Annotated in this window: 81 protein-coding genes and 1 other annotated feature; of the genes, 20 read left to right on the top strand and 61 right to left on the bottom strand. The window is 63.3% G+C overall.

The features are described 5' to 3' along the window. Positions 1 to 345 precede the first annotated feature (345 nt). Together radA and H6B31_RS05360 are read right to left on the bottom strand one after the other, a co-directional pair. Positions 346 to 1,716 carry a DNA repair protein RadA gene (gene radA, locus H6B31_RS05365; protein WP_204897564.1) on the bottom strand — a complete coding sequence of 457 codons (1,371 nt, stop codon included), beginning with the start codon at positions 1,714 to 1,716 and terminating at the stop codon, positions 346 to 348. A 369-nt stretch (positions 1,717 to 2,085) separates the two neighbouring features. Beyond that, entirely contained in the window at positions 2,086 to 2,814 is a 729-nt protein-coding gene (locus tag H6B31_RS05360) for a YebC/PmpR family DNA-binding transcriptional regulator (RefSeq protein ID WP_204897563.1), read from the bottom strand. A gap of 214 nt (positions 2,815 to 3,028) precedes the next feature. Here H6B31_RS05360 and H6B31_RS05355 point away from each other — a divergent pair, with 214 nt between their 5' ends. The 6 genes from H6B31_RS05355 (at position 3,029) to H6B31_RS05330 (ending at position 7,815) form a co-directional block, all read left to right on the top strand. After that, positions 3,029 to 3,565 carry a sigma-70 family RNA polymerase sigma factor gene (locus H6B31_RS05355; protein WP_204897562.1) on the top strand — a complete coding sequence of 179 codons (537 nt, stop codon included), beginning with the start codon at positions 3,029 to 3,031 and terminating at the stop codon, positions 3,563 to 3,565. Next, positions 3,562 to 5,130 carry a hypothetical protein gene (locus H6B31_RS05350; RefSeq protein ID WP_204897561.1) on the top strand — a complete coding sequence of 523 codons (1,569 nt, stop codon included), beginning with the start codon at positions 3,562 to 3,564 and terminating at the stop codon, positions 5,128 to 5,130. The genes H6B31_RS05355 and H6B31_RS05350 overlap by 4 nt, the downstream gene beginning before the upstream one ends. A gap of 115 nt (positions 5,131 to 5,245) precedes the next feature. Then, complete coding sequence (locus H6B31_RS05345) at positions 5,246 to 6,085, top strand: fumarate hydratase (RefSeq protein ID WP_204897560.1); 840 nt, start codon at positions 5,246 to 5,248, stop codon at positions 6,083 to 6,085. Between the two features lie 18 nt (positions 6,086 to 6,103). Next, positions 6,104 to 6,667, top strand: a complete 564-nt coding sequence (locus tag H6B31_RS05340; RefSeq protein WP_204897559.1) for a Fe-S-containing hydro-lyase — start codon at positions 6,104 to 6,106, stop codon at positions 6,665 to 6,667. A gap of 40 nt (positions 6,668 to 6,707) precedes the next feature. Further along, the gene (locus H6B31_RS05335) at positions 6,708 to 7,358 is read left to right on the top strand and encodes a DUF1847 domain-containing protein (protein ID WP_204897558.1); all 651 of its coding nucleotides are present in this window, start codon (positions 6,708 to 6,710) and stop codon (positions 7,356 to 7,358) included. Between the two features lie 13 nt (positions 7,359 to 7,371). After that, complete coding sequence (locus H6B31_RS05330) at positions 7,372 to 7,815, top strand: DUF3830 family protein (protein ID WP_204897557.1); 444 nt, start codon at positions 7,372 to 7,374, stop codon at positions 7,813 to 7,815. Between the two features lie 57 nt (positions 7,816 to 7,872). Here the strand turns inward: H6B31_RS05330 and H6B31_RS05325 are convergent, their stop codons facing one another. The 17 genes from H6B31_RS05325 to ruvC all read right to left on the bottom strand — a co-directional run bounded on the left by H6B31_RS05325 (position 7,873) and on the right by ruvC (position 18,895). Continuing rightward, complete coding sequence (locus H6B31_RS05325) at positions 7,873 to 8,673, bottom strand: Nif3-like dinuclear metal center hexameric protein (protein WP_204897556.1); 801 nt, start codon at positions 8,671 to 8,673, stop codon at positions 7,873 to 7,875. Continuing rightward, positions 8,661 to 9,368 (bottom strand): tRNA (adenine(22)-N(1))-methyltransferase, encoded by a 708-nt coding sequence (locus H6B31_RS05320; protein ID WP_204897555.1) that lies wholly within the window; start codon positions 9,366 to 9,368, stop codon positions 8,661 to 8,663. Before H6B31_RS05320 ends, H6B31_RS05325 begins: the two co-directional genes overlap by 13 nt. A gap of 322 nt (positions 9,369 to 9,690) precedes the next feature. Continuing rightward, positions 9,691 to 9,894, bottom strand: a complete 204-nt coding sequence (locus H6B31_RS05315) for a DUF1858 domain-containing protein (protein ID WP_087288913.1) — start codon at positions 9,892 to 9,894, stop codon at positions 9,691 to 9,693. Positions 9,895 to 9,977: 83 nt separating this feature from the next. Further along, the gene (locus H6B31_RS05310) at positions 9,978 to 10,526 is read right to left on the bottom strand and encodes a helix-turn-helix domain-containing protein (protein ID WP_204897554.1); all 549 of its coding nucleotides are present in this window, start codon (positions 10,524 to 10,526) and stop codon (positions 9,978 to 9,980) included. 22 nt (positions 10,527 to 10,548) lie between these two features. Beyond that, complete coding sequence (locus tag H6B31_RS05305) at positions 10,549 to 11,034, bottom strand: helix-turn-helix domain-containing protein (RefSeq protein WP_204897553.1); 486 nt, start codon at positions 11,032 to 11,034, stop codon at positions 10,549 to 10,551. A 171-nt stretch (positions 11,035 to 11,205) separates the two neighbouring features. Further along, positions 11,206 to 11,487: a zinc-ribbon domain containing protein gene (locus tag H6B31_RS05300; protein WP_087288818.1), complete on the bottom strand. Its 282-nt coding sequence runs from the start codon at positions 11,485 to 11,487 to the stop codon at positions 11,206 to 11,208. Positions 11,488 to 11,550: 63 nt separating this feature from the next. Further along, positions 11,551 to 12,192 carry a sigma-70 family RNA polymerase sigma factor gene (locus H6B31_RS05295; RefSeq protein ID WP_243418859.1) on the bottom strand — a complete coding sequence of 214 codons (642 nt, stop codon included), beginning with the start codon at positions 12,190 to 12,192 and terminating at the stop codon, positions 11,551 to 11,553. A gap of 81 nt (positions 12,193 to 12,273) precedes the next feature. Continuing rightward, complete coding sequence (glmM, locus tag H6B31_RS05290) at positions 12,274 to 13,641, bottom strand: phosphoglucosamine mutase (RefSeq protein ID WP_204897552.1); 1,368 nt, start codon at positions 13,639 to 13,641, stop codon at positions 12,274 to 12,276. A 29-nt stretch (positions 13,642 to 13,670) separates the two neighbouring features. Then, positions 13,671 to 14,096: a GIY-YIG nuclease family protein gene (locus H6B31_RS05285; RefSeq protein ID WP_204897551.1), complete on the bottom strand. Its 426-nt coding sequence runs from the start codon at positions 14,094 to 14,096 to the stop codon at positions 13,671 to 13,673. Between the two features lie 398 nt (positions 14,097 to 14,494). Then, on the bottom strand, positions 14,495 to 14,875 hold the full coding sequence (locus H6B31_RS05280; protein ID WP_204897550.1) for an SdpI family protein: 381 nt from the start codon (positions 14,873 to 14,875) through the stop codon (positions 14,495 to 14,497). A 19-nt stretch (positions 14,876 to 14,894) separates the two neighbouring features. Next, positions 14,895 to 15,968: a Holliday junction branch migration DNA helicase RuvB gene (gene ruvB, locus H6B31_RS05275; RefSeq protein ID WP_204897549.1), complete on the bottom strand. Its 1,074-nt coding sequence runs from the start codon at positions 15,966 to 15,968 to the stop codon at positions 14,895 to 14,897. Between the two features lie 42 nt (positions 15,969 to 16,010). Beyond that, positions 16,011 to 16,343 (bottom strand): DUF6054 family protein, encoded by a 333-nt coding sequence (locus H6B31_RS05270; protein WP_204897548.1) that lies wholly within the window; start codon positions 16,341 to 16,343, stop codon positions 16,011 to 16,013. Between the two features lie 16 nt (positions 16,344 to 16,359). Next, positions 16,360 to 16,719 carry a DUF6054 family protein gene (locus tag H6B31_RS05265; RefSeq protein ID WP_204897547.1) on the bottom strand — a complete coding sequence of 120 codons (360 nt, stop codon included), beginning with the start codon at positions 16,717 to 16,719 and terminating at the stop codon, positions 16,360 to 16,362. A gap of 11 nt (positions 16,720 to 16,730) precedes the next feature. Further along, complete coding sequence (locus tag H6B31_RS05260; protein ID WP_204897546.1) at positions 16,731 to 17,240, bottom strand: ATP-binding protein; 510 nt, start codon at positions 17,238 to 17,240, stop codon at positions 16,731 to 16,733. Position 17,241: 1 nt separating this feature from the next. Further along, complete coding sequence (locus tag H6B31_RS05255) at positions 17,242 to 17,571, bottom strand: DUF3784 domain-containing protein (protein WP_204897545.1); 330 nt, start codon at positions 17,569 to 17,571, stop codon at positions 17,242 to 17,244. Positions 17,572 to 17,639: 68 nt separating this feature from the next. Then, positions 17,640 to 18,248: a Holliday junction branch migration protein RuvA gene (gene ruvA, locus H6B31_RS05250; RefSeq protein WP_204897544.1), complete on the bottom strand. Its 609-nt coding sequence runs from the start codon at positions 18,246 to 18,248 to the stop codon at positions 17,640 to 17,642. Positions 18,249 to 18,373: 125 nt separating this feature from the next. Beyond that, positions 18,374 to 18,895 (bottom strand): crossover junction endodeoxyribonuclease RuvC, encoded by a 522-nt coding sequence (ruvC, locus tag H6B31_RS05245; protein ID WP_204897543.1) that lies wholly within the window; start codon positions 18,893 to 18,895, stop codon positions 18,374 to 18,376. A 190-nt stretch (positions 18,896 to 19,085) separates the two neighbouring features. Between ruvC and H6B31_RS05240 the strand changes: the two genes are divergently transcribed. The 4 genes from H6B31_RS05240 (at position 19,086) to vanT (ending at position 24,357) form a co-directional block, all read left to right on the top strand. Beyond that, the gene (locus H6B31_RS05240) at positions 19,086 to 20,303 is read left to right on the top strand and encodes an LL-diaminopimelate aminotransferase (RefSeq protein WP_204897542.1); all 1,218 of its coding nucleotides are present in this window, start codon (positions 19,086 to 19,088) and stop codon (positions 20,301 to 20,303) included. 192 nt (positions 20,304 to 20,495) lie between these two features. Next, positions 20,496 to 21,542 (top strand): D-alanine--D-serine ligase VanG, encoded by a 1,047-nt coding sequence (gene vanG, locus H6B31_RS05235; RefSeq protein WP_204897541.1) that lies wholly within the window; start codon positions 20,496 to 20,498, stop codon positions 21,540 to 21,542. After that, entirely contained in the window at positions 21,539 to 22,267 is a 729-nt protein-coding gene (locus H6B31_RS05230) for a D-alanyl-D-alanine carboxypeptidase family protein (RefSeq protein ID WP_204897540.1), read from the top strand. Before vanG ends, H6B31_RS05230 begins: the two co-directional genes overlap by 4 nt. 11 nt (positions 22,268 to 22,278) lie before the next feature. Next, positions 22,279 to 24,357, top strand: coding sequence for a serine racemase VanT catalytic subunit (gene vanT / locus H6B31_RS05225; protein ID WP_204897539.1), 2,079 nt, complete (start codon positions 22,279 to 22,281; stop codon positions 24,355 to 24,357). 680 nt (positions 24,358 to 25,037) lie between these two features. Here the strand turns inward: vanT and tyrS are convergent. The 7 genes from tyrS to H6B31_RS05190 form a co-directional block, all read right to left on the bottom strand. Then, on the bottom strand, positions 25,038 to 26,261 hold the full coding sequence (gene tyrS, locus H6B31_RS05220; RefSeq protein ID WP_204897538.1) for a tyrosine--tRNA ligase: 1,224 nt from the start codon (positions 26,259 to 26,261) through the stop codon (positions 25,038 to 25,040). 201 nt (positions 26,262 to 26,462) lie between these two features. Beyond that, a complete protein-coding gene (locus tag H6B31_RS05215; protein ID WP_204897537.1) occupies positions 26,463 to 27,314 on the bottom strand; it encodes a DMT family transporter in 852 nt (283 codons plus the stop codon). A 798-nt stretch (positions 27,315 to 28,112) separates the two neighbouring features. Then, positions 28,113 to 28,475, bottom strand: coding sequence for a hypothetical protein (locus H6B31_RS05210; RefSeq protein WP_204897536.1), 363 nt, complete (start codon positions 28,473 to 28,475; stop codon positions 28,113 to 28,115). 66 nt (positions 28,476 to 28,541) lie between these two features. Then, complete coding sequence (locus H6B31_RS05205; protein WP_204897535.1) at positions 28,542 to 29,180, bottom strand: CatA-like O-acetyltransferase; 639 nt, start codon at positions 29,178 to 29,180, stop codon at positions 28,542 to 28,544. Positions 29,181 to 29,319: 139 nt separating this feature from the next. Continuing rightward, positions 29,320 to 29,697: a hypothetical protein gene (locus H6B31_RS05200; protein ID WP_204897534.1), complete on the bottom strand. Its 378-nt coding sequence runs from the start codon at positions 29,695 to 29,697 to the stop codon at positions 29,320 to 29,322. 115 nt (positions 29,698 to 29,812) lie between these two features. Then, a complete protein-coding gene (locus H6B31_RS05195; RefSeq protein ID WP_204897533.1) occupies positions 29,813 to 30,991 on the bottom strand; it encodes an NAD(P)-dependent malic enzyme in 1,179 nt (392 codons plus the stop codon). A gap of 118 nt (positions 30,992 to 31,109) precedes the next feature. Further along, positions 31,110 to 31,622, bottom strand: coding sequence for an ATP-binding protein (locus tag H6B31_RS05190; RefSeq protein ID WP_204897532.1), 513 nt, complete (start codon positions 31,620 to 31,622; stop codon positions 31,110 to 31,112). Between the two features lie 228 nt (positions 31,623 to 31,850). Between H6B31_RS05190 and H6B31_RS05185 the strand changes: the two genes are divergently transcribed. Then, positions 31,851 to 32,567 carry a hypothetical protein gene (locus H6B31_RS05185; RefSeq protein ID WP_204897531.1) on the top strand — a complete coding sequence of 239 codons (717 nt, stop codon included), beginning with the start codon at positions 31,851 to 31,853 and terminating at the stop codon, positions 32,565 to 32,567. Positions 32,568 to 32,680: 113 nt separating this feature from the next. On the opposite strand, the gene yihA is transcribed toward H6B31_RS05185, so the two are convergent. From yihA to H6B31_RS05115, 14 genes are all read right to left on the bottom strand, one after another. Next, positions 32,681 to 33,274 (bottom strand): ribosome biogenesis GTP-binding protein YihA/YsxC, encoded by a 594-nt coding sequence (gene yihA, locus H6B31_RS05180; protein WP_204897530.1) that lies wholly within the window; start codon positions 33,272 to 33,274, stop codon positions 32,681 to 32,683. A gap of 10 nt (positions 33,275 to 33,284) precedes the next feature. Further along, positions 33,285 to 35,708, bottom strand: a complete 2,424-nt coding sequence (gene lon, locus H6B31_RS05175; protein WP_243418858.1) for an endopeptidase La — start codon at positions 35,706 to 35,708, stop codon at positions 33,285 to 33,287. A gap of 142 nt (positions 35,709 to 35,850) precedes the next feature. Next, the gene (clpX, locus tag H6B31_RS05170; protein ID WP_087288853.1) at positions 35,851 to 37,167 is read right to left on the bottom strand and encodes an ATP-dependent Clp protease ATP-binding subunit ClpX; all 1,317 of its coding nucleotides are present in this window, start codon (positions 37,165 to 37,167) and stop codon (positions 35,851 to 35,853) included. A gap of 87 nt (positions 37,168 to 37,254) precedes the next feature. Next, positions 37,255 to 37,836, bottom strand: coding sequence for an ATP-dependent Clp endopeptidase proteolytic subunit ClpP (gene clpP, locus H6B31_RS05165; RefSeq protein WP_087288855.1), 582 nt, complete (start codon positions 37,834 to 37,836; stop codon positions 37,255 to 37,257). A gap of 154 nt (positions 37,837 to 37,990) precedes the next feature. Beyond that, a complete protein-coding gene (tig, locus tag H6B31_RS05160; RefSeq protein WP_204897529.1) occupies positions 37,991 to 39,430 on the bottom strand; it encodes a trigger factor in 1,440 nt (479 codons plus the stop codon). Positions 39,431 to 39,567: 137 nt separating this feature from the next. Beyond that, positions 39,568 to 40,257: a metallophosphoesterase gene (locus H6B31_RS05155; RefSeq protein WP_204897528.1), complete on the bottom strand. Its 690-nt coding sequence runs from the start codon at positions 40,255 to 40,257 to the stop codon at positions 39,568 to 39,570. Between the two features lie 13 nt (positions 40,258 to 40,270). Further along, positions 40,271 to 41,776: a threonine synthase gene (gene thrC / locus H6B31_RS05150; RefSeq protein ID WP_204897527.1), complete on the bottom strand. Its 1,506-nt coding sequence runs from the start codon at positions 41,774 to 41,776 to the stop codon at positions 40,271 to 40,273. 140 nt (positions 41,777 to 41,916) lie between these two features. After that, positions 41,917 to 42,285: a YraN family protein gene (locus H6B31_RS05145; protein WP_204897526.1), complete on the bottom strand. Its 369-nt coding sequence runs from the start codon at positions 42,283 to 42,285 to the stop codon at positions 41,917 to 41,919. Then, complete coding sequence (gene rnhB, locus H6B31_RS05140) at positions 42,282 to 42,890, bottom strand: ribonuclease HII (protein WP_204897525.1); 609 nt, start codon at positions 42,888 to 42,890, stop codon at positions 42,282 to 42,284. Before rnhB ends, H6B31_RS05145 begins: the two co-directional genes overlap by 4 nt. A 1,027-nt stretch (positions 42,891 to 43,917) precedes the next feature. Beyond that, positions 43,918 to 44,793 (bottom strand): ribosome biogenesis GTPase YlqF, encoded by an 876-nt coding sequence (gene ylqF / locus H6B31_RS05135; protein WP_204897524.1) that lies wholly within the window; start codon positions 44,791 to 44,793, stop codon positions 43,918 to 43,920. Between the two features lie 32 nt (positions 44,794 to 44,825). After that, a complete protein-coding gene (locus H6B31_RS05130; RefSeq protein WP_204897523.1) occupies positions 44,826 to 45,191 on the bottom strand; it encodes a DUF4180 domain-containing protein in 366 nt (121 codons plus the stop codon). A gap of 89 nt (positions 45,192 to 45,280) precedes the next feature. Next, complete coding sequence (rplS, locus tag H6B31_RS05125; protein WP_204897522.1) at positions 45,281 to 45,622, bottom strand: 50S ribosomal protein L19; 342 nt, start codon at positions 45,620 to 45,622, stop codon at positions 45,281 to 45,283. A gap of 152 nt (positions 45,623 to 45,774) precedes the next feature. After that, entirely contained in the window at positions 45,775 to 46,467 is a 693-nt protein-coding gene (locus H6B31_RS05120) for an HAD family hydrolase (protein ID WP_204897521.1), read from the bottom strand. Next, positions 46,454 to 47,071, bottom strand: a complete 618-nt coding sequence (locus tag H6B31_RS05115) for a DNA-3-methyladenine glycosylase (RefSeq protein ID WP_243418857.1) — start codon at positions 47,069 to 47,071, stop codon at positions 46,454 to 46,456. The genes H6B31_RS05120 and H6B31_RS05115 overlap by 14 nt, the downstream gene beginning before the upstream one ends. 89 nt (positions 47,072 to 47,160) lie before the next feature. On the opposite strand from H6B31_RS05115, the gene H6B31_RS05110 reads away from it, so the two are divergent. The 4 genes from H6B31_RS05110 (at position 47,161) to leuA (ending at position 52,426) form a co-directional block, all read left to right on the top strand. After that, positions 47,161 to 48,060, top strand: a complete 900-nt coding sequence (locus H6B31_RS05110) for a DMT family transporter (RefSeq protein ID WP_204897520.1) — start codon at positions 47,161 to 47,163, stop codon at positions 48,058 to 48,060. A 1,015-nt stretch (positions 48,061 to 49,075) separates the two neighbouring features. Next, positions 49,076 to 49,459, top strand: a complete 384-nt coding sequence (locus tag H6B31_RS05105; protein ID WP_204897519.1) for a metal-dependent transcriptional regulator — start codon at positions 49,076 to 49,078, stop codon at positions 49,457 to 49,459. 81 nt (positions 49,460 to 49,540) lie between these two features. Next, complete coding sequence (locus H6B31_RS05100) at positions 49,541 to 50,380, top strand: mechanosensitive ion channel family protein (RefSeq protein ID WP_204897518.1); 840 nt, start codon at positions 49,541 to 49,543, stop codon at positions 50,378 to 50,380. A gap of 33 nt (positions 50,381 to 50,413) precedes the next feature. Further along, positions 50,414 to 50,656, top strand: a binding site (T-box leader). Between the two features lie 84 nt (positions 50,657 to 50,740). Next, positions 50,741 to 52,426 carry a 2-isopropylmalate synthase gene (leuA, locus tag H6B31_RS05095; protein WP_204897517.1) on the top strand — a complete coding sequence of 562 codons (1,686 nt, stop codon included), beginning with the start codon at positions 50,741 to 50,743 and terminating at the stop codon, positions 52,424 to 52,426. An 809-nt stretch (positions 52,427 to 53,235) separates the two neighbouring features. On the opposite strand, the gene H6B31_RS05090 is transcribed toward leuA, so the two are convergent. The 4 genes from H6B31_RS05090 to H6B31_RS05075 form a co-directional block, all read right to left on the bottom strand. Further along, positions 53,236 to 54,762, bottom strand: a complete 1,527-nt coding sequence (locus H6B31_RS05090; protein WP_204897516.1) for a DUF3794 and LysM peptidoglycan-binding domain-containing protein — start codon at positions 54,760 to 54,762, stop codon at positions 53,236 to 53,238. A gap of 330 nt (positions 54,763 to 55,092) precedes the next feature. After that, positions 55,093 to 55,938, bottom strand: coding sequence for a metal ABC transporter permease (locus H6B31_RS05085; RefSeq protein ID WP_204897515.1), 846 nt, complete (start codon positions 55,936 to 55,938; stop codon positions 55,093 to 55,095). Between the two features lies 1 nt (position 55,939). After that, entirely contained in the window at positions 55,940 to 56,740 is an 801-nt protein-coding gene (locus tag H6B31_RS05080) for a metal ABC transporter ATP-binding protein (RefSeq protein WP_191342997.1), read from the bottom strand. Further along, positions 56,737 to 57,702: a metal ABC transporter substrate-binding protein gene (locus tag H6B31_RS05075; RefSeq protein ID WP_204897514.1), complete on the bottom strand. Its 966-nt coding sequence runs from the start codon at positions 57,700 to 57,702 to the stop codon at positions 56,737 to 56,739. Before H6B31_RS05075 ends, H6B31_RS05080 begins: the two co-directional genes overlap by 4 nt. A gap of 258 nt (positions 57,703 to 57,960) precedes the next feature. On the opposite strand from H6B31_RS05075, the gene H6B31_RS05070 reads away from it, so the two are divergent. The 3 genes from H6B31_RS05070 (at position 57,961) to H6B31_RS05060 (ending at position 60,760) form a co-directional block, all read left to right on the top strand. Next, positions 57,961 to 58,314 carry a BlaI/MecI/CopY family transcriptional regulator gene (locus H6B31_RS05070; protein ID WP_204897513.1) on the top strand — a complete coding sequence of 118 codons (354 nt, stop codon included), beginning with the start codon at positions 57,961 to 57,963 and terminating at the stop codon, positions 58,312 to 58,314. A 3-nt stretch (positions 58,315 to 58,317) separates the two neighbouring features. Beyond that, complete coding sequence (locus tag H6B31_RS05065) at positions 58,318 to 59,319, top strand: M56 family metallopeptidase (RefSeq protein WP_204897512.1); 1,002 nt, start codon at positions 58,318 to 58,320, stop codon at positions 59,317 to 59,319. Positions 59,320 to 59,386: 67 nt separating this feature from the next. Continuing rightward, complete coding sequence (locus H6B31_RS05060; RefSeq protein WP_204897511.1) at positions 59,387 to 60,760, top strand: M56 family metallopeptidase; 1,374 nt, start codon at positions 59,387 to 59,389, stop codon at positions 60,758 to 60,760. 93 nt (positions 60,761 to 60,853) lie between these two features. On the opposite strand, the gene rsmI is transcribed toward H6B31_RS05060, so the two are convergent. From rsmI to H6B31_RS04990, 14 genes are all read right to left on the bottom strand, one after another. Further along, on the bottom strand, positions 60,854 to 61,687 hold the full coding sequence (gene rsmI / locus H6B31_RS05055) for a 16S rRNA (cytidine(1402)-2'-O)-methyltransferase (protein WP_204897510.1): 834 nt from the start codon (positions 61,685 to 61,687) through the stop codon (positions 60,854 to 60,856). A 42-nt stretch (positions 61,688 to 61,729) separates the two neighbouring features. Beyond that, positions 61,730 to 62,374, bottom strand: a complete 645-nt coding sequence (locus H6B31_RS05050) for a methyltransferase (protein ID WP_204897509.1) — start codon at positions 62,372 to 62,374, stop codon at positions 61,730 to 61,732. Further along, positions 62,371 to 62,985 carry an NUDIX hydrolase gene (locus H6B31_RS05045; RefSeq protein WP_243418856.1) on the bottom strand — a complete coding sequence of 205 codons (615 nt, stop codon included), beginning with the start codon at positions 62,983 to 62,985 and terminating at the stop codon, positions 62,371 to 62,373. Before H6B31_RS05045 ends, H6B31_RS05050 begins: the two co-directional genes overlap by 4 nt. 17 nt (positions 62,986 to 63,002) lie before the next feature. Further along, positions 63,003 to 63,335 (bottom strand): hypothetical protein, encoded by a 333-nt coding sequence (locus tag H6B31_RS05040; protein ID WP_204897507.1) that lies wholly within the window; start codon positions 63,333 to 63,335, stop codon positions 63,003 to 63,005. Between the two features lie 90 nt (positions 63,336 to 63,425). Next, positions 63,426 to 65,174 carry an arginine--tRNA ligase gene (argS, locus tag H6B31_RS05035; protein WP_204897506.1) on the bottom strand — a complete coding sequence of 583 codons (1,749 nt, stop codon included), beginning with the start codon at positions 65,172 to 65,174 and terminating at the stop codon, positions 63,426 to 63,428. Between the two features lie 766 nt (positions 65,175 to 65,940). Beyond that, complete coding sequence (locus tag H6B31_RS05030) at positions 65,941 to 66,387, bottom strand: YwiB family protein (protein ID WP_204897505.1); 447 nt, start codon at positions 66,385 to 66,387, stop codon at positions 65,941 to 65,943. Positions 66,388 to 66,628: 241 nt separating this feature from the next. Then, on the bottom strand, positions 66,629 to 67,672 hold the full coding sequence (locus H6B31_RS05025) for a pyridoxal phosphate-dependent aminotransferase (RefSeq protein ID WP_204897504.1): 1,044 nt from the start codon (positions 67,670 to 67,672) through the stop codon (positions 66,629 to 66,631). A gap of 12 nt (positions 67,673 to 67,684) precedes the next feature. Beyond that, positions 67,685 to 68,665, bottom strand: coding sequence for an adenosylcobinamide-phosphate synthase CbiB (gene cbiB, locus H6B31_RS05020; protein ID WP_204897503.1), 981 nt, complete (start codon positions 68,663 to 68,665; stop codon positions 67,685 to 67,687). Next, the gene (locus H6B31_RS05015) at positions 68,662 to 69,240 is read right to left on the bottom strand and encodes a histidine phosphatase family protein (protein WP_204897502.1); all 579 of its coding nucleotides are present in this window, start codon (positions 69,238 to 69,240) and stop codon (positions 68,662 to 68,664) included. The genes cbiB and H6B31_RS05015 overlap by 4 nt, the downstream gene beginning before the upstream one ends. A 481-nt stretch (positions 69,241 to 69,721) precedes the next feature. Then, on the bottom strand, positions 69,722 to 70,048 hold the full coding sequence (locus tag H6B31_RS05010; RefSeq protein ID WP_204897501.1) for a bifunctional adenosylcobinamide kinase/adenosylcobinamide-phosphate guanylyltransferase: 327 nt from the start codon (positions 70,046 to 70,048) through the stop codon (positions 69,722 to 69,724). Then, on the bottom strand, positions 70,045 to 70,821 hold the full coding sequence (locus H6B31_RS05005; protein ID WP_243418855.1) for an adenosylcobinamide-GDP ribazoletransferase: 777 nt from the start codon (positions 70,819 to 70,821) through the stop codon (positions 70,045 to 70,047). The genes H6B31_RS05010 and H6B31_RS05005 overlap by 4 nt, the downstream gene beginning before the upstream one ends. After that, a complete protein-coding gene (locus H6B31_RS05000; RefSeq protein WP_204897500.1) occupies positions 70,818 to 71,348 on the bottom strand; it encodes a bifunctional adenosylcobinamide kinase/adenosylcobinamide-phosphate guanylyltransferase in 531 nt (176 codons plus the stop codon). The genes H6B31_RS05005 and H6B31_RS05000 overlap by 4 nt, the downstream gene beginning before the upstream one ends. Next, complete coding sequence (gene cobT, locus H6B31_RS04995) at positions 71,345 to 72,454, bottom strand: nicotinate-nucleotide--dimethylbenzimidazole phosphoribosyltransferase (protein ID WP_204897499.1); 1,110 nt, start codon at positions 72,452 to 72,454, stop codon at positions 71,345 to 71,347. Before cobT ends, H6B31_RS05000 begins: the two co-directional genes overlap by 4 nt. Then, on the bottom strand, positions 72,451 to 73,830 hold the full coding sequence (locus H6B31_RS04990) for a cobyrinic acid a,c-diamide synthase CobB (protein WP_243418854.1): 1,380 nt from the start codon (positions 73,828 to 73,830) through the stop codon (positions 72,451 to 72,453). The genes cobT and H6B31_RS04990 overlap by 4 nt, the downstream gene beginning before the upstream one ends. Before the next feature lie 322 nt (positions 73,831 to 74,152). On the opposite strand from H6B31_RS04990, the gene H6B31_RS04985 reads away from it, so the two are divergent. Beyond that, positions 74,153 to 75,064 (top strand): glycoside hydrolase family 25 protein, encoded by a 912-nt coding sequence (locus H6B31_RS04985; protein WP_204897498.1) that lies wholly within the window; start codon positions 74,153 to 74,155, stop codon positions 75,062 to 75,064. Positions 75,065 to 75,157: 93 nt separating this feature from the next. Here H6B31_RS04985 and H6B31_RS04980 read toward each other — a convergent pair whose 3' ends face one another. After that, a complete protein-coding gene (locus H6B31_RS04980; protein WP_204897497.1) occupies positions 75,158 to 75,694 on the bottom strand; it encodes a phosphatase PAP2 family protein in 537 nt (178 codons plus the stop codon). Between the two features lie 747 nt (positions 75,695 to 76,441). On the opposite strand from H6B31_RS04980, the gene H6B31_RS04975 reads away from it, so the two are divergent. Further along, entirely contained in the window at positions 76,442 to 77,527 is a 1,086-nt protein-coding gene (locus H6B31_RS04975) for a glycosyltransferase family 2 protein (protein WP_204897496.1), read from the top strand. A 110-nt stretch (positions 77,528 to 77,637) separates the two neighbouring features. On the opposite strand, the gene H6B31_RS04970 is transcribed toward H6B31_RS04975, so the two are convergent. Further along, positions 77,638 to 78,669 carry a tripartite tricarboxylate transporter substrate binding protein gene (locus H6B31_RS04970; RefSeq protein ID WP_346014038.1) on the bottom strand — a complete coding sequence of 344 codons (1,032 nt, stop codon included), beginning with the start codon at positions 78,667 to 78,669 and terminating at the stop codon, positions 77,638 to 77,640. 4 nt (positions 78,670 to 78,673) lie between these two features. Beyond that, the gene (locus H6B31_RS04965; RefSeq protein ID WP_204897495.1) at positions 78,674 to 80,905 is read right to left on the bottom strand and encodes a sensor histidine kinase; all 2,232 of its coding nucleotides are present in this window, start codon (positions 80,903 to 80,905) and stop codon (positions 78,674 to 78,676) included. Between the last annotated feature and the right edge of the window lie 174 nt (positions 80,906 to 81,079).

Below are 81,079 nucleotides of genomic sequence, written 5' to 3'. Positions count from 1 at the left end.
TATTCACTTCTACAACCATGAGCGCATCCAACTAAAAACTGGAGAGGCGCCGCTGGCGCGACGCCTCTCATACTAAAACTCCTTATTCTTACATCCGCAGGCGCTTTTTGTGATGTCCGTACAATTTGGGGCAGTTCAATCGGGCCGGGGCGGCTTATCTCTTCGCATAACCCCGCCCCGGTCCGCAGATGCTAGGGCAGAAGGAGGCGGTCCAGGTTGAGCTTGATTTTTTGCAGCGCCCCCTGCATCTACCAGCAGGAGGGCCAGTGCACCCTGGTGCGGGCGGCCTCTCCCGGCCCCCGCAACCCCCACGGGTGCCTCAACTTTGTTCCGGCGGTTTCCCGCTCACAGCAGGGCGGCCAAGGCCTCCCGGATGTTGCCCACCCGGATGAGCTCCAGCCCCTCGGGGACCGCCAGCTTGCCCTGGGTGCGCTTGGGAATCAGGCACTTGGTGAAGCCCAGCCGCCGCACCTCGGACAGCCGCTGGCCCAGGGCGCTCACCGACCGCAGCTCCCCGGTGAGGCCCACCTCCCCGATGGCGGTGAGGTCGGCGGGGACGGGGCGGTCCCGGAAGCTGGAGGCCATGGCCAGGATGGCGGCCAGGTCGGCGGCGGGCTCGTCCAGGGACAGGCCGCCGATGACGTTTAAATAGGCGTCGCAGCTGCCCAGCAGCAGCCCGCCCCGCTTCTCCAGCACCGCCAGCAGGAGGACCGCCCGGTTGTAGTCAAAGCCGTTGCTCATCCGCCTGGGGTTGCCGAAGGCGCTGGGCACCACCAGGGCCTGGACCTCCGCCAGCACCGGCCGCACCCCCTCCATGACGCAGGCCACGCAGGTGCCAGGGGCGTTCTCCGGCCGGCCGGCCAGCATGGCCTCGGAGGGGTTGGGCACCTCAGCCAGGCCGCCGTCCTCCATCTCGAACACGCCGATCTCGTTGGTGGCCCCGAAGCGGTTCTTGGCCGCCCGGAGGATGCGGTAGGCCATGTGCCGCTCCCCCTCGAAGTAGAGGACGCAGTCCACCATGTGCTCCAGCACCTTGGGCCCGGCGATGGAGCCCTCCTTGTTCACGTGGCCGATGACGAAGATGGTGAGCCCCTCCCCTTTCGCCAGCTGCATCAGGGCCATGGTGCACTCCTTCACCTGGCTGATGCTCCCGGGGGCGGCGGTCACATCCCCGTGGTACAGGGTCTGGATGGAGTCCACGATGAGCACGTCGGGAGAGACGGCGTGCACCGCGTCAATGACGTTCTCCAGATTGGTCTCGGACAGGAGGGACAGCCCCTCCCCCCTCACCTGGAGCCGCTCGGCCCGCAGCTTGATCTGCCGCTCCGACTCCTCGCCGGAGACATAGAGGACCTTGGCGGTGCGGCACAGGTGGTCGCAGATCTGGAGCATGAGGGTGGACTTGCCGATGCCCGGCGCGCCCCCCACCAGCACCAGGGAGCCCCGCACCGCTCCGCCCCCCAGCACCCGGTCCAGCTCCCCCATGCCGGTGGGGAAGCGCAGCTCGTCGGTGGTCTCCACCTCCGCCATGGCCTTGGGGCGGTTCAGGACCACTCCCAGGGCGCTCCCCCGGCTGGCGGACGGGGCCTTCTTGGGGGCCTTCTCCGCCGGGCGCTCCACCATGGTGTTCCATGCCCCGCAGGCGGGGCACCTCCCCTGCCACTTGGGGGTCTCGTTGCCGCACTCGGTACAGTAAAAAATGGTCTTGGCTTTCATGGGACGCTCCTTCTGTCGAAAAAGTGGCAAAGCCACTTTTTCGAATTAGGCTGCACGAAATTTCGGCCTCGATTTCTTACGAAATTGTCGGTCGAAATTTCGCGAGAAGTGTCATTTCCGAGGCACAGAAGGTGAATTGGCCGAAGGCCAAGAGAAGCCACCCTGGGGTGTGTCCTCGGAAATGACCGAATTAAATTTTATTCCGTCGTCTGCCTGCGCCCGCAGGCGCGTTTCGGAGCGCAACCGCCGCACAGCGGCGGCTCTTAGCGCGGAGATGACGACGGAACTCCTTGCAGGAGGGCTTTTTTGAGAAGCTGAGGAGGCCGCCGGTCCTCCGGCGGCCTCTTAATATCTCGCTATGGATGTAGATTAGTCCTGCTCCCAGTTGTGGTAGACATTTTGAACATCGTCGTTGTCCTCCAGGAACTCCAGGAGCTTCTCCATGTTCTTGATGTCCTCTTCGCTGGTGAGCTTCACGTAGTTCTGGGGGACCATCTGGACGGAGGCCTCCAGGAAGGTGTAGCCCTTCCCCTCCAGGCCGGCCACCACGTCGTTGAAGGCGTCGGGGTCAGTGTAGATCTCAAACACATCGTCGTCGGCCTGCATGTCGTCGGCGCCACACTCCAGAGCGTCCATCATCACGGTGTCCTCGTCCAGATCCTCGGCGTCCAGGACGATGACGCCCTTCTTGTCAAAGGACCAGGACACGCAGCCGGTGGCGCCCAGGCCCTTGCCGTACTTGTCCAGCAGGTGGCGGACCTCCGGCGCGGTGCGGTTGCGGTTGTCGGTGAGGGCTTCCACGATGATGGCCACGCCGTTGGGGCCGTAGCCCTCGTACACCACGCTCTCGAAGCTGTCGGTGTTGCCCGCGCCCAGAGCCTTGTCGATGGTGCGCTTGATGTTGTCGTTGGGCATGTTGGCCGCCTTGGCCTTGGCGATGACGGTGGCCAGGCGGGAGTTGTTGGCGGGATCGCCGCTGCCGCCGGTCTTGACGGCCACGATCATCTCACGGGCGATCTTGGTGAAAATCTGGGAGCGCTTGGCGTCGGCCGCGCCCTTGGTCTTTTGTATGTTGTGCCACTTGGAATGTCCGGACATGGTTATCTTCCCTTCTGTGAATTTCGGATCAAAAGCGCCAATATTATATCACTCGCGCCGGGGTTTGACAACCCCACGGCTGGAAAAATGGCGGGAGTTTCTCCATACGGCCCCCCGGGCGGAAAAAATTCCCCGAAAAAAGAAAGATCCCCGTGGGTTTTCTCCCCCGGCATCGTATATAATGGCAGAGACGAGAACAAGGGAGGTGACCGGCGTGGACCCAGCCCAATGGATGGCCCTGCTCCAGCAGGGGGACGAGGAGGCCCTGGAAAAGCTGCTGACCCACTACGACGGCATGCTCCGTTACATCGCCGGCGGCATTCTGGAAGCTCCCCAGGACCGGGAGGACTGCCTGGCCCAGGTGCGCCTGAAGCTGTGGGAGAGCCGGGGCCAATATGACCCGGAGCGCTCCAGCCCGGCCACCTGGCTCACCGCCCTGTGCCGCAGCGCCGCTGTGGACCGCCTGCGGAAGGCCAGGCGGCAGAATACCGGGGAGCTCCCCGAGACCCACCCGGACCCCGCCCCCGGCCCGGAGGAGCAGCTGCTCCAAAAGGAGCGGATTCAGGCCCTGGAGCGGGCGCTGAACACCTTATCCGCCCGGGACCGGAATCTGGTCTACCGGAAATACTACTACCTCCAGTCCACCGCCCGGATGGCCGCCGAGCTGGGCCTGACCGAGCGGGCGGTGGAGGGAAAGCTGTACCGCATCCGAAGAAAGCTCCAGAAGCAGTTGGGAGGTGAAGTCCTGTGAGTCCCAACGAATTTGACCGCTCTCTGATGGAGGACCTGTCCCAGCTCCCCCCCGCCCCCGGCGAGGTGTGGGACTACACCCCCTGGCGCTCCGCCATGACCAAAATTTTATGGGGCATGGGGCTGATTACGTTCCGATTCCATTTCTTCTACCTGGAGTATCTCCTCCCCCTGCTGGGAGCCGTCCTGCTGTACCTGGGCTACCGGACCCTGCGGCGGGAGAACCGCTGGTTCCGGCTGTGCTGGGGGCTGTCCGGCTTCTATCTCCTCTTCTGCGGGGGGACATACACCCTGAACGCCACCCCGCTCATGGCCCAAATCACCGCCGTCCCCGTCCTGAATGTGGGGCTTGGCGTGCTGTCCAGCCTGCTCCACCTGGCTCTGCTGGCCGCCCTGCGTCAGGGCATCCGTGCTTCCTTTACCGCGGCGGAGCGCAGGCCCAAGGACTGGATCGGCCGGGCGTTCCTGTCCTATTTGGCCGCTCTTGGCATCGCGGTGTGGTCCACCCTGGTTCCCCTCACCGCCCAGCCAGAGGGCCCTATCTCCTTCGGCCCGGAGATCACCAACGAACCCCTGTATTACGCCCGGATCATCGCCACGGCGGCGTTGTTCATTCTGGTCCTGGTGTGCATCGGGAAGCAGCGCTCCACCCTTACCGGCTTTGGCTATGCCGTCCGCACGGCCCCCGCCCGGCTGCCCGCTCCCGTCTTTCTGGGGCTGGTGATCCTGGTCCTGGCCGGGTCGGTCACCGCCGCTCTGTGGCTGTCCAGCCGGGCTCCCGCGCTGGAGGCCCAGCCCTTGTCCGCCGTTCATGCGGAGGAATATTCCTCGGTGCGGGCGCATCTGGTGGACCTGGGCATGGACGCCGACCTAGCCAATAGTTTGGACGAGACGGAGCTGGAGCGGTGCCGGGACGCCCTGGCCGTCTACGACCTGCCCCTCACCCACGCCTACGGAGAACACACTTACAACCGGGAGGACGAGACAGGCCGGGCCGATGTGGAGTATGTGACCCTCCGCTCCTGGGCGGTTCAGCTGCCCGATGACCAGGTCCGCTACTACCTCACCTTCCGGTGGCTGCAAAATCCGGAGTACAACATCCGGGACGGTCTCACCGGAGACCCGTCCTCCTACGACCCCAGCTACGACTTCTCCGCCCGCATTCTCTGGGATCAGGACGGCCAGACCTGGTCTGCCGCCCCCACCGTCCACCTCGGGGGCGGCGAGACGCCGGAGGAGCTGCCCGACTGGGCCCTGGAGTGGTACGACTATGAGCTGGAGAATCTGGGACATCTGGCCTATATCCCCTGGTGCCAGTTCTCCTTCCCGGCAGACAGCGAAAACCGCTGGGGCTGGATGGCCTGGAGCCAAGACCTCAACGACCGGCAGGACCGCAGCGACGATGCTGGAACCCTGTATTATCTATCTCTCCTTTTCTACCGCCACCAGGTCTCCTGGCTGCACTACCCCTACTACTCCTTCCCGCAGCTGCTCGCCAGCAGCTCCATTCCCCGCGACGGCGTGACCCAGACCTTCGGCGGCGTGTACGAACTGGTTCCGCCCTGAACACATCCCTTTACGCTCCCCGCCACGCGGCGGGGAGTTTTTTTGCGCTTTCCCTTTCCCTTCTCCGGGAAATTTGCTACAATAAAGAAAATCCAAGAAGAAAGAGGGATTGATGATGCGTACCATCCAAGCTGCCGCCCTCACCGACGCGGTGGCCAAGCTGTGCATCCAGGCCAACACCCACCTGCCCGCGGACATTGTGGCCGCCTTGGACGCCACCCGGCAGAACGAACCCTGGCCGCTGGCCAAGGAGACCCTGGGGCTCCTGTGGGAAAACATGGAGCTGGCGGAGGAGAAAAACCTGCCCGTCTGCCAGGACACGGGCATGGCCTGCGTGTTTGTGGAGCTGGGCCAGGACGTACATATTGAGGGGAATTTCGAGGAGGCCATCCACGAGGGTGTCCGGAAGGGCTACGGCGAGGGTTACCTGCGTAAATCCATTGTGGGCGACCCCCTGCGCCGGGTGAACACCGAGGACAACACCCCCGCCGCCATCACCGTCCGGCTGGTGCCCGGGGACGGGTGCAAGGTCACCGTGGCCCCCAAGGGCTTCGGTTCGGAGAACATGAGCCGCCTGGGCATGCTCAAGCCCGCCGACGGCGTGGAAGGCGTGAAGAAATTTGTGGTGGAGACGGTGAAGCTGGCCGGCTCCAACCCCTGCCCCCCCATCGTGCTGGGCATCGGCATCGGGGGCTCCTTCGACAAGGTGGCCTATCTGGCCAAGCACGCCCTGCTCCGGCCCATCGACCAGAGAAATCCCGACCCCTTCTACGCCGATCTGGAGCGGGAGCTTTTGGACGAAATCAACGCCCTGGGCATCGGCCCCCAGGGCTTCGGCGGACAGACCACCTGCCTGGGGCTGTCCATCGAGACCGCCCCCACCCATGTGGCCGGCCTGCCGGTGGCGGTGAATGTGAGCTGCCACGTGACCCGCCGGGCCACGGCGGAGCTTTGAAGAGAGGGAGGAATCACCATGCAATATAAGCTGAAAACCCCCGTCACCCGGGAGGACCTGGCCCCGCTGAAGGCCGGGGACACCGTTCTGCTCTCGGGCACGGTGTACACCGCCCGGGACGCCGCCCACAAGCGGATGATGGAGCGGCTGGACGCGGGAGAGCCCCTCCCCTTCCCGGTGGAGGGCTCCGCCGTGTACTACGTGGGCCCCACCCCGGAGCGGCCGGGCGAGGTCATCGGCTCCGCCGGTCCCACCACCAGCGGCCGGATGGACGCCTACTCCCCCAGACTGCTGGATTTGGGCCAGCTCATTATGATCGGCAAGGGCAAGCGGAACCAGGCGGTGAAGGACGCGGTGGTCCGCAATGGCGGGGTCTACCTGGCCGCCCTTGGCGGCGCGGGGGCCCTGATGGCCGCCAGCGTGAAGGAGCTGGAGGTCATCTGCTGGGAAGACCTGGGCTGTGAGGCGGTGCGGAAGCTGGAGGTGGAGGACTTCCCCCTCACCGTCATTCTGGACTCCCACGGGGGAGATTTGTACGAGAGCGGCCCCGCCGCCTATCTGGCCAGCCGGGACCAGGGGTAACGGCCCAGCTCCATTCCAGTTCTGATGAGGAGGGATTTCCATGTTCACCTGCGCCCAGTGCGCCATCGAGGCCTGCCGGTCCGGGAAGCTGGACCAGATGCCCAAAAACTGTCCCATGCACGACTCGGCCTTCTTTGAGCAGGTCCTGGAGGAGTATTTCAAGCCGGAGAACCACAACTTTTTCGTGGCCAGCGCCGCGGTGGAGGCCCTCGGCTACGGACAGTGGCCCCGCCTGCGGGAGGTGATGGAATTCGCCCGCCGCATGGGCTACACCAAGCTGGGGCTGGCCTTCTGCGCCGGGCTCCACAAGGAGGCCGCCGTGGTGGACCGGATTTTCCGGAAAAACGGCTTTGAGGTGGTGTCCGTCATCTGCAAGACGGGCTCCATCCCCAAGGACAAGGCGGAGGTGCCCCAGCAGTTCCGGGTGCGCCCCGGCACCTACGAGGCCATGTGCAACCCCATCGCCCAGGCGGAGCTTCTGAACCGGGAGGGAACCCAGTTCAACGTGTGCCTGGGGCTGTGCGTGGGCCACGACTCCCTGTTCTACAAATATTCCAAGGCCCTGGTCACCACCCTGGTGGCCAAGGACCGGGTCACCGGCAACAACCCGGTCGCCGCCATTTACTGCGCCGACGGGTACCTGAACAAACGGCTGGACCTGGAGGGGCCTCCGGAGCAAAGCAAACCATAGGAGGGACCGCAGTATGACAGAGGTAACCATCACCTGCGGCGGCGAAGTATTTTCCGCCGTTCTGGAGGAGGAACTCGCCCCCAAGACCTGCGCCATCTTCAAGTCCATGCTCCCCATTCAAAATCAGATGATCCACGTCCGCTGGAGCGGCGAGGGCATGTGGATTCCCATGGGGGACACCCGCTGGGAGGGTCTCACCTATGAAAACCACACCAGCTTCCCCAGCAAGGGAGAGATGCTCCTCTACCCCGGCGGCATCAGCGAGATGGAGATGATCCTGGCCTATGGCAGCGTCCGATTTGCCAGCAAGGTGGGACAGCTGGCGGGGAACCATTTTCTCACCATCACCGGCGGCCTGGACCGCCTGTACCGGCTGGGCCGCAAGTGCCTCTATGAGGGGGCCCAACCCATCACCATCGCCCTGGCAGAGCCCGGGGAGGCGGCGCAGCGCCCCTGAGCAGACTTTTGAGCAAAAACGAACCCCATCCGCTGACCGCGGATGGGGTTCGGCGCATTATACGCACCCGTAGGCCTCCTGGTGGGTCTGAGAAATTTTTACCGGGATGCCCGGGAACTTCAGGGACAGATACTGAACGATCTTGGGGCAGACCACGTTTTCCGTGGCGTAGTGCCCCGCGTCCATGAGGGTGATGCCCAGGGCCTTAGCCTCCAGGAACTGGTCATACTTCACGTCGGCGGTGACGAAGGTGTCGCACCCGGCGGCAACCGCGTCAGACAACATGGAGCCGCAGGAGCCTCCCCCCACGGCCACCCGCCGCACCGGCTTCCCGCCGTCGGCAAAGCGCACCCCGGCGGCGTGGAGCTTCTCCTTCACAAAGGCGGCATACTCCCCGGCGGACAGGCTGTTGTTGGCGGAGACGTTCCCCACCCGGCCGATGCCGTAGGGCTGGCCGCTGCGGTCCACGCCGTCCTGGTGAAGCTGCTCCAGGTCGGTGAGCTCCAGGGCCTGGGCCAGGCACACGTTCACGCCCCCCTGGGCGGCGTCCAGGTTGGTGTGGGCGCAGATGGCGGCGATGCCCCGCTCCGCCAGGGCCAGCAGGGTCCGGCCGGTGGGGGTCTCGTCGGTGAGGCGCTTCACCGGGTGGAAGATCACCGGGTGGTGGGCCACGATCAGGTCGGCTCCCCACTCCGCCGCCTCGTCCGCCACCTGCTCTGTGATGTCCAGGGAGACCAGGATCTTCCGGACCTCCCGCTCCCCCCGGCCCACCAGGAATCCGGCGTTGTCAAAGTCCATCTGGGTCTCAAAGGGGGCCCACTGGTCCATCTGTGCAAAAATGTCTCTTACCGTTGCCATCCGTCCCACTCCTTTTTCATGTCCTGCAGGCCGTCCCGCACCTGCTCCAGCTCCTGCTTCCGGGCCTCTCCCCTGCCCTCCCGGGCCAGGGACAGTCCGGCGATGGCCCGGTCCAGCTTGCGGATGAGGCCCTCCAGATAGGGGCCCCGCAGCGCGTCCCGGCTCTGCCGCCCCGCCCACAGCTCCGCCGGGGTGAGGGGGGCCATCTCCCCCGCCTGGACGGACATCACCACATAGATGGCGTCCTCCTCCCGGGCCAGGCGCTCCTCCCGGATAGCATAGCCGTTTTTCTGGAGCCACTCCCTCAGGTCGGGCAGGGAGCTCATGGGCTGGAGCACCAGGGGCACGTTCCGCTCCCGCACCCAGGGGGCGGCCGCTAAAATCTGGGCGATGGTCTCGCCCCCCATGCCGGCGATGACAATGGCTTCGGTCTCCTCCGGGCGGATGCCCTTCAGGCCGTCGCACAGGCGGAAGCCCATCTTGTCCCGGCAGCCGTACTCCGCCGCCGTCTCTTTGGCACGGAGCAGGGGCCCGTGGCGCAGGTCGGCGGCGATGGCGTATGGAATTTTTCCCTCCAGCAGCAGGGCGGCAGGCAGATAGGCGTGGTCGGTGCCGATGTCCGCCAGCCGGGCCCCGGCGGGCACCAGGTCCGCCGCCGTGCGCAGGCGCGGGGTCAGTTCAAGGGTATGTCTCATAGTCTGTTCACCGTCTTTCCAGGCGGAAGATAAAAAACCGGGGCGGATTTCTCCGCCCCGGCTCAGGCTGTCGAAAAAGTCCAGGGACTTTCCCGCCAGCCTGAAAAATGTCGTTACTTTCCCGCCGCCCAGCGGCGGAAAAGTCCTCGCTGCGCTCTCTGAACGCCTTGCCAAGCAAGGCATTCAGGGCATTCGATCCCACTCGAGGCGGGCTGCCGCCCCCTCGAGCTCCCCCGCCAAAACTCGGGCAGATTCGTCTTAACAGAGGGTTTTCTGCAAACTGGGCCGGGGCGGATTTCTCCGCCCCGGCCCGTTCTCGGTCTTACTCGCCGGCGGCGATCATCTCGTTGACCTTGGCCAGCAGGTCGTCCACTTCCACGCCGTGGACCATGCAGGCCTGCTCCACGGTCTCACCCCGGGAGGCGGGGCAGCCCAGGCAGTGCATGCCGATGTTCATGAACAGGGGCGCGGTCTGGGGGGCAATGGTCAGAATATCACCAATGATGGTGTCCTTTGTAATGGTCATGGGAATCTCCTCCATTCTTCTTGGGTTACGAGAGTAGTATAGCCGAACCTTCCTGCTTTTTCAATGGGAAATTGTAAAAAATATTATTTCCCACCGTATTTCCGCCGGCCCAGGAAGAAGATCAAAAGTCCGGCCGCGAGGGCGAGCAGAAAGATCAGACCGGCCTGTACCATGGGCGAGAACAGCTGCCAGAGGTCGATCTCCCCGTCCTCATTCAAATAGGGACCGTAGAGCTCCTCCACCAGTGGAGGGATGGAAAACCCCATTTGAAACAGTGGCGTCACCGTCTTGATGCTCTGATACAACCGCAGAACGGAGACGGTCCTGACAATCAGATAGCCCAAACCGCCCAGAATCGGCACTATCCCCAGCCAGTACCAACGGACGGACTGCCGGGCGGAGGGCTCCTGGGGCACAGCCCTGTCGTTCTCCAGTCTGCCGGCGTTTCCCAGCAGCTCCTCCGCCGACACCCCCAGGGCCCGGGCCAGAGGGGCCAATTTATCCGTGTCAGGCAGGGCATTATTCAGCTCCCACTTGCTCACCGCCTGGCGGGACACCCCCACCAGCTCGGCCAGCTGCTCCTGCGTCAGATTTTTCTGTCTCCGCAGAGCCTGAATGGTTTCTCCCAGCATGCCTGTCCCCTCCTACCCAAGGCTAAGGCTCACGCCCGTATTTTTTCCGCACGTGCCGCCGCCCCAGAAAGAAAATCAGCAGGCCCGCGATCACCGCAGCCATGGGTGCCAGTCCCAGCATCAACAAAAAGCCGAACATAACTCTCACGCCCCCAACAGCGGCGATGGAGGAAATTCCAGGGAGCAGCTGTATCAGCTGATAGAGCCCAACAGCCATGAGAACCAACCCCAGCCAATACCAGTGGGTGGCAAGCCAGTCGGGCTGTCTGGGGGGCCGCTCCGGAGAGGGAGTTGCGCTCACCCCGTTTTCTGAGACATTGCCCAACAGCTCATCAACGGACACCCCCAGGGCCCGGGCCAGGGGGACCAATTTGTCCGTGTCAGGCAGGGCGGCATTCAGCTCCCACTTGCTCACCGCCTGGCGGGACACCCCCACCAGCTCAGCCAGCTGCTCCTGGGAGAGGCGGCGCTTTGTCCGCAGGCGCTGAATGGTTTCTCCGATGGTCATGGTCCGCTTCCCTCCTTTCTGCTGTTTATGCTACCAGATGGGCGGTTGCGCAGCCACCAGCCCGGGCTGGAATCTGCGCAACCGGCGGTTGCGCCCCTCCTTTTTCCAATCGTGCCGCGAAGGCAGACAAAAAGGGCGCCCGCTTGGGGCGCCCTTTGGATCAACTGGCAATCAGCCCTGCTGCTCGCGCATCTTGGCGAAGCACTCGCTGCAGTAGACGGGACGGTCGGACTTGGGCTCGAAAGGCACCCGAGCCTCGCCGCCGCAGGCAGCGCACACAGCGGTGAAATACTCACGGGGGCCGCGGGCGGCATTCTTGCGGGCGTCACGGCAGGCCTTGCAGCGCTGGGGCTCGTTCTGGAAGCCGCGCTCGGCGTAGAACTCCTGCTCACCGGCGGTAAAGGTGAACTCGTTACCGCACTCTTTGCATACCAGGATCTTGTCTTCGTACATTTGGTTTCCCTCTCTTTGACTCGTTACCCAGAGGCGTTGTGCATGGGTGGTGTAATATTGCGATCAGCTCTCGCTGGATCCGCTGGAAGAAAAGTTCCGGGCCACCTTCCGGCGGATTCGCTGGACCGCGTTGTCCACCGCCTTGGGGGACCGGCCCACCCGCCGGGCGATCTCTCCGCAGGAGAGGCCGCTTAAATAGGGGGACAGGATGCTTGCTTCGAACTCAGATAACTGGCCCTTCAGAGCGTCCAGACGCTCTCTCAGTTCCTCCCTGCCAATGATGACATCTTCCGGGCTCTCTTCGCTGGAAAACAGGTACGCATTGGTTCCGTCAAAAAGAGGGGGTTCGAATGAGACGCTGTGATTTAAAGGGGAATGTTTGCTGCCCTGGGCGGCGCGCACCGCGCTGTACAGCCGGCTTCGGATGCAGATCTCTGCAAAGGTGCGGAAGGATGCGTCCCTCCCGCCCTCAAAGCCGCGGATGGCGGTGAGCAGTCCCAGCATGCCCTCCTGGAACAGGTCCTCGCTGTCCCCTCCCGCCAGAAACAGCGGGCGGGCGCAGGCGCGCACCAGGCGGCCGTAGCGGCGGACCAGCTCCTCCTCAGCGGCGGCGTTCCCCGCCCCTGCCAGAAGGCATATTTCCTCGTCCGGTAAGGACTGGAAATCCGGTATTGGCTCATTTTTATTCCGGTTGCTATCCATCATAAACAAAATGACTGGTTTTGTCAAGGGGTATCCGGAAATATTTTGTTCATATTTCCATATACTTTCCCGATTTTTCCAGTTTTATTCCTTTGCGAGACTGGGAATCATCTGTGCCAGCCGCTGGGCCGTCTGGCGGGCAACGTCCTCGGTCTTGGCCTCCACCATCACCCGCATGAGGGCCTCGGTGCCCGAGGGGCGCACCAGGATGCGGCCGCTTCCGGCGAGCTGCTCCTCCTCCGCCTTCACCGCGTCCCAAAGGGCCTGACTGGCCATAACGGCCTTTTTCACATCGTTGTCGGCCACCGGCACATTGATGAGCACCTGGGGGTACCGGGCGCAGGCCCCAAAGAGCTCGGAGGCCTTCTTGCCGCTCTCCTTCAGCAGAGAGAGCACCTGCAGAGCGGTGAGCTGGCCGTCGCCGGTGGTGGCGTAGTCGGTGAAGATCATGTGCCCCGACTGCTCGCCGCCCAGGACGTAGCCCTGCTCCAGCATCCGCTCCAGCACGTTCCGGTCGCCCACGTCGGTAATCTCCAGCTTCAGGCCGTGCTCCTTGGCAAAGACATGGAGCCCCAGGTTGGACATGACGGTGGCCACCACGGTGTCTCCGGGCAGCGCCCCTCTCCCCTTCCGGTCCAGGCCGCAGGCGGCCATGATCTGGTCGCCGTCAATGAGCACGCCGTTCTCGTCCACCGCCAGACAGCGATCCGCATCCCCGTCGAAGGCGATGCCGATGTCGTAGCCCCCCGCCTTCACCATGGCGGCCAGGCTGTCGATGTGGGTGGAGCCGCACTTGTCGTTGATGTTCACCCCGTCCGGGTCGGCGTTGATCACGTCGGTCTGGAGCTTGGGGAAGCGGTCGAACAGCCGGGCGGCGGTGGTGTAGGAGGCCCCGTTGGCGCAGTCCACCAGGATGCGCAGACCGGCCAGGTCGCTGGTGATGGTGGACTCCAGGTGGTCGATGTAGTCCAGGACGGCCTTCTCGGCCACATAGCTCACCTTGCCGATCTCTCCGCCGGTCTTCCGGCCCACGTCGTTGTGGCCGAAGAGGACCACGTCCTCGATCTTCTCCTCCAGCTCGTCGGAGAGCTTGTAGCCCTGGCCGTTGAAGATTTTAATGCCGTTGTGCTCAAAGGGGTTGTGGCTGGCGGAGATGACGATGCCGGCGTCCGCCTTCTCGTCCACCGTCACCCAGGCCACGCCGGGAGTGGGCAGAGTGCCCAGGTCCAGCACGTCCGCTCCCGCCGTGCACAATCCCGCAATCAGGGACCCCTTCAGCAGGTCGCCGGAGATGCGGGTGTCCTTGCCGATGGTCACCAGGGGTTTTTCTCCCGGCTTCTTGCCCTTGGCCAGGACCTGGGCCGCGGCCAGGCCCACCTTGTAGGCCAGGTCCGCGTCCAGTCCGGCGTTGACTACGCCGCGAATGCCGTCGGTTCCGAATAGTTTACCCATTTTACCCATCCCTCTTTCTGTTGAATGAATCAGTGTTCCAAATCCACATAGCGGCAGTCACATAAGAAACTGAGCAGTCCTTCCAAGTGACCGCGTTTTCGATAATCCTCTTCCAGCAGATATAAAAATGCACATTTTTTCCTGATATGATCTTTTGCAGAGCTCAGATCTTTAATGTCCGGATATTCAGCATCATCTATCAGGTATTTCTTGAGCCGGGCATTTGCAAGCGGCCCCATTAGGTGGTTACTATATAGCCTTTGCCTAAGATTCGTTGTTTTCCCCACATATAAAACTTCTTTTGTAAATTTGTCAAATATTATATAGACCCCTTTTTCTGCTGGTAATGCAGATGGCCCAGATAAGTTTGAAAACTCAAAAATCGTTGCACTTGAGAGCCTTGCAACAATTTGATTTATCTCTTCTTTTGCATTCGACTTAATATAGAAATTCATCTTCACGCCACACGATTCTATTTTTTATAGTGGTTTTTAAAGAGGGGTTTCGCCGCTACGGCGGCGAGGTACTTTCCCAGCGATGGGAAAGTACCCAAAGGATCGCCGGGGACGCGGCCGATGGACTACGGCTCCGCTCTGCTCCGCCTAAGTCCATAGGACCGCTTTCCCCGGACCCCTTTACGGGGGACGACCTCCTGATAGGTTGTGCAGGCCTTCCGGCGCGCAAAATCTGAGTGACTTTCACCAATTCAATCCGGGCCCACTGGGGCCCTGCGTATGCAAAAATTTCAGGTTTTTCCATTCAACCACCGCGCCTGAGTTTGCCGAGCCAACGGCCCCGGTTCGTTGCCGGCTGCGCTGCGGATGCCGGCGGTTTTAAACCGCTTCCCGCTCTGTCATGATCTCTTTCTTCCAGAATCATCAAAGTTCCGTTTCAGGGCCCGCTCCACCGGGAAGATGCTGCCGATCAGGACAAGCGTCTGAACGGTCACCACCACAATGCTGGCCACGCTGACGGTCTCAATGCCGCGCCCGAAGGTCAGCACGGCCGCCAGCAGGGCGGGGAGAAAAGACAGCTTTCCCAGGCGCACCCACAACCGTCCACAGGTCTCGTGGGCAAAGTTCCAGGTCTCCTGATTTTTCATGGACCGGGCGGTGCGGTAGCCGTAGAGCGCGTTGATCGTTTTGGGGGGATGCTTGAGAAACCGTCTCCCAAAGCCCACCATGATGGCCGGGATCAGCAGGTCCATGGCGGTGAGAAACAGCCAAAAAGCCATACTGCTCTCCCTCCCTGCTTTAGAAACTCAGCTGGTCCAGGCCTCCGGGGGTCTCCCCTCCGGGCACGGACAGGCCCAGGTGCTGATAGGCCTTGGGGGTGACGCACCGGCCCCGTGGGGTGCGGGTGAGGAAGCCCAGCTGCATGAGGTAGGGCTCGTACACGTCCTCCAGGGTGACCGCCTCCTCGTTGATGGTGGCGGCCAGGGTCTCCAGGCCCACCGGCCCGCCCCGGTAATTCTCAATAATGCTTCGGAGCATCCGGTGGTCAATGGCGTCCAGCCCCAGGTGGTCGATCTCCAGGGCGGTGAGGGCCTCGTCGGCCACCTTCTTGGTGATGACGCCCCCCGCCTTCACCTGGGCGAAGTCCCGCACCCGCCGGAGCATCCGGTTGGCGATGCGCGGCGTGCCCCGGGAGCGCTTGGCGATCTCCATGGCCCCGTCGGGCTCGATGGGCACCTCCAGAATGCCGGCGGACCGGGTGACGATGAGGGAGAGCTCCTCCGGGGTGTAAAGCTCCAGCCTTAACGTCACCCCGAACCGGTCCCGGAGGGGGGCGGACAGCTGGCCCGCCCGGGTGGTGGCCCCGATGAGGGTAAACTTGGGCAGGTCCAGCCGGATGGAGTTGGCGGACGGCCCCTTGCCGATGATGATATCGATGGCGTAGTCCTCCATGGCCGGGTACAGGACCTCCTCCACCGACCGGTTCAGGCGGTGGATCTCGTCCACAAAGAGAATGTCGTTCTCATTCAGATTGGTGAGCAGGGCGGCCAGGTCCCCCGCCTTCTCGATGGCCGGTCCGGAGGTGATGCGGATGTTCACCCCCATCTCGTTGGCGATGATGCCGCTGAGGGTGGTTTTGCCCAGCCCCGGGGGGCCGTGGAGGAGCACGTGGTCCAGGGGCTCATGGCGCATTTTGGCCGCCTGGATGAACACCTCCAGATTGCCCTTGGCCTTCTCCTGGCCGATGTACTCCCGCAGGGTCTTGGGCCGGAGGGAGTACTCCCCCTCGTCCTCCCGGGTGAGGGAGGTGGTCACCAGGGGCTCGTCCAGCGCCTCCGGCTCAAAGTCTGTGTTGGAAAAATCGATTGCCATGGGTTCACTTCCTGTCTGTAGGTCAATAAAAGGCGGAGAAGCTCACAGCCGCTCCAGCGTCTCCCGGATGGAATCCAGGAAGGCCTCCTCCCCCCAGGTGTTCACTTTAAAGAACATGGCCTGACTGCCCCCAGCGGTGATGGCGGACAGCATCAGCTCGTCCCCCACTCCGAACAGGGTCACGCTCAGGCTCACCCGGTTGCCGCCGCTCCAGCTGTACCGCTCGTACACCCGGACGGCGCAGCGGGCATCCCCGCAGTACATATCGCTGCTGTCCTCCAGAGAGGCGGAGGAGCTGCCCTCCATCACCGCCCGATCGATCTGGGACAGAACCTGGGTAAAATCACCACGGAAATGCTTTTCATACTTGGCCATTGGGTCTCAACTCCTTCTAACCCTTTTTCAGGACCTTCATTCCCTCAAACATGTTTGCGCCGTCGGAAAAAATCTCCAAAAATTTGTCCTCGCCCCAGTTGAAAACGACCCCCAGGCCGTTTCCCCGCCCGGCGGCGGAGATGGCGGAGGCGAAGGTATCCCCGCCGTCGTTGACCAGCGTCACTGTCAGGCTCAGATAGTTGTCCCCCATCACACTGTACCGTTCATACACCCGGACGGCGACCCGGACGCGGCCGGAGGCATAGTCGCTGCCCCCGGTGTATTCCCCGTGGTTTTTGGTGAGATGGGCATGGAAATACTGCAAAATATCGTCAAATGAATAGGCACTGGGAAATGTGCATTCAAATTGGGCCATTGGCGCACCTCCTAACACTGCCCCAAAAGCCGGCTGATCTGCGTGGCCGCCTCCTCCGGAGTCAGACGGGTGGTGTCCAGCTTCCAGGTGCTCAGCTTTTCATACAAAGGCAGATAGGCCAAGCTCCGCTCCACCACCCCGTCCCGGGGCCGGCGGCCGTCCGCCATGTCCCGCTCCAGCCGGGTGCGCAGGGCCTCCGGCGAGGCCAGGAGGGAGATATTTATTATCTCCACCCCCTCCAGAGGCAGGCGGGACAAAATCGTATCAATGGTCTCCTGCTGGTGCAGCACCCATCCAAATATCACGTGGTCCAGCTCCGGACACCTCAGATCCCGGGCCAGCACGGAGCAGATGTTGTCCAGCACCAGTGCTCGGGTCTCTTTGGTCACGGAAAATGGGCGCATGTTCCAGCACCAGTCCCCGTCCAGATAGAGGCAGCGGGAGAGGCGCTCCATCAGTGCCCGGCACACAGCGCTCTTGCCCACGCCCATGGGCCCGCCCACCAAAATCAGCCGCTTCATCTTATTCCTTCCGGTCCGTCTGGAACCGGTGTCCGGTGTTGGCGTAAATCAGTCCTCCCCCGATGACCAGGAGGTAGGCGGCGATGCCCGCCCCGTACAGCCAGCCCAGTCCCAGCGCGGTCCCCAGGGCCACGGGGACCCAGCAGGCCGCCAGAGCGAACATGAGCTTCCCCATGAACCGGCACAGGGCATTCTTATCGTACCGGGCCTTTTTCTCCTTGGACATGGTGTTGTATCCGGCGATGAGAAAGGCCCCCTTCCCCTTGGAGAACAGGACACCCAGCCCGACAAACAGAGCTGTCACCGCCAGTTCCGCAAGCAGCAGTCCCATGCTACCTCCCTCCCCATGCTCTTTCACACTCATTCTGCATTCTGCATTCCTGCATTCTGCATTGTCCCTTACCCTTTCATCATCTTCTTCAAGGCCTCTTTGATGACCTGCTCCAGAGTGAGGACGTCCAGGTCGACGCCCTTCAGGGCCAGGTTGATCTCCCCCTGGGAGTAGCCCAGCACCGCCAGGGCGGCGGAGGCCTCGGACAGCTTGTTTTCCGGGATGACGGTGATGCCGGAGCCGCCGTAGCTCTCTCCCTGGATGGAGGCGGTCTGGCCCTTGGCCAGCTTGTCCTTCAGCTCCAGGATGATGCGCTGGGCGATCTTCTTGCCGATGCCCTGGGCTACGGTGAGGGCCTTCTCGTCCCCGGTGATGATACTCAGGGCCAGATTGGCCGGGGTGCTGGCGGACAAAATGGACAGCGCTGCCTTGGGGCCCACCCCGGACACGGAGGTGAGCTGCTGGAACAGGTTCAGCTCCTCCTGAGTGGCAAAGCCGAACAGGTCCACTCCGTCCTGGCGGATGCTCAGATAGGTGAAGAGCTTTCCCTTCTCCCCCTTTTTCAGGGCGGACAGGGTATAGCTGGTGGTGCGGCAGGCGTAGCCCACCCCGCCGCAGTCGATGACGGCCAGATAGGGCTCCACATGGGCCACGGTGCCGCTGAGATAGTAGAACATAATATCAAAACCTCGTTTCAGATAGGAGATAGGAATTAGGAGATAGGAGTTATGGAGTCCGGCTCCGCCGGGCAAATTTGAAAACGCCGCCGCCAGGCGGCACCACAATTCCTATCTCATCACTCCTATCTCGTATCATATTTGCTGGGGTCAAAGGCCCGCTCGGTGTTCAGCAGGCTGGTGGCCGACCGGCCGTGGCAGATGGCGATGGCCAGAGCGTCGGCGGCGTCGTCGGGCCGGGGGATCTGCTTCATGCCCAGCAGCCGCTGGGTCATGAGCATCACCTGCCGCTTGTCCGCGCCCCCGTAGCCCACCACCGCCTGCTTCACCTGCATGGGGGTGTACTCAAAGATGGGGACCCCCAGCTTCTCCGCCGCCAGGAGAATGACCCCCCGGCCGTGGGCCACGGCGATGCCGGTGGTGATGTTTTTGGTGAAAAAGAGCTCCTCCACCGCCATCTCATCCGGGTGAAAGGTGCGGATCAGCTCCTCCATGTCGTTGGAGATCTGCAAAAGCCGGTTGGACAGGGGGATGCCCGGCGGGGTGGTGATCACCCCGTACTGGATCAAGGTATTCTTCTGCCGCTCCGCCCGGATGACCCCAAAGCCGATGGTGGCCACCCCGGGGTCGATGCCCAATACGATCATGCCGACCTCCCCGCAAGTCTCTGCACACAAGAAATCAGTTTATTGTATCACACTTTTACGGGAATGGGAAGCCGAGAAATTGGCCCTTTAGGCCCCAGAAACCGGGGAAATAACCGTTGACAAGGGCCCTTCCATCGGGGATAATAACAGACATGGCACACAAATCCTGCCTGAAAAAGGAGTGCAGCATATGACAAAGGTAAATCAGAACTTCCTGAAGCTCCCCGGCAGCTATCTGTTTTCCGAGGTGGCCCGGCGGATCTCCGTCTACTCCGCCGCCCATCCGGAGGCCAAGATCATCAAGCTGTCCATCGGCGACGTGACCCGCCCCCTGGCCCCCGCGGTCATCGAGGCCATGCACCAGGCCGTCACCGAGATGGGCACCTTTGAGGGCTTCCACGGCTACGGCCCCGAGCAGGGCTACGACTTCCTGCGGGAGGCCATCGCCCAGCACGACTACGCCGCCCGGGGCGTGGACATGAAGCCCGAGGAGATCTTCGTCTCCGACGGCGCCAAGAGCGACTGCGGCAACATCGGCGACATCTTCGGGGTGGACAACGTGGTGGCCGTGTGCGACCCGGTGTACCCCGTGTACGTGGACACCAACGCCATGGCCGGCCGGGCGGGCGAGTACCAGGCCGAGCTGGGCCGCTGGTCCAAGCTGGTCTACATGCCCTGTGTGGAGGAGAACGGCTTTACCCCCCAGCCTCCCAAGGAGAAGGTGGACATCATCTACCTGTGCTTCCCCAACAACCCCACCGGCGCGGTGGCCACCAAGGAGCAGCTGAAGGTCTGGGTGGACTACGCCAATGAGAACGGCGCGGTCATCCTGTACGACTCCGCCTACGAGGCCTTCATCACCGAGGACAACATCCCCCACACCATCTATGAGGTGGAGGGCGCCCGCACCTGCGCCATCGAGTTCCGGTCCTACTCCAAGACCGCCGGCTTCACCGGCAACCGCTGCGCCTACACCGTGGTACCCATGGAGCTGGAGCGGGACGGGGCCAAGCTCAACGCCCTGTGGAATCGCCGCCAGTGCACCAAGTTCAACGGTGTGCCCTATGTGGTCCAGCGGGGCGCGGCCGCCATCTACACCCCCGAGGGCAAGGAGCAGACCCGGGCGTCTATCGCCTACTACCAGAACAACGCCAAGGTCATCCGGGAGGGCCTCACCGCCGCCGGTCTCACCTGCTTCGGCGGTGTGAACGCCCCCTACATCTGGCTCAAGACCCCCAACGGCATGGGCTCCTGGGAGTTCTTCGACCTGCTGCTGGATCAGGCCAACGTGGCCACCACCCCCGGCGCGGGCTTCGGTCCCAGCGGCGAGGGGTACATCCGCCTCACCGCCTTCGGCGACGCGGAGGCCACCCGCCAGGCCGTGGAGCGCATCAAGACTTCCCTGTAACCGAACAGCATGCCTGTCCAGCCGCCGGCACAGCCGGCGGCTGGAATTTTTCTGTCTCCGTAAGAAATTCGCAATAATTTTTCGGGAAAATCACAAGCTCCCCATGGGAAAACCTTCAAACAAAAAACGACTTGCTCTGGTACGATTGGATCATCCAAGCAAGGCGTTTTGCCGTTTTAGGAGGTCTTTTCTATGAAACCCATGGATATTTTGGTCCTGTTCGGCGGGTGCTCCACCGAATATGGCGTGTCTCTGGAGTCCGCCCACGCCGTCCTCTCCCACATGGACCCGGAAAAATACCGCCCCATCCCGGTGGGCATCACCCGAGACGGGGCCTGGTACTGGTACCCCGGCCCCCTGGAGGCCATCCCCCAGGACCGATGGCAACAGAACTCGGCCTGCGTCCCCTGCACCTTGCGGCTGGACCGGGGAAACTGCGCTCTGCTGCTGTTAGACGGAACCGAACAGGAGATTTCCTTTACAGCTGTTTTCCCGGTGCTCCACGGGAAGAACGGGGAGGACGGCACCGTCCAGGGACTCTTTGAGCTGGCTGGGGTGCCGGTCATCGGCTGCGGTGCCCTGTCCAGCGCCCTATGCATGGACAAGGTCCGCTCCCACCAGCTGGCCGCCTTGGCTGGCGCAGCCGTCCCAAAGGGGTCGGTGGTCACCCACCCCTATGCCCCGGAAGCCCTGGCCGAGGCCGCCCGATCCATCGGCTACCCCCTGTTCGTCAAGCCGGTGCGGGCGGGTTCCTCCTTCGGAGTGACCCGGCTGGAGGGGCCGGAGGGCCTCATCCCCGCCGTGGAGGAGGCCTTCCGCCACGACCGGGAGGTTTTATTGGAGGAGGCCGTCCCTGGCTTTGAGGTGGGCTGCGCCGTGCTGGGCAATGAGGAGCTCACTGTGGGGCTGGTAGACGAGATCGAGCTGTCCGGCGGCTTCTTCAATTTTGAGGAGAAGTACACCCTGAAAACCTCCGCCATCCACTGCCCCGCCCGGATTTCCCAGGAAAAGGCGGCGGAGGTTCAGGCGGCGGCCAAGGTCATCTACCGGGCCCTGGACTGCCGGGTGTTCGCCCGGGTGGACCTGTTCCTCACCCCGGAGGGGAAGATCGTCTTTAACGAGGTGAACACCATCCCCGGCTTCACCTCCCACAGCCGCTACCCCACCATGATGAAGGGGATCGGCCTGGACTTCTCCGCCCTGGTGGACCGGATCATCACCCTGGGGGTGACAGGATGAAACGCCTTACCCTCTATCGGTCCCAGAGCTTTCGCGGGCCCCTGATCCTGGTAAACCGGGACCACCCCCTCCAGGAGGCCAAAATGCCCGAGCTCATCCCCCTGGACACCGCCTATCCGGATATCCGCATGGAGCGCCGGGCGGGAAAACTGCTGTCCGCCTGCATCCAGGCCGCCGGTGGCCGGGGGACCATCGTCCCCGTGTCCGGCTGGCGCAGCTTTGGGGAACAGCAGGCCATCTGGGACGACACCTGGGCAAAAGAGGGGGAGGCCTTCACCCGGCAGTACGTGGCCTTCCCCGGGTGCAGTGAGCACCAGACCGGCCTGGCCATGGACCTGGCCAAGGCCGCCCCCAGCATCGACTTCATCCGCCCCGACTTTCCCGACGAAGGGCCCTGCGGGACCTTCCGCCGTCTGGCCGCCCAATACGGCTTTATTCAACGCTACCGCCGTGAGAAGGAGGCGGTCACCCACATCGCCGAGGAGCCCTGGCACTTCCGGTATGTGGGGGTGCCCCACGCCCTGCTCATGGAGGAGAACCGCCTGTGCCTGGAGGAGTACGTCCCCTTCCTGCAAAGCGGTGTAAAGGTATGCCGCCTGTCCAATGGGCGCACCGCCCGGGTGTCCTGGCTCCCCTGTCCCGGGGAGGAGATTCAGACGGAGGTCCCCGAGGGCTGCTGGCAGGTCTCCGGGGATAACCAGGGCGGGTTTATCCTCACCCTGTAGGAGGGCGGGCTATGAGCGGAAAACGGCTCTCCCCCGCCCTGGATTGGTTCCGCCTGCTGGCCGCTTTTTTGGTGGTGTGCAACCACACCTCCCCCCTGGACTCCTTCGCGCCGGGGGCGGACTTCTGGCTCACCCGGGTGCTGGCCCGGGTGGCCGTCCCCTTCTTCTTCATGGTCAGCGGGTATTTTCTCTCCCAAAAAAATTGGGCGAACATGGGGAAATTTCTGAAAAAGACCGCCCTGGTGTACGCCCTGGCGGTGGTCCTCTACCTGCCCCTGAACTGGTACAACGGGGGCTTTGCCTCCCCCCTCCAGTGGCTCCAGAAGCTGCTGCTGGACGGCACGCTGTACCACCTGTGGTATTTCCCGGCGGTCCTCCTGGGGGTGGTGATCGCACGGAATCTGGCCCGGCTCCCAGCCCCCGCAGCCCTGGCCCTGGCCGGCCTCCTCTATCTAGTGGGCGTGGGTGGTGACAGCTATTATGGCTTTACAGCCGTTGTCCCGGCGCTGAAAACCCTGTACGACGGTGTTTTTTTGGTGTTCTCCTATACCCGGAACGGCCTGTTCTTCGCCCCCCTCTTTCTCCTGTTGGGGGCGGCGGGGCCTCGGTGGAGCCGCCGGACCTCCGCTGTGGGCTTTGCCCTGTCCCTCCTGGGCATGAGCCTGGAGGCACTCTGGCTCCGGGGCCTCGACTGTCCCCGCCACGACAGCATGTACCTGCTCCTCCCCCTGTGCATGGTCTTTTTGTTCTCCCTGCTTTTGGGAGAGAACCGGGGCGAGGACAAGCGGGCCCGGCGGGTGTCCCTGCTGGTCTACCTCCTCCACCCCTGGTCCATTGTGCTGGTGCGGGGAGGCGCCGAGGCAGCGGGCCTGGAGGGCATTTTCGTGCAAAACAGCCTGGGTCACTTCTGCGCCGTGCTGGCCCTCACCGCCGGAATGGCGCTGATGCTGGACGGACTGCGGCCCATTCGGCCCGATCCCAGAAGCCGGGCCTGGGCGGAGGTGGACCTGGAGGCCATGGCCCGCAACGCCCGTACCCTAAAGAGTACCCTCGCCCCGGAGTGCCGCCTCATGGCGGTGGTAAAGGCGGATGGCTACGGCCACGGGGCGGTTCCAACGGCCCGGCGGCTTTGGAGGGAGGGGGTGCGGGCCTTCGCCGTGGCCTCCCTATCCGAGGGCATTTTCCTGCGGAAGCACGGGGTCCGGGGGACCATCCTTATCCTGGGCTACACCCCGCCCCGGGAGGTGCCCCTGCTCCGGCGGTGGCGGCTCACTCAGACGGTGGCCGACGAAACCCACGGTCGGGCCCTGACCGCCCAGGGGAAGCCGGTCCAGGTCCACCTGGCCCTGGACACGGGGATGCACCGGCTGGGGGTTCCGGCGGAGGACTGGGCGGCCATCCAGCGGCTATACCGGCTGAAACATCTGCGCATCACCGGCACCTTCTCCCACCTGTGCGTGTCCGACTCCCTGAAGCCGGACCAGGTGGATTTCACCCAAAAACAGCTCGCCCGCTTTTACGGCACACTGGACTGGATGCAGGAGCAGGGCCTGAACCCGGGGGCGGTCCATATCCAGGCCAGCTACGGGATGCTCAACCTGCCGCCCCAGCCCTGCGGCTATGCCCGGGCGGGGATCGCCCTGTACGGGGTGTACAGCGACCTCTCCCCCACCCAGCGCCGCCTGCCCCTGAAGCCGGTCCTGTCCCTCCGGGCCCGGGTGGCCTCGGTGCGCACCATTCAGCCCGGACAGGGGGCGGGCTACGGCCTGGCCTTTCAGGCCCGGCGAGAGACCCGGCTGGCCGCGATCACCATCGGCTACGCCGACGGCCTGCCCCGGAACTTGTCCCAGAAGGGCGGCCGGGTGCTCATCCGGGGGACCTTCTGCCCCATGGTGGGGCGGATGTGCATGGACCAGCTGCTGGTGGATGTGACCGACCTGCCCGAGGCCGCGCCGGGGGACGTGGTCACCCTCATCGGCCGGGACGGCTCCAACGAGCTGCGGGCGGAGGAGCTGGCCGTCCGGTGCGGCACCATCACCAACGAGCTGCTCTCCCGCCTGGGAGCGCGGCTGGAACGGGTGTATCGATGAACGAAAGAGGCGGAAAACACCCCCACGGTGCACTCAAAAACGATCCCATCTCCCCGGTAGCACACCCAGCGACGGGCCGATGGGGACATCGGCCCCTACGCGCAATTGGTCTAATTTCATATCGAAATTGGGCGGCCCTCGGTGTGCCGCCCCTACGCCCAGCGACAGCAAACACCTGCTTGGCAAAGCCAGGCGCAGCAATGAAATCGCACCGGCTTTAATTTTCCTCTTAGCCAGCCCCCAGTGGGGCGGCAGGAATTTAGATGGCCACTCAGATTTTGCGCGCCGGAAATTTTTTGCCTAGCCAAAGGGATAACCCCTGTCAACGGGGACCGGGGCCGACTTCCCCTGTCAGGGGGAGATGTCGCGAAGCGGCAGAGGGGGTAGGGTAGGCGACTATGAGCACAAAGTGCTCATCTGGAGCCGTCCCCGGCGGCGTTTTGGTTACTTTGCCGCCGCGGGCAAAGTAACTCGCCGCCCGCAGGCGGCGAAATTCCCTCTGCATATAACGAACCCAATCCAAAATCTGCCCCCTCATCCGCCCCAGTGTGCGCACTGGGGCACCTTCCCCCCAGGGGGAAGGCTTATTGAGATACCCATTTGAGAATAAAAATGCCCCCGGTTCCGCAAAAACTGCCGGAACCGGGGGCACTTTCATAGATTGAAAGCCAAAAACAAAATTACATCTGCACCCGATGGAAGACCTTCTTGCCCTTTTTGAGCATCAGGCCGTCGCCCTGGAAGTCAGCGGGGGTGTAGCTCTGGGCCACATCGGTGACCTTCTCGCCGTTGGCCTCCACACCGCCCTGCTCCACCAGGCGGCGGGCCTCCTTCTTGGAGGGGGCCAGCTTGCACTTGAGCATCAGATCCAGGATGCCGATGGAGCCGTCGGTGAGGTCGGCCTCGGTGAGGGTGGTGGCGGGCACGTTGCTCATGTCGCCGCCGCCCACAAACAGCGCCTTGGCGGCGTCCTGGGCCTTCTGGGCCTCCTCCTCGCCGTGGACCAACTTGGTGAGCTCAAAGGCCAGGATCTCCTTGGCGGTGTTCAACTGGCTGCCCTCCCACTTGTCCATCTCATCGATCTGCTCCAGGGGCAGGAAGGTGAGCATGCGCAGGCACTTGAGCACGTCGTCGTCGCCCACGTTGCGCCAGTACTGATAGAACTCGTAGGGGGAGGTTTTCTCCGGGTCCAGCCACACGGCGCCCTTGGCGGTCTTGCCCATCTTCTTGCCCTCGGAGTTGAGGAGCAGGGTGATGGTCATGGCGTGGGCGTCCTTGCCCAGCTTTTTGCGGATGAGCTCGGTGCCGCCCAGCATGTTGGACCACTGGTCGTCGCCGCCGAACTGCATGTTGCAGCCGTAGTGCTGGAACAGGTAGTAGAAGTCGTAGGACTGCATGATCATATAGTTGAACTCCAGGAAGCTGAGACCCTTCTCCATGCGCTGCTCATAGCACTTGGCCCGGAGCATGTTGTTCACCGAGAAGCAGGCGCCCACGTCCCGCAGCAGGTCGATATAGTTGAGCTTCAGCAGCCAGTCGGCGTTGTTCACCATCTGGGCCTTGCCCTCGCCGAACTCGATGAAGCGCTCCATCTGCTTCTTGAAGCAGTCGCAGTTGTGCTGGATGGTCTCGGGGGTCATCATGCTGCGCATATCGGTGCGGCCGGAGGGGTCGCCGATATAGCCGGTGCCGCCGCCGATGAGGGCGATGGGCCGGTTGCCCGCCATCTGCAGCCGCTTCATCAGGCACAGGGCCATGAAGTGGCCCACGTGGAGGGAGTCGGCGGTGGGGTCAAAGCCGATATAGAAAACGGCCTTCCCCTCGTTGACCATCTTGGAGATCTCCTCCTCGTTGGTCACCTGGGCAATCAGTCCGCGGGCTTTCAGTTCTTCGTAACAGGTCATCGATCTTACTCCTTCATGTTGATTTTTGCTCCGGTCCAAATTTCCCGCCCCACCTGCGGGCGGCCCAGGTGTGCCGCCCCTACGAAAAAATTTCTTCACAGAGATTTTTCACCAGGGGCCGGACAACGGCCGTTCCGTTGGGGTCGATCCTTGGAATCCGAAAAAAGTTTTAGTATCGCCAGAGCCCTCCGGCTCAAAGGACTATGAATGGGATTTGGCTGTCTGCCGGGCCTGGATCACATTGTACCCCACCACGCCCACGATGACCACTGCCGCGCCCACGAGGGCGAAGGGGCCCATATACTCCTGATAGAATACCGCCACCAGAATGGGGTTGAGCACCGGCTCGATGCCGGAGACCAGGCTTGCCATCACCGGGGGCGTGGTTTTTAGGCCGATGGCCAGCAGAATGTAGGCCAGAGCCACCTGGAATACCCCCAGGACCACCAGGCTGAGGATGGCGGTGGGCGGGAACTCCGTCTCCTGGAGCAGGAAGGGCAGGCCGGTCACCGAGGAGAGGACCTCCCCCCAGAACACCGAGGAGAGAGCGTCGCTGTCGGGCATGTCGTTCATCAGAAAGACCCCGGCGTAGGACACCCCGGACAGGAGGGCCAGGAAGTTGCCCAGGCCGCCCCCCATCTCCAGGCTGTCCACGAAGAAGAACAGCACCCCGCCGAACACCACCGCGCAGGCGATCAGGTCCAGCCTCCTGGGCCGCTTGTGCCAGAACAGCAGGGAGAACACAATGACGAAAATAGGGGCGGTGAACTGAAGCACGATGGTGTTGGCCGCCGTGGTGAGCTTATTGGCCACCGCATACAGCAGGTTGGTGCCGAACACGCACACGGCCCCCAGGAAAATCCAGCGGTTCAGACGGGGCGGGTGCTTGGTGGCCGCCAGAAATGCCCCGATGACCACCAGGGCGATGGCGGTGCGCCCGCCGTTGATGGCGATTCCGCTCCAGGGAATCACCTTGATGCACAGTCCCCCGATGCTGTACAGCACCGCCGCGATGAAAACGAACAGTACCCCGGTCCGCCGACTCACTTCCATAGTTTCTTCCAATCCTCCAAACACAAGCTGGGACAAACAGAAAACCCTCCGCCCGGGTTTTCCGGACAGAGGGCATTTGACGTAAACGCGGTACCACCTCTGGTTCGCCCACCCCTCGCGGCGGCGGGCCTCACGGAGTTCTCCAAAACTCCCACGCGGTAACGGGCGAACCCGGCCTGTCCCCTACTGGGCCTCTTTCCCGGCTGTTCAGGCGGCTGCTCCAAGGGGTAACTTCACAGAACTCCCTCTCCCCCTTCCACCAAACCGGGGGCTCTCTGGGCAGGGACGCGCTCTGCTAACATCCTTTTCCTCGCAGTAAGGGAACTGTAACACAGTTTTGAGGGATTGTCAAGGGGCGGTTTCCTTTTTCGGCTGCTGTTTTTAGGTGCGGGGCAGGGCTTTCCGTGTGTGCTGTGATTCCGCCGCCAGGGAAAGGTTTGCTATTTTTCTGGACCTTAGTCCCGGGCGGCGGGTCACTTTGCCCATGGCGGCAAAGTGACCAAAACGCCCCCGGGGGACGCGGCCGACGGGCACTTCGTGCCCATAGGACCGCTTACCCCCGGACCCCCATTACGGGGAACGCATTACTGAATCATTCAGCAAAATTTCCGGCGCGCAAAATCTGAGTGACGATCTAAATTCCCGCCGGGCCACTGGGCCCTGGGTTTGCAAAAATCGCGGCTGGTGCGGTTCCGTGCCTGCGCCTGGGGTTCCGAGCCAACGCTTCCGGGGTGTTTGCCCCTGGGCATATCACAAGTCCGATTGTCGGGGAGCTATGGTGCAGCACTTTGGGAAGCGTCAAGTCAAATGTTTCTTTTTTGACGCCGCGCCGATCAGAAGCCCGACGGCAGAAAGGAACAGAATCGCAAGAACATCGTACAGGCCCGGCAGCGCGGCGGCGCCTGAGAGGAGATATTCCAGCAGGGACAGGGTGAGCAGACGGCACAGCAGATATGCGGCGGAGAAGCCCAGCAGCACATATCCGGCCTGTGGGATGGACAGTCCCTCTCTGCCCAGGAAAAACGACAGGAGGAGGGTGAGCACCGGCAGAAACAGGTACTGCACCATTATGACATGGAGCATCGCCATCTGCGGGTCTCTGCAAAAGAGCCAAAACACCGCCACAGACAGCGCCCATGCCGCAGCAAAAATTCGGATCAATCGATAAAAACGGCGATTTGCGTCCATATCTCTTTTCACTCTCCTTTTTGCGGTGGGATACTCCGGCTAAAATTTTGCCAGTTCCTCCTCCACATCGGCAAAGAAGCGGCACAGGTGGAAGGCGTCCGCCGCCGCGTGGTGGATGTTCAGAGACAGCGGCAGGGTAATTCTTCCCCGTCCGTCGTCCTCATACCTGCCCCAGGTGATCACCGGAGCCAGATACGTCCCCTCATCAAAGATGTGCATGTCAAAGGATTTGTAGTGGACCCAGGGCAGGCAGGACAGGTCAAAGGTGTTGGGTGGAAGCTCCCGCTGGTCAAAGCCGCGGCAGCTTGCAAAACGGACCTGATCCTCCTGAAAGCGTTCGTAAAAGACAGAGAAGTCCGGGTCGTACTCGGTGACCAGCTTCGCAAACCGGCTGTCCTCCCGGTGAAATTGGGCGTAGTACTGGGAGACCACATCCCAAATGCCGGGATTTCCCGCTGAATCCCAGCCCATGCGCAGCTCCGCCCGGCGGTTGACCGCCGTGCTGGTCACCCAGATCATGGCCGGGTAGAAGGCCAGCCCTCTCCCCTTGACGACCCGCAGAAAATCAGTTATGTCTACCTCCACCGTCAGGCTCATGACACAGCGCAGATCCCGGATAAAGTGGCGGAATACCTCCGCCCGCTCCCAGGTATTCCAGTCCACTGGTGTAAAGTTCATCTCGTTTACCTCCTAAAATTGATTGGATTTTAGGAGGCCTCCTCAAGTCCACGCTTCACCGCGCTTCCCGCCTTTCTTCGTGATATGCCAACAGGCGGAGGAGGGATGCACTCCTCCCCCGCCCGGTTGGCTCCAAGGATTAAAATTTCGCGGCCAGAGGCAGTTCTCTGATCATAAGATAGCTGGCTAAAACAAGCCGGACTATTCCAACTAAAACGAAAGAAATCACACAAAGCTCAATCAAGCGAATTTTATCCCGCAGCAGATTTCGAAACGCTTCATGTCCGAAAAGCAAATCGTAAATTAACGACGGAAGAAACAGCACACCCAGCAAAAACAGATAATCGAATGCCCTCATAAAATACCTCCTGGGAAAGTCTCGCAAAGTTTTTTGCTTCTTTTCTTTCAGGAAACCAGGGACATAACGTTCTTTTGCACCGCATTCTCCGCTTCGCTGAGAAACGCGGATTGACTGCACGTGAACGGCCCAGGCCGGCTTCTCTTGGTCTTCGGCCAATTCACCTCCAGGAAACTCTGACAGTTCCCTTTCACACTATCTTTCCCTCCGAAACCTGACAGTTCTCACAGAGGCAAAACGAAGTTTTGCACAAAGTTCTTTGCCAAGCTTTCTTTCAAGAAAGCTTGCGGGCGACGCCGGTCTTTCGGGCAGCCTCGGCCACGGCCTGGGCCACGGCGGGGACCACGCGGGGATCGAAGGGCTTGGGGATGATGTTGTCCTCGGAGAGCTCCTCGTCTGGGATGACGGCGGCCAGAGCCTGGGCGGCGGCCATCTTCATCTCCTCGTTGATGTCGCTGGCCCGCACGTCCAGGGCGCCCCGGAAGATGCCCGGGAAGGCCAGCACGTTGTTGATCTGGTTGGGGTAGTCGCTGCGGCCGGTGGCCACTACCCGGGCTCCCCCCGCCTTGGCGTCGTCGGGGAAGATCTCCGGGGTGGGGTTGGCGCAGGCGAAGACGATGGCGTCCTTGTTCATGGTCCGCACCATGTCGGGGGTGACCAGATTGGGGGCGGACACGCCGATGAACACGTCGGCCCCCACCATCATGTCGGCCAGCTTGCCCTGCTTCTTCTCCAGGTTGGTGACCTTGGCGATCTCCTGCTGGGCCCAGTTCATCTCGGGGTTGCCCTCGTACAGAGCGCCGAACTTGTCACACAGGGTGATGTCCTGGAAACCGGCCTGGAGCAGCAGCTTGGTGATGGAGATGGCGGCGGAACCGGCCCCGGAGAACACCACCTTCACGTCCTTCTTCTTCTTGCCCACCACCTTCAGGGCGTTGGTGAGGCCGGCCAGGGCGATGATGGCGGTGCCGTGCTGGTCGTCGTGGAAGACGGGGATGTCGCACTTCTCCTTCAGCTTGCGCTCGATCTCAAAGCACCGGGGGGCGGCGATGTCCTCCAGGTTGATGCCGCCAAAAGAGCCGGAGATGTTGTAGACGGTCTGGACAAACTCGTCCACATCCTTGGTCTTGACGCACAGGGGGAAGGCGTCCACGTCGGCAAAGCGCTTGAAGAGGACGCACTTGCCCTCCATCACGGGCATGCCGGCCTCGGGGCCGATGTCGCCCAGGCCCAGCACCGCGGTGCCGTCGGTGATGACGGCCACCAGGTTGTGGCGGCGGGTGAGCTCATAGCTCTTCTCCGGGTGCTTCTGAATCTCCAGGCAGGGCTGGGCCACGCCGGGGGTGTAGGCCAGGGACAGGGAATCCTTGTCGTTGGCGGGCACGGTGGCGATCACTTCGATTTTTCCCTTCCACTCCCCGTGGAGGCGGAGGGATTCCTTGGCATAATCCATAGTTTTGTCCTCACTTTTCTCTGTTCTGCGCCCAGACCTGAGCGTCGTTTCGGTTTTATTATACCGGCTTTTCCAAAAAACGCAACCGGACCGGGAAAATTTTCCGGGGCGGCCTCCCTCACAGCTCCAGCTCGTCGGGATAGGCCCGGTCGATGAGCTGGTACCGCTCCCCATGTCGCCGGCACTGCTCCAGATTGGCCCGGTTCTCCTCCAGCAGGCGCTCCATGGTGCAGTCGGAGTCGTCCTTTCTCGTCTCAATCACATTGGCATAGCCCAGAATCTGGTCCATGTGGGTGCGGATGTACCCCTCGCTCATCGCCAGGCAGAGGTACCGGATCTCCCGCTGTTCCTCCGGACTGAAACTGTTCCGCCAGTCAAAGGGAATATACCCCCCCTCCACCACCAGGTTCTGCCGGTTCTCCAGCACGGTTTTCACCATCTCCCGCACCACCGGCCACAGGTAGTCCGTCAGCTCCCGGTCGTCCTTCGGGGTCAGACGGGTGTACCCGCTGCGGATCAGCCCCATCTTCAGGTGGTCCAGGGACAGATAGGGATAGCCGTACCGCTCCAGCAGCTTCTGGGCCATCCGGGTCTTTCCGGTGTGGGTGGCCCCGGCCAGCAGAATCACCATGCTCCTCCCCTCCTCTCTATAAAAATGCCCCGGTACCGCACAGGGATTTCTGGACGGCCTCTTTTCCAGCAGCCACTGCGGCACGGAGGTCTATGTCAAACAATAGGAGGGATGTTCCCCATATTGTAACCGTTTTCCCCTTGAATGGGGAAATTTTTCACGGTAAAATTATTTTAGATGTAAACAATGTTTCATGGTAGAGACCGCTCAGTGAAGGAGGAGCCTTTTATGAAGCCCATAGGAATTCTGTCCGCCCTGGCGCTGACCGCCGCTCTCCTTTCCGGCTGTACCCAGCAGGCGTCTGACCCCCAGTCCCAGCCGTCCGGCAGCACACCGGCCGCCTCCGGCAGCTCCGCCGGCGCCTCCTCCCAGGAGACGGGGGTCCCCGTGGACATGGACCTTCTCGCCCAGCGCTATGTGGACGTGTCCGCCCTGCCCGTGCTGGACCTGGATGTAGAGGAGCGCGTCCAGTTTGACGACCGGACCCTCATCCTGGAGGACGGTATCGACAACGAGCTGGAGCATCTGGTCTACCAGCTCTATTACGACGAGACCGCCGCCGATTTTGACTCGTACGCAAACTTAGTGGGAGAAAATGAGTCCCTTCAAATTGCGGCGCAGAATGAGGCGGAAAATTTCCAGGATGGACTATATATGACGGAGTATACCCTCCACGCCCTGAACACCCTGACCCGGGACGATCTGGCCCAGGTCAGCCAGTACGGCAGGGAAGATCTGCAAAATAGGCTGAATACCTATGACTTTACGGAGTACGCCGTGGTGGAGGCTGACGTCAGCTGGAAGTACAGCGAGGCCTATTTTCAGCTGGGTCCCCAGCTGGAGGAGGGCCGGTATCTCCGGTACTACCTCCTGGCGAAAACCCAGGACGTCCCGGAGTACAAATGGTATGAGCTCTACTGGGACGACTTTCTGGAGAACGCGTAGATTTCCCCATTCGAGCAGAAATATCTTTTGTATGGCAACCTCCGTAAGGCAATGTTGCTTGTCGCTTAAACGGCAGAAAATCCCGGCTTTGTTTGGAACAAAGCCGGGATTTATTATTTCTCCACACTGGACAAAATCACGCGGAGCAGCTCCTCCTTGCCCGTCCCCTTCTCGGCCGAGAAGGGGATCAAGGGGGTGTCCTCCCCCAGCTCCAGGGTCTCCCGGATGCGCTGGAGGTTTCCTTCCACCTCGCTCTTTTTCAGCTTGTCCAGCTTGTTGGCCACCACTACCACGGGGCAGCCCGCGTCCCGGTACCACTTTGCCATGGTGCAGTCGTCCGCCGTGGGCTTGTGGCGGGAGTCCACGATCATGACCCCCAGGGTCATCTGGGACCGGTCGGCGAAGTAGCTCTCCATGAGCTTGCCCCACCGGTCCCGCTCGCCCTTGGACACCTTGGCATAGCCGTAGCCGGGCAGGTCCACCAGATAGAAGGCCCTGTCGATGTTGAAGTAGTTGATGTGGGTGGTCTTACCGGGGGCGGCCCCCACCCGGGCCAGATTCTTCCGGTTCAGCAGCCGGTTGATGACGGAGGACTTGCCCACGTTGGAGCGGCCGGCAAAGGCCACCTGGGGCAGCTCGTCCCGGATAAAGTCCTTGGGGGATGCGGCGGAGAGGATGAACTCCGCCTTCTGTAAATTGATGGGCATGGCTCCCTCCTCACTGGCGCAGGCGGGCAGCCCCCCGGCTCTTGCCGCCGGGCAGGTTGTCCTCCAGGGCGCGGCTCACCTCCACCTCCCCACCGGGGGTGCGGATGGCCTCGGAGAGCACCTGGTCCGCCTGGTCCACCAGCACGAAGTGGAGGGCATTGCGCACTGTCTGGTCGATCTCATCCAGGTCCTTGGCGTTGTCCGCCGGGATAATGACCGTCTGGATGCCGTTGCGCAGGGCGGCCATGGTCTTCTCCCGCAGGCCGCCGATGGGCAGCACCCGACCCCGCAGGGTCACCTCGCCGGTCATGGCAATGCCCCGCTTCACGGGAGCCCCGGTGAGTGCGGACACCATGGCGGTGGTGATGGCGATACCGGCGGAGGGCCCGTCCTTGGGCACGGCCCCCTCGGGGAAGTGGACGTGGATGTCCTTCTCTTTATAGAAGTCGGCGGGGATACCCAGCCGGTCCGCCTGGCTGCGGATGAAGCTGAGGGCCGCATGGGCGGACTCCTTCATCACATCCCCCAGGTTGCCGGTGAGCTCCACCTTGCCGGAGCCGGGGACCACGTTGACCTCCACCTCCAGCAGCTCGCCGCCCACCGAGGTCCAGGCCAGGCCGTTGACCACGCCCACGCGCTCCTCCAGCACCTGGCGCTCCGGGTAGTACCGGGGGGCCCCCAGGAAGTCCTTCAGATCCTTGTCGGTGACCTTCACCTGCTTCACGTCCTCGCTGGACACCAGGCGCATGGCCGCCTTCCGGCAGATGCCGGCGATCCGGCGCTCCAGCACGCGGACGCCCGACTCCCGGGTGTAAGAGACGATCATGGCCCGGATGGCCCCATCGGACACCTTCAGCTGGTTTTTCTCCAGCCCGTGGCGCTTCATCTCCTTGGGCAGCAGGTAGCGCTTTGCAATTTGAAGCTTCTCCTCGTCGGTGTAGCTGGGCAGCTCGATGACCTCCATCCGGTCCAGCAGGGGCCGGGGGATGGTGTCGGTGGTGTTGGCGGTGGTAATGAACAGCACGTCGGACAGGTCGAAGGGCACCTCCAGGAAGTTGTCCCGGAAGGTGCTGTTCTGCTCCACGTCCAGCACCTCCAGCAGGGCGGACGCCGGGTCGCCCCGGTGGTCCCGCCCCAGTTTGTCGATCTCGTCCAGCAGGATCAGGGGGTTGCAGCTCCCCGCCTGGTTGATGGCGGCGATGATCCGGCCGGGCATGGAGCCCACATAGGTCTTCCGGTGGCCCCGGATCTCCGCCTCGTCACTGACGCCGCCCAGGGAAATGCGGGCGAGCTTCCGGTTCATGGCCCGGGCCACTGACATGGCCACCGAGGTCTTGCCCACGCCGGGAGGACCCACAAGGCAGATTACCTGCCCCTTCAGATCAGGGGCCAGCTGCTTCACAGCCAGGAACTCCAGAATGCGCTCCTTCACCTTGTCCAGGCCGAAGTGGTCGTGGTCCAAAGCCTTCCGGGCCCCCTCCACGCTCACCCGCTCGCGGGTCTTCTTGCCCCAGGGGAGCTCCAGGCACACGTCCAGATAGCTGCGCAGGACCGTGGCCTCGGAGGAGCCGAAGGGCTGCTTGGCCAGCCGGCCCAGCTCCTTCTCCAGCTTCTCCCGCACCTCGTCGGGGAGCTTGGCCTCGGCGATCTTCTTGCGGTAGTCCCCGATCTCCGAGTCGCCGCCGCCCTCGCCCTCGCCCAGCTCGGCCTGGATGGCCTTCATCTGTTCCCGCAGGTAGTAGTCCCGCTGATTGTCCGCCATCTGCTCCCGGGCCCGGTTCTGGATCTCCATATCCAGCCCCAAGATCTCCACCTCCCGGGTGAGCAGGCGGTAGAGCCGCTCCAGGCGGCGCACCGGACGCAGCTCCTCCAGGATGGCCTGCTTGTCGCTGTTGCGCATGGCGATGTTCTGGGCGATAAAGTCGGCGATATACCCCGGGTCCTCGCTGGCCAGCACGTTGATGAGCAGGTCGGGGGCCGTCTTGGGGGCCAGCTCGGTGTACTGGCGGAACATCTCATAGGTGGAGCGGATCAGGGCCTCGGTCTTGGCGGAGTTCTGCCCCGCCTTCTCCTCCTGGATGGGCTGCACCTCCGCCTCCAGGAAGGGGGCGGAGCGCAGCAGCCGCTTCAGGCTGCCCCGGGCGCCCCCCTCCACCATCACCCGCACGTTGTCGCCGGGGGTGCGGAGGATCTGGCGCACGTTGGAGACGGTGCCGACGGTGTAAAGGTCTTTTGCCTCCGGGTAATCCACCCCGATGTCCTTCTGCCCCACCAGGAACACCGGATCGCCGGAGGCCATGGCCTCCTCCAGCGCCTTGATGGAGATCTCCCGGGACACGTCGAAGTGGATGAGCACATTGGGAAACACGGTCAGCCCCCGCAGGGCGATGACCGGCATCTTGACGGTCTCTTCCATCGTCCATTCTTTCTTCATGGTTCTCACTTCCTCTCTGGGATCTGAACACAGACGGCCGGGTGAGTCCCCCTCCCCCGCCGCTCAGGTTTGAAAAAACAGCCCCGGCCCGCCGTTTGGAGGGACCGCGGGGCTGTTCAGTTTCAAATTGATTTGCGGGCCCTCAGCCCACGTTGGTGCCGGGCATTCCGCCCCGCTCCGGCCGCAGGGCGGCCTTGCCCAGGGGCAGGCGGGCCTGCCGCTCCGGGTCCCGGATGATCTCCGGCTGGGCCCCCTCGGTCACACAGGGGGCGGTGATGGTCACCTTGGCGATGGTGGGATCGGAGGGGACGTCGTACATGATCTTGTTCATGACCTCCTCCAGAATGGCCCGCAGGCCCCGGGCGCCGATGCCCCGGTCCACCGCCCGGCCGGCCACCGCCTCCAGGGCGTCCTGGGTAAACTCCAGGTCCACGTCGTCATACTCCAGCAGCTTCTGGTACTGCTTCACCAGGGCGTTCTTGGGCTCGGTGAGGATCTGCACCATCTGCTTCCGGTCCAGGGACTGGAGGGTGGTGATGACGGGCAGGCGGCCCACCAGCTCGGGGATGATGCCGAACTTCAGCAGGTCCTGGGGCTGGATCTCCTTCAAAAGCTCGCCCACATTGCGCTCCTTCTTGCTCTGGATCTCCGCGCCGAAGCCCATAGAGCGCTTGTCCAGGCGGCCCTCGATGATCTTGTCGATGCCCTCGAAGGCGCCGCCGCAGATGAACAGGATGTTCTTGGTGTCGATCTGAATGAACTCCTGGTGGGGGTGCTTCCGGCCGCCCTGGGGCGGCACGTTGGCCACGGTGCCCTCCAGGATCTTCAGCAGGGCCTGCTGCACGCCCTCGCCGGACACGTCCCGGGTGATGGAGGTGTTCTCGCTCTTCCGGGCGATCTTATCCATCTCGTCGATATAGATGATGCCCCGCTCGGCCAGCTCGATGTCGTAATCGGCGGCCTGGACCAGACGCAGGAGGATGTTCTCCACGTCGTCGCCCACGTAGCCCGCCTCGGTGAGGGTGGTGGCGTCGGCGATGGCGAAGGGCACCTTCAGCACCCGGGCCAGAGTCTGGGCAAACAGGGTCTTGCCGCAGCCGGTGGGGCCCATGAGCAGGATGTTGCTCTTCTGGAGCTCCACGTCGTCCCCGCCTCCGAAGTAGATGCGCTTGTAGTGGTTATATACCGCCACAGATAGGGCCACCTTGGCGGCCTCCTGGCCGATGATATACTGGTCCAGCACCTGGTGGATCTCCCGGGGGGTGGGGATGGCATCAGGGATCTCCCCGGCGGCGGAGTCCTGGATCAGGTCGCTCTCGTCCTCCAGGATGCTCATGCACAGCTGGACGCACTCGTTGCAGATATAGGCGCCGGGGCCGGCGATGAGCCGGCGGACCTGATCCTGGTGCTTGCCGCAGAAGGAACAGCGGATGGCGCGCTTTTCGTCGTTTTTTGCCATGAATTCTTTACCTCATAGTTTTGCGGTACGGGAGGAACGTTCTCATTCCGCCGCAGTCCAAGGCTGCGGCCTCTCCCCCGCTGGGATTCACCGTTTCTCGATAACCTTGTCGATCAGGCCGTACTCCAGGGCCTCCTGGGCGGTCATGAAGTTGTCCCGCTCGCAGTCGGCGGTGACCTGCTCCACGCTCTTGCCGGTGTTCTCGGCCAGGATGCGGTTCATCCGGCTCTTGACCACCTCCAGGCGCTTCAGGTGGAGGGCCATGTCGGTGATCTGTCCCTGGGTGCCGGCGGAGGGCTGGTGGATCATGATTTCCGCGTTGGGCAGGGCCAGACGCTTGCCCTTGGTGCCGGCGGCCAGGAGGAAGGCCCCCATGCTGGCGGCCAGGCCGATGCAGATGGTGGACACGTCGCACTTCACATACTGCATGGTGTCGTAGATGGCCATGCCGGCGGTGACAGAGCCGCCGGGGCTGTTGATGTAAAACTGGATCTCCTTGTCCGGGTCCTGGCTCTCCAGGTACAGCAGCTGGGCCACCACCAGGGAGGCGGTGGTGTCGTTGACCTCCTCAGACAGGAAGATGATACGGTCGTTGAGCAGGCGGGAGAAGATGTCGTAGGAACGCTCTCCCCGGTTTGTCTGCTCTACTACATAGGGAACTAAGCTCATAGATAATACTCCTTTTTAGACGGTGATACCAAAGTATGCCCGCCGGACCGGAACATGATTCCATGTTTCAGGGAAATGGGAGCTTTTTTCTCCGCTCCCTGGATGTGAATCCACCCGGGGCGGCCTGAGCCGCCCCGGGTCGACTGTCTCTCTCTTACTCCGCCTTGGGCTCCTCAGCGCTCTCCTCGGTCTTCTTCTTCCGGGTGCGCTTGGGCTTCTCCTCGGCGGGCTGCTCCTCGCCGGCGGCCTCCTCGGTCTTCTTCTTGCGAGTGGCCTTCTTGGGCTTCTCCTCGGCGGCGGCCTCCTCCTTCTTGGGGGCCTCGCCCACCTTGGCCTCGTCCACCACCAGCTTGGAGGCCTTCTGGAGCAGCAGGTCCTGCTTCAGGGCGTCCACGGAGACGGCGGCCTTCACCTGCTCGGGGGTGAGCTTGTACTGCTCGGCCAGCTTGCTGACCTCGGCCTCGCACTCCTCCTCGGTGACCTCCATGTTCTCGGCGGCGGCCACGGCCTCCAGAGCCAGCTGGGTCTTCACCTGGCGCAGGGCGGAGGGCTTGGCGGAGGTGCGCAGCATCTCGGGGGTCATGCCCATCATCTTCAGGTAGTCGTCCATGGACATGCCCTGGCCGGACATGCGCATGGCGTACTCGTCCATGATCTTGTCCAGCTGGGTCTCCACCATGCCGTCGGGGATGTCGGCCTCCAGGTTGTCGATGAGCTGATCCAGCACGGCGCTCTCGAAGTCGTTCTGGGCCTCGGCGGTGCGGCGCTGCTGCAGCTTCTCGCCCAGGTCCTTCTTGAAGTCGGCCAGAGTCTCGAACTCGGACACGTCCTTGGCAAACTCGTCGTCCACCTCGGGGGCCTGGGGCTCCTTGACTTCCTTCACCTTCACCTTGAAGACCACGCTCTTGCCGGCCAGATCGGGCACATAGTCCTCGGGGAAGGTGATGTCCAGGTCCTTCTCGTCGCCGGCCTTCAGGCCGATGAGCTGATCCTCGAAGCCGGGGACGAAGGAGCCGGAGCCGATCTCCAGGCTGTAGTCCTCACCCTTGCCGCCCTCGAAGGGCTTGCCGTCGTCAAAGCCCTCGAAGTCGATGACGGCGGTGTCGCCCATGTGGGCCTCCCGGTCCACGGACACCAGGCGGGTGGCCCGGCGGATATAGGGCTGGAGCTCATTCTCGATGTCCTCGTCGGTGACGTTCACCTCGGCCTTGGGGGCGGTGAGGCCCTTGTAGGCCTTCAGGGTGACCTCGGGGCGGACGGAGACCAGAGCGGTGAAGATGAGGCCCTTCTCCTTGTTGACCTCCACGATGTCCATGACGGGGTGGCCCATGTCCTCCAGGTTCTGCTCCTTCACGGCGGCCTCATAGGCGGCGGGATAGACGTCGTTGATGGTCTCCTCATAGAACACGGCGGTGCCGTACATGCCCTCGATGATCTTGCGGGGGGCCTTACCCTTCCGGAAGCCGGGGACGGCGATGTTCTTGCGGGCCTTCAGATATGCCTTTTGAACCGCGGCCTCAAACGCATCCGGCTCTACCTGGATGGTCAGCTCCACGGTGCTGTTTTCTTTTTTCTCTACGTTGGTGACCTTCATGAATTCTTCCTCCTGTGGGCGCGAAGCGGCGTTCCTCAAGCGCTCAGCCGCCGCGCCGTATACTTTCGAGACGATATTTTACCAGATACAGGCCGGTTTGACCAGCCCAAATTTCGTTTTTTCCCAGGAATTTTTCGCTAATCTAAGATTTTTTTCGGCTGGAAGCCGATATAGTCGGCCGCCACCAGGTGGTACTCCACCGTCCCCAGCCTCCCGGAGAAGGCCAGGCGGTGGCTTCCCCCGTGGAGATGGCCGTAGTAGCACCGGCTCACCTGGTACCGCTCCAGCAGGTCCAGGATCTCCTGGCAGCGGTACCCCTGGTACAGGGGCGGGTAGTGGAGAAAGCAGAACTTCTCCCGCTCCCCCGCCGCCTTCAGGGAAGCCTCCAGGCGTAAAAGCTCCCGGTTGAAAATTTTCGCGCTGTGTTCGCCCCGCTCCTCCTCATAGAACCAGCCCCGGGTCCCGCACAAAGCCACTTCGCCGTACAGCCGGCAGTTGTTGTGCAGGATCTCCAGGGTGGAAAACCCGTTTTCGGCAAAGAATTTTTCCATCTTGGCCGCGGTGGTCCACCAGTAGTCGTGGTTTCCCTTCAGCAGGATCTTCCGCCCGCCGGGCAGGGAGTCCAGAAAGGCGAAGTCCTCCCTCGCCTGTTCCAGGCTCATGCCCCAGGACAGGTCCCCGCACAGGACCACCGTGTCCTCCGGGCCGATCTGAGAGAAACCCTCCCTGAGCTTCTCCACATAGCCGGCCCACCCCCCGCCGAAAATGTCCATGGGCTTGTCCACGCCCAGGGACAGATGGGTATCTCCGATGGCGTATAGGGACATAGACGCAGCTCCTTTAGTGGTTGTCTTGTTTCGGCGCGCTGAGCATCTCCAGCACCGCGTCCACCATGTGGTCCTTCTCCACGGTCTCGTGGAAGCGGGGCTTCTTGTCCCGCAGGGCGGCCAGAGGGGCCGGAACCGGCTCTCCCGTCACCTGGCTGAGCTGATCCAGGATGTCCAGACCCTCCGCCTGCTCGGTCACGCCCAGGGCGGAGAGCACGTTGTCGCAGAACTTGAAGGGGCTGGCGGTGGAGGCCACGATGGCCGGGGTCTCGTCCCCCGTCTCCTTCCGGTACTGCTCCAGAGCGGAGAAGCCCACGGCGGTGTGGGGGTCGATGAGATAGTCGAACTTCTTGTAAATGGCGCCGATCACCTTCTGGGTCTCCGCGTCGTCGCAGCAGTAGCCCATGAAGAGCCGCTGGATCTTGTCCCGCACCCGCTCGCTGACCTCATAGCGGCCGGTCTCCTTCAGCTGCTCCATGTACTTCCGGACCTCGCTGTCCTCCTGGGTGATGGCCAGCAGCAGCCGCTCCAGGTTGCTGGAGATGAGGATGTCCATGGAGGGGGACATGGTGTTGTAGAAGGTGCGGTTGCGGTCGTACACGCCGGTGCGCAGGAAGTCGGTGAGCACGTTGTTGGCGTTGGAGGCGCAGATCAGGCGCTGGATGGGCACCCCCATGTCCCGGGCGTAGTAGGCCGCCAGGATGTTGCCGAAGTTGCCGGTGGGCACGCACACGTTCACCGGGTCCCCCAGCTGGATATGTCCATCCCGGAGCAGGTCGCAGTAGGCGGAGATGTAGTAGACCACCTGGGGCAGCACCCGGCCCCAGTTGATGGAGTTGGCCGAGGACAGGAAGTAGCCCCGCTGGGCCAGCTCCTCCCGCAGCTTCTCGTCGGAGAAGAGCTGCTTCACCCCCGTCTGGGCGTCGTCGAAGTTGCCGTACACCGAGCAGACCCCCACGTTGTCCCCCTCCTGGGTGACCATCTGGAGCTCCTGGATGGCGGAGACTCCGTCCTTGGGGTAGAACACCAGAATTTTGGTGTGGTCCACGTCCCGGAAGCCCTCCAGGGCCCCCTTGCCCGTGTCGCCGGAGGTGGCCACCAGGATGCACACCGTCTTCTCCTCCTCCAGCTTCCGCAGGGAGGCGGTGAGCAGGTGGGGCAGCATCTGCAGGGCCATGTCCTTGAAGGCGCAGGTGGGGCCGTGCCACAGCTCCAGACAGAAGGTGTTGGAGTCCAGGGCGCGCACCGGGGCCACCGCCGGGGTGTCGAACTTCTCCGGCCCGTAGGCGGCGTTGGCAAAGTCGGTGAGCTCCTTGACGGAGAACCCGTCCAGGAACAGCTTCATCACGTACACCGCCCGCTGCTGATAGGACATGTTCTTCAGCTCCTCCAGGGAGCGGCGGGGCAGCTTGGGCAGATAGACCGGTGTGAGCAGCCCTCCGTCGTCCGCCAGCCCCTTGGAGATGGCCTGAGCGGCAGAAAACTGCTGTTCCCGGTCTCTTGTGCTGATGTATTGCATCTTGATTCCTTCCATTCTTGTTTTAGGATACGTAATCAATGCGGATCATATCAAGATCCCCTAGTGTTGTATTATGCCATTTTTTCCGGAACAGGTCAACCCCAGGCGGCACAATTCGCCTCCTCGGAGGCGGTTTTTTCTCAAAACGCCCCCTCAATATGTCGTATTTTGGGATTTTTGGTCCCCAACCCATTGGGGGCCAGCACCTCGATCACGTCAAACCGGGGCTGGAGAACGGCGGGATGCGTCTGGAGATAGAGCTCCGCGGCGGTCCGCAGCTTCTCCCGCTTGCGCCGGTCCACCTGCTCCGCCCCCGTGCCGAAGCGGTTCGAGCGGCGCAGCTTCACCTCCACGAAGCAGAGAAAGCCGCCGCCCTCCGCCACCAGGTCCAGCTCCCCGAAGCGGCACTTCCAGTTCCGGTCCACGATCCGATAGCCCTGCTGCTCCAAAAACTCCGCCGCCAGGTCTTCTCCCCAGCGCCCCAGGCGGCGGCTCTCCTCCCCGCTCATAGGTTTTTCAGGAAGGACCGGCGGTGGATGGGGCTGGGGCCGTAGGTCCGGAGCATCTCATAGTGAAGCTTGGTCCCATAGCCCTTGTGCTTCTGGAACTGGTACTCCGGGTACTCCTCCGCCGCCTTCACCATCCACCGGTCCCGGCTCACCTTGGCCAGGATGGAGGCCGCCGCGATGGAGGCCGACAGGCTATCCCCCTTTATAAGACAGCGGTGGGGGGTAAGGATGGCGGCGCTCCGCCCGTGGTCCCGGTTGCCGTCGATGAGGGCAAAGTCCGCCCCGGGCTCCAACTGTTCTATGGCCAGCTGCATGGCCTTCATGCGGGCGCTTAAAATGTCGGTCTCGTCGATCTCCCGGGCGTCCACCCAGGCCACCGCCCAGGCGGTGGCCTTCTCCTGGATGACGGGGAACAGGGCCTCCCGCTTCTTCTCGGTCAGCTTCTTGGAGTCGTTGAGGCCGTCGATCTCCACCCCCAGGGGCAGGATCACCGCCGCGGCGTACACCGGGCCCGCCAGAGGGCCGGCCCCCGCCTCGTCGCAGCCGCAGATGTATGTATGGCCGGCGGCCAGGGCTTCTTTCTCATATTGCCATAGATCGTTCATGGAGGTTTCCTTCTTTCGCGGGAGGTTTCGCCAACTCTCTTATTTTTCCTCTTGTAGGGGCGGTGTCCTCACCGCCCGTCCAGCATTTTCCAATTTCGCAGGGGAGTTTCGCCGCCTGCGGGCGGCGAGTTACTTTGCCCATGGCGGCAAAGTAACCAAAACGCCCCCGGGGACGCGGCCAATGGACTACGGCTCCGCTATGCTCCGCCTAGGTCCATAGGACCGCTTTCCCCGGACCCCTTTTTACGGGGGACGCCCTCCTGGTTTGTGCTGCCATGGTTCCGGCGCGCAAAATCAGGAGTGCTTGCCTGCGTTTTCTTCCGGCCCCACTGGGGGCCTGGGTGGGCAAAATTTTGATTTTGCTGCGGTTTACGGCCTGCGCCTGAGTTTGCCGAGCCAACGCTCCCGGTGCGTATTCTAACGGGAGGCCCAAGGGCCTCCCCTACTCAATTTCGGAAGGTTTTCTTGAGAACCGCAGGGGGAGGGGCTGAAGGTGAATCGGCCGAAGGCTGAGAGAAGCCTCCCTGGGATGTTTCCCTCCCGCGGGCCGGCCAGTGTCCAGCCCCTACGAAAACAACGCGGCCGCGACCAGATCCGCCGTAGGGGCGACCCCGTGTGGCCGCCCCTACGGGTGAAACGGAACATTTCGGGGCGGGCGGGTGAGGGCACCCGCCCCTACGGCGAAAACCACACCGTAGCCGTTGATTCGGCAGAGCCAGGCGCGGTTGTGGAGCCGCAGCAGCGGCAATTTTTGCATACCCAGGGCCCAGTGGCCCGGATGGAACCGCAGAAAGCCGCTCAGATTTTGCGCGCCGGAAATTTTGCTCAACCTCGCAGGTACGCGTCCCCCGTAATGGGGGTTCTAGGGGGAGGGCGGCATGGAGGCAGGAGCGGCTTTGCCGATCCTGCCGATTGCGCCCACCCCATAGCGTCTTTTGGTTCCTTTTCCACGTGGAAAAGGAACCCGCCCCGCAGGGCGGAACCCTGTCCCGCCGCCGGGGCGGCGAAACTCCCCCCCCGTAAAAAATCAATCTTCCCCCGGCAGCTCCAAGGTAAACTTCCCTAATTTTCCCCCTCGGAACTCATCCAGCAGGACCCTCGCCATCCGCTCGGTGTCAAACTCTCCCCCGGAGATGCGCATGCCACGCTTTCCGGCGGCCAGCTCCAGAATCCGGTACCCGTAGGCCACCGTCTCCTCCCCGTCCTCCCGGGCAGGGATCTCCGTCAGCTTATAGGCCTGGAGGGCGGACGGGTAGCGCTCGCCCAGAAAGGCCATTAGGTGGCAGCCCAGAGTCTCCACGTCCATGATCTCGTCCTTCACCGCCCCGGTGAAGGCCAGGTGGAGGCCGGTCTGCACATCCTCAAACTTGGGCCACAGAATACCCGGGGTGTCCAGCAGCTCCAGCCCCCGGTCCACGGTGACCCACTGCTTGCCCCGGGTGACGCCGGGGCGGTCGCTGGCCTTGGCGGACTTGCGCTTGGCCACCTTATTGATAAAGGTGGACTTGCCCACGTTGGGCACCCCCACCACCATGGCCCGCACCGGGCGGCCGACTAACCCCTTCTCCTGCCAGCGGGCAATCTGGTCCTTCAGCACACCCCGGACTACGTTGGGAAACTGTCCCACGCCGGAGCCCGTCTTGGCGTCGGTCTCCAGCACAGAGAACCCCTTCTGCCTCAGCCAGGTCCCCCAGGCCTTGTTTCCCGCCGGGTCGGCCTGGTCCGCCCGGTTGAGCACCACCAGCCGGGGCTTTCCGGCCGTGATGGAGTCGATGTCCGGGTTGCGGCTGGACACGGGGATGCGGGCGTCGATGATCTCCACCACGATGTCCACGTGTTTCAGGTCGGCCTCGATCTGCCGCCGGGTCTTGGTCATATGTCCCGGATACCATTGAATATTCATTGCAGCGCTCCTTTCCGGACCGTGTCTCTCCCCTACACCTGGCTCAGACGCTCCTCCGCCTCCTGCCGAGTGGGAACGAAAAAGACCGCGGTCCCCCGATTGCACTCATAGATAAAATCCCGCAGGGATTTGCTGACTTCGGTGTACGCTGAGAAATCTCCGAAGATGGCCGCCCGAAACCCATAGTTGGTCCACTTCTGCAAAATTTCCCCGGCTAGCCCGGTGCTCAGCCAAAAGAACTCCGGCGGAAAGCACTCCTTGGGGATGACCAGCCGGGTGCTGTCCGTCTCATACCGGGCGGAGACCGCCAGCTCCAGCGCCGCGTCCCCATCCGGGATGGTCCGGTCCGCCGGAATCAAGGCCAGCACCCGGCCATTTTTTGTGACCGTCTCAAACATGCGCTCTCCTCCCTTCCGCCGCTTGGACGGCTAGGCTGTCTTGATACGAAAAAAGGAGCGGTCCGAAACCGCTCCTTTTTTTCTCTGGATCAAAGGGCCTCCTTGATCTTGGCCGCCTTGCCCACGCGACCGCGCAGGTAGTACAGCTTGGCGCGGCGCACCTTGCCGTGCCGCACCACTTCCACCTTCTCGATGGAGGGAGCGTGGAGGGGGAACACCTTCTCCACACCGACGCCGTAGGAGATGCGGCGGACGGTGAAGGTCTCCTCAATGCCGCCGTGCTTCTTGGCAATGACGGTGCCCTCGAACACCTGGATACGCTCGCGGTTGCCTTCCTTAACCTTCAGGTGCACCCGGACGGTGTCGCCCACCTGGACAACCGGGGGCTCCTCCTTGGTGTACTTCTCAGTAAAAGCCTTCATCAGATCCATGTCAATTTCCTCCTGTTGTATAGGCGTTCATGCCAGCCATCCTGCCGCGCTCCAAAACCGGCGCGGCGGCCGCAGAGGACCACCCGTTATTTCAGACTAAAAGATGTTATCACAGATCTCTGGAAATTGCAAGTATTTTTTCCGACCCTGTTTCACTGTTTCGAACCTCTCCCGGCTGGCTGCCCACCCGTCCCCAAGACGCGCTTCAGAAGGGGCTCCGGCACCTGGCGGAAGTCGTCCACCCAGCCGCAGCACAGGGCCTGAATTTCCTCCTCCCGGCCGGCGTACAGGGGGTCCCGCACCCCGGCCACGAAAAAGCCCGCCTCCCGGGCGGCGGCGCAGTAGCCCGGGGAGTCTTCAAACAGGATGCACTTCTCCGGCGCCCTCCCCCACCGCTCCGCCGCCAGACGGTACAGCTCCGGCTCCCCCTTCCCGATCCCGGTCTCCTGGGCATACACCACCCCCTGGAACCAGTCCAAAATCCCGTGGTGCGCCAGGGCGGCCCGGCACAGCTCCGGGATGCAGGAGGTGAGCACCGCCATGGGGACTCCATGCTCCCGGCACTGCTCCAGGAAGGCGCGCACCCCGGGCTTGAGGGCCAGCTGCCCGGCGTAGGCCTCCCGGGCCATGTCCAGCCAGGCCCCCTGAATCTCCTCCGCCGTCTCAGCCAGCCCGAACCGCTCCCGGGTGTACCGGGCGGAGTCTGGGGCGCTGTGGTGGGTCACATACCAGGTGTAGTCCTCCGGAACGGGGGAGATCCCATGCCGCCCCAGAAACGCGATGTCGATGTCCAGCCAGATCCCGTTGGAGTCCAGCAGGGTGCCGTCCAGATCAAAAAAGACCATGCTCCCCCTCCTCCTCCCGGGGCGTGAACCAGAACCGCCAGGGAAAGTCGATGGCCTCCTGGGCGTAGTCGATGCCGATGCGCTTGCCTGTGTGAATCTCCTGGGGGACCGGTCCCCGGCACACATACAGGGGCGGCCGGTCCAGGGGCAGGGCGTTCTCCGCCCTGGTAAGTGCTAACCCTTTACAGAGTTTTCCCGGTCCGTCCAGAAAGTGCTTTTTCTGGTAGGCGGTGAGCTGGGAGGCCTTGCAGCCAAAGCGGTTTTCTGCTATGCTATCCTTATTGTCAACCGGGACAGCCCCCCGGATGAGTACGCCGCAGGGCTCCCCCTCCCGCTCGGTGATAAAGTTGAGGCAGTGGTACATGCCGTAGATGAGATAGATGTAGGAGACGCCCGGCTTGGAGAAGAGGGTCTCCGTCCGGGGCGTGCGCTTATACTGATAGGCGTGGCAGGCCTTGTCCATCCGGCCGATATAGGCCTCGGTCTCAGTGATCCGGACCGCCAGTTTCTTCCCCTCCCACTCCCGGACCAGATAGCACCCCAGCAGCTCCCGGGCCACGGTGAGGGTGTCCCGGTCATAAAAATCTCTGGGCAGGATCTCCATGCGTCTTCCTCCTGTCTCTGTCTTTGGTCCCGCCTATCTTACCATGAATCTGCCCGCTGCGCAAATAAAATGAGAGGAGCGTTTTTTCCATGTCTGAGGCCGTGATGCGCCGTCTGGCTAAGCCCCTGCTGTTTCTGGCCGCCTTTATCTGGGGCACCTCCTTCTTTATTATGAAGAACACTTTGGACACGGTGCCCCCCTTCTGGCTGCTGGTCTTTCGGTTCACCACCGGCGCGGTGCTGCTGGGGCTGTTCTGCTGGAAGAAGTGGCGGACCCACTTCACCTGGGACTACCTGTGGCGGGGCGGGCTCTTCGGGGTATTTCTCTTTATCGCCTACACTACCCAGACCTTCGGCCTGACCGGGACCACCCCCTCCAAGAACGCCTTCCTCACCGCCACCTACTGCGTGCTGGTTCCCTTTCTGGCCTGGCGGGTGTTTCACCGGCGGCCCGACCAGTATAACCTGCTGGCCGCCTTTCTGTGCATCACCGGGGTGGGACTGGTCTCCCTGTCCGGGGACCTCACCGTCACCTGGGGGGACGGCCTGAGCCTGTTCAGCGCCCTGTTTTACGCCCTGCACATTGTGGCGGTGAACCGCCTGTCCGGCGGCAAGGATATCTACTTGCTTACCACGATCCAGTTTGCCTCCACCGCTCTGCTCTCCCTCGTCTGCGGCCTGCTGTTCCAGCCCTTCCCCGCCGGGATCTTCACACAGCCCGGGGTGCTCTGGCCCCTGGCCTATCTGTGCGTCATGGCCACCACCGTAGCCCTCCTGTGCCAGAACGTGGGCCAGGTGTGGTCGGAGCCCTCCTCCGCCTCGGTGATTCTCTCCCTGGAGTCGGTGTTCGGGGTGCTGTTCTCGGTGCTGTTCTACGGCGACCCGGTGAGCCCCCGGCTGCTGGTGGGATTTGGCCTGATCTTCATTGCGGTGCTGTGCTCGGAGACGAAATTTTCCTTTCTGCGGAAGAAGAACTCGGTTTCTGTTTAACGGGAGGAGTTTCGCCGCCCCGGCGGCGAGTGACTTTCTGCGGTTCCATCCGGGCCGCTGGGCCCTGGGTTTGCAAAAATTGCCGCTGCTGCGGCTCCACAACCGCACCTGGCTCTGCCGAATCAACAGCTACGGTGCGGCTTTCGCCGTAGGGGCGGGTGCCCTCACCCGCCCGCCCGTTGGAATATGGATTGCGGTCCAAGAGAGCACCCTCATCCGTCACGGCTTCGCCGTGCCCCCCCTACCCCTTTTGTCCCTTCGGGACATTTCCCCCTGATAGTGGGAATCGTCCTTCCCCCTTGGAGGGGAAAGGCTCGGACGGGCGGCTGATAGCCGCCCCTACAGTCCACCGGAAACCAGTAGGGGCGCATAGCATGCGCCCGCCAGGATTCGCACCGGGAGTACAGGCGACCGCAAGGGCCGCCCCTACGGCGGATCTGGTCGCGGCCGCGTTGTTTTCGTAGGGGCTGGACACTGGCCGGCCCGCGGGAGGGACACACCCCAAGGTGGCTTCTCTCGGCCTTCGGCCGATTCACCTTCAGCCCCTCCCATACGGTTCTCAAGAAAACCTTCCGGAATTGGGTAGGGGAGGCCCTTGGGCCTCCCGCCAGAATACGCACCGGGAGCGTTGGCTCGGCAAACTCAGGCGCAGTCCGTAAACCGCAGCAAAATCAAATTTTGCCCACCAAGGCCCCCAGTGGGGCCGGAAGAAAACGCAGGCAAGCACTCCTGATTTTGCGCGCCGGAACCATGGCAGCACAAACCAGGAGGGCGTCCCCCGTAAAAAGGGGTCCGGGGAAAGGCGAATCGAAGCGCCGTTCCGGCGCTTCGCCTGAGCCGTCCCCGGGGGCGTTTTGGTTACTTTGCCGCCATGGGCAAAGTAACTCGCCGCCCGCAGGCGGCGAAATCCCCCGCGCGTAAATCACCACCCCCTAGTTTTGCGTTGAAAAAAACAGGGAAACATGGTATACTACAAAAACCAATCTAAATTCAAGATACAAAGGAGCGTATGAGCATGGTACTGCACGAATCTGGCGAGGACTATCTGGAGGCGATTTTGGTTCTGCGCCAGCAGAAGGGAAATGTGCGCTCCATTGACGTGGCCCAGCATCTGGGCTTCTCCAAGCCCTCGGTGAGCCGGGCGGTCTCCATTCTGAAGAGCAACGGCTATCTGAACATGGAAAAGGACGGGCGGCTGGAGCTCACCCCCCAGGGGGAGTCCGAGGCCCAGCGGGTCTATGAGCGCCACCGCTTTTTGAGCGAGTGGCTGGTGATGCTGGGCGTCTCCCCGGAGGTGGCCGCCGCCGACGCCTGCCGCATTGAGCACGACATCAGCGCCGAGACCTTTGAGTGCCTCAAGCGCCACGTTCATCAATATACGCAGGAGAATCCTACCTGATTCGTTCTGGCGCGCGAGAGATGGAACCGCTCCCGCGCGCCGTTTTATCACCCTGCATTCCTCAGAAACGGAGGTCTTTCCATGACATTAGACGAGATCCTGTCCCAAGCAGCCGGGGGCTTCAATCTCCAGGCCCTCTCCCTGGACAACATTCTGCGGGCCGTCCTGGTGCTGGCCGTCGGCGTGGTGGCCATCAAACTGATCCAGCGGGCGGTGGAGCGCATTTTATCCCGAAACGCCGCCCTGGCCCCCATTCACCGGTACCTCCGCTCCGCCCTGTCCGTTGTGCTGTGGCTGCTGCTGGCCCTGGTGCTCCTGGGGTCTATGGGGGTGGAGCTCACCTCTATCATCGCCCTTCTGAGCGTGGCCGGTCTGGCTGTCTCTCTGGCCCTTCAGAACACCCTGTCCAACCTGGCCGGGGGCATCATGCTGCTGGTGTCCAAGCCCTTCACCATCGGGGACTATGTGGAGATCGGCGCGGTGTCGGGCACCGTGTCCATGATCGGCATGTCCTACAGCACCCTGACCACCGTGGAAAACAAGGAGATCTACATCCCCAACAGCCAGCTCTCCTCCGCCACCATCATCAACTACACCCGCCTGGGCAAGCGGCGCATGGAAATCACCGTCAGCGCCTCCTACCAGGACAAGGCGGAGGATGTGAAGGCCGCCCTGGCTGACGCCGTAAGCCAGTTCCCCGCCATCTTCCAGGACCCCGCCCCGGAGATCCGCCTGAGCGGATATGGGGACAGCGGAGTCAATTACCTGATCCGGGCCTGGACCACCACAGGGGACTACTGGAATACCTATTATCAGCTGCTGGAGGCCATCCTCCCCGCCTTCCAGCGCCGGGGGGTGTCCATGCCCTATCCCCAGATGGATGTGCACCTGATTCCCGACCCCTCGGAAAAATCCACTTGACAAACCGCCGTTCCTTCGTTAAAATGTAGAACATCAAATGCAGCGACGGGAAAAAAGACAGGGCACGCCCCCTTCAGAGAGCCGGTGGCTGGTGCAAACCGGTGCGTGGCCGCCCTGTGGATAACTGGTCCCTGAGCAGTCCGCCTGAACAATAAGTAGGGCGGGACGGTTGGCCTCGTTACTGGCCGCGGCCTTGTTGGAGGCTTTGAGGGCCGTTCGGGTGACCGGCGGCTGAACCAGGGTGGTACCGCGTGAGCAACATTCCACGCCCCTGACTTGAAAAAGTCGGGGGCGTTTTTTCATGCCCCCGCGACCCGGCCCGCCCCCAACCGCGGGACCATCATGCAGGAGGTTTTTCCTATGAATCCAGGCTACAAAAAGTATATCCCCTTCCAGCCCCAGAAGATCGTGGGCCGCACCTGGCCCGACAAGGTGATTACCAAGGCCCCCACCTGGTGCTCCGTGGACCTGCGGGACGGCAACCAGGCCCTGGTGGATCCCATGAATCTCCAGGAGAAGCTGGAGTACTTCCACACTCTGGTGGACATCGGCATCAAGGAGATCGAGATCGGCTTCCCCTCCGCCAGCGAGACGGAGTATGAGATCTGCCGGGAGCTCATCGAGGGGGGGCACATCCCCGACGACGTGACCATCCAGGTGCTGGTCCAGGCCCGGGAGCATCTGATCAAAAAGACCTTCGAGGCCATCAAGGGCGCCAAGAACGTCATTCTCCACTTCTACAACTCCACCTCCACCCTCCAGCGGAAGGTGGTCTTCCACATGGACACCGACGGCATCACCAAAATCGCCACCGACGCCGCCGACCTCATCTATGAGATGTCCAAGCCCCTCATCGACGAGGGCATGAACCTGCGCTTCGAGTACTCCCCCGAGTCCTTCATGGGCACCGAGATGGACTATGCCGTGGAGATCTGCCAGGCGGTGCTGGACCACCTCCACGCCACCCCGGAAAACAAGGTCATCCTGAACCTGCCCACTACCGTGGAGAACTGCATGCCCAACCAGTTCGCCGACATGCTGGAGTACTTCATCCGCAAGCTGCCGGGGCGGGAGAGCGCCATCATCTCCCTCCACCCCCACAACGACCGGGGCACCGGCGTGGCCACCGCCGAGATGGGCCTGCTGGCCGGGGCCGACCGGGTGGAGGCCACCCTGTTCGGCAACGGCGAGCGCACCGGCAACGTGGACATCGTCACCCTGGCCATGAACATGTACACCCAGGGGGTGGACCCGGAGCTGGACTTCTCCGACATGAACAAGATCAAGGAGATGTTCGAGCGCACCACCAAAATGCCCGTGGGCGACCGGCAGCCCTATGCCGGCAAGCTGGTATTCACCGCCTTCTCCGGCAGCCACCAGGACGCCATCAACAAGGGCAGCCAGTATATGAAGGAGTCCAATTCCGACTTCTGGGAGATCCCCTATCTGCCCATCGACCCCGCCGACGTGGGCCGGGAGTACGAGCCCATCATCCGCATCAACTCCCAGTCCGGCAAGGGCGGCGCCGCCTATATCATGGAACACAATTTCGGCTACGACCTGCCCAAGACCATGCACCCGGAGTTCGGCCACATCGTCCAGGTGGAGACCGACAAGGTGGGCACCGAGATCAGCCCCGAGCGCATTAACGAGCTGTTCCATCAGGAGTATATCGAGGCCAAGGAGCCCTACAAGCTGCTCAAGCACGCTTTCACCGAGACCATTGACGCTGAGGGCCACTCCCACGTGGCCTTCCAGGGCACTCTCCAGCACACGGACACCATCTTCGACGTGTCCGGCGAGGGCAACGGCCCCATCGACGCCTTCTTCCACGCCATCCAGGGGGAGCGCATGGACCACTACACCTTCCTGGACTACAAGTCCCACGCCATCACCAACGGCTCCGACTCCCAGGGCGTGGCCTATATCCTGCTCCAGGACCAGCGGGACGGCAAGAAGTACTGGGGCGTGGGCCTGTCCCACAATATCAACCTGGCTCCCCTCCGGGCCATCCTGTCCGCCATCAACCGCTCCAAGCGGAAGTAAGGTTTTCTCCCGTCCTTTCACAGATACAGACCCGCGCCGTCCTCCCCTTTTCGGAAGACCGGCGCGGGTTTTCGGTTTTTCTGGGGAGTTTGCGCTCTCCCGTTCCGTGGGAGACGGCACAGCCGGGCGAGGGCGGGCGGCCCGGTGTGCCGCCCCTACAGACCTCATCCGCCTCGCTTCGCTCGGCACCTTCCCCTAAAGGGGAAGGCTTGCGGGCGGCTGATAGCCGCCCCTACGGCGAATCCGGAAACATTCTTTCTTTTTCGTATGGGCCGGACACTGGCCGGCCCGCCCAGGAATGAAACACGGTTCGGGACGGGCGGGTGAGGACACCCGCCCCTACGGCAGATCTGGAAGCCGCCTGTTTTTAATGTAGGGGCCGGTCCCAGACCGGCCCGCAGACAACGGACCAGCAAACACCTGCTCGGCCAAGCCAGGCGCCGAAGTGGAACCGCACCAGCGGCAATTTTTGCAAACTCAGGGCCCAGTGGCCCGGCAGGAATTTAGACTGCTACTCAGATTTTGCGCGCCGGAAATTTTCTTCCATCTCACAGGTACGCGTCCCCCGTAATGGGGGTCCGGGGCCGACTCCCCCTGTCAGGGGGAGATGGCCCGAAGGGCCAGAGGGGGTAGGGGAGGCGACTATGAGCACAAAGTGCTCATCTGGAGCCGTCTCCCGGCGATCCTCAAGGTGAATTGCCCCGAAGGGGCAAGAGAGGGTGGCCTGGGCCATTGGTTTCTTTCCCATCGTTGGGAAAGAAACTCGCCGCCGGGGCGGCGAAACTCCCCAATACCCCCAAAAGAAATCTTTACCTCACGCTGGGAATGAGCAGCATCCGCCCCGTGGGCAGCGTCCCCTCCTCCAGCTGGTTGGCCTGGAGGATCTGCTCCATGGTGGTGCCGTAGCACTTGGCCAGCTCCCACAGGCCCTCTCCTTGCTCGGCCAGGCGGAGGACCACCGAGGGCTGATCCCCCTCTCCCCTGGTCCGGGGCTCGCCCAGTGCGGCTCCGCACACGGCGGTGAGCTTCCGCTCCTCCAGCACCAGGCACTGGAACTCCAGGTTGAAGCGCACCTCCACCCCTCCGGCGGCGGGGGTGGCAAAGACCTCCCCCGGCGTCACCATCCGGCAGCGGCACAGGGCCCCGGCGGGGGCCTCCAGGCGGCAGGCCACCCCCATGGTCTTCTGAAACACCTGGGGGGTCTCCTCCTCGTCCAGATAGAGGACGGTCACCTGGACCTCTCCCTCCAGCACCAGCTCCTCCCCCTCCCGGCTGCGGCGGATCTCCCCCAGGGAGGCCCAGCTGTCCACCACGCTCCGGGGGGCCGTCCCCGTCTCAAAGAGCTCCCGCACGTTCTGCACCCGGCTGGACAGCTCCAGCAGCTGCCACAGGGACTGCTCCTCCCGCTCCACCTGGGTCTGGAAGGCGGTGCTGTACAGGTCCTGTAGGACAGCCACCGGCCGGCGGCTCCAGATCTGGGCCTGGGCCAGCAGATCCACGGTGAGCTCCAGGGTCCGCCCATCCTCCCCGGAGGGCTCGCAGCTGTACTGGGTGAGCTCCACCGCCAGGCGGCAGTCGCCGCTCTCTCCCACCCCGGGGACCTCCATCACCTGAGAGAAGGGCATAGACTCGTGGTAGGAGGTCAGGCCGCCCCCCGCCTCCTGCATGAGGAGCTGGAGCTCCACCGTCCCTTTGAAAATGAGCTTGGTGCCGATGAGCTTGCACTCCCCACACAGGGGCACCGCCCGGCAGGCCAGCAGCTGGGCCGCCTCCCCCGGGCCGCCGTTGAGGCGCACCTGGTCGGAGAAGGTGAAGGGCTTCTCCTGGACGGCGGAGAGCTGGTAGGTCTCCCCCTCGGTGATCTTCTCCTGGACCCCGTTGGCCTCCGGCTCCAGCACCCCCTGACAGCACACCTGCTCTTTGGGCTGGAAGGCGGTCAGGTCCACCGCCAGGTCGGCCCGCAGCAGCACTTTCCGGGGGTTCAGGGCCCGGGCCTCCGCCCCCCGCAGGCGGACGCAGGCCTGTACCGTTCCCCGGTCCGTGAGGCCGGGGGCCTCCAACTGGGCGGTGAAGGGCAGGGCCGCCTCCATGCGGCGCAGCCCTCCCCCCGCCTCGGGCTGGTACAGGATCACCGCCCGCACCGTCCCGCTGGCCTGGGCCATCCCCTCTTTGGCCTGCTTGCCGTTGAGGGCCGCCTGTCCGCACACCGCCACGATACGTAAAATGTCCGGACAGGCGTCCGGCACGATGGACTCCAGCGTCTCCTCCTGGCAGACGGTCCCGTCCGCCAGCACCTCGCAGCCTTGGATCACATCCCGGTCAAATTCCAGTTCCATACGGTTCCTCTCCCTTTTCCATCCGTGTCCGCGGTCCCCGCGGCTTGGCTTTGGGACACTATATGTACAAGGGAGAGGAAGTATGCCGGTCTGGTTCAGCCTTTCAGTCCAAAGAGCCTGCGCAGCAGCCCCCGCAGGCATTTGGGGGAACGTACCACCACGATACCCATACCAACACGCGCCTCCCCTCTGTGAGATCATGTGCGGAGCCGCCCTCCCGGGCCTCTCCGTTACATCCCAGTATATGGCGGGGCGGGACCGGCTGACACCGGGGGACAAGACAAAAACGCCTCCGGCCGCTGATGCCGGAGGCGTTTTGTCAAAAAAGGATCACCCCTTCTTCCGCAGGAAGAAGGTGAGGAAGAACCACACCGCCAAGTACAGGGTGATGGCGGCTCCGGCGGAGGACCCCACGTAATAGGAGGTCATCAGACCGGCGATCCCCGCCAGCACCGCCCCCAGCAGGGAGAACAGATGGTACTGGAACAGGTTCCGGGATACGTTCCGGGCGGCGGCGGCCGGAAGGACCAGCAGGGAGTTGATGACCAGCAGGCCGATCCAGGTCATGGACAGGGTGACCACCACGGCGATGGCCACGGAGAAAATGGTCTCCTGCCAGAAGACCCGCACCCCCCGGCTGTCCGCCAGGGCCGGGTGGACGGCGGAGAGCATGAGCTGGTTGAAGGAGAGCCCCCACAGGGCGCACACCAGCAGCAGAATGAGGGCCAGCACCCCGATCTTGGAGGGCTCCACCGACAAGATATCGCCGATGAGCAGGGAGTTGAACTTGGTGAAAGACCGGCTGCCCAGGGTGGAGATGAAGATGCCCAGGGCCACGGCGGTGGAGGAGAACACCCCGATCACCGTGTCGCTGGCCATGGCGGTGCGGCGGCGTACCACGTTGAAGAGGACGGCGAACACCACCGCGAATACCACCGCCGCCCAGGTGGGCTCGGCAAAGCCGCACAGGGCCCCGATGGCCATGCCGGTGAAGGCTGAGTGGCCCAGGGCGTCGGAGAAGAAGGACATGCGGCTGTGGACCACCATGGTGGAGAGGATGCCGAACAGGGGCGAGATGACCAGCACCGCCAGCAGGGCGTTTTTCATAAAGTACATGGAGCCAGGCTCCGCCCACTCAAAGGGGAGCAGGTCCACAATGGCGTACCAGAGTTCCATCTCACATCCCCCCTTTCCCCATCCGCAGATGGAAGGTCTCGTAAAACTCCGGGGAGGCGGTGACCTCGTCCGGGGGCCCCACCTTCAGGATGCGCTTGTTCAGTAAAATTACTTTATCCGCAAACTGGTTCAAGGTGGCGAAGTCGTGGGTGGACAGGAGGATGGACAGGTCGTACTCGGTTCGCAGCTCGTCCAGCATCTCCAGCAGCTGGTGCTCCCCCTCAATGTCCACCCCGGACAGGGGCTCGTCCAGAATGAGGATGTGGGGCACCGGCTCCAGGGCCAGGGCCAGCAGCACCCGCTGGAGCTGTCCCCCGGACAGGCCCCCCATGGGCTTGTCCAGCAGATCCCCCCCGTGGACCCGCTCCAGGCTCATCCGGCACCGCTCCCGGTATTTTTGGGGGATGGGCAGGCACACCGGCCACTTGGAGGTGGCGGCGGTGAAGAAGTCCAGCACCGAGATGGGGTCCCCCCGGTCAAAGCTGGGGGACTGGGGCACATATCCGATGAGGGGGCGGGTCCCCCCCATCACCGTCCCGTCCGCCAGGCGGATGGCCGGTCCCCCCGCCGGGGAGAAGGTAATGTTCCCCTGGTAGGAGAGCTGGCCCAGAACGCTGCGGAACAGGGTGGACTTGCCCGCCCCGTTGGGGCCGATGAGGGCGGTGATCTCCCCGCAGTGGAGGTGGAAGGACACGTCCTCCAGGATGTCCTCCCCCTGGATGTGGACGGACACCCCCTCCAGCTTCAGACAGCAGGAATCCGAGCAGCCCCCGGACATTTTTCCGTGTTTGATCTTTCTCATGCCAGCACCTCCTCTCCCGCAAAGCCGTTGACGATGGCCCGGATGTTCTCCATCAGGCCGCCGCAGTAGTCATTGGACAAAGTCCCCCCGTCGGGCCCGTCCATGAGCATGGTGAGCTGGGCCACGGCGCAGCCGGTCTCCCGGGAGATGGCCTGGGCGGTGGCGTCGGAGCCGTTCACCTCGGTAAAGATGACCGGCAGGTTGTACTCCTTTACAAGGGCTGTGATCTCATTGATCTCCTTGGCGCTGGCCTCGCTGCCCTCCTCCTCCTCGATGGAGGCCAGCAGGGGCACGTCCAGGAACTGGGCGAAGTAGCGGAAGCCGTCGTGGAAGGTGACCAGGCCGGAGAGCTCCACCCCGTTCTCCTCCAGGGCCGTGGACAAAATCTCCCGCGCCATAACGCCGAAGTTGCTGACATCTGTCATGGCATTGATAGCGTTCTCCCGGTACTGCTCCTGGTGGTCCAGGTCGGCCTGGTTCAGGCCGGCATACAGATTTTCCACCACCTGGGCCATGTTGTCCGGGTCCATCCAGTAGTGGGGGTCGAAGTGGCCGTGGTCGTGGCCGTCCTCCTCCTCGGTGTGGACGTGGTCGGCGTTCTCCAGGAGGGACACCCCCTCCGAGCAGTCGATGACCAGGGCGCTGGAGGCGGCCAGGGCGTCCTCCATAAACTCCTCCAGGTCCGCCCCGTTCAGGGCGATTATGTCCGCCGTCTCGATCTTCTTCATGTCGGTGACTGTCAGGGTGTAGTCGTGGAGACAGGACACCTCCCCGGTGTTCAGCCGCTCCACCGCCACGCCGTCCACCCCGTCCGTCACCGCCCTGGCGGCCAGATAGACCGGATAGGTGGAGGCCAGAATGGTCAGCCGGGCCTCCTCCCCTCCCCCGGTCCGGGCGCCCCCGCACCCGGGCAGCAGAAGGGTCAGGGCCAGCAGCAGGGCCAGTATGTTTCGTCTGCGCATGGATATAAATTCCTTTCCTCGGTTCAGAGCATTGCCGTTCAGCCCACCTAGTATATCTTTTTTTCCCGGGTTTGTAAATATCCAGGGAGTTTGCTTTGGCTTACTTTTAAAGAAAGTTTGCCGTCCACGGGCAGAATGTCCCCCTGAAATGGACCGCACATTTTTATGAAAACCCCCGTTGACAGCAGAGGTTTATTGTGATAAACTCCACTTAGAAAGCAGGTTTATTCCAATAAACCCGCGAGAGGAGGAAGACCCATGGAAAAATTGTCCGAGGGCGAGTGGAAACTGATGGAGATTCTGTGGGAGGACGCTCCGGTGAACTCCACCCAGCTGGTGGCCCGGTGCCGGGAAAAACTCCAGTGGAGCAAGAGCACCACCTACACGGTGCTCCGCCGCCTGTGCCACAAGGGGGCGGCGGCCAATGAGGAGGCCACCGTCACCCCCCTGGTCACCCGGGAGGAGGTGCTGAAGGCCCAAGGGGAGGAGCTCTCCCGCCAGGCCGGGGGGCTCTCCCCCTTCCTCACCGCCTTTTTCAGCGGCCGGCGGCTCACCCAGAAGGAAGCGGAGGAGCTGAAACAGCTCATCGACCAGCACACCTGGGAGGGATGAGGGATGGAGTTCGGAATCACGCTGCTGTTTACCATGGGGAATGTATGTTTGAATATGGGGGTTGTCTTTGGAGTGTTCCTCCTGCTGCGTCCCCTGCTGGTCCGCATTGTGACCCCTCAGCAGAGGGTGTGGCTGTGGTACGTATTCTGGTACTCCGCGCTGTTCTTCACGGCGTGGGGATGTATCTCCTATCATCGCGTGCTGCCGGTCACCGTATGGGACCTTCTGGGCGTCTCCGCGGCCAGAAGCTATGAGCTTTTTAGGGGTCCGCTCTTTCTCCCTCCGGACTACGACGGTCCGGGGACCTACGCCCTGACCCTGCCAGGCGGAGTACAGGTCCCGATAGCGCTCACCGACACTCTGTGTCTGGCCGCGGCGGCGGTCTACCTGGCCGGGGTAGTGTGCCTGGCGGTGTGGATGGTCCGCCGGGCCCTGGCCCTGCGGCGGCTGGGACAGCGGGGGACCCGGACTGAGGTCAGCCTGTGGTCGGATTTCGGCAAGCCCAAGGAGGAGCCGGACGCCCCGGACACCTGTCCGGTGTGGCTCGCTCCCAATCTGCCCACCAGCTTCGCCCTGTGGAACGCCATCTACCTCCAGGAGGAACTGCCTCCGGAGCGCCGGCGGCTGGTGCTTCTCCACGAGCTGGACCATCTGTGCCTGCGGCACGGCGTGATCAAGGGCTACATGTCCTTCGCGCTCATCGCCGGCTGGTGGAACCCCCTGATCTGGCTGGGCTACCGGTACACCTGCCTGGACATGGAGCTCTCCTGCGACGCCAGGACCATGGAGCGCCTCTCCCCCCAGGAGCGGCGGGAGTACGCCCAGACTCTGGTGGAGCTGGGCTCCGGCCAGCGGCTGTGGGACGTGCCCCTGGCCTTCGGAGAGAGCGACGGGGAACGCCGGGTGAAGGCCCTGCTGGCTTGGAAACCCCTGACCATCCCCCGAAAACTGCTGGGCCTGTGCGCGGCGGCGCTGGTCATGTGCCTCTTTCTGGGCACGCCCTAGGCCATGTTCGGTCAATCGAAATTTGCCATCTGTGTGGAACATTTCAGAAAAACCGGGAGGTGCCGTTATGCTGAATCAGCTCCTCTGGGAGTTTTTATCCATCTATTTGAATCTGGGGCTGGCGGTGGGCCTCACCTGCGGGGCGCTTTTACTGCTGCGTCCCCTGCTGAAGCGGGTCCTGTCTCCCCGGCAGCGGCTGCTGCTGTGGATGACCGCCTGGCTCTCCGCCTATGTACCGCAGTGGTACCAGATTCTCTCCTGGCCCCATGTGCTCCCGGTCACCTTCCGGGACCTGATCACCCCCAGGACCATGGAGAACCTCTCCTTTGACCGAGTGCCCGCCTACTTCCCCGACTGCCAGGGGGAGCAGCAGATCAACCTGGCCCTCCCCGGCGGGGCTTACTTGCCTGTCACTCTGGAGCCGTGGATGGTAACCCTGGCCGGGGCGGTTCTTTTTGGGGGCATTGTTCTCCTGACCCTGTATTTTTGCCGCCGGAGCGAGGGGATCAAAGCCCAGGCCAGCCAGGGCAGGCTGCTGGACTGGGACGGGCCGGAGCTGAAACCCTTTTACGGCCTGAAGCCGGCAGGCGACTACGTCCTGGTCCGTCTGTGCAAGGGGCTGCCCACCAGCTTTGTATACCAGAAGGCGGAAAAATTTGACGGGATCAGGTACAACATGATCTACCTCCAGGAGGGGCTCCCTCCGGAGCGGATGGGTATGGTCCTCCGCCACGAATTCAACCACCTGAAGCGGAAGCACCCCTGGATGAAGGTCATCATCACCTGCGGACTGGTCCTCCACTGGTGGAATCCCCTGATCTGGCTGGCTTACAAGTACACCTGTCTGGACCTGGAGATGGACTGCGACCGGTTCACTTTGGAGCAGCTCTCCCCACAAAACTGCCGGGAGTACGCCAAGACTCTGGTGGAGCTGGGGGCGGGAAAACAGATCTGGGACGCCCCCCTGGCCTTCGGGGAGAGCGACGGGGCGGCCCGGGTGAAGGCCGCCGTGACCTGGAAGAAGCGGCCCGTCTATGTTGTGCAGGAGCCCTGGAAGCAGAAAAACTTCTGGCTTCGGCTGCCCAGCTTTCTCCTGTTTCTTCTGCTCCTGCTGTTCTTCGTGGGCGGTCCCTCCAATGTGGTCCTCCCGGCGGACCTGGATCTCCAGATCACGGAGCAGTTCGGCGGCAGGGAGGCCTTTGTCCGGCAGGACCAGCAGCTCCGGCAGGCGGAGGGCCAGCTTCCCCAGGATGTGACCATCCAACAGGGGTGGCGGCAGATCGACTCGAATTTCTTCTTCCGCATGGTCTACCAGTTGTCCGACGGCCGCTGGGGGGAGTCCAACTGGTTCGCCTACCGGGACGGCCCCTGGGAGCCCATGGGCTGGTACTGGCTCTCCAGCCCGCCGGACCTCGCCGGATATGCGGCGTATTACCCGTAACCGGGCAGGGACAATTGCACGCCATAGCAAAAAAAGCCTCCGAGGGAACTTCCCCTCGGAGGCTTACATATTCTTGTTCTCGGGCAGACTGCCTCAGTCCTCCACCGCCAGGCGGTAGAGCTCATTCCGGGACAGCCCCAGCTCCTTGGCGGCCCGCTTCACCGCGTCCCGCAGGGACAGTCCCTCCTCCTCCCGGAGTGCCCGGACCCGGTCCAGGCCGTCCTCCAGGGTGACCTCCGGCTCCTCCCGGGGCTCCGCCCCCCGGACCACCAGCACGAACTCCCCCTTGGGGGGCTCCGTCTGATAGCGCTCCGCCGCCTCCCCCAGGGTGGTGCGGACGATCTCCTCGTGGAGCTTGGTCAGCTCCCGGCACAGGGAGACCGGCCGGTCCGGCCCGAAGGTCTCCGCCAGGTCGGCCAGGGTGGCGGGCAGCTTGTGGGGGGCCTCGTAGAAGATCATGGTCCGCTCCTCCCCCCGGAGGGACTCCAGGTGGCGGCGGCGGTTCTTCTTGTTCATGGCCAGAAAGCCCTCAAAGGTGAAGCGCCCGGTGGGCTGGCCCGAGGCCGCCAGGGCGGCCACCAGGGCGCAGGGCCCGGGGATGGACACCACCTCCACCCCCGCCTGGGCGCACAGGGCCACCAGTTCCTCCCCGGGGTCGGAGATGGCTGGGGTGCCCGCGTCGGTGACCAGGGCGCAGCTCTCCCCCGCCAGCAGGCGCTCCAGGATGGCCGGGCCGCTGGTGGAGGTGTTGTGGCGGTAGTAGGACACCATGGGCTTTTTGATCCCCAGGTGGTTGAGCAGCTTCACCGACACCCGGGTGTCCTCGGCGGCGATGAAGTCCGCCTGGGCCAGGGCCTCCGCCATGCGGGGGGAGATGTCCCCCAGGTTGCCGATGGGGGTGGGAACCAGATATAACATGCCTGACATGGGCGGCCTCCTTTGGCGCAGTTGTTGAAAAGTTATTTCCCTTTATAGAGTGTTCCGGTACCGGACGGGCAGGACCTCCAGCCCGGGCCGCCCCTGCCGCACCGCCTCCACCAGGGCCAGGCGGGGCGGGCAGTCCGGCCGGTGGGCGGCAAATTGCAGCCGCTTGGGCTCCAGGCCGCTCCCCTCCAGGGCGGCAAACAGACCGGCCAGCCGCTCCGGGCGGAAGCACAGGGCAAATCTCCCCCCGTTCCGCAGAAGCCGGGCCGCCGCCCGGCACAGGGGTGCCAGTCCGTCCCCCTCCCCCTCCATGCGGGCGGGGCCGCCGTCCCCGCCGGAGCCGCGGGCATAGTAGGGCGGGTTGGAGATCACCAGGTCAAAGGAGCCCGGGGCGAAGGGGACTTCACTCCAGTCCCCCGTCCAGACCTCCCCGGACAGGCCGTTGCGGGCCAGGTTGTCCCGGGCCGCCTGGGCGGCGGCGGGGTCCCGGTCCACCCCGGACAGCCAGAGCTCCTCCTCCCGCCCTGCCAGGAGCAGCAGGAGACAGCCGCTCCCCGTCCCCAGGTCGCACACCCTCCAGCCCCGCTTCACGGTGGCAAAGCTCCCCAGGGCCAGGGCGTCCTCCCCCAGGGGAAACACCCCCTCCGGCTGGAACAGGGTGTAAGGGCCCAGCAGTTCCGGCCCACTCACGGGGTGTTCTCCATCTTCTGGAGCAGCTGCACCAGATGCCGGGTGATCCGCCCCGTCAGACCCCAGACGGCGCGGCCCTCCCAGGGGTAGACGGGCACGTTCTCGCTCCCCGGCTGCCACCGGTAGTCCCGGGGAATGCCGATGAGCTCATAGGGGAAATTGCCGTCGGTGCTGGGCAGGAGGGTGTAGTTATACTCCAGGGGCGGGTGGGTCATCAGGTGGCGGAGGGGGATCTGGAAGGTCTCCCCCACCTCGGCAGGGTTGGGGACCATGCGGTCCACCGCCGCCCGGTCCACCCTGGCCAGAATGGGGTACATGATGAAGTTGGCCCGGTGGGCGATAAAGTCCAGCCGACCCAGGACCTGGATGCTTTTTGGGGGGATCCCCAGCTCCTCCCAGGTCTCCCGCAGGGCGCACTCCTCCGGGGACTCGGAGCCCTCCATCTTTCCGCCGGGGAAACACACCTCCCCCGGCTGGCGGCGGAGGCTCCCCGCCCGCACCTCATAGAGGAGGGCAGGCCCCTCCTCCCCCTCCACCAGGGGGACCAGGACGGCATATTTTCCGGTGGCGTCCATCAGGCCGGGGGTCCGGGCCCGGAGGTTCTGTTCCAAAGTTGTCCAATCCATCGCTACAGCACCACGTTGATCATCAGCAGGGAGTAGACCAGAAATACCGCCAGCCACAGGGCCACAAAGTACACCAGCTCTCTGGGCCTAAGGGCAAAGAGCAGGCCGAAAAAAACGGTCAGCGCCCCCGTGGCGCCCAGAGCCATCTCCTTGTCCACCAGGGCGGCCGTCTGCCCCTCCTGAACCGCCTGGAGGGCCACCTGTTCGGGGAGCATCGCCGCTCCGCCGGCCAGTCCGAACAGCGTCAGTATTCCGGCGGCATACAAAATCCAATTCCGGTTCTTCTGCGTCCAGTCCCTCCACTTGGAAAAGAGCTCCTTTTTCTGCTGCGCCACAGGGCACCCCTCCTTGGTCACCGTATCTGTGCCCGGCCGGCGCCGGACATATAGGGAGGAGCAGGCGGCCGGGCCGCCCGCTCCTGATTCTCACATCTTTTCCGGCGCAGACACGCCCAGCAGCCCCATGCCGTTGGAGAGCACCGCGCGCACCGTGTCCGCCAGCTTCAGCCGGGCGGAGAGCACCGCGGGCTCCTCCCCCTTGATGCGGCAGGAGTTGTAGAAGCGGTGGAAGTCCCCGGCCAGGGACACCAGATACCGGTTGATCCGGCTGGGATCGTAGTCCCGGGCGGCCAGATGGATCTCCTCCGGGAACTGGGCCAGCGCCTTCATCAGGGCCAGCTCCTCTGGGGTGGTCATCAGGGACGCGTCCACGTCCTGGGCGGCGGGGACCTTCTCCCCCTCCTCTCCCAGACGGGACAGCAGGGAGCAGATGCGGGCGTGGGCGTACTGCACATAGTACACCGGGTTCTCGCTGTCCTCCCGCACCGCCAGATCCAGGTCGAAGTCCAGAGGGCTGGTGGAGGCCCGGGAGTTGAAGAAGTACCGGGCGGCGTCCACCGAGATCTCGTCCAGCAGGTCATGGAGGGCGATGGCCTTGCCCGAGCGCTTGGACATGCGCACCGGCTTGCCGTCCTGCATCAGGTTCACCAGCTGCATGAGCACCACCACCAGCCGGTTCGAGCCGTCCAGACCCAGGCCGTCCAGGGCGGCCTGAAGCCGGGCCACGTGGCCGTGGTGGTCGGCGCCCCACACGTCCACCGCCTTGTCAAACTTGCGCACCTCCAGCTTGTTGCGGTGGTAGGCGATGTCGGCGGCAAAGTAGGTGTAGAAGCCGTTGGCCCGGCGGAGCACGTCGTCCTTCAGGTCCAGCTTGTCCACCTGCTCCTGGGTCTTGCCCTCCCGCATATACTTCTCCTTGAGGAGCTGGGTGGTGTTCAGCCACAGGGCCCCGTCCTTCTCATAGGTCCAGCCCTTCTGCCCCAGCAGCTCTACCGTCTCGGCCACATAGCCGCTCTCGTGGAGGGAGGACTCGAAGAACCACTCATCGTACACGATGCCGTACTTGAGCAGGTCCTCCTTCATCTTGGGGATGTTGATGGACAGGCCGTACTGGGCCATCTTGTCCAGCCGCTCCTCCTCGGACAGGTCCTTCCAGCTGTCCCCGTGCTCCTGGTAGATGGCCTGGGCCAGCTCCTTGATGTCGTCCCCGTGGTAGCCCTCCTCGGGGAAGGGCACGTTCTCCTCCCCCAGCAGGATCTGCATGTACCGGGCGTCGATGGACACGGCGAACTTGTGAATCTGGTTGCCCGCGTCGTTGACGTAAAACTCCTTCCAGGTGTCGCAGCCGTCCCGGCGCAGCACGTTGGCCAGAGTGTCCCCCAGCACGCCGCCCCGGGCGTTGCCCATGTGCATGGGGCCGGTGGGGTTGGCGGAGACGAACTCCACCATGACCTTCTCCCCGTTCCCCTCGGTGTTGGCGCCGTACTGAGCCCCCTCCCGCTCCACGTCGGCAAGGACCTCCTTGTACCACTTGGGGCCCAGGGTGAAGTTCAGAAAACCGGGACCGGCAATCTCCACCTTCTGGAAGTAGCTCCCCTCCAGGTCCAGGTGGTCTACGATGGTCTGGGCGATGGCCCGGGGGGCCATGTGCAGGGCCTTGGCCCCCGCCATGGCGTAGGAGGAGGCATAGTCCCCGTGGGCGGCGTCCTTGGGGATCTCAATGGTGGCCTTCACCTCCGCACCGGCGGGCAGCTTGCCCGCTTCCACGGCCTTCTCATAGGCCGCCTGAGTCAGCTGGGCCACTTGGGCCCGGGCTTCCTGAATCTTGTTTGCCATAATTCTTTCTACACACCTTTCTTCTCTTCTTTTTCTGGAAAGAAAAAGAAGCAAAAAGAACTTTATACTATTTTCTTAAGGAGATAAACATAGAAGCTCTATACAAGAAATTCCTGTAGGACGAGGGCTGAGGGAGCAGGAGACACTGTCTCAGGATATTTCGCCGCCATCTCCGCGCTAAGAGCCGCAGTTCGGACGGCGAGTGTTGCTTCCTTCCTTTTGTAGGGCGCGGCGACTCGGCGCGCCGTCTCACAGGATTTCGCCCTGTGGGGCGAGTTTCTTTCCCAGCGATGGGAAAGAAACCAAAGGATCGCCGGGGGACGCGGCCGACGGGCACTTCGTGCCCATAGGACCGCTTACCCCCGGTCCCCCATTACGAGAGTTACCCCTTGGGCCAGGCAGAAAATTTCCGGCGCGCAAAATTTGAGTGACAGTCTAAATTCCCTCCGGGCCACTGGGCCCTGGCTGTCTTAATATTTCGACGGATGCGATCTCACCACCGCGCCTGCCCCTGCCGATCAGGTGATAACTGGTCCATAGTCAGCAGGTCAAATCGGAGCTGACCACTTCAAATTCGAAGGCCGGCAGCGCCTTCCGCCTCTTTTACATTGATCTGGAACGTATTCCGTCCCGCCACAGAGTGGTCAATTACCCACGGCGGCAGGCCGCCGCGGGGACCCGGTTATTTTAATCCTCGACCGGGCAGAGCCCGGTCTCCGGCAAGGTTTTGCCTTCGGCAAAATGCTTGGAATCGAAATTGACCACATCAAATTCGAAACCCGGCAGCGCCTTCCGCCTCTTTTACATTGATCTGGAACGTATTCCGTCCCGCCACACTGTGGTCAATTTCGATGGCATAGTCGATCTCGATCTCTCCGCCCCGGTCGGTCAGTTCAGAGAGCAGGTGGCGGGTATTCACCCCGATGGTCATGGCGCCGTAGGGGGTGTTGTACATAGACATGTGCCGCCGCCCCTCCTGGAACACCATCTGGGAGTTGAACTCCCCCACCCGCATGAGGGTGATCCGCTCCGGCTCGATTTGGAAGGTGGTCAGCGTGCCCTCCAGGCCGGTGAGCTCGCTCTCCTGATAGGACAGGGTATAGCTGTTCCCCTCCCGCTCCAGGCGGCCCGCGGTCACCAGCTCCATGGTGTCCGGGTCGGCGTTCTCGTACCGCTGGACCCCCTTGATGGAAATGATCACGTCCTTCTCCAATGAAACCCCTCCAGGCTGCTGCTGTTGTTCCCCACCGCTATCATGGGATAGAAAATGGGCTGTGGTATTATACACTGGAACCCCGGCTTCTGTAAAGAGGGGGTGGGTGGTTTTGTTGGATTTCAGGCTCCCTCCCACGAGATTCAGGCCAAGACGTGAGGCGGTGCGGCTCGCGGGCAGCGCACAAGCTATGCCTCAAAAGAAATCTGCCGTCCGCAGAGGGCGAATTACCTCCGCAAAATTATCCGCAAAGCTCCACCAGTGCCTGAATCAATCTGGAATTGCCGTCTCGCTTCTGAATCCCGATCCGATACCACCCCGGCCCCAGGCCGGAGTAGTTGGCGCAGTCCCGAATCAGAATGCTTTTCTCCCAAAGCAGCCGCTCCCCCAGGTCTGTGGGCCCCTGGAACAGAAGAAAGTTGGCGTGGCTGGGGCACACCCAGAGGCCCAGAGCCTCCAAAGCCAGGGCCAGCCGGACCCGCTCCTCCCGCAGAAAGGGAAGGCTCCGCTTCGGCCAGTCCGGGAAATCCCGCAAGGCACACTCCCCCGCCGCCTGGGCGGGGGAGGACACCGGCCAGGGTGAGCCCAGCCCCTCCATCCGCTCCAGAAGGGCCCGGTCCCCGCACAGGCAGTATCCCAGCCGCAGGCCCGCCAGGGTGTAGCTCTTGGTGAGGGCCCGAAGGAGCAGCAGCCCGCCGCCTGTCAGCTGGGAGACCAGAGCGTTTGGGTCCTCCTCAGTCAATTCCAGAAAGCACTGGTCCACCGCCAGGAAGGTCCCCGCCGCCCGGCACCGGTCCAGAAGGGCCCGGAGAAGCTCCTGCTCCATCCGCCGCCCAGTGGGGTTGTTGGGATCGCAGAGAAACACCAGGTCCACCTCGGGGCGGACTGCATTCAAAATGTCCTCAGAAACCGTAAAGTCATTTTCCTTGTCGAGAAAAAATTCCTCGATCTCACAGCCGATCCCCTCCAATCCCCGGCGGTACTCGGAGAAGGTGGGAGCCAGCAGCAGGGCCCGCTTGGGCCGGAGGGCTCGCAGAAAGCGGTCGATCAGGTCGGAGGCCCCGTTTCCAAAGAGAAGGAGCTCCTCCGGCACCCCATCCCGCCGTGCGGCCGCCTGCCGGAGGGCCCGGCACTTGGGGTCTGGGTAGCGGTTCCAGTCCAGCACTGCCGCCCGAGCCGCCTCCAGCACTGCCGGGGGCGGGCCCATGGGATTCAAGCTAATGGAGAAGTCCAGCGCCGGGCGGTCCGCCCCGTACACGTCGCCTCCGTGGTCGTATCGGTGCATAGGAGTTCTCCTTTACAGCAAATTCAAGATCAGTCCGATCCCCGCCAAAAGCAGCAGGGTGAGCCCTTCTGTGGCGTACATCAGATGGCAGGCCCGGGAGATGTCCTCCGGCTCCACCGGCCGGACCGGGTCCCCCAAAGTGGGCTTGCGGACCATCTTTCCAAAATACTGGGCGTCCCCCGCCAGCTGCACCCCCAGCGCTCCGGCGCAGGCGGCCTCACTGTGGGCGGAGTTGGGGGAGGCGTGCTTTTTCCGGTCCCGCCAAAAAATCCGCCAGGCCCGCCGTCCGGAACATCCCGGGAGCAGGACCGCCCCCAGGCACATCAAAATTCCCGACAGCCGGGCGGGGACAAAATTCAGGACGTCGTCCAATTTGGCGGCGGCCGTGCCAAAATATTGGTACTTCGGGGTGCGGTAACCCACCATGGAATCCAGGGTACTCACCGCCTTGAAGGCCATGCCCAGGGGCAGGCCGCCCAAAAAGAGGAAGATCAGGGGGGAGATCACCCCGTCGCAGGTGTTCTCCGCCACCGTCTCCACCGCCGCTTTGGCCACCCCGCTCCCATCCAGGACCGAGGTGTCCCGGCCCACGATCCGGGAGACCGCCGCCCGAGCCCCCTCCAGGTCGCCGGATGTTAAGGGGGGGTACACCGCCATGGCCTCCACCTGCAGGTCCCGGGCGGACAGGAGCTGGAAGGAGAACCACACCTCCACCCCCCAGGCCAGCCAGGAGGAAACCATGCCACACAACTTGAGGAACAGGATGCTCCCTCCGCCGAACAGCACCGCCATCAGCAGGACCAGCGCCCCCCCGGCCGCCCGCTCTCCTGCGGGCGTCTTGGGAAACGCCCGGCGCAGGAACGGCTCCAGGGCAGAGATGGTCCGCCCCATCCACCGCACCGGGTGGGGCAGCCACCGGGGGTCCCCCAGAACCAAATCCAGGAGCACCGCCGGGAGAAGTACCGTAAAAAACCGCAGGGCCAGCAGGATCATAGCTCCTCCAGCAGGCGGAGCTCCAGGGGATTTTCCCGGACCTCCATGCGGAAACCGGAGCAGTTCTTGGGCTGCCACTGGTAGAAGGGACGCTTCGGGCGGCCGTAGGCCTCCAGCACCGCCATCCAGGTGCCCCCGTGGGCCACCACCGCCCCCCGCTGGATGCCCAGGGAGGCCGCCTGCTGGATCACCTCCTGGAACCCCCGGCGGCACCGGGCGTAAAACTCCGCCACCGACTCCCCGTTGGGGAGGGCAGCCGCCTGTTCTCCGCCCATCCAGGCCTGATAGGCCGGGTGGTCCTTAATTTCCGCCCAGGTCCTGCCCTCAAAGTCCCCGAAGTTGCACTCCCGCAGGTCAGGGATCTCCACCGGCTCCAGCTCCGGGAACAGGATCCGGGCCGTCTGCCGGCACCGGAGCATGGGGGAGATCCATAGGGCCTCCACCGGTGGCATGTCTTTCTGCTTCTCCCGGGCCAGGGCCTCCCCCTCCGGGGCCAGGGGCTGGTCGGTGATTCCGACGTATTGTTTTTTCAGATTGCCAGGCGTGATGCTGTGGCGCAGTAAGAGCAGTTCCATAAAAATTCCTTTTTCTCCGTTTAATTGTTTTCAGCAGGGTTCCGCCCTGCGGGGCGGGTTCCTTTTCCACGTGGAAAAGGAACCAAAAGACGCTGGGGGACGCCGCAGAGACGAACTTCGTTCGCCAATGACGGCTTACCCCCAGACCCCCTTTTTACGGGGCCGCCAATGAAGCGGCCTGGTTTATAAATCGCAAAGGCGCGGGTGGCTCAGCCGACACGCTGTCCCTCGTCTTCCGCTGCCGCTTCGTCGTCGCAAAGTCAGCTTGCCTCCGTTTCCGCCTAGCGGCGAAAACTGCGCCCGCTTCCTTGCTCCTCCTCTCCAACGCAAACCCACTCCGTTGGGCTTTGCGTTGGGGGCCGCCTTCGGCGGCCTGCATAAGCAGAGGTCGGAAGCTTGGCACTTCCCTATTGGAAAGCGCCTTTGTTGCGGTGGGGCTCAAGTGTGGCTCAGATTCATAAGGAACCTCCCCCTCGAAAATCTACTTTAACCGCATTGCGATTCCACAGTTTACCCGAAACACCGCCTCCGCCCGGGCGGCCAGGTCACAGCACAGCCGCCCCACTGCCTCCCGCCGGTCCCGGTCGGCCCGGTCCAGGGGGACCACGCCGCAGCCCACCTCCCGGCAGGCCACCACCTCCCGGCCCAGCAGGGCCTCCAGCGGAGGCAGAGGGTCCAGGGCCTCCAGCCCCCACAAGACCGGCGTTCCCTCCTCCGGCACGGAGGAGAGCTGTTCCGGGGCGTACCCCAGTTCTTCCCGAATAAACTTCCGCTTTCCGGCCTCCAGGCCGCCCACTACCAAAATCAAAGTAACACCTCCAGCCGCTGGGCCAGCACCAGACCGGCCAGGGATGAGAGCTCGCACAGCTGCAAAAACCACCCGGACAGGTCCCCGGTGGTGCCGCCGAACTCCCGCTTCGCCGTGCGCACATAGTAAATGAAGGACAGGTATCCCGCCCCCGCCGCCAGCAGAAGCCAGGGCTCCAGTGCCGCCAGGGCGGCCGCACACAGCAGGCTCCCCAGCAGCAGCCCCCAGCGGCCCGGCCGTCTCTGCGCCCCTCCGGTCACCGAGGCCAGCATGCCGCTTCCCCGGGCGTTAGGCAGGGACAGAGCCCCGAAAGCGGACAGGCACCGGCTGAACACCGGCAGGAGGACCAGCGCCCCCCACACCTCAAAATCCACCGGCTCCAGCTGGCACCAAAAGCCGAAGGTGACCAGGAGCAGGAGCACGCAGTGGATCACCGCAAAGGCCCCCACATTGGAGTCTTTCAGAATCTCCAGCTTCCGCTCACGGCTCTGGTGGGAGGCCCGGGCGTCGCACACGTCGCAGAAGCCGTCCAGGTGGATGCCCCCGGTCACCCAGATGGGCAGGGCGGTGAGCACCACCCCGGCCAAAACTGTGTGAAGGTTTAATACTTGCACCATCCACAGCCACAGCAGTTCAAAGATCCCCACCGCGATTCCCACCAGGGGGAAGGCATAGAGGGTGTACTTCCGGCTCTCACTCTCCCAGTCCAGGCGGGGCATGGGGATGCGGGAGTACAGGGCAAAGGCCATGCCCACGGTCCGCAGAATGTTCAAGCCCTCTCCCCCTTCCAGATCACCGGCAGCCCGCACACCACCTCCACCACCTGGTCCGCCCAGGCGGCCGCCTCCCGGTGGAGACGGGCCATCAGGTCCAGATAACATTCCGTCTCCCGGGGATAGGTCTCCCCATCCCGATGGAGGTCGTTGCTGATGACTACCAGGTGCTCCGACTGGGCCCGGACGGCCTGCAGGCCGTCTCGGATGCGGAGGAATGTCCCCTCCGGGTCCATATCTGATCCAGAAAACAGCTCGTTGGCGGCCAGATTGCCCAGGTCCTCCAGCAGGACGGTCCCGCTGGCGGGAAGGGGGCAGCCCGCCAGGTCTCTGGCCCGCTCCAGGGTGGAAAATCCCCTGCCCGTCCGCTGTTCCCGGTGCCTCCGGATGCGCGCCTCCGCCTCCGGGCCGAAGGGCTCCATGGTGGCCAGGTAGATCAGTTCCCCCGTCCGGGGCAGGGAGCAAACCAGCTTCTCCCCGTACTCACTCTTGCCGCTGGCCGCCCCGCCAAAGACGAGTGCAGTCATGGTACGGCCTCCGGCTCCACTTTGGCCGGGACCCGCTCCCCGTCGGGCCGGTAGGCCCCGATGCCCATTCCCCCGAAGGTGGACATATCCCGGTAGACGGACTGGGCCATATCCAGCAGGGGCATGAGGGCCACCGCCCCGGTGCCCTCCCCCAGGTGAAAGCTGCCGTGCAATACGGGCTCCAGCCCCAGGGCGGCCAGCAGGGCCTGTCCGCAGGGCTCCGAGGGCCAGTGGCTGGGCAGGAGCGCTTTTTCCGCATTGGGGCACAGCCGCACCGCCAGCAGAGCGGCGGCGGCCGAGATGGCCCCGTCCAGGATCACCGGGACCTGAGCGGCGGCACAGCCCAGATAAAATCCTGTCATCGCCGTAATGTCAAGTCCGCCCACCTTACAGAGAATGTCCACCGGATCGCCGGGGTCGGGCCGGTTGACCTCCAGGGCCCGCTCCACCGCACGGCGCTTGCGCGCCAGCCCTGCGTCCGACAATCCGGCCCCCCGGCCCACCGCCTCCTGGGGGGAGAGGTCCAGCAGAGCGCAGGCCACCGCCGCTGTGGTGGTGGTGTTGCCAATGCCCATCTCCCCGGCGGCCAGGAGGGTATACCCATCCTCCGCCAGCTCCCGGGCCAGGGAAAAGCCCACGGCCAGGGCCCGCTCCGCCGCCTCCCGTGGCATGGCCGGGCCCTCCGCCATGTTCCGGGTCCCCCCCTCCAGCACCACGCAGGGGCGCACGCCGGGAGGCGTGTCCCGCCGGACCATGCCCAGATCCACCGGGAACACCTGGGCCCCGGCGGTCCGGGCCATGTGGCACACGGAGGAGCGCCGCTCCCCCATGGTTTGGGCCACCGTCCAGGTGACCTCCTGCCCGGTCTGAGTGACCCCCTCGGCCACCACGCCGTTGTCGGCGCAGAACACCGCCACCGCCTTCCGGTCCAGGTCCAGATCCAGACTGCCGGTCACCCCGGCCATTCGGACCAGCAGGTCCTCCAGCCTGCCCAGACCGTGGAGGGGCTTGGCGATGGAGTCCCACCGGCGGCGGGCCGCCTCCATGGCCCCCTGGTCCGCCGGAGGAATGGAAGATATCTGTTGTGAAAGCTGGGTCCAGGTCATAGGGCGTTCCTCTCTTGATACTGTCTGCACGCGGCCACGAACCGGGCCGCAAACTGGGGGTTGGAGGGAAAATACAGGTGGGGGAACCCGGCAAGGAGATCTCCTTGCCCAACTATACAGTTCCAGCCCTCTCCCCCGTTGGGCCGCCGGGCCCGGCACAGCTCCCCGTTCCGGGAGCAGTCCCATCGGTGGAACTCGTGGGCGGCCACGGTCTCCCCCTGCTTCAGATAGGGGGAATCCTTCTGGGCGGTGAGGGTCACATATCCAAACCGCTGGAGACGGGACGTTTTGAACCCAGCCCCGTCCAGCACCCCGGCCATGGGCCAGGGGGTTCCCTCCCCGTCCTCCAGGGTGCTTTGCAGGTACAGGAAGCCGCCGCACTCGGCCAAGGTGGGCATGCCATCTAAAACGGCCCGGCGGACGGCCTCCTCCATGGGGCGGTTTTCGCTCAGGGCCCGGGCGTGGAGCTCCGGGTAGCCGCCCCCCAGATAGAGGCCGCAGGCCCCCTCCGGGAGGGCCCGGTCCCGGGTGGGCCGGAAGAAGGCCAGCCGGGCCCCCGCCCGGCGCAGCTCGTCCAGGTTGTCCTCGTAGTAAAAGCAGAAGGCCTCGTCCCGGGCCACGGCCACCAGGGGCCCATCCGGACCGTCCGGGAGGGGCGGCAGGGGCTCCGCCTCCAGCTCCGGAGCGGAGCGGGTCAGCGCGAAGATCCGGTCCAGGTCGGCGGTCTCCGCCAGCTGATCGGCCACCCGGTCCACCTTGGCGGACAGGTCCTCCACCTCGTCCGGGGTAAACAGCCCCAAGTGGCGGCTTGGGATGGAGCAGCCGGGCATCTGGGGCAGGTAGCCCAGCACCGGCAGGCCGGTCTCCCCCTGGATGGCGGGGGCCAGCAGCCCGGCCAGCCGCTGGGTGCAGCCGTTGAGGAGCACCCCGGCAATCTGGCAGGGAGTTCGGAAGGTCTGCACCCCCTTCACCAGGGCGGCCAGAGTGAGGGCCGTCCCCTGTGGGCGCACCGTCAGCAGGACGGGGGTCCGGGTGGCCTGGGCCATGCGCCAGCTGCTGGCCCGGTCGGTGTTCCCCTGGCCGTCATAAAAGCCCATGACCCCCTCCAACACCGCCAGGCCATGCCCCTGAGCGGCGGAAACCAGCCGGGAACGTACCTCCTCCTCCGAACTGAAAAACAGGTCCAGGTTCCGGCTGGGCACCCCCAAGACAGAGCGGTGGAACATGGGGTCGATGTAGTCGGGGCCGCATTTGAAGGCGCAGGGCGCAAGCCCCCGCCGCCGGGCCGCCCGGAGCAGGCCGCAGGCGAGGGTGGTCTTGCCGCTCCCGCTGGAGGGTGCGGCCACCATCAAACGCGGGATCGAATGTCCCTCCATCATGCAGCCCCCCTTCTCAAAATACCGCGGCTTTTATTATATCGGAATCATAGGGAAAAAGCAACTTTGTTTGCTTCTCTCGTCCGCTCTCCCACCTCCACGCAAGACCGCCGGTACCCTTTCGTCAGCGCGGTCCTCCCCGTCCTGCGCGGAAAAGAAATTTTCTTCACAAATTCTCTTATTTTATGACAAAAGAGAAAATAAAAGCCGCAAGTCTTGCATCATCCAGCAATTCCTGCTACAATACAACAAACCGCCTTTTTGTCTTTTGAACAAAGGGCCGTTGACCCTGGCCTCCGGGCCAACCGTATGGAGGCATTTCATGATGATTGAGGAACTTCAAACGCCCCGCCCCCGGGATGACCGTCCGTCTCCTCCCCGGCGCGGCGGCGGAGGCTGGACCGGCAAGCTGGCCCTGGTATTCTCCCTGTTGGCGCTGGCCATCTCCTGCGCGGTCCTGTACCTGACCGTATTTCACAAGGAGCCCGAGCCCGAGTACATTACCTACCGAGACCAGCAACTGCTGGTGGTGGAGGGGCTGGACAAAAACACTTACGACCCCGAGGCCTTTACCACGGACAGCCAGGGCTGGGTCCAGTATGAGAAAGACGGCCAGCGGGCCGCTCTGGGGATTGACGTCTCGGTCTATCAGGGGGAAATCGACTGGCAGGCAGTGGCCGGCTCCGGCATTGACTTTGCCATGATCCGGGTGGGCTACCGTGGGTACTCCCAGGGGACTCTCCAGCTGGACGAGCGGTTCCAGGCCAATATGGAGGGCGCGCTGGAGGCCGGACTGGATGTGGGCGTCTACTTCTTCTCTCAGGCCACCACCGTGGCAGAGGCGGAGGAGGAGGCCGACTTTGTGCTGGAGGCCATCCGATCCTACCCCATCCGGTACCCAGTGGTCTTTGACTGGGAGTACATCACCACCGGCCAGGCCCGAACCGAGGGCATGGACGGCCAGGGGATCACCCAGTGCGCCGCCGCCTTCTGTGAGCTGGTGTCGGTGGCCGGGTACACCCCCATGGTCTACTTTAACCAGGACATGGGCTATCTGGTTTATGACCTGAAGTCGCTGGACTCCTCCCTCTTCTGGCTGGCGGAGTACGACAGCAAGCCGGACTTCTACTATGACTTTGACATGTGGCAGTACACCCACACCGGCACCGTGCCGGGCATCGAGGGCAGCGTGGATCTGAACCTGGCCTTTCGGGATTTTCCCATCTCCTCGTAAATGAAAGCAGCCATCAGCTTTTTTCTGCTGGTGGCTGCTTTTCTTTTACGCCTGCGTCCGCACGGCTCTGGTTTGACGAGCACGGGCGGCCTGTTACTTCCTCCTCAGGCGGGCGGCGGCGCCTCTCCCGGCCGCATCCGCCAGCTTTGTCCCGGTCCAGCCAGCCATAATTCCAATCACAGCGCCCGCCAAGACGTCGGTCGGATAATGGACGTACAGATAGAGCCTGGAAAACGCAATCAATACGGCCAGGATCAGGGAGGGAATCCAAAGCCTGTTTCCGCTGGCACAGAGGGCAGAAACGGCTGCAAAAGAGGCCCCGGTATGTCCTGACGGGAAGGAAAAGTCGTCCGGCCGGGCAATGAGAAGCTGCACCGCGGTGTTGATATCGCAGGGGCGCACCCGGGCAACCAGAGGTTTCAGCACCAGGTTGCAGCAGACCACCTCCAGCGCCAGGCCGGCCAGGACTGCCGCCCCAGCCTTTCGGTGCCTGGGCATCAGGAGGAAGCCGGCGGCAAGAACGATCCAGATCAGTCCGCCGTTGCCCAGGGCGGTAATGGCCGGCATCAGCAGGTCCAGCACAGGGGTCCGCAGGTTGGTCTGAATCCAGTCCAGAATGGAACTTTCCATAGAAAGCATGGTTGTCACCCGATTTCAGATAGTTTGTGAATCTGCCCAGACCCAGGATGCGGGAGCGCCCCACAGACGGGGCAGTCCGCATGAAATTCCCCTCAGCAAGTTCAACATGCAGTGTACCGTCCCGGCATAAACACCGGGGAAACGGGAGTTAAACAGAGTATAAAATACCGTTACTTTTGCGCCGCACAACGGCGCAAAAGTCCGCGCTTCGCCTTCCGGAAGCCTTGCACAGCAAGCCTTCCGGGGCATTTGACCCCATTCGAGGCGGGCGGCCGCCCCCTCGAGCTCCCCCGCCCTGCCTCAGGCGGATTTTACTCGGTACAGGTTTTTTGACAAACTGATGCGGCGAGAGCAAGCTCTCGCCGCATTTTCTATTGATCCGCCATAGAGACGGGCGCCGCCTCCGGCCCCGGGGGATCTCCACGGGCAATGGCTCATAGGGGACAAGCCCATGAGAAAGATCTGAATGGAACGTATGAGTTTCCTGGTCGCGATACATGGCGATTCCTCCTGTATTTTCAATTTGAAAATGGGCTCATCGCTCTTTTCGAGTACCAGGATAGCCGCTTTTTATGGGAGGAGCATGAGAGAAATATGAGCGTTTCTCACGCGTCCAGCCCGCCGTGCAGACATAAGAGGCAGATGAAAAAACTCATCTGCCTCTCACTGTTCTCTCATTTTCAAGGGATAGGATAGAGGCATCCAAGGCAGATACATCGGAAATGGAGTGAATGCAAGATGAATGTTTGTGCCCTGATCCCCTCTTATAACCCGGACGAGCGGCTGGTCTCCACGGCGGAAGATCTCCGGGCCTGCGGTTTCCGCCACATCATCGCGGTGGATGACGGCAGCCGGCCGGACTGCCAGCCGTATTTTCAGGCGCTCGAGCGGATGGACTGCAAGGTGGTCCGCCTGCCCCAGAACAGCGGAAAGGGCGAGGCGCTGAAGCTGGGGTTTCTCGCCTTTCTCACCCAAGGCTGGGCGGACGCAGGCGTGGTCACAGTGGACGGAGACGGCCAGCACAGCGGGCGGGACGCCCTCCGGTGCGCCGGTGCGCTGCTCCGGAATCCCCGGGCGCTGATTCTGGGGGGCCGGGATTTCTCCGGCTCCCAGGTGCCGGCCAGGAGCAAAAGCGGAAACCGGACCATGACATTTCTATTGAACCGGCTGTGCGGAATCCCCCTGCGGGACACCCAGACCGGACTGAGGGCCATCCCCGCCTCATGCCTGGCGGCCTTCTCCGGCATCTCCGGCGGCCGCTATGAGTTCGAAACCAATATGCTCCTCTACTGCAAACGGCACCACATCCCCATGGTGGAAATCCCCATCTCCACCATCTACATCGACGACAACGCCGGCTCCCACTACCACCCGGTGCGGGACTCCGTGCGCATTGGGTGGACCCTCTGCCGCTACTTTCTCACCTCCGCGGCGAGCTTCCTGGCCGGACTGCTGATGTTCGGATACTTCATGCTGTGCGCCCCCTACGTCCCCATCTCGCCGCTGCCCTGGCTCTGGCTGGGGCTGGCCGCCTCCTGCCTGGCGTCCGGGGTCATCGGTTTCTCCGCCCACCGCACAGACGCCTCCCAATCAGAAGTGGACGTACAGCGGGAGTGGACCCGCTACGCCGCTGTGACCGGCCTGCAGTACCTGCTGGGCGGCCTGCTTCTGAGCCTCCTGAATACCGCACTCCCCGCGGTCCCCCTGCTGGCGGCAAAGGCGGCGGCGGACTGTATTCTGTTCCCCTGTTTCTCCCGCCTTCAGGACCATGTCGCATTTTCCCAGGCGCTTGCCGAGGTGAGGCAGGTACCTGTTTTCAAATAGTGCCCGCCCTGTAAACCGCACATCGGCATATACGAACGGCGGCTCCTGGCACGCCAGGAGCCGCCTGTATTTTGGAAATTATTCGGACCAGTCACCTGTCCGCGGGAGGACTACTTTGCCTCCAGCAGGCCCACCTGCTCCAGCAAAACCGCGTACTCCTCGTTCACGCCGGCAAGAAAGGCCTCAAACTCCTGCCGCCCCAGGTAGTCCATATCCCACCCGTATTTCTCACAGGTGTCCGCCCATTCCTGTGTCTGGACCAGCTTCTCCAGCGTCTCTTCCCAGAACTTCCGGGCCTCCTCGGGCATATCCTTGGGCCCAAAAATTCCCCGCCAGTTGTAAAAGGTCGCGTCGATCCCCTGCTCGACGCAGGTGGGCATCTCCGCCACAATGCCGCTGCCCACCCGCTGCTCCGCCGTGATCCCCAGCACGCGCACATCGCCGCTCTCCACCAGGCCGACCACGTCGCCGATTCCCGCCGAGACAATGTCCACATGCCCGCCCAGAAGCTGGGCCAGCACGCGTCCCCCCTCAAATCCGGCATACGAAATCTGGTCCAGCGACTCGATCCCGGCCGCCTGGGCCACCTTTAGAAACTGCACATGGTCCATGGACCCGGCCGAGGACGTCCCGCCTACCCGTACAGAAGCGGGGTCCTCCCGCAGCGCCTCCATCACCTGATTCAGATTCTGATAGGGGGAGTTGGCCGCCACAGCGAAGCACCCGTAGTCGGTAATCAGCTTTGCAATCAGCGTGGTATTCTCCTGGTAGCTCAGGGAGGTGCTCCCATTCAGATGGATCAGGCAGACCGGCGGGGAAAATACCGCCAGCACATTGTCCACGCCAGCCTGCTCATTCAAATAGTCCAGCGCGAGCCCTCCCCCGTCTCCGGGCCGGTTTGTGACGGGCAGCGGCACGTCCACAAGCCCCGTATCCCGCAGGCACTGCGCCACATTGCGGAGGGTCAGATCTGAGCCGCTCCGGACGCCGGCGGGGGCAACCAGCTCTACCGACTCCCTGGGATACGGCATCGCCGACTGGGAGGCGGCCCCCTGCCCCTGCCCGCAGCCGGAGGCAAGGGACAGGAGCAGCGCAGAGGCAAGGAGCATCCCCCCTGCCCTGCGAATCCAATTTCGATTCACAACCTCACCTCCCCGGCGCTTCGGCGGACAGCAGGCGGGCAACCGCCTCGGCCAGCGCCTCAAATTCCACGGGCTTTGTCAGGATCTCGTCGATCTGCCGCTCCGCGTGCAGACGGATGGCGCTGTCTCCCACCAGCCCGGTCACCAGAATCACCCGCAGGCTGTGATTCCGCTGCTTCATATGCTGCAAAAGCGCCGTTCCCCGCAGCTTCGGCATCGCCTCGTCCACGATCAGCAGATCCCACTGCCCCGGGTTCAACCTGAAGGCGTTCAGCGCCTCCTCCGGATCGGTAAAGGCGTCCACCTGATACCCCTGGTGGACCAGCCTGCGCTTGAAGTAGCGGACCACCCGAACTTCGTCGTCCACCAAAAGGACAGACCCCATTCCCGTGCGGCCGCTCCCGCTTTCCTCCTGGGCCGCTGCGGCGGGAAGCTGGCTTGTGACAGGCAGGTACACCAAAAAACGGCTGCCCCGGCCCACCGCGCTCTCCGCCTCGATGAAGCCGCCATGGCTGATCAGAATATTCTGCACCACAGACAGCCCCAGCCCGGTCCCGTCCCCCGCCGCCTTGGTGGTGAAAAACGGGTCAAAGATCCGGGAGAGCATCTCCGGAGGAATCCCGCAGCCGGTATCAGACACCTCAAGCCGGACAAACTCCCCCTCCGCCACCGGGTGGTACTGCTCCGGCAGCTGGTCCTGGAAAACCCGCCGGGTGGCCACCGTGAGCGTTCCCCCCGAGGCCTCCATGGCCTGATACGCGTTGGTGCACAGGTTCAGAAGCACCTGGTGGATCTGGGTGGCGCTGCCGTAGATATTGATGGGCCCGCTGTACGGCTTCACCACCAGACGGACGCTGGACGGGAGCAGCATCCGCACCATTTTCAGGGTGTCCCAAATGACAGCGTTGAGATTGACCACATTGTACTGGGTGGAGTCGGTCTCCCGCCGGCTGAAGGAAAGGATCTGATCCACGATCTCCTTGGCCCGGCCGCCCGCCTTATAGATCTCGTCGATGTCCTCATAGTATTCATTTTCCGGGCCCAGCTGCTGCTTCAGGAATTCGGAGTACCCCATGATCGGGGTCAGCAGATTGTTGAACTCATGGACGATCCCCCCGGCCAGGGCCCCGATGGTCTGCAGCTTCTGGTAGTGGCGCACCTGCTCCCGGCTCTCATGGAGCTCCTCCAGGGTGCGGTTCATGTCCCGGAGGTAGCGCGTCTCAATCTGCAGCTTCTGCCGGTTTTTCTGAAGTCCGTATATAATCAGAATGCTGGATGCGATCAGGACAAAAATGACCGTGACCAAAAACGCGAACCGGTTCAAGTTCTCATTGACCATACGGACCACCTGGGAATAGGGCATCACCGCGGAAATATACCAGGAGGTCCCGCTTAAATTCATCCGGGAGAAGGCGGAGATCTCCTCCCGCTCCGGGAGGATGCCGCCGGAGCAGGCGCGATAGATGGCGGCCCCCTCCTCCTGCTGGTACTGGAGTTGGAGCATGTCCCACAGGCTCTCGTATTCCGGCAGGGTGTCCAGACCCTGCATGTCCCGAAAATAGTTGAAGGTGAGCATCTCTGACTCCGGGTGCATGATGACCGTCCCCCGCTCATTCTTGACAATGATGTCCACCGTCCCCTGCAGCGGGGCCATGTACTGCTGATAGAGGGCGTCCATGTCCAGCACGGAGACAACCGCTCCCAGATAATCGCTCCCGTCCGTAATGCTGTTGACCATCGTGAGCCCATAGTGCTGCGGGCTGATTCGGAACGCGGAGCCGAGCCCCGTCTGACGTCCTTCCGCCAGCTGGTCCAGGTGGAGGACGGACTCGTCAAAGGACTCCAGGAAGGGGTACTGGTTATAGCGGAAAACCTCGTCCCCGTTTTGATCCAGCAGGTACAGCCGGGACACCCCCTGATTCTGGGAGAGCATGTAGGACAGGACGTACTCCTTGAGCCCCTTCTGGTCCCCGGTCTCATAATACGTATGGAACTGAGTCAAAAACCCGGGGGTCTGAGTCAGGATCTCCACATTCCGGAGCTGCTCGGAGAGGTAGAGGGACAGATTCTGGGACACCGCCCGGGCCGTGATCAGAAGGTGCTGCTGCTGTTGGGCGATTATCATCTGTGTGTATGCGTCATAGGTGTTATAGACCGCAAACAGCAGGGCGCTCAGCAGGCCGGCCAGCAGAGCCGCAATCAGCATCTTGGCCGTTTTCCCCCATCTGAATCTCATCACGCTCCGCCCCCTTTCTGCAAAATATCATACCACGCCGGAGCACAGAAAAAACATCATTAGGGTGCGCTCCGCCCCGGGAATGAAGGCGATGTCAATCATCTTCCCGTCCACGGTGAACACGCCCACCCCGGCGGCGGACTGCTCCCGGTAGGCCCGGAGGATCTTCTCCGC

Source organism: Pseudoflavonifractor capillosus (assembly GCF_016899775.1).
Lineage (GTDB): Bacteria > Bacillota > Clostridia > Oscillospirales > Oscillospiraceae > Lawsonibacter.
This window is presented reverse-complemented; position numbering and strand designations above follow the sequence as displayed.

Bases quoted from the DNA above. Each gene is read 5' to 3' on its own strand.
- radA (WP_204897564.1), bottom strand. From the start codon at position 1,716: ATGAAAGCCAAGACCATTTTTTACTGTACCGAGTGCGGCAACGAGACC.
- H6B31_RS05360 (WP_204897563.1), bottom strand. From the start codon at position 2,814: ATGTCCGGACATTCCAAGTGGCACAACATACAAAAGACCAAGGGCGCG.
- H6B31_RS05345 (WP_204897560.1), top strand. From the start codon at position 5,246: ATGCGTACCATCCAAGCTGCCGCCCTCACCGACGCGGTGGCCAAGCTG.
- H6B31_RS05340 (WP_204897559.1), top strand. From the start codon at position 6,104: ATGCAATATAAGCTGAAAACCCCCGTCACCCGGGAGGACCTGGCCCCG.
- H6B31_RS05335 (WP_204897558.1), top strand. From the start codon at position 6,708: ATGTTCACCTGCGCCCAGTGCGCCATCGAGGCCTGCCGGTCCGGGAAG.
- H6B31_RS05330 (WP_204897557.1), top strand. From the start codon at position 7,372: ATGACAGAGGTAACCATCACCTGCGGCGGCGAAGTATTTTCCGCCGTT.
- H6B31_RS05325 (WP_204897556.1), bottom strand. From the start codon at position 8,673: ATGGCAACGGTAAGAGACATTTTTGCACAGATGGACCAGTGGGCCCCC.
- H6B31_RS05320 (WP_204897555.1), bottom strand. From the start codon at position 9,368: ATGAGACATACCCTTGAACTGACCCCGCGCCTGCGCACGGCGGCGGAC.
- H6B31_RS05315 (WP_087288913.1), bottom strand. From the start codon at position 9,894: ATGACCATTACAAAGGACACCATCATTGGTGATATTCTGACCATTGCC.
- H6B31_RS05310 (WP_204897554.1), bottom strand. From the start codon at position 10,526: ATGCTGGGAGAAACCATTCAGGCTCTGCGGAGACAGAAAAATCTGACG.
- H6B31_RS05305 (WP_204897553.1), bottom strand. From the start codon at position 11,034: ATGACCATCGGAGAAACCATTCAGCGCCTGCGGACAAAGCGCCGCCTC.
- H6B31_RS05300 (WP_087288818.1), bottom strand. From the start codon at position 11,487: ATGTACGAAGACAAGATCCTGGTATGCAAAGAGTGCGGTAACGAGTTC.
- H6B31_RS05295 (WP_243418859.1), bottom strand. From the start codon at position 12,192: ATGATGGATAGCAACCGGAATAAAAATGAGCCAATACCGGATTTCCAG.
- glmM (WP_204897552.1), bottom strand. From the start codon at position 13,641: ATGGGTAAACTATTCGGAACCGACGGCATTCGCGGCGTAGTCAACGCC.
- H6B31_RS05285 (WP_204897551.1), bottom strand. From the start codon at position 14,096: ATGAATTTCTATATTAAGTCGAATGCAAAAGAAGAGATAAATCAAATT.
- H6B31_RS05280 (WP_204897550.1), bottom strand. From the start codon at position 14,875: ATGGCTTTTTGGCTGTTTCTCACCGCCATGGACCTGCTGATCCCGGCC.
- ruvB (WP_204897549.1), bottom strand. From the start codon at position 15,968: ATGGCAATCGATTTTTCCAACACAGACTTTGAGCCGGAGGCGCTGGAC.
- H6B31_RS05270 (WP_204897548.1), bottom strand. From the start codon at position 16,343: ATGGCCAAGTATGAAAAGCATTTCCGTGGTGATTTTACCCAGGTTCTG.
- H6B31_RS05265 (WP_204897547.1), bottom strand. From the start codon at position 16,719: ATGGCCCAATTTGAATGCACATTTCCCAGTGCCTATTCATTTGACGAT.
- H6B31_RS05260 (WP_204897546.1), bottom strand. From the start codon at position 17,240: ATGAAGCGGCTGATTTTGGTGGGCGGGCCCATGGGCGTGGGCAAGAGC.
- H6B31_RS05255 (WP_204897545.1), bottom strand. From the start codon at position 17,571: ATGGGACTGCTGCTTGCGGAACTGGCGGTGACAGCTCTGTTTGTCGGG.
- ruvA (WP_204897544.1), bottom strand. From the start codon at position 18,248: ATGTTCTACTATCTCAGCGGCACCGTGGCCCATGTGGAGCCCTATCTG.
- ruvC (WP_204897543.1), bottom strand. From the start codon at position 18,895: ATGATCGTATTGGGCATCGACCCCGGGGTGGCCACCATCGGCTTTGGG.
- H6B31_RS05240 (WP_204897542.1), top strand. From the start codon at position 19,086: ATGACAAAGGTAAATCAGAACTTCCTGAAGCTCCCCGGCAGCTATCTG.
- vanG (WP_204897541.1), top strand. From the start codon at position 20,496: ATGAAACCCATGGATATTTTGGTCCTGTTCGGCGGGTGCTCCACCGAA.
- H6B31_RS05230 (WP_204897540.1), top strand. From the start codon at position 21,539: ATGAAACGCCTTACCCTCTATCGGTCCCAGAGCTTTCGCGGGCCCCTG.
- vanT (WP_204897539.1), top strand. From the start codon at position 22,279: ATGAGCGGAAAACGGCTCTCCCCCGCCCTGGATTGGTTCCGCCTGCTG.
- tyrS (WP_204897538.1), bottom strand. From the start codon at position 26,261: ATGACCTGTTACGAAGAACTGAAAGCCCGCGGACTGATTGCCCAGGTG.
- H6B31_RS05215 (WP_204897537.1), bottom strand. From the start codon at position 27,314: ATGGAAGTGAGTCGGCGGACCGGGGTACTGTTCGTTTTCATCGCGGCG.
- H6B31_RS05205 (WP_204897535.1), bottom strand. From the start codon at position 29,180: ATGAACTTTACACCAGTGGACTGGAATACCTGGGAGCGGGCGGAGGTA.
- H6B31_RS05195 (WP_204897533.1), bottom strand. From the start codon at position 30,991: ATGGATTATGCCAAGGAATCCCTCCGCCTCCACGGGGAGTGGAAGGGA.
- H6B31_RS05190 (WP_204897532.1), bottom strand. From the start codon at position 31,622: ATGGTGATTCTGCTGGCCGGGGCCACCCACACCGGAAAGACCCGGATG.
- H6B31_RS05185 (WP_204897531.1), top strand. From the start codon at position 31,851: ATGAAGCCCATAGGAATTCTGTCCGCCCTGGCGCTGACCGCCGCTCTC.
- yihA (WP_204897530.1), bottom strand. From the start codon at position 33,274: ATGCCCATCAATTTACAGAAGGCGGAGTTCATCCTCTCCGCCGCATCC.
- lon (WP_243418858.1), bottom strand. From the start codon at position 35,708: ATGAAGAAAGAATGGACGATGGAAGAGACCGTCAAGATGCCGGTCATC.
- clpX (WP_087288853.1), bottom strand. From the start codon at position 37,167: ATGGCAAAAAACGACGAAAAGCGCGCCATCCGCTGTTCCTTCTGCGGC.
- clpP (WP_087288855.1), bottom strand. From the start codon at position 37,836: ATGAGCTTAGTTCCCTATGTAGTAGAGCAGACAAACCGGGGAGAGCGT.
- tig (WP_204897529.1), bottom strand. From the start codon at position 39,430: ATGAAGGTCACCAACGTAGAGAAAAAAGAAAACAGCACCGTGGAGCTG.
- H6B31_RS05155 (WP_204897528.1), bottom strand. From the start codon at position 40,257: ATGTCCCTATACGCCATCGGAGATACCCATCTGTCCCTGGGCGTGGAC.
- thrC (WP_204897527.1), bottom strand. From the start codon at position 41,776: ATGCAATACATCAGCACAAGAGACCGGGAACAGCAGTTTTCTGCCGCT.
- H6B31_RS05145 (WP_204897526.1), bottom strand. From the start codon at position 42,285: ATGAGCGGGGAGGAGAGCCGCCGCCTGGGGCGCTGGGGAGAAGACCTG.
- rnhB (WP_204897525.1), bottom strand. From the start codon at position 42,890: ATGAACGATCTATGGCAATATGAGAAAGAAGCCCTGGCCGCCGGCCAT.
- ylqF (WP_204897524.1), bottom strand. From the start codon at position 44,793: ATGAATATTCAATGGTATCCGGGACATATGACCAAGACCCGGCGGCAG.
- H6B31_RS05130 (WP_204897523.1), bottom strand. From the start codon at position 45,191: ATGTTTGAGACGGTCACAAAAAATGGCCGGGTGCTGGCCTTGATTCCG.
- rplS (WP_204897522.1), bottom strand. From the start codon at position 45,622: ATGGATCTGATGAAGGCTTTTACTGAGAAGTACACCAAGGAGGAGCCC.
- H6B31_RS05120 (WP_204897521.1), bottom strand. From the start codon at position 46,467: ATGGTCTTTTTTGATCTGGACGGCACCCTGCTGGACTCCAACGGGATC.
- H6B31_RS05115 (WP_243418857.1), bottom strand. From the start codon at position 47,071: ATGGAGATCCTGCCCAGAGATTTTTATGACCGGGACACCCTCACCGTG.
- H6B31_RS05110 (WP_204897520.1), top strand. From the start codon at position 47,161: ATGTCTGAGGCCGTGATGCGCCGTCTGGCTAAGCCCCTGCTGTTTCTG.
- H6B31_RS05105 (WP_204897519.1), top strand. From the start codon at position 49,076: ATGGTACTGCACGAATCTGGCGAGGACTATCTGGAGGCGATTTTGGTT.
- H6B31_RS05100 (WP_204897518.1), top strand. From the start codon at position 49,541: ATGACATTAGACGAGATCCTGTCCCAAGCAGCCGGGGGCTTCAATCTC.
- leuA (WP_204897517.1), top strand. From the start codon at position 50,741: ATGAATCCAGGCTACAAAAAGTATATCCCCTTCCAGCCCCAGAAGATC.
- H6B31_RS05090 (WP_204897516.1), bottom strand. From the start codon at position 54,762: ATGGAACTGGAATTTGACCGGGATGTGATCCAAGGCTGCGAGGTGCTG.
- H6B31_RS05085 (WP_204897515.1), bottom strand. From the start codon at position 55,938: ATGGAACTCTGGTACGCCATTGTGGACCTGCTCCCCTTTGAGTGGGCG.
- H6B31_RS05080 (WP_191342997.1), bottom strand. From the start codon at position 56,740: ATGAGAAAGATCAAACACGGAAAAATGTCCGGGGGCTGCTCGGATTCC.
- H6B31_RS05075 (WP_204897514.1), bottom strand. From the start codon at position 57,702: ATGCGCAGACGAAACATACTGGCCCTGCTGCTGGCCCTGACCCTTCTG.
- H6B31_RS05070 (WP_204897513.1), top strand. From the start codon at position 57,961: ATGGAAAAATTGTCCGAGGGCGAGTGGAAACTGATGGAGATTCTGTGG.
- H6B31_RS05065 (WP_204897512.1), top strand. From the start codon at position 58,318: ATGGAGTTCGGAATCACGCTGCTGTTTACCATGGGGAATGTATGTTTG.
- H6B31_RS05060 (WP_204897511.1), top strand. From the start codon at position 59,387: ATGCTGAATCAGCTCCTCTGGGAGTTTTTATCCATCTATTTGAATCTG.
- rsmI (WP_204897510.1), bottom strand. From the start codon at position 61,687: ATGTCAGGCATGTTATATCTGGTTCCCACCCCCATCGGCAACCTGGGG.
- argS (WP_204897506.1), bottom strand. From the start codon at position 65,174: ATGGCAAACAAGATTCAGGAAGCCCGGGCCCAAGTGGCCCAGCTGACT.
- H6B31_RS05025 (WP_204897504.1), bottom strand. From the start codon at position 67,672: ATGCACCGATACGACCACGGAGGCGACGTGTACGGGGCGGACCGCCCG.
- cbiB (WP_204897503.1), bottom strand. From the start codon at position 68,665: ATGATCCTGCTGGCCCTGCGGTTTTTTACGGTACTTCTCCCGGCGGTG.
- H6B31_RS05015 (WP_204897502.1), bottom strand. From the start codon at position 69,240: ATGGAACTGCTCTTACTGCGCCACAGCATCACGCCTGGCAATCTGAAA.
- H6B31_RS05000 (WP_204897500.1), bottom strand. From the start codon at position 71,348: ATGACTGCACTCGTCTTTGGCGGGGCGGCCAGCGGCAAGAGTGAGTAC.
- cobT (WP_204897499.1), bottom strand. From the start codon at position 72,454: ATGACCTGGACCCAGCTTTCACAACAGATATCTTCCATTCCTCCGGCG.
- H6B31_RS04990 (WP_243418854.1), bottom strand. From the start codon at position 73,830: ATGGAGGGACATTCGATCCCGCGTTTGATGGTGGCCGCACCCTCCAGC.
- H6B31_RS04985 (WP_204897498.1), top strand. From the start codon at position 74,153: ATGATGATTGAGGAACTTCAAACGCCCCGCCCCCGGGATGACCGTCCG.
- H6B31_RS04980 (WP_204897497.1), bottom strand. From the start codon at position 75,694: ATGGAAAGTTCCATTCTGGACTGGATTCAGACCAACCTGCGGACCCCT.
- H6B31_RS04975 (WP_204897496.1), top strand. From the start codon at position 76,442: ATGAATGTTTGTGCCCTGATCCCCTCTTATAACCCGGACGAGCGGCTG.
- H6B31_RS04965 (WP_204897495.1), bottom strand. From the start codon at position 80,905: ATGAGATTCAGATGGGGGAAAACGGCCAAGATGCTGATTGCGGCTCTG.